Source organism: Stutzerimonas chloritidismutans (assembly GCF_051486945.1).
GTDB lineage: Bacteria > Pseudomonadota > Gammaproteobacteria > Pseudomonadales > Pseudomonadaceae > Stutzerimonas > Stutzerimonas chloritidismutans_B.
In genome coordinates, this window is sequence record NZ_JAHVDX010000003.1 from 281789 (window position 1) to 395591 (window position 113803).

At 63.1% G+C, this 113803-nt stretch carries 108 protein-coding genes (2 of these 108 cut by a window edge); 51 read left to right on the forward strand and 57 right to left on the reverse strand.

Annotation, left to right across the window (positions count from 1 at the left end):
• The 8 genes from KXR72_RS13375 to KXR72_RS13410 all read right to left on the reverse strand — a co-directional run.
• Positions 1 to 117: the 5' end (the start) of a complex I subunit 5 family protein gene (locus tag KXR72_RS13375; protein ID WP_437421581.1), read on the reverse strand. Its footprint begins 1380 nt before the window's first position; 117 of the gene's 1497 nt are visible here — the first part of the coding sequence; it begins with the start codon at positions 115 to 117; its stop codon lies off the left edge, out of view.
• On the reverse strand, positions 114 to 1538 hold the full coding sequence (locus KXR72_RS13380) for a complex I subunit 5 family protein (RefSeq protein WP_437421582.1): 1425 nt from the start codon (positions 1536 to 1538) through the stop codon (positions 114 to 116). Before KXR72_RS13380 ends, KXR72_RS13375 begins: the two co-directional genes overlap by 4 nt.
• Entirely contained in the window at positions 1535 to 1816 is a 282-nt protein-coding gene (locus KXR72_RS13385) for an NADH-quinone oxidoreductase subunit K (RefSeq protein WP_437421583.1), read from the reverse strand. Before KXR72_RS13385 ends, KXR72_RS13380 begins: the two co-directional genes overlap by 4 nt.
• Positions 1813 to 2715: a Na(+)/H(+) antiporter subunit B gene (locus KXR72_RS13390; RefSeq protein ID WP_437421584.1), complete on the reverse strand. Its 903-nt coding sequence runs from the start codon at positions 2713 to 2715 to the stop codon at positions 1813 to 1815. The genes KXR72_RS13385 and KXR72_RS13390 overlap by 4 nt, the downstream gene beginning before the upstream one ends.
• A complete protein-coding gene (locus tag KXR72_RS13395; RefSeq protein ID WP_437421585.1) occupies positions 2708 to 3004 on the reverse strand; it encodes a cation:proton antiporter in 297 nt (98 codons plus the stop codon). The genes KXR72_RS13390 and KXR72_RS13395 overlap by 8 nt, the downstream gene beginning before the upstream one ends.
• Positions 2997 to 3248, reverse strand: coding sequence for a monovalent cation/H+ antiporter complex subunit F (locus KXR72_RS13400; protein WP_437421586.1), 252 nt, complete (start codon positions 3246 to 3248; stop codon positions 2997 to 2999). Before KXR72_RS13400 ends, KXR72_RS13395 begins: the two co-directional genes overlap by 8 nt.
• Complete coding sequence (locus tag KXR72_RS13405) at positions 3248 to 3736, reverse strand: Na+/H+ antiporter subunit E (protein WP_437421587.1); 489 nt, start codon at positions 3734 to 3736, stop codon at positions 3248 to 3250. The genes KXR72_RS13400 and KXR72_RS13405 overlap by 1 nt, the downstream gene beginning before the upstream one ends.
• A 110-nt stretch (positions 3737 to 3846) precedes the next feature.
• Positions 3847 to 5901, reverse strand: coding sequence for a methyl-accepting chemotaxis protein (locus KXR72_RS13410; protein WP_437421588.1), 2055 nt, complete (start codon positions 5899 to 5901; stop codon positions 3847 to 3849).
• 418 nt (positions 5902 to 6319) lie between these two features.
• Between KXR72_RS13410 and KXR72_RS13415 the strand changes: the two genes are divergently transcribed.
• Genes KXR72_RS13415 through KXR72_RS13425 form a run of 3 tightly spaced genes read left to right on the forward strand, consistent with a single transcriptional unit; the run spans position 6320 to position 9239 of the window.
• Positions 6320 to 8002: a carbon starvation CstA family protein gene (locus KXR72_RS13415; RefSeq protein ID WP_437421589.1), complete on the forward strand. Its 1683-nt coding sequence runs from the start codon at positions 6320 to 6322 to the stop codon at positions 8000 to 8002.
• Entirely contained in the window at positions 7999 to 8262 is a 264-nt protein-coding gene (locus tag KXR72_RS13420) for a cory-CC-star protein (protein ID WP_437421590.1), read from the forward strand. Before KXR72_RS13415 ends, KXR72_RS13420 begins: the two co-directional genes overlap by 4 nt.
• On the forward strand, positions 8253 to 9239 hold the full coding sequence (locus KXR72_RS13425; RefSeq protein WP_437421591.1) for an ArsA family ATPase: 987 nt from the start codon (positions 8253 to 8255) through the stop codon (positions 9237 to 9239). The genes KXR72_RS13420 and KXR72_RS13425 overlap by 10 nt, the downstream gene beginning before the upstream one ends.
• Before the next feature lie 56 nt (positions 9240 to 9295).
• Here the strand turns inward: KXR72_RS13425 and KXR72_RS13430 are convergent, their stop codons facing one another.
• The 7 genes from KXR72_RS13430 to KXR72_RS13460 all read right to left on the reverse strand — a co-directional run bounded on the left by KXR72_RS13430 (position 9296) and on the right by KXR72_RS13460 (position 15248).
• The gene (locus KXR72_RS13430; protein WP_437421592.1) at positions 9296 to 10240 is read right to left on the reverse strand and encodes a phosphatidate cytidylyltransferase; all 945 of its coding nucleotides are present in this window, start codon (positions 10238 to 10240) and stop codon (positions 9296 to 9298) included.
• On the reverse strand, positions 10237 to 10836 hold the full coding sequence (locus KXR72_RS13435; RefSeq protein ID WP_437421593.1) for a lysophospholipid acyltransferase family protein: 600 nt from the start codon (positions 10834 to 10836) through the stop codon (positions 10237 to 10239). The genes KXR72_RS13430 and KXR72_RS13435 overlap by 4 nt, the downstream gene beginning before the upstream one ends.
• On the reverse strand, positions 10836 to 11456 hold the full coding sequence (locus KXR72_RS13440; protein WP_437421594.1) for a CDP-alcohol phosphatidyltransferase family protein: 621 nt from the start codon (positions 11454 to 11456) through the stop codon (positions 10836 to 10838). Before KXR72_RS13440 ends, KXR72_RS13435 begins: the two co-directional genes overlap by 1 nt.
• 141 nt (positions 11457 to 11597) lie before the next feature.
• The gene (locus KXR72_RS13445; protein WP_437421595.1) at positions 11598 to 12257 is read right to left on the reverse strand and encodes a DUF2931 family protein; all 660 of its coding nucleotides are present in this window, start codon (positions 12255 to 12257) and stop codon (positions 11598 to 11600) included.
• Between the two features lie 21 nt (positions 12258 to 12278).
• Entirely contained in the window at positions 12279 to 12938 is a 660-nt protein-coding gene (locus KXR72_RS13450; protein WP_437421596.1) for a DUF2931 family protein, read from the reverse strand.
• A 106-nt stretch (positions 12939 to 13044) separates the two neighbouring features.
• Positions 13045 to 13701, reverse strand: coding sequence for a DUF2931 family protein (locus KXR72_RS13455; RefSeq protein ID WP_437421597.1), 657 nt, complete (start codon positions 13699 to 13701; stop codon positions 13045 to 13047).
• Positions 13698 to 15248: a T6SS phospholipase effector Tle1-like catalytic domain-containing protein gene (locus tag KXR72_RS13460; protein WP_437421598.1), complete on the reverse strand. Its 1551-nt coding sequence runs from the start codon at positions 15246 to 15248 to the stop codon at positions 13698 to 13700. The genes KXR72_RS13455 and KXR72_RS13460 overlap by 4 nt, the downstream gene beginning before the upstream one ends.
• A 451-nt stretch (positions 15249 to 15699) precedes the next feature.
• On the opposite strand from KXR72_RS13460, the gene KXR72_RS13465 reads away from it, so the two are divergent.
• From KXR72_RS13465 to KXR72_RS13475, 3 genes are all read left to right on the forward strand, one after another.
• Positions 15700 to 16275: an antibiotic biosynthesis monooxygenase gene (locus KXR72_RS13465; protein WP_437421599.1), complete on the forward strand. Its 576-nt coding sequence runs from the start codon at positions 15700 to 15702 to the stop codon at positions 16273 to 16275.
• Positions 16276 to 16437: 162 nt separating this feature from the next.
• On the forward strand, positions 16438 to 17523 hold the full coding sequence (locus KXR72_RS13470; RefSeq protein WP_437421600.1) for a polyamine ABC transporter substrate-binding protein: 1086 nt from the start codon (positions 16438 to 16440) through the stop codon (positions 17521 to 17523).
• Positions 17510 to 19882: a putative bifunctional diguanylate cyclase/phosphodiesterase gene (locus KXR72_RS13475; protein WP_437421601.1), complete on the forward strand. Its 2373-nt coding sequence runs from the start codon at positions 17510 to 17512 to the stop codon at positions 19880 to 19882. The genes KXR72_RS13470 and KXR72_RS13475 overlap by 14 nt, the downstream gene beginning before the upstream one ends.
• 89 nt (positions 19883 to 19971) lie before the next feature.
• Here the strand turns inward: KXR72_RS13475 and KXR72_RS13480 are convergent, their stop codons facing one another.
• Positions 19972 to 21378 (reverse strand): sigma-54-dependent transcriptional regulator, encoded by a 1407-nt coding sequence (locus KXR72_RS13480; RefSeq protein ID WP_437421602.1) that lies wholly within the window; start codon positions 21376 to 21378, stop codon positions 19972 to 19974.
• The gene (locus tag KXR72_RS13485) at positions 21365 to 22852 is read right to left on the reverse strand and encodes an ATP-binding protein (RefSeq protein WP_437421603.1); all 1488 of its coding nucleotides are present in this window, start codon (positions 22850 to 22852) and stop codon (positions 21365 to 21367) included. The genes KXR72_RS13480 and KXR72_RS13485 overlap by 14 nt, the downstream gene beginning before the upstream one ends.
• Positions 22853 to 23002: 150 nt before the next feature.
• On the opposite strand from KXR72_RS13485, the gene KXR72_RS13490 reads away from it, so the two are divergent.
• On the forward strand, positions 23003 to 23395 hold the full coding sequence (locus KXR72_RS13490) for a DUF4168 domain-containing protein (RefSeq protein ID WP_437421604.1): 393 nt from the start codon (positions 23003 to 23005) through the stop codon (positions 23393 to 23395).
• Positions 23396 to 23458: 63 nt separating this feature from the next.
• On the opposite strand, the gene KXR72_RS13495 is transcribed toward KXR72_RS13490, so the two are convergent.
• The 3 genes from KXR72_RS13495 to KXR72_RS13505 all read right to left on the reverse strand — a co-directional run bounded on the left by KXR72_RS13495 (position 23459) and on the right by KXR72_RS13505 (position 25745).
• Positions 23459 to 23917, reverse strand: coding sequence for a DUF1456 family protein (locus KXR72_RS13495; RefSeq protein WP_437421605.1), 459 nt, complete (start codon positions 23915 to 23917; stop codon positions 23459 to 23461).
• A 140-nt stretch (positions 23918 to 24057) separates the two neighbouring features.
• Positions 24058 to 24396 carry a c-type cytochrome gene (locus KXR72_RS13500; protein ID WP_437421606.1) on the reverse strand — a complete coding sequence of 113 codons (339 nt, stop codon included), beginning with the start codon at positions 24394 to 24396 and terminating at the stop codon, positions 24058 to 24060.
• Positions 24397 to 24461: 65 nt separating this feature from the next.
• A complete protein-coding gene (locus KXR72_RS13505) occupies positions 24462 to 25745 on the reverse strand; it encodes a PQQ-dependent sugar dehydrogenase (protein ID WP_437421607.1) in 1284 nt (427 codons plus the stop codon).
• Between the two features lie 287 nt (positions 25746 to 26032).
• Here KXR72_RS13505 and KXR72_RS13510 point away from each other — a divergent pair, with 287 nt between their 5' ends.
• From KXR72_RS13510 to KXR72_RS13520, 3 genes are all read left to right on the forward strand, one after another.
• On the forward strand, positions 26033 to 26770 hold the full coding sequence (locus KXR72_RS13510) for a carbonic anhydrase (protein ID WP_437421608.1): 738 nt from the start codon (positions 26033 to 26035) through the stop codon (positions 26768 to 26770).
• Positions 26771 to 26936: 166 nt separating this feature from the next.
• A complete protein-coding gene (locus KXR72_RS13515; protein WP_437421609.1) occupies positions 26937 to 28556 on the forward strand; it encodes an NAD(P)/FAD-dependent oxidoreductase in 1620 nt (539 codons plus the stop codon).
• A 218-nt stretch (positions 28557 to 28774) separates the two neighbouring features.
• On the forward strand, positions 28775 to 31573 hold the full coding sequence (locus KXR72_RS13520; RefSeq protein WP_437421610.1) for an AsmA family protein: 2799 nt from the start codon (positions 28775 to 28777) through the stop codon (positions 31571 to 31573).
• Positions 31574 to 31594: 21 nt separating this feature from the next.
• Here KXR72_RS13520 and KXR72_RS13525 read toward each other — a convergent pair whose 3' ends face one another.
• The 8 genes from KXR72_RS13525 to KXR72_RS13560 form a co-directional block, all read right to left on the reverse strand.
• A complete protein-coding gene (locus KXR72_RS13525; RefSeq protein WP_437421611.1) occupies positions 31595 to 32320 on the reverse strand; it encodes a substrate-binding periplasmic protein in 726 nt (241 codons plus the stop codon).
• A gap of 17 nt (positions 32321 to 32337) precedes the next feature.
• Positions 32338 to 33675, reverse strand: coding sequence for a diguanylate cyclase domain-containing protein (locus tag KXR72_RS13530; RefSeq protein ID WP_437421612.1), 1338 nt, complete (start codon positions 33673 to 33675; stop codon positions 32338 to 32340).
• Between the two features lies 1 nt (position 33676).
• Positions 33677 to 34441, reverse strand: coding sequence for a substrate-binding periplasmic protein (locus tag KXR72_RS13535; RefSeq protein WP_437421613.1), 765 nt, complete (start codon positions 34439 to 34441; stop codon positions 33677 to 33679).
• Between the two features lie 259 nt (positions 34442 to 34700).
• The gene (locus tag KXR72_RS13540) at positions 34701 to 35024 is read right to left on the reverse strand and encodes a hypothetical protein (RefSeq protein ID WP_437421614.1); all 324 of its coding nucleotides are present in this window, start codon (positions 35022 to 35024) and stop codon (positions 34701 to 34703) included.
• 72 nt (positions 35025 to 35096) lie between these two features.
• Positions 35097 to 35867: a substrate-binding domain-containing protein gene (locus tag KXR72_RS13545; protein ID WP_437421615.1), complete on the reverse strand. Its 771-nt coding sequence runs from the start codon at positions 35865 to 35867 to the stop codon at positions 35097 to 35099.
• A 75-nt stretch (positions 35868 to 35942) separates the two neighbouring features.
• Positions 35943 to 37448 (reverse strand): tripartite tricarboxylate transporter permease, encoded by a 1506-nt coding sequence (locus tag KXR72_RS13550; protein WP_437421616.1) that lies wholly within the window; start codon positions 37446 to 37448, stop codon positions 35943 to 35945.
• Positions 37449 to 37450: 2 nt separating this feature from the next.
• On the reverse strand, positions 37451 to 37900 hold the full coding sequence (locus KXR72_RS13555) for a tripartite tricarboxylate transporter TctB family protein (RefSeq protein ID WP_437421617.1): 450 nt from the start codon (positions 37898 to 37900) through the stop codon (positions 37451 to 37453).
• Between the two features lie 93 nt (positions 37901 to 37993).
• Positions 37994 to 38974 (reverse strand): Bug family tripartite tricarboxylate transporter substrate binding protein, encoded by a 981-nt coding sequence (locus tag KXR72_RS13560; protein ID WP_437421618.1) that lies wholly within the window; start codon positions 38972 to 38974, stop codon positions 37994 to 37996.
• Positions 38975 to 39093: 119 nt separating this feature from the next.
• Between KXR72_RS13560 and KXR72_RS13565 the strand changes: the two genes are divergently transcribed.
• Positions 39094 to 39993: a LysR substrate-binding domain-containing protein gene (locus tag KXR72_RS13565; RefSeq protein ID WP_437421619.1), complete on the forward strand. Its 900-nt coding sequence runs from the start codon at positions 39094 to 39096 to the stop codon at positions 39991 to 39993.
• Between the two features lie 58 nt (positions 39994 to 40051).
• Here the strand turns inward: KXR72_RS13565 and KXR72_RS13570 are convergent, their stop codons facing one another.
• Both KXR72_RS13570 and KXR72_RS13575 read right to left on the reverse strand, forming a co-directional pair.
• The gene (locus KXR72_RS13570; RefSeq protein ID WP_437421620.1) at positions 40052 to 40870 is read right to left on the reverse strand and encodes an HDOD domain-containing protein; all 819 of its coding nucleotides are present in this window, start codon (positions 40868 to 40870) and stop codon (positions 40052 to 40054) included.
• Positions 40871 to 41021: 151 nt separating this feature from the next.
• Positions 41022 to 41990: a helix-turn-helix transcriptional regulator gene (locus KXR72_RS13575; protein WP_437421621.1), complete on the reverse strand. Its 969-nt coding sequence runs from the start codon at positions 41988 to 41990 to the stop codon at positions 41022 to 41024.
• Positions 41991 to 42163: 173 nt separating this feature from the next.
• On the opposite strand from KXR72_RS13575, the gene KXR72_RS13580 reads away from it, so the two are divergent.
• From KXR72_RS13580 to KXR72_RS13600, 5 genes are all read left to right on the forward strand, one after another.
• Positions 42164 to 44329 carry a TonB-dependent siderophore receptor gene (locus KXR72_RS13580; RefSeq protein ID WP_437421622.1) on the forward strand — a complete coding sequence of 722 codons (2166 nt, stop codon included), beginning with the start codon at positions 42164 to 42166 and terminating at the stop codon, positions 44327 to 44329.
• Between the two features lie 56 nt (positions 44330 to 44385).
• Entirely contained in the window at positions 44386 to 44697 is a 312-nt protein-coding gene (locus tag KXR72_RS13585; RefSeq protein ID WP_437421623.1) for a DUF2218 domain-containing protein, read from the forward strand.
• Positions 44694 to 45629, forward strand: a complete 936-nt coding sequence (locus KXR72_RS13590; RefSeq protein ID WP_437421624.1) for an alpha/beta hydrolase — start codon at positions 44694 to 44696, stop codon at positions 45627 to 45629. Before KXR72_RS13585 ends, KXR72_RS13590 begins: the two co-directional genes overlap by 4 nt.
• Before the next feature lie 98 nt (positions 45630 to 45727).
• Positions 45728 to 46171, forward strand: coding sequence for a DUF2147 domain-containing protein (locus KXR72_RS13595; protein WP_437421625.1), 444 nt, complete (start codon positions 45728 to 45730; stop codon positions 46169 to 46171).
• An 80-nt stretch (positions 46172 to 46251) separates the two neighbouring features.
• Positions 46252 to 47277, forward strand: coding sequence for a serine hydrolase domain-containing protein (locus KXR72_RS13600; protein ID WP_437421626.1), 1026 nt, complete (start codon positions 46252 to 46254; stop codon positions 47275 to 47277).
• Here the strand turns inward: KXR72_RS13600 and KXR72_RS13605 are convergent.
• Both KXR72_RS13605 and dcuS read right to left on the reverse strand, forming a co-directional pair.
• A complete protein-coding gene (locus tag KXR72_RS13605; RefSeq protein WP_437421627.1) occupies positions 47271 to 47996 on the reverse strand; it encodes a response regulator in 726 nt (241 codons plus the stop codon). The genes KXR72_RS13600 and KXR72_RS13605 overlap by 7 nt on opposite strands.
• Positions 47993 to 49588, reverse strand: a complete 1596-nt coding sequence (gene dcuS / locus KXR72_RS13610) for a DcuS/MalK family sensor histidine kinase (RefSeq protein ID WP_437421628.1) — start codon at positions 49586 to 49588, stop codon at positions 47993 to 47995. Before dcuS ends, KXR72_RS13605 begins: the two co-directional genes overlap by 4 nt.
• A gap of 286 nt (positions 49589 to 49874) precedes the next feature.
• On the opposite strand from dcuS, the gene KXR72_RS13615 reads away from it, so the two are divergent.
• Positions 49875 to 51188 carry a 2-hydroxycarboxylate transporter family protein gene (locus KXR72_RS13615; RefSeq protein WP_437421629.1) on the forward strand — a complete coding sequence of 438 codons (1314 nt, stop codon included), beginning with the start codon at positions 49875 to 49877 and terminating at the stop codon, positions 51186 to 51188.
• Positions 51189 to 51260: 72 nt separating this feature from the next.
• Here KXR72_RS13615 and KXR72_RS13620 read toward each other — a convergent pair whose 3' ends face one another.
• Both KXR72_RS13620 and KXR72_RS13625 read right to left on the reverse strand, forming a co-directional pair.
• On the reverse strand, positions 51261 to 53492 hold the full coding sequence (locus KXR72_RS13620) for a TonB-dependent siderophore receptor (protein WP_437421630.1): 2232 nt from the start codon (positions 53490 to 53492) through the stop codon (positions 51261 to 51263).
• A 189-nt stretch (positions 53493 to 53681) separates the two neighbouring features.
• The gene (locus KXR72_RS13625) at positions 53682 to 54146 is read right to left on the reverse strand and encodes a hypothetical protein (protein ID WP_437421631.1); all 465 of its coding nucleotides are present in this window, start codon (positions 54144 to 54146) and stop codon (positions 53682 to 53684) included.
• 286 nt (positions 54147 to 54432) lie between these two features.
• On the opposite strand from KXR72_RS13625, the gene KXR72_RS13630 reads away from it, so the two are divergent.
• Entirely contained in the window at positions 54433 to 54984 is a 552-nt protein-coding gene (locus KXR72_RS13630; RefSeq protein ID WP_437421632.1) for an MFS transporter permease, read from the forward strand.
• Positions 54985 to 55041: 57 nt separating this feature from the next.
• Here the strand turns inward: KXR72_RS13630 and KXR72_RS13635 are convergent, their stop codons facing one another.
• Together KXR72_RS13635 and KXR72_RS13640 are read right to left on the reverse strand one after the other, a co-directional pair.
• Positions 55042 to 59055, reverse strand: a complete 4014-nt coding sequence (locus KXR72_RS13635) for a DUF998 domain-containing protein (protein WP_437421633.1) — start codon at positions 59053 to 59055, stop codon at positions 55042 to 55044.
• A gap of 355 nt (positions 59056 to 59410) precedes the next feature.
• Complete coding sequence (locus KXR72_RS13640; protein WP_437421634.1) at positions 59411 to 60466, reverse strand: extracellular solute-binding protein; 1056 nt, start codon at positions 60464 to 60466, stop codon at positions 59411 to 59413.
• A 740-nt stretch (positions 60467 to 61206) separates the two neighbouring features.
• Between KXR72_RS13640 and KXR72_RS13645 the strand changes: the two genes are divergently transcribed.
• Positions 61207 to 63342 carry an autotransporter domain-containing protein gene (locus KXR72_RS13645; protein WP_437421635.1) on the forward strand — a complete coding sequence of 712 codons (2136 nt, stop codon included), beginning with the start codon at positions 61207 to 61209 and terminating at the stop codon, positions 63340 to 63342.
• 117 nt (positions 63343 to 63459) lie between these two features.
• Here KXR72_RS13645 and KXR72_RS13650 read toward each other — a convergent pair whose 3' ends face one another.
• The 3 genes from KXR72_RS13650 to thiI form a co-directional block, all read right to left on the reverse strand.
• Complete coding sequence (locus KXR72_RS13650; protein WP_437421981.1) at positions 63460 to 64347, reverse strand: prohibitin family protein; 888 nt, start codon at positions 64345 to 64347, stop codon at positions 63460 to 63462.
• 156 nt (positions 64348 to 64503) lie between these two features.
• Positions 64504 to 66324: a translational GTPase TypA gene (typA, locus tag KXR72_RS13655; protein WP_437421636.1), complete on the reverse strand. Its 1821-nt coding sequence runs from the start codon at positions 66322 to 66324 to the stop codon at positions 64504 to 64506.
• Positions 66325 to 66484: 160 nt separating this feature from the next.
• Entirely contained in the window at positions 66485 to 67939 is a 1455-nt protein-coding gene (gene thiI, locus KXR72_RS13660) for a tRNA uracil 4-sulfurtransferase ThiI (protein ID WP_437421637.1), read from the reverse strand.
• A gap of 339 nt (positions 67940 to 68278) precedes the next feature.
• On the opposite strand from thiI, the gene glnA reads away from it, so the two are divergent.
• The 5 genes from glnA to ntrC all read left to right on the forward strand — a co-directional run bounded on the left by glnA (position 68279) and on the right by ntrC (position 73658).
• Positions 68279 to 69685: a glutamate--ammonia ligase gene (gene glnA / locus KXR72_RS13665; RefSeq protein WP_437421638.1), complete on the forward strand. Its 1407-nt coding sequence runs from the start codon at positions 68279 to 68281 to the stop codon at positions 69683 to 69685.
• 139 nt (positions 69686 to 69824) lie between these two features.
• On the forward strand, positions 69825 to 70346 hold the full coding sequence (locus tag KXR72_RS13670; protein WP_437421639.1) for a DUF4124 domain-containing protein: 522 nt from the start codon (positions 69825 to 69827) through the stop codon (positions 70344 to 70346).
• Entirely contained in the window at positions 70346 to 70975 is a 630-nt protein-coding gene (locus KXR72_RS13675) for a DUF4124 domain-containing protein (protein WP_437421640.1), read from the forward strand. Before KXR72_RS13670 ends, KXR72_RS13675 begins: the two co-directional genes overlap by 1 nt.
• 167 nt (positions 70976 to 71142) lie before the next feature.
• Complete coding sequence (glnL, locus tag KXR72_RS13680) at positions 71143 to 72225, forward strand: nitrogen regulation protein NR(II) (RefSeq protein WP_437421641.1); 1083 nt, start codon at positions 71143 to 71145, stop codon at positions 72223 to 72225.
• Entirely contained in the window at positions 72222 to 73658 is a 1437-nt protein-coding gene (gene ntrC / locus KXR72_RS13685) for a nitrogen regulation protein NR(I) (protein ID WP_437421642.1), read from the forward strand. The genes glnL and ntrC overlap by 4 nt, the downstream gene beginning before the upstream one ends.
• Positions 73659 to 73678: 20 nt before the next feature.
• Here the strand turns inward: ntrC and KXR72_RS13690 are convergent, their stop codons facing one another.
• Positions 73679 to 74122 carry a hypothetical protein gene (locus tag KXR72_RS13690; RefSeq protein WP_437421643.1) on the reverse strand — a complete coding sequence of 148 codons (444 nt, stop codon included), beginning with the start codon at positions 74120 to 74122 and terminating at the stop codon, positions 73679 to 73681.
• Here KXR72_RS13690 and trmL point away from each other — a divergent pair.
• From trmL to KXR72_RS13765, 15 genes are all read left to right on the forward strand, one after another.
• Entirely contained in the window at positions 74121 to 74582 is a 462-nt protein-coding gene (gene trmL, locus KXR72_RS13695; RefSeq protein ID WP_437421644.1) for a tRNA (uridine(34)/cytosine(34)/5-carboxymethylaminomethyluridine(34)-2'-O)-methyltransferase TrmL, read from the forward strand. The genes KXR72_RS13690 and trmL overlap by 2 nt on opposite strands.
• A 113-nt stretch (positions 74583 to 74695) precedes the next feature.
• Positions 74696 to 77059 (forward strand): FdhF/YdeP family oxidoreductase, encoded by a 2364-nt coding sequence (locus tag KXR72_RS13700; protein WP_437421645.1) that lies wholly within the window; start codon positions 74696 to 74698, stop codon positions 77057 to 77059.
• Between the two features lie 110 nt (positions 77060 to 77169).
• The gene (gene hslV, locus KXR72_RS13705; protein ID WP_437421646.1) at positions 77170 to 77706 is read left to right on the forward strand and encodes an ATP-dependent protease subunit HslV; all 537 of its coding nucleotides are present in this window, start codon (positions 77170 to 77172) and stop codon (positions 77704 to 77706) included.
• Between the two features lie 27 nt (positions 77707 to 77733).
• The gene (hslU, locus tag KXR72_RS13710) at positions 77734 to 79077 is read left to right on the forward strand and encodes an ATP-dependent protease ATPase subunit HslU (protein WP_437421647.1); all 1344 of its coding nucleotides are present in this window, start codon (positions 77734 to 77736) and stop codon (positions 79075 to 79077) included.
• Positions 79078 to 79163: 86 nt separating this feature from the next.
• Positions 79164 to 79538 carry a gamma-butyrobetaine hydroxylase-like domain-containing protein gene (locus KXR72_RS13715; RefSeq protein WP_437421648.1) on the forward strand — a complete coding sequence of 125 codons (375 nt, stop codon included), beginning with the start codon at positions 79164 to 79166 and terminating at the stop codon, positions 79536 to 79538.
• Positions 79539 to 79740: 202 nt separating this feature from the next.
• A complete protein-coding gene (gene ubiE / locus KXR72_RS13720) occupies positions 79741 to 80511 on the forward strand; it encodes a bifunctional demethylmenaquinone methyltransferase/2-methoxy-6-polyprenyl-1,4-benzoquinol methylase UbiE (protein ID WP_437421649.1) in 771 nt (256 codons plus the stop codon).
• Positions 80511 to 81134, forward strand: a complete 624-nt coding sequence (locus KXR72_RS13725) for a ubiquinone biosynthesis accessory factor UbiJ (RefSeq protein WP_437421650.1) — start codon at positions 80511 to 80513, stop codon at positions 81132 to 81134. Before ubiE ends, KXR72_RS13725 begins: the two co-directional genes overlap by 1 nt.
• Entirely contained in the window at positions 81131 to 82741 is a 1611-nt protein-coding gene (gene ubiB / locus KXR72_RS13730) for a ubiquinone biosynthesis regulatory protein kinase UbiB (protein ID WP_437421651.1), read from the forward strand. Before KXR72_RS13725 ends, ubiB begins: the two co-directional genes overlap by 4 nt.
• A 49-nt stretch (positions 82742 to 82790) precedes the next feature.
• Positions 82791 to 83186, forward strand: coding sequence for a phosphoribosyl-AMP cyclohydrolase (gene hisI / locus KXR72_RS13735; protein ID WP_437421652.1), 396 nt, complete (start codon positions 82791 to 82793; stop codon positions 83184 to 83186).
• Positions 83179 to 83511: a phosphoribosyl-ATP diphosphatase gene (locus KXR72_RS13740; protein ID WP_437421653.1), complete on the forward strand. Its 333-nt coding sequence runs from the start codon at positions 83179 to 83181 to the stop codon at positions 83509 to 83511. Before hisI ends, KXR72_RS13740 begins: the two co-directional genes overlap by 8 nt.
• Positions 83512 to 83535: 24 nt before the next feature.
• Positions 83536 to 83766 (forward strand): twin-arginine translocase TatA/TatE family subunit, encoded by a 231-nt coding sequence (gene tatA, locus KXR72_RS13745; RefSeq protein ID WP_437421654.1) that lies wholly within the window; start codon positions 83536 to 83538, stop codon positions 83764 to 83766.
• A gap of 6 nt (positions 83767 to 83772) precedes the next feature.
• The gene (gene tatB, locus KXR72_RS13750) at positions 83773 to 84159 is read left to right on the forward strand and encodes a Sec-independent protein translocase protein TatB (RefSeq protein WP_437421655.1); all 387 of its coding nucleotides are present in this window, start codon (positions 83773 to 83775) and stop codon (positions 84157 to 84159) included.
• Positions 84156 to 84959, forward strand: coding sequence for a twin-arginine translocase subunit TatC (tatC, locus tag KXR72_RS13755; RefSeq protein WP_437421656.1), 804 nt, complete (start codon positions 84156 to 84158; stop codon positions 84957 to 84959). The genes tatB and tatC overlap by 4 nt, the downstream gene beginning before the upstream one ends.
• Positions 84956 to 85663 (forward strand): 16S rRNA (uracil(1498)-N(3))-methyltransferase, encoded by a 708-nt coding sequence (locus KXR72_RS13760; RefSeq protein WP_437421657.1) that lies wholly within the window; start codon positions 84956 to 84958, stop codon positions 85661 to 85663. Before tatC ends, KXR72_RS13760 begins: the two co-directional genes overlap by 4 nt.
• An 89-nt stretch (positions 85664 to 85752) precedes the next feature.
• Complete coding sequence (locus tag KXR72_RS13765; protein WP_437421658.1) at positions 85753 to 86172, forward strand: UPF0158 family protein; 420 nt, start codon at positions 85753 to 85755, stop codon at positions 86170 to 86172.
• A gap of 10 nt (positions 86173 to 86182) precedes the next feature.
• Here KXR72_RS13765 and dtd read toward each other — a convergent pair whose 3' ends face one another.
• On the reverse strand, positions 86183 to 86620 hold the full coding sequence (dtd, locus tag KXR72_RS13770; RefSeq protein WP_437421659.1) for a D-aminoacyl-tRNA deacylase: 438 nt from the start codon (positions 86618 to 86620) through the stop codon (positions 86183 to 86185).
• On the reverse strand, positions 86620 to 87591 hold the full coding sequence (gene pip / locus KXR72_RS13775) for a prolyl aminopeptidase (RefSeq protein WP_437421660.1): 972 nt from the start codon (positions 87589 to 87591) through the stop codon (positions 86620 to 86622). The genes dtd and pip overlap by 1 nt, the downstream gene beginning before the upstream one ends.
• A gap of 79 nt (positions 87592 to 87670) precedes the next feature.
• Between pip and KXR72_RS13780 the strand changes: the two genes are divergently transcribed.
• On the forward strand, positions 87671 to 88102 hold the full coding sequence (locus KXR72_RS13780; RefSeq protein ID WP_437421661.1) for a hypothetical protein: 432 nt from the start codon (positions 87671 to 87673) through the stop codon (positions 88100 to 88102).
• 176 nt (positions 88103 to 88278) lie between these two features.
• Here the strand turns inward: KXR72_RS13780 and KXR72_RS13785 are convergent, their stop codons facing one another.
• From KXR72_RS13785 to KXR72_RS13805, 5 genes are all read right to left on the reverse strand, one after another.
• A complete protein-coding gene (locus KXR72_RS13785; protein ID WP_437421662.1) occupies positions 88279 to 88821 on the reverse strand; it encodes a lipocalin family protein in 543 nt (180 codons plus the stop codon).
• A gap of 10 nt (positions 88822 to 88831) precedes the next feature.
• Positions 88832 to 89086 (reverse strand): outer membrane protein assembly factor BamE domain-containing protein, encoded by a 255-nt coding sequence (gene bamE, locus KXR72_RS13790; RefSeq protein ID WP_437421663.1) that lies wholly within the window; start codon positions 89084 to 89086, stop codon positions 88832 to 88834.
• Positions 89087 to 89223: 137 nt separating this feature from the next.
• Positions 89224 to 89826, reverse strand: coding sequence for a DUF924 family protein (locus KXR72_RS13795; protein ID WP_437421664.1), 603 nt, complete (start codon positions 89824 to 89826; stop codon positions 89224 to 89226).
• A gap of 3 nt (positions 89827 to 89829) precedes the next feature.
• Positions 89830 to 90840, reverse strand: coding sequence for a class 1 fructose-bisphosphatase (locus tag KXR72_RS13800; protein ID WP_437421665.1), 1011 nt, complete (start codon positions 90838 to 90840; stop codon positions 89830 to 89832).
• A 170-nt stretch (positions 90841 to 91010) separates the two neighbouring features.
• Positions 91011 to 93470 carry a glycogen/starch/alpha-glucan phosphorylase gene (locus tag KXR72_RS13805; RefSeq protein ID WP_437421666.1) on the reverse strand — a complete coding sequence of 820 codons (2460 nt, stop codon included), beginning with the start codon at positions 93468 to 93470 and terminating at the stop codon, positions 91011 to 91013.
• Positions 93471 to 93670: 200 nt separating this feature from the next.
• Here KXR72_RS13805 and KXR72_RS13810 point away from each other — a divergent pair, with 200 nt between their 5' ends.
• Complete coding sequence (locus KXR72_RS13810; protein WP_437421667.1) at positions 93671 to 94075, forward strand: YkgJ family cysteine cluster protein; 405 nt, start codon at positions 93671 to 93673, stop codon at positions 94073 to 94075.
• A gap of 132 nt (positions 94076 to 94207) precedes the next feature.
• On the forward strand, positions 94208 to 94660 hold the full coding sequence (locus tag KXR72_RS13815) for a thioesterase domain-containing protein (RefSeq protein ID WP_437421668.1): 453 nt from the start codon (positions 94208 to 94210) through the stop codon (positions 94658 to 94660).
• Positions 94661 to 94762: 102 nt separating this feature from the next.
• Here KXR72_RS13815 and KXR72_RS13820 read toward each other — a convergent pair whose 3' ends face one another.
• Together KXR72_RS13820 and glsB are read right to left on the reverse strand one after the other, a co-directional pair.
• Positions 94763 to 95458, reverse strand: coding sequence for a carbonic anhydrase (locus KXR72_RS13820; RefSeq protein ID WP_437421669.1), 696 nt, complete (start codon positions 95456 to 95458; stop codon positions 94763 to 94765).
• A gap of 103 nt (positions 95459 to 95561) precedes the next feature.
• Positions 95562 to 96470, reverse strand: a complete 909-nt coding sequence (gene glsB, locus KXR72_RS13825; RefSeq protein ID WP_437421670.1) for a glutaminase B — start codon at positions 96468 to 96470, stop codon at positions 95562 to 95564.
• A gap of 299 nt (positions 96471 to 96769) precedes the next feature.
• Here glsB and KXR72_RS13830 point away from each other — a divergent pair, with 299 nt between their 5' ends.
• Positions 96770 to 97165: a hypothetical protein gene (locus KXR72_RS13830; protein WP_437421671.1), complete on the forward strand. Its 396-nt coding sequence runs from the start codon at positions 96770 to 96772 to the stop codon at positions 97163 to 97165.
• Positions 97166 to 97253: 88 nt separating this feature from the next.
• Here KXR72_RS13830 and KXR72_RS13835 read toward each other — a convergent pair whose 3' ends face one another.
• From KXR72_RS13835 to KXR72_RS13850, 4 genes are all read right to left on the reverse strand, one after another.
• Entirely contained in the window at positions 97254 to 97556 is a 303-nt protein-coding gene (locus KXR72_RS13835) for a P-II family nitrogen regulator (protein ID WP_437421672.1), read from the reverse strand.
• A 1-nt stretch (position 97557) separates the two neighbouring features.
• The gene (locus tag KXR72_RS13840; protein WP_437421673.1) at positions 97558 to 98499 is read right to left on the reverse strand and encodes a sodium-dependent bicarbonate transport family permease; all 942 of its coding nucleotides are present in this window, start codon (positions 98497 to 98499) and stop codon (positions 97558 to 97560) included.
• 68 nt (positions 98500 to 98567) lie between these two features.
• Positions 98568 to 100385: a sodium-extruding oxaloacetate decarboxylase subunit alpha gene (oadA, locus tag KXR72_RS13845; protein ID WP_437421674.1), complete on the reverse strand. Its 1818-nt coding sequence runs from the start codon at positions 100383 to 100385 to the stop codon at positions 98568 to 98570.
• 10 nt (positions 100386 to 100395) lie between these two features.
• A complete protein-coding gene (locus KXR72_RS13850) occupies positions 100396 to 101811 on the reverse strand; it encodes an acetyl-CoA carboxylase biotin carboxylase subunit (protein WP_437421675.1) in 1416 nt (471 codons plus the stop codon).
• A gap of 225 nt (positions 101812 to 102036) precedes the next feature.
• Between KXR72_RS13850 and KXR72_RS13855 the strand changes: the two genes are divergently transcribed.
• Positions 102037 to 102999 carry a LysR family transcriptional regulator gene (locus KXR72_RS13855; RefSeq protein WP_275973299.1) on the forward strand — a complete coding sequence of 321 codons (963 nt, stop codon included), beginning with the start codon at positions 102037 to 102039 and terminating at the stop codon, positions 102997 to 102999.
• Here KXR72_RS13855 and KXR72_RS13860 read toward each other — a convergent pair.
• On the reverse strand, positions 102953 to 103156 hold the full coding sequence (locus KXR72_RS13860; protein WP_423707165.1) for a PA3496 family putative envelope integrity protein: 204 nt from the start codon (positions 103154 to 103156) through the stop codon (positions 102953 to 102955). The two genes, KXR72_RS13855 and KXR72_RS13860, sit on opposite strands and share 47 nt — an antisense overlap.
• A 100-nt stretch (positions 103157 to 103256) precedes the next feature.
• Entirely contained in the window at positions 103257 to 104123 is an 867-nt protein-coding gene (gene hexR / locus KXR72_RS13865) for a transcriptional regulator HexR (RefSeq protein WP_243607344.1), read from the reverse strand.
• Positions 104124 to 104404: 281 nt separating this feature from the next.
• On the opposite strand from hexR, the gene zwf reads away from it, so the two are divergent.
• The 6 genes from zwf to KXR72_RS13895 all read left to right on the forward strand — a co-directional run bounded on the left by zwf (position 104405) and on the right by KXR72_RS13895 (position 111214).
• The gene (gene zwf, locus KXR72_RS13870) at positions 104405 to 105847 is read left to right on the forward strand and encodes a glucose-6-phosphate dehydrogenase (protein ID WP_437421676.1); all 1443 of its coding nucleotides are present in this window, start codon (positions 104405 to 104407) and stop codon (positions 105845 to 105847) included.
• Positions 105848 to 106488: 641 nt separating this feature from the next.
• The gene (ectA, locus tag KXR72_RS13875; protein ID WP_437421677.1) at positions 106489 to 107022 is read left to right on the forward strand and encodes a diaminobutyrate acetyltransferase; all 534 of its coding nucleotides are present in this window, start codon (positions 106489 to 106491) and stop codon (positions 107020 to 107022) included.
• The gene (gene ectB, locus KXR72_RS13880; protein ID WP_437421678.1) at positions 107019 to 108293 is read left to right on the forward strand and encodes a diaminobutyrate--2-oxoglutarate transaminase; all 1275 of its coding nucleotides are present in this window, start codon (positions 107019 to 107021) and stop codon (positions 108291 to 108293) included. The genes ectA and ectB overlap by 4 nt, the downstream gene beginning before the upstream one ends.
• 10 nt (positions 108294 to 108303) lie before the next feature.
• Positions 108304 to 108699 (forward strand): ectoine synthase, encoded by a 396-nt coding sequence (locus KXR72_RS13885; RefSeq protein WP_243607341.1) that lies wholly within the window; start codon positions 108304 to 108306, stop codon positions 108697 to 108699.
• Between the two features lie 75 nt (positions 108700 to 108774).
• Entirely contained in the window at positions 108775 to 109683 is a 909-nt protein-coding gene (gene thpD, locus KXR72_RS13890; protein ID WP_437421982.1) for an ectoine hydroxylase, read from the forward strand.
• 100 nt (positions 109684 to 109783) lie between these two features.
• Entirely contained in the window at positions 109784 to 111214 is a 1431-nt protein-coding gene (locus tag KXR72_RS13895; protein ID WP_437421679.1) for an aspartate kinase, read from the forward strand.
• A 44-nt stretch (positions 111215 to 111258) separates the two neighbouring features.
• On the opposite strand, the gene KXR72_RS13900 is transcribed toward KXR72_RS13895, so the two are convergent.
• Both KXR72_RS13900 and KXR72_RS13905 read right to left on the reverse strand, forming a co-directional pair.
• Entirely contained in the window at positions 111259 to 112062 is an 804-nt protein-coding gene (locus tag KXR72_RS13900; RefSeq protein ID WP_437421680.1) for a cytochrome c oxidase assembly protein, read from the reverse strand.
• The gene (locus KXR72_RS13905) at positions 112062 to 112553 is read right to left on the reverse strand and encodes a DUF2243 domain-containing protein (RefSeq protein WP_437421681.1); all 492 of its coding nucleotides are present in this window, start codon (positions 112551 to 112553) and stop codon (positions 112062 to 112064) included. Before KXR72_RS13905 ends, KXR72_RS13900 begins: the two co-directional genes overlap by 1 nt.
• Before the next feature lie 147 nt (positions 112554 to 112700).
• Here KXR72_RS13905 and trhP point away from each other — a divergent pair, with 147 nt between their 5' ends.
• Positions 112701 to 113803: the 5' portion of a prephenate-dependent tRNA uridine(34) hydroxylase TrhP gene (trhP, locus tag KXR72_RS13910; RefSeq protein ID WP_437421682.1), read on the forward strand. It continues 262 nt past the right edge of the window; only the first 1103 of its 1365 coding nucleotides appear in the window; its start codon is at positions 112701 to 112703; its stop codon lies off the right edge, out of view.

A 113803-nucleotide genomic window follows, 5' to 3' on the forward strand; every position in this document is an offset into this window, starting at 1 on the left:
GCACAGATTCAGGGCCACGCGCGTGAGTTGCTGGTCTTCGCGCAGCGTAAAGATCAGCAGGCCGGGCAGCAGCGAGCTGAGCACAATGGCCAGGGGCAGCCAGGTAGTCCAGCTCATCGCGCAACCCCTCCCAACCAGAGCAGTAGCGGTTCGCTAATCAGCGCCAGACCCAGTACCAGCAATGCCGGCAGCATCGCCAGCCACTGCGCGAGGCGGTCCGGCACCACGCTTGGCGGGTTAGGCCGGGCACGGTCGAAACCCAGCGCCACGACGCGGAACACATAGGCGGCAGACATCAGAGTGCCGAGCAGCACGCCAACGGCCCAGGGCCAGTGCGCAGGCTGAGCGAATAGCGGCTCGAGGAGCAGCCACTTGGCAAGAAAGCCGCCGCTGGGGGGTAGCCCGATCAGGCTGCCGCCTGCGACCGCGAACGTCGCCATCGCGACCGGCATGTTTTGACTGGCGCCCTTGAGCGCGCGAACGCGTCGCGTGCCCAGCACCCGCTGTAGCTCGCCCGCAGCAAGGAACATCGACACTTTTGCCAAACCATGGGCAATGATGAACAGCCACAACGCCGCCTCCATTCGCGGCTCTTGCCAGCGCAGCAACAGCCCCAACGCAAGCAGTGCATAGCCCAGTTGGGCCACCGTCGAATAGGCGACCAGCATCTTCAACCGCGGCGCGCGCAACGCCGACCATCCGCCCGAAAGCAACGCCAGGATGCCTGCTGCGGCGAACAACCCACCCGCTTGGCGGCCCAGTTCGGGCGGTGCGATCTCGCTCCAGACGAGCCACAGGATGTAGATCGGCCCCTTGACCACCAACCCCGAAAGCAGCGCGCTTACGGCGGTCGGCGCGCCGGAGTGCGCCGGCGGCAACCACAGGTGCAGCGGCCAGAGCGCCGCCTTAAGCATCAAACCGAGGCTCATCAACAGCAGAGCAAGCCGAGTGCTGGCGTCGGCTTCAGCCAGCGAAGCCAGCGCCGGCACGTCCAGCACACCGTAGCGGCCATATAGCAGCGCGACGCCGAACAGATACGCCAGTGAACCGGCCAGCGACAGCATCAGGTAGTTGAATGCCGGCCGGTAGGCCTTCCGCCCCGCGAGGGCTACCAGCGCCACGGCAGCCAGGCTGAGCAGCTCGAGCGTCACATACAGGTTGAACAAGTCGGCCGACAGCCACAGTGCGGCCAGTGCCGCGTGCAGCAGGCAGGACAGCGGCCAGTAATCCTCGCTGCCACCGGCGTGCGGGCTGCGCGCGGCGTAGAGCGCGACCAGCAGATGCAAGCCAGCCGTAAACACCAGCAACAGTGCAGTGAGTGGTGTCAGCTGAAAGCGGATCGCCAGCGGCGTATCCCAGCCACCGATATGCAGCAGCGTCGGCCCCGTCTCTATCGCGTACCGCAAGGCCAGCGCGGCGGCGACCAAGCTGCCCAGCGTCGCCGTGATCGTCCAGACGCCGGCACGCCGCGGTTGCACCAACACCAGCAACAGGCCCGCAACCAGCGGCAGCGCCAGGCTCCACAGCGCGGCATTCATCGGCGAGACGCCCCGCGCCCCTCGGCTGCGCTCGCCAGCCGCAGTGCCAGCGCCGTTGCGCTCACCGCCACCACCAGCCCGGTGACCACCAGTGCGACCAGCAGCGGGTCGGTCGGCTGGCTTCGTGATGCCAGCGCCACCATGACTAGGAATACACCGCTGCCCATCAGGTTGAAGGCAATGATCCGTCGCAGCGCGTGGCGCACGCTCAGCAGCCCGTGCAAGCCGAGCAGCCAGAGCCCGGCGCCGATGGCCGACCAGAATACCGTCGCGCTCATGCCGCTGGTTCCTCGCGCTCGCCGACCACCAATAGGCTCAGGCTGGCGGCAATCGACAGCGTGGCCACGGCTTCGATCATCAGGATCACGCCTTTGGCCGCGCCATCGGGGTAATACAGCCAGCCCCCACCCAGCCAGGCGGTCACCAGGGCGACTCCGATAAAGACCAGCAATCCGCCCAGCACAACCAGCCGCAGCGGCGCAGATGACCAGCGCAGCATCGGTAACAGCCCGGCGAGCCGCAGCAGCACGACCCCAGCGGCCAGCAGCGAGCCGGCCTGGAATGCGCCGCCTGGCGCGCTCGCACCGCGCCACAGCACATAGCCGCCCGCCAGTACCAGCAGTGGCGCCAGCACCCGCGCCCAACTGCGCAGCAAAGGCCAGGGCTCGGCCAGCTCCAACCGCCGTGGCCCGAGCTGGCGCGCACCCAGCAAAGCCAGGAGCAGTACAGCCAGCTCGAGCAGGGTGTCCCAGGCTCGGAAATTGAGCAGTACGGCCGTCACGGGATGGCTGACGCCACTGTGCGGCAATGCCGCATCGATCATCGCCGGCATGTTGGAGCGCTGCTCGGCGAGCGGCATCAGGCCTTGCACAAGCAGCATGAGCAGCGGCAACACCACTGCTGCGGAGGCCAGAAATCGGCCGCGACGCTGGCGCGGCGCCTCGGCAGGCTGGTTCGCCAGCGCCGCGAACAGCAACACGCCAGTCAATCCCGCACCGATGGCCGCCTCAGCCAGCGCCAGGTCCGCCGCACCCAGCCGCGCCCAGACGAGTGCCAAGGCCAGGCCGAAAGCGATGAACAGCAGTACGCTGACGTAGAGGTCGCGACCATGCAGCGCGCCGAAGGCCAGCAGCAAGACCAACAGGCCGAGCACGCCGTCGAGCAGCCATTCAGTCATCGCCCACCTCCTCCTCGGCCTGGCGACCGAGCAACTGGCAAGCGGTCGCGCTGGACGCCAGCAGCAACAGCCAGATCAACACCATCTGGATAACTGCCCAGGCGCTATCGGCCCGCAGCGACAATCCCAGCACCACCAGCCCAAGACCCAGCGTGTCGGCCTTGGTCAGTGCATGCAGACGGCTGACAGCATCGGGAAAGCGCAGCAGACCGACGCTCCCCGCAGCGAAGAACATCAGCCCGCCGATCAACAGGATCCAGCTCGATCCGTCACGCACCAGATCAATCATGGCGCCCCCGCCGCAACACCTGTACCAGCGCGGCACTGGCCACGGCGGCAAGCAGGCCCAGCACCAGCGCCACGTCGCGCAGCGCCGGCTGCGCCTGCCATTGCGCCATGACCAGCAACAGCGCCGTGCCCGAGGTGCCAAACAACTGCACGGCCAGCAGGCGATCCACTCGCCCGGGCCCGAGTAGTACGCGGCCCAGGCCGACGACGACCGTCAGCAACAGCAGCGCCAGATACAGGCCCATCAGTGCGCTCCTCTAGCCAGCAGGCGCTGCAGCCGCCGTTCCAGTTCCGCCACGGTCGGCTGCCACGCCTGGCGCTCGTCGAGCACATGGACGCGCATGCAATCACCGTCGACGCGCGAAGAGAGGGTGCCGGGCAGCAGCCCGACCAGCGCCGACAACAACAGGCGGACCTGCGGTGACGAGCATTGCAGCGGGTAGTCGAGCCAGGCCGGCTGCAACGGGCGGCGCGGATGCAGAGCGCGAACGGCCACGTCCCAGCCGCCGGCAAGCATGCGCATCAGAAAGAAGAGAATGAAACCCGGCAACGCCGGGAGCGCCGGATGCCACGGCCGCCGCCCTAGCCAGAGCGACACCAGGGTAGCCAGCAGGACGCTCGGGATGCCCAGCGACCAGCCCTCGCCGCCGCTGAACGACAGCCAGAGCGCGGCATAGATCAGCGCCCAGCCCGGCCCATCGCGCCAACGCCGTCGCGATTCTGTCCGCTCCATGTCGGCTCCCTTCGTCGTCCACCTCATCTCATGATTGGAAGTGAGGCGCGCTCAGGCGTTCCGTGTAATGGCGCCGCAGGGTGTTTCCAGCCGTTGCGGGCGGCTGACGATCAAAGGCTGAAGCGGGCCGTGTTCTGCGCCAGCTTGCGCGTGCCGTCGCCCAGCCGATCGGCTACCCCATGAACCGCCTGAGCGCCTTCCAGCAGGCTTAGGGCAGCCTGATCGACGCGCTGGATGTTGCCGCTGACATCTTCGGCGGTAGCGGCCTGCTGCTCCACGGCTGTGGCGATCTGCACAATCATGTCGCTGACGCGCTGTACCGCGCCGGCAATCTCGCCCAGGTTGTCACCCAGCGCCGTCACCGCGCCGGCGTCTCGCGTGGCCTGGCCACAAGCGGCCTCCATCAGGTCGACCGATTGCTGCACCACCTGCTGCAGTGCCTCAACCGTGTCTGCGATCTCGCGGGTGGACGCCTGCGTGCGTTGTGAAAGACTGCGAACCTCATCGGCCACCACCGCGAAACCGCGCCCTTGTTCGCCGGCACGCGCCGCTTCGATGGCCGCATTGAGCGCCAGCAGATTGGTTTGCTCGGCGATGCCCTTGATCACTTCGATGACGCGATCGATCTGCTGCGCCTGCTCCCGCAAGTGCCCAAGCACGGCGGCCGCCTCACCCATACGCCCAGTCAATTCCCGCATGCTGGCGGTTGTCTGCACGCTTTGCGCGTTGCTCTGCTCGGCGATACGGCGCGTCTGCGCCGCATCTTGTGAGGCCTGCTCGCAGCTTTCGGCAACGGCCTGGGCAGTCGCCGCCATCTCGGTGGCCGCGGTGGCGATCTGGCTGACCTGGACCTGCTGATCCTCCACTGAACGCAGCGACTGCTGAGCGCGCTCGGACAGATGCTGCACCGTGCCACCCAGGCTTGCGCTCTGTTGATTGACCCCCTCCAGGGAGTCGCGCAGCTGCCCTACCGCCTCATTGAGGGCCGTGCCGATCATCGCGAGCTCGTCTCGGCCGTGTGTCTGGGTCCGGCAGCGCAAATCACCGTCACGCAGGGCCTGCGCCATCGTGGTGATCCGCGCGGTACTCGCGCGGATCGATGCCTGCAGGCAGACCAGCGTATACAGCGCCAGCAGCACCAGCAGTCCGAACGCCGTCGCAGTGATCGTCAACGCACGCAGCGCCTGCTGCCGATACTCGCCCAGGCGCTGATCGAGCCCAGCGAGCGTAGCGGTTTGCAATTGGCTGACCTCGCCGAGCGCCGCGTCCATGCCTTGCTCGAATGTCGTGCGGTCCAGTTGCACAGTGCCGGCGAACAGGTCGCGGTCGAGCCGCTCGAGCCATCCATCCAATGCCTTGAGACGGGTCCGGTACCCCTGCTCCCAGTTGCCCAGCGAGGCGGGCAGCTTGCCTTGCAGGTGATCGGCGAACTTGCCCAATTGCGCGCGCTGCGCGCCGCTGGCGGTGCGGATCTCGCGCAGCTGTAAACGGCTCTGCATGCTGAATTGCCCGGACGCGACGACTCCCTGCCCGACGCTGGCGAGCACGCCGAGCTGCTGCGCCATACTCGGCGCAGCCTGCGTGGTCAGCTGCATCATCAGATAGGTCTCCAGCCAGGGGTCGAGAATCAGCCCGCTCTCGGTGGCAATTTGCTCCCGTACCGAAACCACGTCCTGTAGCGCCTGAGTGAAACGGTCATAGGCATCAGGCCACCAGGCGGTTTCAGCTAGCGCCGCGGTACGCAGGCCTTCGCGCTGGGCCTGCAGACGCGCCAACCCGGCCCGCACCTCCTCGCTCACCTCCTCCTCAGCGAGTCGGCTTGCAAGTGCAGCCAGGCTCGCATCCAGCCCAGCCTCACTCGCCCGCACTGCGGCCATGAGCGCGCGGGTCTCGTCCGTCACTTCACGGCCTTTCTCACTGGCCTTCCAGCGCGCAGTGAGATTGCGCTGTGCGATCAGCTGCAGCTCGACCCCGTCCAGGGCGTCCAACTGGCGCACGCCGGCACGCTCGTTCGCGACCAGCTGAAGCTTGTCCAGGTAACCCTCGCCGATTGCCCAGACCGCATAGCCCAGCGGCAGGATGAACATCAGCGCCAGCAACTGGAATTTGCGAGCGAAACTGAACCGTTCGAGTGTCCTTACGCCGGGTAGCAACAGGGCGTTCATCGCCTTCTCCTTGATCCATTACGATAGCGGCCACGACCCGCGTGCCGAGAAGGAGGCTAAGCAATACGCGCGCCATGCCTCCCGCCAATGACATCAACAGCCCAATAGAGGCACTACGCCATTACGCGAATCAAGCAAGCTTAGATGCTGCTCCGAAAGTTGCGCGCTGGATCTGCCCTAACCCGCTCAGGCGCACGCACCAAAAGCGCGCAGCAACGCCTGCGATGAGCGAATAGCGGGAAACCTTTCGCACCTACACCGCTCGAAACTCCGATGCCAGACCGGGCGAAGCGGGCTGATGCGCGCTCCAAACACACCTGGCAAGCAGCATGGCGCCCCGGAGGTAGCCGAACGATAAGTGGGCAGCCGCCCAAGCCTGCGTGATGCCTGTACCGGGCACGCGTGCGAGGAGCCTTAGATGAGTGCGATTGCGTTGATGATTGTGGGCCTGGCGGCGATGTCGCTGGGCTATGTGTTCTATTCGAAGTTCATCGCCGAGAAGATCTACCGCCTCGACCCGAACTACCAGACCCCCGCCCATACCATGCGCGACGGCGTCGATTACGTGCCCACTAACAAGTTTGTTCTTTGGGGCCACCACTTCACCTCGGTCGCGGGCGCCGCGCCCATCGTCGGCCCGGCGATTGCGGTGATCTGGGGCTGGGTGCCGGCGTTCATGTGGGTGGTGCTGGGTACGATCTTCTTCGCCGGTATTCATGACTTCGGCGCCCTGTGGGCCAGCGCGCGCAACAGGGGCCAGTCAGTGGGCATGCTCAGCGGCCGGCTGATCGGTTCGCGCGGGCGCAGCCTGTTCCTGGTCGTGATCTTCCTCGTGCTGCTGATGGTCAACGGTGCCTTCGCTGCGGTGATTTCCAACCTGCTGGCCTCGACGCCGACATCGGTGATTCCGGTATGGGGTGCGATTGTCGTGGCGCTGGTGATCGGTCAATTGATCTACCGCTACAACGTCAAGCTGCTCTGGCCTTCGCTGGGCGGCGTAATCGTGCTTTATCTGCTGATCCTGTTGGGCAGCGCTTACCCCATTACCCTGCCGGAGACGGTGCTGGGGCTGAGTGCGAAGTCATTTTGGATCCTGCTGCTGTTCGCCTACGCCGCTATCGCCTCGCTGCTGCCGGTGTGGGTGCTGCTGCAACCGCGTGACTACATCAACGGGCTGCAGCTGTTCGTCGGCCTTGGCCTGCTCTACCTGGCCGTGCTGTTCGGGGCGCCGGAGCTGGTCGCGCCGGCGTACAACGCCGAGCTGCCCGCCGACAGCCCGAGCATTGTTCCGCTCCTGTTCGTCACCATCGCGTGCGGTGCCATATCCGGCTTCCACGGGCTGGTCGCCTCGGGCACGACCTCCAAGCAGCTGGACAAGGAGACCGATGCCCGCTTCGTCGGCTACTTCGGCGCAGTGGGCGAAGGCATGTTGTCGCTGGCCGCGATCATCTGCTGCACCGCCGGTTTCGCCACCCTGCTCGACTGGCAACAGGTCTATACCGCGTTCGGTCAGGGCGGCGTGAATGCGTTCGTTCAAGGCGGCGGCACCCTGCTCGCCAACGGCCTTGGCCTGCCGGCGGAACTCGGCTCCACCATTCTTGCGGTGATGGCGATCCTCTTTGCCGGCACCACCATGGACACCGGCTTGCGTTTGCAGCGTTTCGTCATTCAGGAAGCCGGTGAGCTGGCCGGACTCAAGGTGAACACCCTGGTCGGCACCTTCATAGCCGTTGGTGTGTGCATGGCGCTGGCCTTTGGCGCGGGTTCCGAGGGCAGCGGCGGTATGGCGATCTGGCCACTGTTCGGCACCACTAACCAGCTGCTGGCGGGGCTGACCCTGTCGATCATCACCGTGTTGCTGATCAAGCAGGGCCGCCCGGCGATGTACACCCTGGTGCCGCTGGTATTCCTGCTGGCGATGTCGATCTATGCGCTGCTGGTGCAAATGGGTCAGTTCTACCGTGCAGAGAACTGGTTGCTGCTGGGCATGGACGTGGTGATTCTGATCGCCGCGCTGTGGGTTACGCTGGAAGCGGTGATTGCCATGCGTAAGGGCCGCGACCCGGCGGCCGACATGACCACCGACGAGCCGCTGCCGTGACTCAACGGCCGTTCTTCGAACGCCTCTCGGACGGGCTGAAGGAATTCTACGTCGCGCCCTACCGACGTACCTTCGCCCGAGCCCGGCGCGACGAGGACGACCTGTTCATGCTGTTGGTCTTTTCCGAAGCGCTGGGCGTGCCGAACCCAGCCGCCTGGTACACCCTTGAATTGATGCCGGAACTCTACGAACGCTTCCACGACTGGCACCTGCGCATGGGCATGGAGCACTCGCCACTGGATCACATCGGATGTTGCTAGCACTGGCGGCTGAACGCCGCGTCTTGTTCATCGGCGGCAAAGGCGGTGTAGGCAAGACCACGGTTGCCGCCGCGACTGCGCTGCAGCAGGCGCGGGCCGGACGGCGCGTGCTACTGGTCTCCACCGACCCGGCGCACAACCTCGGGCATCTCTGGAATCGCGCGATCGGATCGAACACCGTGCGCCTGGCCGCTGGCCTGGACGGACTGGAGCTCGACCCCGACGAAACGGTACGTCAGCACCTCAACGAAGTCGGCAGCGCCCTGCGCCGCCTGATGCCGCCACATCTGGCCGGTGAGGTCGACAAACATATGTCGCTCTCTCGCGACGCACCCGGGATGCACGAAGCCGCGCTGCTGGAGCGCATTGCCGACACCGTCATAGAAGGCCTGGACCGCTACGACCTGCTGGTCTTCGACACGGCGCCGTCCGGCCACACCTCACGCCTGATGGCGCTGCCGGAAATGATGACCGCCTGGACCGAAGGCTTGCTGCAGCGCCAGGAACGCAGCAAGCGCTTCGGCGACGTACTGCGCAACTTCGGCAAGGACGATAGCGGGCTGGGCGAAAGCATCCTCGGCCGCGAAAACGGCGACGGCGAAGATCGTCAACAGCGTGTACGTCAGTTGCTCTACCGCCGCCGCGAGCGCTTCGCCCAGTTGCGCGACCTGATCCAGGATCGCCAACGCTGTGCGTTTGTCATCGTGCTCGCCGCCGAGCGCCTACCGGTGCTGGAAACCATCGAGCTTCACGCACAGCTGAAACGCAGCGGCATCGATGTGGCCGGGCTGATCGTGAACAAACGTTCTCCCGCCGACGCCGGCGCCTTCCTTGCCGAACGCCATGCCCAGGAACAGCGGCATCTGGAAACGCTGCAGCAAGCGCTCGCTGAGCTGCCAATTCAACAGCTGCCGCTACTGGCCGAAGACGTCGTTGGTGAAGCGGCGCTGGCGGCGTTCGGGGAGCGGTTGGGATAGCGCAAAGCTCCCGCGCCCCAGCTGCCGGCAGCGCCCATTCGACGGTTGGTCGACCGCTACGCCGAAAAGAAATAACGGGTGAGATGAAAGAACACCGGCGCGGCAAAGCACACCGAGTCCATCCGATCCAGCATGCCGCCATGGCCTTTGATCATGGTGCCCCAGTCCTTCGCCTGCAGGCTGCGCTTGATCGCCGAGAGCGTCAGCCCACCGAGAAACCCCATCACCACGATCACGAAGGACATCGCCAGAGACTGATAGAAACTGAACGGCGTCAGCCAGTACATGCAGCCACCGGCCAGCACCGCCGCCAGGCCGCCACCTACCAACCCTTCGACTGTTTTCGAAGGGCTGACGATAGGCGCAACTTTAGTCTTGCCGAACAGCTTGCCGAATACGTACTGCAAAACATCGCTGATTTGAACGACGAACATCAGGTAGAACAGCAACAAGGCGTTCTGCCCTTCGAAGCCTTTCAAATCGAGGATGAGCAGTGCCGGTGCGTGGCTGATGCAGTACACCGTAATCATGACGCCCCATTGAATCTTCGCGGCGCGTTCTAGAAACCCTTCGGTCTCCTGTGACAGCACGGCAATCGACGGCAGGAACAGAAACGCATAAACCGGGATCAGCAGCGTGACCATCGAATACCAGTGAATGCCGATGAACAGGTATTGCAGCGGTATGAGGATAAAGAAGGCGGCGAACAGCGCGTTGTGGTCACCTAACCGGGTCGGGGTCAGGGTGATGAACTCCCGCAGCGCAAATAGCGAAACGAAGGCGAACAACACCACCGTCGCCGTGCTACCCAACAGGTACGACGCGACGAATATTGCAATCATCGACCACCAGGCATTCACCCGGAGAATCAGGTTGTCGACTGTCGCGATCGCGCCTTCCGTTTTGACGAAGCGCTTCAAAAGAAGCCCTGTGACGCTGGCGACCGCGAGCAATGCGATGACCCCGGCCATCAACAGATAGAACTTGTTCTCGATCATCATTCGGCGAGCCTCACTACAGCGTCGCGGGCCCGGCTCAGAAAAGGGCCAATCTCTTCGTTGTCGATAACTTCAAGCGGATCGCCGATCCGAATGGTGCAGATAATCGGCAGCGGTACATGCTTCCCTTTCGGCATCGAGCGATACAGGTTATCCAGATAGATTGGCACCAGTCGCGCCTGTGGGAACGCCTTATGCAGCCGGTAAAGCCCGGATTTGAATTCGCCAGGAAGCGCCTGAAACTTACGCGTCCCTTCTGGAAAAATGATGACCGAAGCCCCCTGGGCCATTACCTGATGCACGGGCGCCAGAGCGTCCTCGCCTTCCTTGGGTTTACGCTCGATCAGCACCGAGTTGAGCCCACGCGTTGCGATGTATCTCAGAAACCGGTTCTTGCCCCAGTAATCAGCTGCAGCAAGGGGTTTGGTGTTGAGCCTGGCCTCCCGGGGCAGGGCCGCCATGATCGCGAGCGTGTCGATGTGGCTCGTGTGATTAGCGAAATAGATGCGCTGACCGGACAGATCAGGCGTGCTTTCAAAACGAGCGCTGGCGCCCAGCAATAGCCGCAAAACAGATATCAATAGGGTGGAAAGCCACATCACACGGCCTCCTTCAATTGGCGCGCAATCATTCGGGTGCGGGTAATGCAGGTCACAACGGACCCAGCCGCGATAACGACCAGCGCGAAGTACAAGGTATGGTGCGTCGCGAAGAGCAGAGACTCGGGAATGTTCAGCGCCAGGCCGGCCGTCATTACGGCCATCCGGTGCTGCTTGGCCATGGGCCCGACGAAGGTTTGCTGGAGCCCTAGCGATCCGCCGAAGACTCGAACATAGGCGGTCAACGCCGCGGCGAGTGCTGCGAACCAACCCAGGGATGCATCACCTGCCGTATAACCAAGCGCCACGATCAACAAGCTGTCTGCGATGCGATCGGGAAATTCGTTATACAGGCTACCCAATGCCGATTGCTTCCCGCCCTCGATAGCCACCATCCCGTCAAGCAGGTTGCATATCAACCTGAGCTGGATGAATGCAATTGCCGAAAGAGAGGCAAGTGCGCCAGTGGACGCTGCCATACTTGTCGCCGCCATGGCTGCAAACCCGATACTGGCTACTGAAATCTGATTAGGCGAGATATTACGGTTAATTAAAAACGTGGTTAGCTCCATTGCCCAGCGTTTAGATCGAGATGCAATGGGTCTTCGGTTGTCTTGCATGGCGTTCCCTCACCTGTTTGTTACCATTTTTCAAATTAGCACCAGGGGGTGTCCCCTGTTTCTCTTGAACGGCAGCTTACGCTCACTCCAGCTCGTTATTTCAAGTAGCTTGGCGCGTATTTTTAACGTACACCTGAGACATCACCAACTTCCGTAGGGAATGCCGTATTTTTCGATATAGCGTTTCGACTCAATGGGCAACGGATAATAGTTGCCACCTGACTTTCCAAGATGTGGGCCAAGCGGTTCTACCTCCGCCTGAGCCCGGGCGACTGCAACTGGCTTGTTGCATTCATTACGAGTCCAGACTTGGACGACGCCACCCGGCGCCAGTCCTACATGCAATGCCGCTAGATATAGAGCCGGTACGTCCGGCGTTTCCGGACAGCGTCGATGGGTGGATATATGCATGAGCTGCCGAGCTTCTTCAGGGATATCTATCCATGCCCGATAGGTCTGCGGCTCTACTACCGACTGCCACCGCACATAGACGCGCCTCGGCAGGTCCGCACCCACTACAGTATCGATTCCACCCGATTTTCCACGTGGCCAACCTCTCGCGAAGTCAGTTTCCAAATTGTCGATGCCAGTCCCGACGATTCCGCTAGCGCCGTGATTAAACACTTTACCCTGGATATCTTCGACCACACTCGCCTCGACCCACCCCACCATGTAGAGCGGTGAAAAGAACTCCAAACTCCACCATTTATCCTTCGGGTCCTTTTCACCGGATAGGGGGTCAGCGGTCTGGCAGCCACCCAAAATAAATATACCCAGCAGCGTGATGACATGCTTTAGCAAAATAGGCGCCCCTACTCTTTCTCACCAACTTCCGTAAGGGATGCCGTATATTTTTATATAACGTTTGGTGTTCTCATTAACTTTGTAAGCATAGCGCCCGCTAGTTTTTCCTTGCGAAGGGCCGAGTGGCTCAATTTCAGCTTGCCCGCGGGCTACTTCGATCGGCCTGTTGCACTCATTCCTCGTCCATATCCGTACAACACCGCCCGGAGCCAACCCCAAATGAAGAGCTGCGATATAAAGGGCGGGCTGATCGGGCGTTTCCGGGCAGCGCCGATGAGTGGACCTGTGCATGAGTTGCCGAGCCTGCACAGGGATATCGATCCATATCCGATAGGTCTGCGGCTCCACTATGGACTGCCAACGGACATAGACCCGCTTGGGCAGATCTGCACCCACAACTCCATGGATGCCACCTGACTTGCCCCTAGGCCACCCTCTGGCCAGCTCAGTCTCGTATCCGTAATTGCCAGTACCGATAATCCCGCCCATACCATGATTGAAGAGGTTGCCGTGGATATCTTCAACCCAGCTCGCCTCAACCCAACCCGTCATATAAAGCGGAGCAAAGAACTCCAAACTCCACCACGGATCCTTTGGATCGTGTTCACCTGATAGCGGATCTACTGACCGACAGCCTGATAAAAAGAAGAGCCCGATCAGAACAAACATAATTTTCATCTGCGAATCCATTCAGCTAAGCACGGGCGGAGCACTAGAGAAGAACGATATCGGCAGGTGAAGATCAGCCTTGAGCACCCGCAAAGACTTCATCAATCTGATGTTACTACCAACTCTCGTAAGGGATTCCGTACTTGTCTATATAACGCTTGGTGTCCTCATTGATTTTGTAAGCATAGCGCCCGTCAGTTTTTCCTTGTGAAGGGCCGAGTGGCTCGATTTCAGCTTGCGCGCGGGCTACTTTGACGGCGTTGTGACATTGGTCCCGGATCCATGCCTGCATTATTCCTCCTGGCGCAAGCCCTATATAAAGCGAAGCCATATAGCGCCCGGGGCGTTCGGCGGAACACCGAAGATGTGTCGAGTCATACATGATTTGCCGAGCATCGTCAGGGATATCAATCCACCCTCGGTACGTCTGCGGCTCAACCACCGATTGCCAGCGGACAAAGATTCGTTTGGGCAAGCGAGCGCCCACCACTGCTCGCTGACCGCCCGCCAGCCCTTGGGGCCACCCGCGGGCTACGTCGGTTTCGTATCCAGAATCAGCGCTCCCAACAACACCGCCTCCACCATGATCAAAAAGCCTGCCCTCGACATCCTCTATGATGCTTGTTTCAATCAAACCTACCATGTAAGCGGGAGCGACAAACTCCAAGCTCCACCATGAAGACTTCGAACCGTTCGATTCGTTTACTGGAACCCCCGCCTTACAACCAGTCAGCAACAGCGCGGTAATAATTATAAAAATCAGATTTTTCAAAATAGAGTCCAGTTAGGAGCATGCGGATGTCGATTGCGAACGCCCGCAGCATCTGGGGCATTGACATACAATATCTTCAGGCCGCTCGTAGTCCTTTTTCCCTGCGGATTATTCCAGTGTGCAGAAGCATGTATGTAGCGCTTTTTCAACAGAGCTTCTTCATCATCGCTCAAGCTGTAGTCACCCTGAATAAATCGCTCACACAAATCGGTGAGTTCATCCGGGACTGCATAGCCTGACACGTCAGGTATATCTTCAAACCTTACGCCATTCTTTCTTGCTAGTTCGTACATAACACGAAAGCACACAATCGATAGCCCGTTGTTGACGCGGCGCTTAAGTTGTAGGCCGGCATATACACGTTTTTGCCGCGGTGCCAAGCGATCCTGCGGGTCGGCGGGCAGCAGCTGTGCCGCTGGGGTAACGAGCTCAAGCATGTCTGCCGGCCAACCCTCTGCGATCATCTTTTGCCTGGTCTTCGCTGCGTCCTTAAAAATAGACGTCGTCGTGACATCGACGCGCTGACCAACTACTAGCGCCTGCATCGGACTGACCAACACACGCTCTTCCGCCTCATCCAGATAGCCTCCGCCGATGTCCGAATGCACGCCCGGCAGGACAACCTCAGGATGCTCCGGACGGACTTCGCTCAGTGGAAAGTTGGCGCGTATTTCATCGCGCGCAACCAACTGAACCACATTTGTGAAGTATTTACGCGGTAGATGGAGATTCAGCCAAGGCGTGATAGAGCTTCGGATATTGCCTTGGTTCTTCAAACCACCAACAGAGGCGACGGTATCGAACAGACCGATAAAGCCAACGTTGATATCTCGCCCATAGCGGTCGATGAAATGTTTGCTGAGGACGCGCGCGTTGCTCTGCAATGACGCACCAAGACGGCCTTGCCTGCCTTTGACGACTTCATTGGCGAAGTGCCTAGCCGCTGCAGCACCGCGGCTGAAGCCAAAGGTATCGAAGGTCAACGAGCTGATCTCGAGGTCCGGATAGTCCTGATGTGTGGTTTGGATGAGTTCGCTGATCCGGTCAAACGCGTCCTGGACCTGTTCCGCGACGCCTGTATCGCCGCGGCCCGCCGCAGCGCCCAAAATGCTGTCCTTTATGCCGGCCCGGGTGCCCGCTCCATCTACATATAGTTTGCGATACCCCAGCTTGTTTGAACCTTTTCCTTCGAGCGTGGCGGGTACCCAATATAAGTCCATCAGCTTCCGCACATTGGTCAGATCATTCCCATAACTGCTATCCGGCTCGGCCATATAGGGCTTGCAGTTGGAATCAAGATCCTCGACCGCTATTGGATGATGCGCGCCGCATGCCAAGCCTAGTGCGGCATTAGTGGAGTTATTAAGGGTGCCATCGAAAAACACGCCAATACGCAAGGCCAGCTTGATCTTCTCAGGTGCTTTTGCCGGCTCACTGCTGTGGCGCTCATATTCGGCCCAGCGCTCGGCATGGACCTCCACCGGCTCGGTGTTCTTCAGCTCGGCGTCGCGCCTGGCTCTGGGAATATTGGGTACGTAACCGCTCATCGTTCCACCATCCTTGGTTGGAAATGTGTAGCTGCATAAACGTGGGCACCGGTGCTCCACAGGTGCTCCGCCATGGGGCGCTAGTAGGGCCGACCGCCGGGGTTGTTTCAAGCGCGTCGTTCACAGAGTGCGGATCTGGCGTTGCGGTTCTGCGTTATCAACCGCAGGCCGTGACGTTGGCCACTCTGGCAGCCCGTCTAACGGTGTCGGATTAGACCAAGCCGCATTCGCTAGACCGCAACCGTTTGCTTAACGCCAAGCGGCCGCCCCTTCCAAGTGCATCGAATCCCCGTATAGTGCGCATCGCCCTGCGTGCGCCGCCTTTATCCAGGTCAGGTGCGGCACGGGGCGAGGGCATGACTTTTGCCTGCTTTGTTCCGCAGCCCATTACCCCGGTGCTGCGTTTGCCGAAGCCCTACCCGGGTGGCCGGCCTGATGCTGGAGATACACGATGTCTACCGAACCCGTCACCCTGATGGTGGCCCGCCGTGTGCGCGACGGCCGCTACCATGACCTTCTCGCCTGGCTGCACGAAGGCGAGCAATTGGCCGCGGACTTTCCCGGCTACCTTGGCTCGGGCGTCCTGGCGCCTCCACCTGGCGACGACGAATTCCAGATCATCTTCCGTTTCGCTGACGAACAGACCCTCGATACCTGGGCGCACTCCGCGTCCCGACGTGCCTGGCTGCAGCGCGGTAGCGAGCTTTGCGGACAACCCCATGAGCACCGAGCGCGCGGCATCGACGCCTGGTTCGGTGGCGCCGACAGCCCACCACCGCCGCGCTGGAAGCAGAGCGTCGCTATCTGGCTGGCCTTCTTTCCCGTCTCGCTGCTGTTCAACCTGTTGTTTGGGGACGTGCTGAGCGAACTGAGCCTAGTCATGCGCATCCTGCTCTCGACCCTGGCGCTGACGCCGCTGATGACTTACCTGTTCATCCCACTGTCCACTCGGCTCTTGGCAGGCTGGCTGAATGCCCCGCTGCGCAACCGCAGCCGCCCTGGGAAGCTGCCACTTACTGCCCGTTGATCGGAAGGGCGACGGCAGCCTCGACAAAAGCGTTGCCGTCATTCCTATGGCGCCATTAAAGTGCCATCTCTGCGCGCCGATATCATTGATCGGAGGCGCGACCGTATTCGACTACGGCCGCGCTGGTCGCGAGTCGGTTATTGCCAGCGGATGGACACCCCTATGAACTCAACGAACGCTCTCGCCCCCTGGCGCCCGTGCAGCCTGCTGCTGCTCACGCTCGGGCTGTTGTTTCCCTCCACGGCCCTGCATGCCGAGGCGCGCGTCTTGACGTTGCTGACCTGGGAGGAATACCTCAGCGAAGCAGTCATTGAACGCTGGCAGGCGGAAACGGGTGTTCGCATCGAACAGATCTACTTCGACAGCGGTGACAAGCGCGACGAAATCCTCGCCAAGCCCGACCACCAGATCGACGTGGTATTGACCGAGCTGATCAGTTCATCGCGCTTCGGCACGCGCGGCCTGGTCGACCCGCTGGACGAGCAGACCCTTCCGCAGCTGCGCCACCTGTCGCAGCGCTGGCGCGACAGCTGCGGTCGCTACAGCGTGCCGTATCTATGGGGCACGCTCGGCATCGCCTACCGCAGCGACCGCATCGCCCAGCCGCCGCGCTCCTGGGCGGATCTGTTGAAGCCGGCACGGCATGACGAGCCGCACATCATCATGATGGAAGATCACGAAGACATCCTCGCCAGCCCACTGATCCTCCAGCAACATTCGATCAACACCTCAGACAACAACGAGCTGAAAGCGGCCTACGAACTGCTCCTCGCGCAGGCGCCGGCGGTGCTGACCTACGAATACGTAATCACCTCCCTGCGCAGCCAGCGTTACCTGGACCAGGCCGACATGGCGCTGGCCTACAGCGGCGACCAGCAGGTGCTCAACGAGGTGGAGGGCATTGACGGCGAGCCCTGGCGCTACGTGGTGCCGGAGGAAGGCACATTGCTGTGGGTCGACTGCCTGTCGGTGCCGAGCATCACGCCGAACAAGGCGCTGGCGTATCGCTTCCTCGACTTCCTCAACCAGCCCGACATTGCGGCACTGAACGCTGCCGACCTGGGCGTGGCGACACCCAACCGCGCCGCGCGCGACCTGCTGCCGGACGACATTCGCCAAGACTCGACCATCTATCCGCCGGAGGAAGTCCTTGCGCGCAGCCAGGTCTACGAGCCGCGGCCGTCGCAAGCCACGCAGACCCGCCGGCGCATCATCAGCGCACTGATCAACGCTCATGACGCTCGGTAAACGCGCCCTACTGGTGATCTTTCCGGTCATCCTGATCGTCCAGCTCACCGCCGCGACCACCGCCTACCTGACCCAGCGCGCTTCGCTACTGGGCCTGGAACAGGCACGCCTGGCGCAGCAACTGTCAGCGCTAAAGTCCGCCTACCTGGATTACGAAGCCTTCAACCGCAGCGTGCTCTACTCGATCATCGATAGCGAGGCGCTGCTGCTGTTCCTGCGGGAGTCGGACACGGCCTTCCGCAACGAGACGCTGGGCCTGCGCATCCAGCAGAGCATCCGCTCGTTGTCGAACACCAAGCTGTCATTCGTTTCCTTCGCGATCATCCAGCCGGACGGCACACCGGCCTACTACTTCGAGAGCAGCCTGTCGCCCTTCGCCATCATGAGCCCGACGCAGCAGCGGATCGTGCAGGAGGCCAAACATTCTGCAGCCGCCAGCGAGATGCTGTATGTCGAGCAGGCCGAAGGCGGGCCACTGTTGCTCGACACGGATTTCATCCTGCCTGCCTCCAGCAGCCGGCCGCTGCCAAGCCAGCGCGCAGACGCATTCACCTTGCAACTGGCGGTACGCCCGGAGCGCTTCATCGCCCTCAAGCGCGACCTGGAAAGCGAATACGGCGCGCCCGTGGAAATCGCCCCGCAACTGACTCCCATCGAGCCGGCGCTATCGGCCGACATCCTGCTCTCACGCTCGCTCTATGCGCGCCTGACGCCGGCGCCGCAGTACATTGCCGACCGCCTGCGCACCCTCGGGCTGGCGTTTCTCGCCGGCGGCTCGCTCATGTGTCTGATCTCCATTGCCCTGCTGCTCTGGCTGATCCGACGCTATGTGACCGGCCCCATCAGCCAGCTCGACAACCAGCTCACCGACCTGCTGCTGTGCCGGCGCGACGCGCTCGACGAACCTGGTGACGGCGGCGAGATTGGTCGCCTGACCACCAACATGAAGACCCTGCACGAGCGCAACACCGCGGCGCTGCAGCGAATCCAGGAGATGTCCTGGACGGACAGCCTCACGCAGATCAGTAACCGCGCGCATTTCGGCGTCCTCGCCAGCGAGATGTATGAACGATCCGTGGGGCAGCACCAGCGGTTGGCCCTGTTGTTCATCGACCTGGACAACTTCAAGCAGGTCAACGACCAGCACGGCCACGACGCCGGTGATGCGCTGCTGCGCATGTTCGCCCGGCGCGTGCAGGGCTTGCTTCACCAGCACCAGGCCGGGCACCCGCAAACCGAAACCGCCTTCGCGCGGCTCTCCGGTGACGAATTCGCCATCCTCCTGCTGACCGGCAGCGGCGACGGTGGCCTGCCGGCACTGTGTGAGGCGTTGCTTGATCTGTGCCGCGGCGGCTTCCGCCTGGAAGAGCGCCTCTACCCGATCACCGTCAGCATCGGCACGGCCTGGTGCCCGGACGACGCCGACTCCATCACCCATCTGCTCACGCGCGCCGATACCGCGATGTATCAGGCAAAGGCCGAGGGCAAGAGCACGGCGGTCGCCTTCAGCGCCTCGCTCGAACAGCGCAACGATCGCATGCGCCTGATCGAGGATGAGCTACGCGCGCTCGACGGCGATGAACAATGGCGGCTCGTCTACATGCCGGCGCTGGACCGCGAAGGCGCGGTGGTCAGTTGCGAGGTTCTGCTGCGCTGGCACTCACCGCTGCTCGGGACCGTCTCGCCCGGCGAATTCATCCCGATCGCCGAGCGCGCCGGGCTGTTTCCGAAGATCGACAGCTGGGTGATCGACCATGCCCTGGCTGACTATCCGAAGCTGGTCGAGCTTTTCGGCAACGAGGTGATCCTGGCCATCAACGTCTCGTCAGCGCAGCTGGCGGATGATCGCATCTGCCGCTACCTGGTCGAGCGCGCCCGCCACCATGGCGTGCCGACCGGTCGCATCGAGATCGAACTGACCGAGACCTACGCCGCCGAGCTTTGCAACGACACCATGGTGGTGGTCGAGGCCATCCGCCAGGCGGGTTTCCGGGTCGCGATCGATGACTTTGGCGTGGGCTATACCTCGATCCAGCAATTACTCGAATACCCGGCCGACACCATCAAACTCGACATGGCCATTGTCCGCCGCCTGACCCGGCCGGACACACAGGAAAGCCTCGGCGCGCTCGTCGCGTTCTGCCAGGCACAGGGCAAGCGGGTCAACGCCGAAGGGGTCGACAGCCTCGAGAAACAATCCGCCCTGCTGCAAGCCGGCTGTGACCTGTTCCAGGGCTACCTCATCTCCCCGCCGCGCTCGCTTGCGGCCCTGCACGACTGGGTCGCCGTACGCGCCCGTGCCGACGGCGCGCTGCGCCTGGAGCAATTGCCGCCGCGCGTAGAGCCGTTGTCCTGTTAATAGCAGAGCGGTTTCGGAGCGATGGAGGTCGCCCCGACAGATTGACGGCCTGTGTACGGCACCATTTGATTCGCCTGCTGGGGGGCGCGTCAGGTCTCGTCGCCGTCCTGCTCTTGTTCGCCGAGGCGGCGATAGAGCGTGCGACGGCCGATGCCGAGCAAGGCAGCGGCGCGGCGTTTGTTGCCATCCACGCGCTCGAGGACATGCCGCAGGTAGCGCATTTCCAGTTCTTCGAGCGTGGGCAGCAGCGGGCCGTCGATCATCTGTTCGAGCAAAGCGTCGGCGCGCGCTTCGGGCGGGCTTTCCTGGTACTGGGCGATGCGCGCCGGCAGGTGTTCCAGCTCGATGCTGCGCCCGTGGCAGAAGGTCACGGCGCGCTCCATGGCGTTCTGCAATTCACGCACATTGCCCGGGAACGGGTAGCGCTTGAGTTGCTCCAGGGCCGCGCGCGACAGGCCACGTACCGGGCGCCCGTCGCGCGCAGCGAAATGCGCGACGAAGCCGGCGGCGAGCAGCTCGCGGTCTTCCTCGCGGTCGCGCAGTGGGGGCACCTGCAGGATGAAGGTCTCCAGACGGAAGAACAGGTCCTCGCGGAAGGAAGCACGCCCAGCGGCAGTCTCCAGTGGGCGGTTGCTAGCAGCGATGATGCGCACGTCGACGCTCAGTTCGCGCTCGCCGCCAACCGGCCGGATAGTGCCCTCCTGCAATACCCTGAGCAGCTTGGCCTGCAGCGGCATGGGCATTTCGCCGATTTCGTCCAGGAACAGGGTGCCGCCGTCGGCCTGCTGGAACAGCCCCTTGTGCGCCCGGTTGGCACCGGTGAAAGCGCCGGCGGTGTGACCGAAGAACTCGCTTTCCAGCAGCTCCGCCGGGAGCCCTGCGCAGTTGATCGCGAGAAAGGGCCGCCCGGCCCGGTCGCTCTCGGCGTGCACAGCGCGGGCGACCAACTCCTTGCCGGTGCCGCTCTCGCCAATCACCAGAACCGGGCCGGCAGCACGCGCCAGTTGGCGGATCTGGTCGAACAGGCTGCGCATGACCCGGCTGCGGCCGAGCATGCCGTGGAAGCGGTCATCGCTGAGCAGCTGTTGAAAGCGTCGCACTTCATCACGCAGCCGCCGCGTTTCGAGCGCACGCGAGACGGCCAGGCCGAGATGATCCAGGTCTAGCGGCTTGGTGAGAAACTCGTCCGCACCTTCCTTGAGGGCCGCGACCGCCTGTTGAATGCTGCCGAACGCGGTGACCACAAGGAACGCCGGTGCCGCCTGCATCGCCTTGACCCGCCTGAGCAACGCCATGCCATCAGCGCCCGGCAGGCGCAGGTCGCTGACGACCAGATCCGGCTCCCACCCTTCGAGCAGCGGCACGGCCTCTTCGGCGCTCGGCACCGCACGCACCTGCAGCGCCCGGTCTTCCAGCTCCTCGACCAGCAACTGCCGCAGCCCGTCGTCATCCTCCACCACGAGCACCCGTTGCGGGGCGCTGTCATCCGTTTGCATCAGGTCCTTCCTCACTGGCCAAGGCCAGATAAATACGAAACGCCGCGCCGCCCAGCGGGCTATCGACCAGTTCGATGCGACCGCCGCTTTCGGCGACCACGCCGTGTGCTACCGCCAGACCCAACCCGCTACCCTTGCCTACCGGCTTGGTGGTGAAGAAGGGCTCGAACAGCGCAGCGCGGTCCGCTTCGGCGACGCCGGGGCCATCGTCCTCAACCTGAAACAGCAGGCATTCGGCCTCCTGCCACCAGCGCAACCGGACCTGCCCGCCGGGGCTGGCCTGCGCCGCGTTGCGCAGCAGATTGGTCAGCGCCTGCTCGAAGCGTGGCGGATCGACCTCGCAATGCAGCGCCTCGGCGGGTGCCTCAACCTGCAACCGCACCTCGAGGCTGGCCAGTTCATCGGCAACCGCGGCGGCCGCCGAATGCGCCAGCACCTCGGCCGGCATGCGCCGCACCGGACGGCCCGCGGCCCGCCCGAAGTCGAGCAACTGGCGCACGATGCCACTCAGGCGCTGCACCTGGCTGCGGATCTGCAGCAGGCCTTTGCGCTGGCCATCGTCCAACGTCTCGCTGCGCAATACGCGCTGGGCCTTGCCGTCGATCACGCTGAGCGGGCTGCCCAGTTCATGGGCCACACCCGCCGCCAGTCGGCCCACCGCGGCTAACTGCTGCGAGCGGCGCAAACGCGCTTCGAGCTCAGCCTCGCGGGCTTTCTGCTCGGCCATCTGCTGTTCGGCTTCGGCGATGCTGTCGAGCATCTGGTTGAGTGACTGGCCGAGCGCGGCGATTTCCGCCGGCCCGGTGTACGGCGCGCGGTGCTGGCGATCGCCACGGGCGACCCGCGCCATGCTCTGCGTGAGCCGCTGCAGGTGCCGGCCAACCGCCGACCAGTGGCCGAACAGCACGATGCCCACCGCCAGCAGCGACAGCAGCGCGGATGACAATCCGGCGATCAGCCGCAGGCGCCGCGTGTCGCGCTCGAAGTCGCTCCAGCGCCGGGTAACCTGCAACAGCCCGTTGATCCGCCCGCCGCTCTGCTCCAACGGCAGGAAATAGGAGTACACCTCCTGCCCACGGATGCGCTGGTAGCCACCGCGCCGCCGTCCGTCGGCGGTCAGTGCCTGGATCGAAGACTGGTCCTGGTCGGGCTCCACCGCACCGGCATAGGCGACCAGCTCGCCGTCATCGTCGTACAGGTAGGCGCCGTAGACCCGGCCCACACCGAGCACGGATTCGAGCACCTGTTGCATGGTGCGGTCGTGCTTGCGCTCCAGGCTGTCGCTCAGCGGCAGCCGCACGGCACGCGCCACCAGCTCGACCTCTTCCTGCAGGCGCCGCTCGCTGTTGCGCTCGACGGTCCAGAGCATGAGGTAACTGAAACCGAACATGATCGCCACCAGCGGGACGACCACTTTGAGTACCAGCGCGCCGCGCAAGCTGGGCAACCGCTGCCAAAGTGCTACATGTGCCATTTTGGCACTCTAATAGAAGCGGTACATTGCGTCGACCTTACCGAGACAAACGGCAAAATCGGCCGTATTTCAGCTATTTAGTGGATCGGTACGGTCCTGGCATGGAGACTGCAACTCGCTCGATGCATTTTCCAAGCGAAGGATATGAACATGACCAAGCTGAACACCCGCGTCGTTTCCGCCAGCCTTTTCGCCCTGCTGATGGCCGCTGGCGCCTCTCAGGTTTCGGCTCAGCAAGCCACCCAGGCCCCGGCACCGCAGCAGGCGCCCTCGATGCAAGCTGCAGACATCAGCGACAAGAAGCTGGAGAAGTTCGCCGATTCGCTGGGCGAAATCATGGAGATCCGTCAGGACTTCACCGCCAAGCTGGAGAAGACCGGTGACCCGGCCGAAGCGCAGCAGCTGCAGCAGGAAGCCAACGAGAAGATGATGAACACCGTGCAGGACAACGACCTGAGCATCGAGGAGTACAACGCGATCAACCAGGCCGTGCAGAACGATCCGAAGCTGCGCGACAAGGTCATTTCGATGATCCAGAGCTAAGGCTCGTCGAAACGCAAAAGCCCGGCTCTTCAGCCGGGCTTTTTCATATCTGGCTAGCGCGTATCAGTGGCTGCGCTGCGCCAGCCCCTTGAGGAAATTACGCAGCAGCTGATCGCCGCAGACCCGGTAATTGCTGTGCCCGGCTTTGCGGAACAGCGCATTGAGCTCGGGCTTCGAAACTGGGAAGTCGACTGAGTTGAGGATCGCGTGCATGTCGTCTTCCTTGAGCTCGAAGGCCACACGCAGCTTTTTCAGCACCATGTTATTGGTCACCGGCAGCTCGATGGGCGGCGTCGGCCGGCTTTCATCCTTGCCGCGCTTGTAGATCACCAGCCCATCGAGGAAGTGCGCCATGATCCGGTCCGGGCAGGGCTTGAAACCGGCCTCGTCATCTTTTTTCAGATAGGCGAAGGCTTCGGCGTCCGGAATCTCGCAACCGGTCAGCCGGGTGATCTCGGCAATCTTCGCGTCGTTGACGTTGAGGATGTAGCGCACGCTGCGCATCACATCGTTGTTGAGCATGAACAGTCCTTCATTGATGGCCGACCTTGCGGCACCGCCTGCCGAGTGTCGCCGGAATTGGCGCCGTGCGCCTGGGCACGGTTGTGGCGCGCGAGTATAGGGGATTGGGCGTTGATCATGAAAAGCAGCCGGTCTGCCGCCTACTGCGGGAGTTCGACCGACACCTTGATCGCCGAGTACCAGCTCGTCACCGCGGCGATGTCCTCGTCGCTGAGGGCGGCGGCGATCACGCTCATTTGCGGATGCTTGCGCTCGCCGGAGCGGAACGCCTTGAGCTGGCGGGCCAGATAGAGCTGCCCATTGCCCGCCAGGTTCGGCGCATCGGCAACCTTGCTCAGGCCGTCGAGCCCGTGGCAGGCCGCGCACATCTTCGCCTTGGTGCGGCCTGCCTCGAGGTCCGCGGCTCTGGCCTCGCCCGCGAAGACCAGGGTCAGCAACGCCAGCCAGGGGATCAGCCGATGGCGGGTATCTCTGCGCATGCGAGCACTCCTCTCGATTGCAGACAGGGCTATCGAGGCCGGGCGAGGCCCGGCCAACGGGCCAATCAGTCCGCGCCGCCCTGGTAGGAAATCCGGTAGATGGCGCCGGCGGTGTCGTCACTGACCAGCAGCGACCCGTCCTTGAGCTGCGCCACATCGACGATGCGCCCGTAGTATTCGCCGGTGTCCTCATCCAGCCAGCCTTCAGCGAAGGGGATGGTTTCGCCACTCGGCCCGCTCCCGTCGGCCTTGAAGGGCGTGAACATTACCCGTGCGCCGGCTGGCTCGGTGCGGTTCCAGCTGCCGCGCTGGGCGCTGAACAGCCCACCCCGGTATTGCTCGGGAAATTGCTTGCCTGTGTAGAACGTCAGGCCCATGTCGGCGGCGTGGGCCACCGTTTCGACCACCGGGAAGGTCAACCCCTCCGGTGGGGTGTCATCGGCGTATTCGTTGGTACGCACCTGGCCGCCACCGTACCAGGGCATGCCGAACTGCATGCCCGCCTTGGGCGCATGGTTGATCTCACCAGGCGGGATGTCGTCGCCCATGCCGTCGACCTGGTTGTCGGTAAACCAGAGCTCCTTGGTCTGCGGGTGGTAGGTGATGCCCACCGAGTTGCGCACACCGGTGGCGTATACCTCGCGTTTGCTGCCGTCGCGCTCCATGCGCACGATGCCGCCGATGCCATGCTTCTCGTACAACTCCAGTTTGTCCTTGGGCGGCACGTTGTGTGGCTGGCCGAGCGAGATGGTCAGCTTGTTGTCCGGGCCGATGGCGCAGACGCGCGCGCCGTGGTTGTAGCTTTCTTCGTCGGTCGGGATCAGCTTGCCGGTGGGCACTACGATATCGGCAGCCACGTCCGGCCCCTCGTAAAAGAACTCGGCAGCCGGGAAGACCAGCACTCGATTGTGCTCGGCCACGAAGAGGAAACCATCAGGGCTGAAGCACGGGCCTGGCTGGGTGAAATCGATGGCCGGCGCGAAACGCTTCACTTCATCAGCCTTGCGATTCTTGGTGCGATCGGTGACCGCCCACAGATCGGTTTTGCGAGTACCAACGAACACCACCCCGCTGGACGGCCCCACCGCCATGTGCCGCGCGTCCGGCACCACGGCGTACAGCTCGATCTTGAAGCCCTCCGGCAGCTTGATCCGTTCAAGATTGGCGCGAATGGCGTCAGCGACCTCGCCGGTTTGCGGGACGGTCTCCATTTCCAGCGACTGACCGGTGGTTTTCATCGCGCGCATCCGCTCGAGCGCTTCGTCGCTGGTCGGCGCGGCCTGGGCAAGTCCGGACAGAGACAAGATCAGGGCACTCGCTGCGCTCAAGGCAAAGGGAACGTATTTCATGGGTATCGACCTCATGAGAAGTCGTCTCGCGGGACGACGTTTATTGTTGTTGTGCCCGACCTCGCCTTTGCGGCTGCGCAAACGAGCCTGAGCCCTCCCTGAGCGTAGCGTCATCCTTGGGCTTTACCAGACACCACGAGCGAGGAGAGAGGCGCTGGGCACGCTCGTTGATTTCGGCAAATCGCGACTGGCCCTCGGTAATCACGCGACTAAGCTTGCAAGATTGTGTTTCAAAGTATTTCAACAAGACGGAATCTACCCCGGATCCGCCAAGCTCCGAAGAGGACATGACCGTGAAGAGAACCACACTCGCCGTTGGCGCCTTGCTTGCCTGCAGCCACGCCTGGGCCATAACCCCGGGCACGCATTGGGACTACTCAGGCGAGGCCGGGCCGGACAACTGGGCCAAGCTGACCCCCGAATTCCAAGCCTGTGCCGGCAAGAACCAGTCGCCGGTCGACCTAGACGGCTTCATCGAAGCCGAGCTCACACCGCTGAAGCTCAGCTATACCGCCGGCGCCAGCGAGGCGGCCAATAACGGCCATACCGTCCAGGTGGCCTACGAGCCCGGCAGCACCCTGACCCTGGACGGCAAGCCCTATCAGCTGATCCAGTTTCACTTCCACATGCCCAGCGAAAACCTGATCAAGGGCCAGTCCTATCCGCTGGAAGGGCATCTCGTGCATTCAGACGAGTCAGGCAACCTGGCCGTGCTGGCGGTGATGTTCAAGGAGGGCAAGCTGAACCCGGTGCTGGCCAGCCTCTGGAAAGCACCGCCTGCCGAAGGTCAGAAACAACCGGTATCGCCCCGCGTCAACATTCGCGATCTGTTACCGAAAAGCCTGGATTACTACCGCTTCAACGGCTCGCTCACCACGCCGCCTTGCTCCGAAGGTGTCCGCTGGCTTGTGCTCAAGCAGCCTGTCATCGCCTCGCATGAGCAGATCGACGCCCTGACCAAGGCCGTCGGCCATGCCAACAATCGCCCACTGCAACCTGTGAACGCGCGCCCGATTCTGCAATAACCGGCCTGAACCGACCGGCCGTCGCACCCGCGGCGGTCGGTGTACCCTGCACACCCTGGCTTCATGACAGCCCCGCCGGCCACCGCTACACTGCGCGCCGCGCGAGCCACCCGGTTTCGCCGCGTCGCCACCTTACCTCTGCCGGGGCCACCGGCCAGGACCTGTCATGATTCGCATCACCGAACTGCAACTGCCCCTCGACCATCCCGCCGAGGCCCTTCGCCACGCCATCACCGCGCGCCTGGGTATCAAGGATGCCGAGCTGCTCGACTTCACCGTATTCAAGCGCAGCTACGACGCGCGCAAGAAGAACAGCGAGATCACCTTCGTCTACATCATCGACGCCAGCGTGGCGGACGAGGCCAAGGTGCTGGCGCGCCTGGCGGACGACCGCAACATCCGCGTGGCGCCGGACACCGGCTACTACCCGGTCGGCCGGGCGCCGGAAGGGCTGAGCGAACGGCCACTGGTGATCGGCTTCGGTCCCTGCGGCCTGTTCGCCGCATTGACGCTGGCGCAGATGGGCTTCCGCCCGATCGTGCTGGAGCGCGGCCGTGACGTGCGCAGCCGCACCAAGGACACCTGGGCGCTGTGGCGCAAGAAGGTACTGAGCCCCGAATCCAACGTGCAGTTCGGCGAAGGCGGTGCGGGGCTGTTCTCCGACGGCAAGCTCTACAGCCAGATCAAGGACCCAAAGTTCTACGGCCGCAAGGTCATGCACGAGTTCGTCCGCGCTGGCGCGCCGGAAGAGATCATGTTCGTTAGCAAGCCGCACATCGGCACCTTCCGCCTGACCGGCGTGGTCTCGACCATGCGCGAAGAGATCAAGGCGCTGGGTGGTGAGGTTCGGTTCGACAGCCGGGTGGTCGACTTCATCATCGAGGGCGGCCGCATTCAGGGCGTGCGCATGGCCGATGGCCAGGAACTGCGTAGCCGCTACGTGGTGCTCGCCCTCGGTCACAGCTCGCGTGACACCTTCCGCGTGCTGCAAGAGCGCGGCGTCTATATCGAGGCCAAGCCCTTCGCCGTGGGCTTTCGCATCGAGCACCCGCAATCGCTCATCGACCAGGCGCGCCTGGGCAAGTACGCCGGCCACCCGGAACTGGGCGCCGCCGACTACAAGCTGGTCTACCACGCCAAGAACGGCCGCGCGGTCTACAGCTTCTGCATGTGCCCGGGCGGAACCGTGGTGGCGGCGACCTCCGAGCCGGAGCGTGTGGTGACCAACGGCATGAGCCAATACTCGCGCAACGAGCGCAATGCCAACGCCGGCATCGTCGTCGGCATCAACCCGGAAGAGGACTTCCCCGGCGGCCCGCTGGCCGGTGTCGAGCTGCAGGAACGGCTGGAATCGCGCGCCTTCGAGCTGGGCGGGCGCGATTACTGCGCGCCGGGGCAGCTGGTGGGCGACTTCATTCGGGGCAAGCCGTCGAGCGCATTCGGCGACGTCGAGCCGTCCTACAAGCCCGGCGTGAAGCTGGGCGACCTGGCGCCGTCGCTGCCCGATTACGTGATCGAGGCCATCCGCGAAGCGTTGCCGGCCTTCGGCAAACAGATCCGCGGATTCGATCGCGCCGATGCCGTACTCACCGGCATCGAGACGCGCACCTCTTCGCCGGTACGCATCAAGCGCGACAACGAGTCGCTACAGAGCCTCAACACCCGCGGCCTTTACCCAGCCGGAGAGGGAGCCGGATACGCCGGCGGCATCCTCTCGGCCGGCGTCGACGGGATCAAGGTCGCCGAAGCCGTCGCCACGGCGATGCTGGCCGATCTCGAAGCCTGACCGTCACGGGCGAATGGCGATGCCCTTCGCCCGTTTCTGACCGATGCCTTTTCCACCGCTAAATCAGCGTGTTCCGGTTTCGAACGCCCCCCGCCTCATCCGCCCCATAAATAAAACAGTGATCGTTTTCGGCCGAGGCATGTCGACCCTTTCATAGACATTCCCGACGCGGCGGACCGCAGCAAACCGCCGAAACGAGACGAAACGGGAGGCGAAAGGTGGCGAAAGCAGCAAAGATCCTCGGGATCGTGCTGGCAGTGTTTGTGCTGTTTCTGGCTGGGGCGGCCATGCTGATCCAGACGCAATGGGCCCGTAACCAGCTCGAAGATCAGTTGAGTCAGCGATTGGACGGTCGGTCAGTGGACATCGGCAGTCTCGACATCGGCTGGGGCTCGCCGCTGGTCATCCGCGCCAGCGATATCAAGATCGCCAACCCCGAGTGGGCAGAGCAACGCTACCTACTGGAACTCGACGCGCTGAGAGCCGAGCTTGCCGTAGGCGAGCTGTTGACCGGCAATCTGGGCTTGCAGTTGGTCGCGCTGAATCGGCCGCAGGTCCACCTCTCCCGGCGAGCCGACGGCCAGTCCAACTGGTCGGTGCTGATGAGCAACACGGACTCCAAAGAACAGCAAACCACTCTCCACCCCGACACCATCCAAATCGACAACGGCAGGCTGACCTATGACGACGAGGCTCTGAATGCCGACCTGGCCTTCGATATCTCAACGCGGGGTGACGGTGCCAAAGGGGCCTTGGCGATCGAAGGCAGCGGCGAGGTGCAGGGCAAACCCCTGGAGCTGAGCCTGACGGGCGCGCCGCCGGCCAAAGCCTTGGCCGAAGGCAGGCCGTATGCCGTAACGTTGAATGCCCGGTTGGGTGAGATCCGCGCACATTTCGACGGCGAGGCCGAGCAGGTTCCGCAGATGGACGGCCTGAATGGCACGCTGAGCCTGAGCGCACCGGACTCTGCCGAGCTGATCAGCTTCGACAACCCCGCTTTTGACGTACCGGGATTCGAGCTTACGGCGGCTCTGCGGCACGACGACCAGCGCTGGGCCTTGGATGATATCGATCTGCGTACCGGCGGCAGCCAGCTTCGTGGATCCCTAATGGCCGAGCTAGGGGAGCCTCCAGCGCTGAACGTCCAGCTTCAGGGCGATGAACTGGATCTCAATCGATGGGGCGTGATGCGCCTGCTGGAAGCCAAGCGAAACGGCTCGGCCGCCGAACCGAATGGAACCTTGCAGCAGCAGATACAGGATCTTCTGCAGCCATTGCGCCGCTACCGTGGCGAGGCCGATATCCGCCTGGATCGGCTTCGTTATGGCGATACCTCATTGACTGGCCTGGCGCTCAAGGGCTCGCTGGCCGAATTACAGCTGGACGTCAAACAGCTGCGTGCCGCCCAAGCTGAAGGCGCCATCAGTGCCAGCGGTACCTTTGACGCCAGTAAGGCCTCGCTCAGTGGGGAAATCGATTTAACCCTGGAAGCGTTCGACCTCGGCCAGGCCCTCGCACCACTGGGGTATCCGGGGCTCGGTACGCTGGATGGCGAGCTGCATGCCCGCGTGGCCGATGCTGCCGCCCAACTGAGCGACACGCATCTGCGCTACGACGCCCCCGCGCAAAGTCTAGGTGTCGAACTCGACGCCAAGTCGACCGACTCGGGCCTGCACCTGACAGGCGACGCCTGGCGCAACCAGGTGCCGCTGCATTTCGAATTGAACACGGGCGCGCTGCAGACGCTTTTCGACGACGGGTCCTTTCCTGTCGGAGGCACGGTGCGTTCAGGCGAGAGCCAACTGAGCCTCGACGGCCATATTCGGGATCCTCTTCAGTTCGAGGCTGCAGAGGCCAGGGTGTCGCTTGAGGGCGCCGACCTGGCCCGCCTCGATGCGCTGAGCGGCTTGAATCTTCCCTCACTCGGCCAATACTCGCTGAACGGCCAACTGAGCTGGAAAGATCACCAGCTGCGCCTACAGTCGCTCGACGGGCGCTGGGGTAGAAGCGACCTGAGCGGGGATGTCCGCCTGAGCCTGGCGGGCCGGCCAATGCTCTGGGCCAACCTGTACTCCAACACCCTGCGCATCCGCGATCTCAAATCGCCCGACAACTCGGAAACGTCGTCAGACGGGCAGGTGTTCTCAAGCAAGCCGCTGGGGCTCGATGCGCTGCGAGGCCGAGACGCGATCATTCGCTACAAAGCTGAAGAAGTGATAGCCCGAGACGTTCCGCTGGATGCGGTGGAGCTGAAGGCCGAACTAGACGACGGCGTATTGGTGATCGAGCCTTTGCACCTGGCGATTGGCAAGGGCACCGCGGAAGGCCGGCTGCGTATCGATGCCCGACCGGACCAACCGACCGGCGAGCTGCACCTGTCGATCGACAGCGTCAATCTCACTCCAGTACTCAAGCACGTGGATCTTTCAAAGGTCGCACAGGACTCGGCTGGCACCCTCGGTGGCCGGCTGGATATCGATTTTGCCGGCGCATCCCTGGGTGAAATGGCCGCGGATTTGCGCGGTAAATTCGAGTTAGCGATGTCGGGTGGCCGTCTCGACTGGCTGGCGGTTGAATTACTCGGTCTTGATGCTGGCGAATCGGCGGTTGCTGCACTGGTCGATGCTGACCAGGTCGCGATGAACTGTGCCTACCTGCACTTCGATGCGAACCAGGGCATAGCCAAGCTCGCGCATTTCTTCGTGAATACGACTGACAGCAACATCACCGGAGGAGGTGAAATCGAGCTCGGCACCGAGGCGTTGGACCTCGTATTCGAAACCCACTCCAAGGATTTCAGCCCGCTATCCGGAAACGCACCCGTGCAGTTGAAGGGCACGCTCAGCGATCCCCAGGTCAGCGTCGTGACCGATCAACTTGTTGCCAAGGCCGTAGCCAGTGTCGTGGGTGCGGTAGTGACTCCGCCCTTGGCGATCCTGCCTTGGGTCGAGCCCGGTTTGGGCGAGGGCTCAGGCATGGGATGTCGAAAAGCCCTGAACGCATTCGAGCGCAACTGAGCGAAAACTTTCTCGCGCCGTTCAGTGCGGCTCGGTCATCAGCCTCTCAACAGTGCCTTCGGCCTGCAGGTGCTCGAAGGCGGCCTGAGTGCGTAGCACGGTGTCGTCGTCGGTCTTCGGGCTATAAGCCATATACAGCCGCGTCGCGGCGTCGGGCGTGAAGACTTTCTCGACGCTGGCGGGGTCGATACCGGCCTCCTGGCAGAGGCTGAGCATGTCTCGCTCGGGCATCGGCACGAGATCAACCTGGCCGTTGAGCAAGCGCCGGAAGTTGTCGCTGTTGTGCGCCGTCACCACGATCTTGCTGAAGCCATTGGCCTGCAGGTACTGGTGGCGAACGTCGTCACGCAATACGCCGATGCGGTAAGCCTTGGCGGCGTCTAGGTCCGGCACCTGAATGTTTTTGCGGTCGCGCAGTTTGTAGAAGTGATATTCGATGCGCATGATCTCGCCGACCCAGCGAAACAGCGGCTCGCGCTCGGAGGTGCGGGCGATCAGGTAGATCAGCACGCCGGGCTCGCGCAGCGCCATGTCATAGGCGCGCGCCCAGGGGTAGACCGTCATCTGATAGTCACCAACGGCTGCGCGCTCCAGCGTGGCACGCACGACCGCACTGGCCGAGCCGGCCACCTGCCCGTTCTGCAGGTAGCTGTAGGCGGTTTCCTCGGTGACCACGCGCAATGGGCCGGCCTGCGCCGCGCTACCAAGCAACCCCAGGGAAAGTGCGATCCAGGCGAACGGGTGCATCGTGCGGTCCTCGGCAGCTAGTAAGCAATGCGGTTGCGGCCGCCGGCCTTGGCCCGGTAAAGGGCCTCGTCCGCCTGGCGCAACAGTTGATCGAATTGGTCCATGGCGCTGGCATCGAATGCCGCCAGGCCGACGCTCAGCGTCACATTTGGCGAGACGTCCGACGCGGCGTGCGGCACGTCCCTCTCCGCCAGGCAGTGCTGCAGCCGCGAGGACGCGCGATGCGCAGCCTCAAGATCGACACCCGGCAGAAGCACCACGAACTCCTCGCCGCCCAGCCGCGCAACCACCTCGCCAGCGCGGGCAAACACCGACTTGAGGGTGTCAGCGACCACGCGCAGGCACTGGTCGCCTTGTGCATGGCCGTAGTGGTCGTTGTAGCGCTTGAAGAAATCCACGTCGCACATCAGCACCGTCAGCGGCTGGCCGAGGCGCATGGCGCGGCGAAACTCGACTTCCTTGATCTCGTCGAAATGCCGGCGATTGGCCAGGCCGGTAAGTGGATCGCTACGCGACAGCTCTTCGAGCTGTACATTGGCCGCGCGCAGCTCGGCGGTGCGTTCTTCCACCAGCTCGGCCAGCCGGTCGCGGTGCGCAGCCAGCGCCTGCTCATCCTGATGCTGTCGCTCGAGGTACGCTGACAGCTTGGCCTGCAGGCCGTTGACGCCCTCTTCGAGCAGGCTCAGCTCGTCACGGCGCCTGGGCGAGCGATCCAGCCGCAGGCGCTGGTCGAGGTTTTCCGGCGCCAGCGCGGTCAGGTGGCGGGCGATCCGGCGCACATGCAGCGTCACGCTGCGGTTGAACATCCACATGATCAGCCCCGCCAGCAACAGTGACTGGATGAGCTGGGTGATGACGATATCGGTGACTTCCGCGAGCAACCGCTCCCAGAGCACGCCTTCGTGCCCTTCCAGCGTCAGCTTGCCGACCGTTTCGCGTGCACCGGCGTAGGGTTCATAAGTCAGCGGATGCCGCAGCCGCGGCGCGCGATGGTCGCCCGGCTGAACGGCCCGCTGCCGCTCGATGATTTCCGGAGCACGCCCGGCGCGAATGATCTGCAGCTCCACACGCCCAATGGGCGCGGCCCTGGCGACGCTGTCGAGCTGGGTCTGCAGCGCGTCGCTGTCCATTTCCCAGATGGCCTTCGCCAGGTTGCTCTGGAACACCTGATCGATCAGCACCAGTTCGGCGTTCATCGCGGCCAGGCTCTTATGCCAGGCCGACCAGGTGCGCACCCCGACGGTCACCAGGGTGAACAACAAGCAGAAACCGAGCGTCGCGAGTACTAAACGCCGGCCGAGCGAATGGCTTCCATGCGTGGAGTCGATCAACTCCGGCCCGGGTGCGGTGCCCACGTCACTGCCACCTGCGCATGATTGCTTCGTAGCGGCCATCAGCCCGCACTCGTTCGAGCGCTTGGCTCATCCGTTGCACCAACACATCATCCGTCTGGCGGCTGAAGGCCATTCCCAATGAATTCCGTTGCCCGCCGAGGTCAACAGCCAGTTGCGGCACGGCCCGCTGTTCCGGGTCGCCAGTGCCCTGCCGAACGAGCCAGTGAGCGTTCAGGTCATTGGAAATCCACAGCTGGACACGCCCTTCCTTGAGCTTGGCGTAGTTGTGCTCGTATTTATTGCTCGACTGGAGATTCTTGCCGATCGCGAAACCGTGAGCGATCAGGTACTGCTCACCGACATCGTCTTTCACGGTGGCGATCTGATACTGGCGAGCGTCGTCGAGTGTTTTGAGGTGGTAGTCGGTACCGGGTAACGAGAACAAGTGCATCTTCATTTCGAAGAAGGGTCCGACCCACTTGAATAAGGCCTCGCGCTCGGGAGTGCGAGCGATGGAATAGATCAGAACGTTCTCGCCATGAAGCGCAAGGTCATACGCCCGTGCCCAAGGCATCGCGCGAATGGTTGCCTGCACCCCGGCCTCTGCAAGCGTCGCCTCTACAATCTCGGTCGCCATACCGGTCAATTTGCCATCGACCGTCATGTTGTACGGCGGCAACTCCTCGGTCACCACCGTGATGGTGTGGGCGGATGCCAAGGTGGCATAGCCCGTCGAGGCCAGCAGGGCCAGGGCGACGCTCAGACGGCGGAGCAGGCGAGAACTCATGGGGCAACCTCGAGGGGTTTGTCGAAACCCGGGCGTGCAACCTGGATACCGGCCACCATACTGCCATCCTCCGGATTTGCTTCATCAGTCTTTTTTCGGCGCCACCTATGCGGACTTGAACCCGGTGCGGCCGCTTTCGCCGCAGTCCGACGTACGGCATGTCTTCAGGCACGCCGGCGGTACCGGTGGCACCTCGCGCACGGGTTGAAAGGAGGGGAAAGGCACCCTGGCACGATGGGGCGTTGCCGGCCAGAACGACTCAGGGGCGCTGACGCTTGTGCTCGAAGGCTTCGACACACGCGGGCAGATCGTAGAAGCGAGGCGTACCGCCGGCACGGTTGCCATTTTCGCCAACTGTCTTGCGCTGGCATTCGGTATCGGCTCGGCTGTTGCGCGTACTCCTCATGCAATCTTCGAACGCCGCCTCGCGCAGCGGTGCCAGCTTGACCTCCCGAGCGGCCTCGCAGCGCTGATCCAGTTCGGCCTGGCGCGTGTCGAATGCATCCCGATCCTTCTGAAACCCCGCTTGCGCCTGCGTGGCCAACAGGCCTAGCAGCACTACAACCAATCTTCCCTGCGTCATGGCAACACTCCCGTGTTCGGATAAGACGGCGAGCATGACGCGAGGAAGGAAACCGAACAAGCTAGCCGCACTTTACTGCGGCTTTTCGAGGCCCGTTGCCTTGACCGTCTCGAGTGCCTGCTCCGAACCCAGATAATCCAATAGCGCCTGCGCCTTCTGCGGGTGCTCGGCCCTGTTCACCACGCCACCGGCAAAACGCGTCACCGATTGCAGCGACTCGGGAATTTTGCCAATGAAATGAGCACGTGGCTCGGCCAGCAACTCGCTGACCTGCTGGAAACCCAGTGCGTAGTCGCCATCGGCCACCGCGGTCGCCACCGGCTTGTTTCGTACGCGGTGCCCTTTGCCTTGCATTTGCGCCTCGATACCAAGCCGTTTGAACAGCTCGCGTTCGATATAGTCGCCGCTCGCACTGTCCGAATAAGCCACCGAGTCGGCTTGAAGCAAGGCCGCTCGCAGTTGCGCCTCGGTGTCGATCCGAGGAACGGGCGCACCGTCCCGTACGACCGCACCGATCCGCGAATCGGCCAGTTCCACGCGGGATTCTGGTCGCACGACGCCCTGTTCGATCAGCTTGTCGAGGGCATAGCCCACCATGATCACTAAATCGGCCGGTTCGCCACGTGCGAGTCGGTTGGGAATGGATTGTTCGGACGCGCCCATCGACGGGCCGCGTACGGTGGTAATCGTGTCGCCCTCATGCGCGGCATAACGAGGCGAGAGTTGCTGGTGCGGGGCATGGAACCCACCGGAGATCATCACCCTGATCTCCTCGGCGTAGGTGAGACAAGGCAGTAGCGACAGCACGGCAGCGGCAACGAACGGCTTGGCAAAGCGGGGCATGATGAGCTCCTGTGGTTGTTGTTGTGGAGGCTCGCCCCGCGCTCGACGCGCAGGGCTGGGAAGGCACGAGGCCCGTCAGGCCTGGTCGGGCAGCGGCGTCCGCCGGGTCCGGCGACGAAGTTGCTTGGCGCCGATCCAGGCCAGCAACAGGAAGGTGATGGCCAGGCAGGTTGCACTGATGGGCCTTTCGAAAAAGGTCAGCGGGTCGCCACGCGACAACAGCATGGCGCGACGGAAGTTCTCTTCCACCATCGGCCCGAGCACGTAGCCCAGCAGGATCGGCGCGGGCTGGAAGCCGAGTCGCACGGCCAGGTAGCCGAACAAACCGATCGCCAGCACCACGCCGACATCGAAGAGGCTGTTGTGTGTGCTGTACACGCCGATGGAAATGAAGAACAGCACGCAGGGGAAGACGATGCGGTACGGCACCGAAAGCAGGCGCGTCCAGATACCGACGAGCGGGATGTTCAGTACCAGCAAGAGCAGGTTGCCGACCCAGAAGCTGGCAATCAGGCCCCAGAACACATCCGGGTGCTCACTGATGAGCTGTGGGCCGGGCTGGATGTTGTGGATCATCAATGCGCCGAGCATGAGCGCCATGGTCGCGTCGCCCGGAATACCCAGCGTCATGGTCGGAATGAAGGCCGTCTGCGCCGCCGCGTTGTTACAGGACTCCGGGCCTGCCACACCTTCGATGGCGCCCTTGCCGAAGCGTGATGGGTCGCGTGCCAGCTTCTTTTCCACCGCGTAGGAAATGAACGAGGCCACTGCCGACCCGGTGCCCGGCAGGGTGCCGAAGAACGAGCCGATCCCTGCCCCGCGCACCACTGGCAACGCCGCCTGCTTCACCTCGGCACCGGACAGACGCATCGACATTTTTCCGCCCACCGCTTCGCCCGTGCCGATTCGGTTCACGCCGCGCAGCACGTCGGCGATACCGAATAGCCCCATGGCCAGGGCAACCAGCGCGATACCGTCACTCAGATGCTCCAGACCGAGCGTAAAGCGCATCACGCCGGAATTGACGTCGGTGCCCACCAGACCGAACACCAGGCCAATCAGAACGCTGGCGATCCCCTTGAGCGGCGAGCCGCTGGAGAGCGTCGACGCCGCGATCAGGCCGAGCAACATCAGGCCGAAGTATTCGGCCGGACCGAATTCGAAGGCAACCTGCGCCAGGTAGGGCGAGAACAGCGTCATCAGCACGATGCCGAAGGATGCGCCGAGGAAAGAAGCGAGCATCGCCGTCAGCAGGGCCTGCCCTGCCCTGCCCTGCTTGGCCATGGGGTGGCCGTCGAGACAGGTCACGGCGTGCGAGGCCACACCCGGCAAGTTCAGCAGGATCGAGGTAGTCGCGCCGCCATACTGGGCGCCGTAGTAAAGGCCGGCGAGCATCATCAGTGCGCCGGTCGGGTCCAGCGTGTAGGTGATCGGCAGCAACATCGAAATCGCCGCCAGCGCCCCGATACCGGGCAGCACACCCAGCAGGTTGCCAATGAACACGCCGATGAAGCAGTACAGCAGATTGGTGGGTTGCAGCGCGACGCCGAAGCCGCCCAACAGACTCTGGAGAATGTCCATGCTCAAAACCCGCGCAGCAAGGGGAACTGGATCTGCAGCCCGTAGGCGAACACCAGTACCGCGATGACCGTCATGCACAGGGCGAGCACGGCGGCGGCTCGGGGCGAATTGTCGCGATCGCCCAGGGCCGAAATGAAGATCAGGGCGAAGGTCGCCGGGACCAGCCCGGCATAGGCGCCCAGCACGATGAAGGCAAGCATGCCGCCGATTACACAGGCCCAACCCCGATACTGCGGCGGCCCGGTGTCTTCATCTTCTTGGGTACCAGGCGTTACCAGCAGCAGCGCGCCGATGAACAGCAGCAGCGCCCCGAGCACCATCGGGAAATAGCCAGGGCCCATCCGGGCGGATGAGCCGGCGTCATAATTCAGCGAGCCAAGCAGAGTGCCCAGCCCGATCAGCAGGACCAGGCCGCTGGAGGCCAGCTGCCGCCGGTTGGAAAGCAGATTCATCGGAGCCTCGTCTGTTCGCATCGAGGGGCGCAGCGGTCGAAGACCGGCTGGCCATGGCAGCGGCCAGCCCATCACGGGCCGACCGCAGGACGGTCAATCCGCGCGGATGCCGGCCTTCTTGATGACAGCGGTCCACTTGTCTCGCTCGGCTTCCACGAACTGCTGGAATTCCTCCGGCGAGCCGGAGGCGATGACCACGCCCAGTTCATCGAGACGTTTGCGCGTCGCATCGTCCTTCAAGGCGGCCTGCAGCGCGGCGTTCTGTTGCGCGATGGTCTCGACGGGAATGCCCTTGGGACCGACCAGCCCCCACCAGACGGCGGCCGTGCTGTTGGGGTGACCCAGCGAAGTCACCGTCGGCAGGTCTGGCAGCAGGGCGTTCGGCTTGTCGTCGAGCACGGCCAGGGCGCGCAGCTTGCCCGCCTTGATGTGGCCGACAACTTCGGTGGGATTGATCGACATGAACGAAATCCGTCCGCCAATCAGGTCGGTGATCGCGGGCGAACCGCCCTTGTAAGGAATGTGCAGCGCCTCGAAGCCGCCGTCCTGCTTGAGCAACTCGCTTGCCATGTGGCCCGAGCTGCCATTGCCGGCCGAGGCGTAGGTCAGTGCTTCCGGATCCTTGCGGCCGGCTTCGATCAGCTCATCGAGAGTCTGGTAGGGCGAATCCTGCGGCACCACCACGACAAGCGGCGCGTAACCGATCTGGCCGATGGTGACGAAATCCTTCGCCGGATCGAAGCTCAGGTTCGAATATAGCGCCGCATTGCTTGCCAGCGTGTTTGAAGCGGTGAGCAGCATGGTGCCGTCCGGCTTCGCGGTGGCCACGGCGGCCGAGCCAATGTTTGTCGCCGCGCCGGGGCGATTCTCGACAATGATCGACGTACCGAGCGACTCCTCCATCTTCGGGCTGACCATGCGAGTGACGATGTCCACGCCACCGCCAGCGGCGTAGGGCACGACGATATGCACCGGCTCCGCCGCGAAGGTTGGCGCGATACTCGCTGCGGCACTCAGTAGCGCAGCCGCGAGCGAGCGAGAAAGAAAGCGAACGGTTTTCACGGTATTTGGCATTGTTATTTTTCTCCCTATACGCGGGACGGAACGTGCGCCCCGTGCTAAAAAGCATGGGCGACCCGAATTGATAGGGTCCAATACATTTTTCAGGCTCGACTTATTCGATGAGCATATAAATGGATTTCCGACAGCTTCGCTATTTCGTCGCCGTGGCCGAAGAGCTGAGCTTCAGCGCGGCCGCGAGACGTCTACACATCAGCCAGCCGCCGCTGAGCATGCAAATAAAGGCGATGGAGGACGAGCTTGGCGCGCCCCTGCTCAAGCGCACCAATCGACGGGTGGAGCTGACGCAGGCGGGGCAGCTGCTGCTCGACGAGGCACGACGCGCTCTGGCGCAGCTCGATCACGCGGGCGATGTGGTTCGGCAGGCCGTGCGCGGCGACCTGGGTGCCATCCGCATTGGCTTTACGGCGTCGGTTCCCATGTACGACGCTTTTCCGGCGATGCTCAGCCGCTACCAGACGCAACATCCTGGGGTCAGAACGCTGCTGACGCACCTGTCCACGGCGGAACAGCTACGCGCCCTGGCAGACAAGACTCTGGACGTCGGCTTTCTGCGCCCCTCCATGCTGTTCGCGCCGCCAGCGGGCATCACCGTGCATGAACTCTGGAAGGATCGACTGGTGGCGGTACTGCCGGCACACCATCCTCTGGCGCGGGACAGCCAGTCGCCGGTTGCCGTCGGGGCCCTGGCCGATGCGCCTTTCATCCTCTTCCCGCGAGGACTGGGTTGTGGCCTCTTCGAGCATGTCAGCGCGCTGGCAAGCCGCGCCGGCTTCGCCCCGCGCCTGCAACACGAGGTGCGCGAAGGCACCACCATCCTCGGCCTGGTAGCTGCCGGCATGGGCGTGTCCATCCTGCCGGACATCTACGCACGGACGGGCATCCCCGGAGTGGTCTACCGCCCCCTGGATACACAGGACGCCGCCAGCCGCCTGCTGCTGGCGCACCGCACCGGCGAGCAGACGACTTCCCCGCTGCTGGAACGTCTGCTGGGTACGGTCGTGGCCGAATAAGATCAAACGCAAAGCGTCACGAGGGCGCTTTCCTGTCTGCCGTGCGACACCTCGCTGGTCAGACCATCTCGACGAAGGCCTTTGCCGTCTCGATAGCGCCTGGCAGGGACTTGTTCAGCGCCGTGCGGTCCATGCTGTCGGCCAGCGGCCCCCTGACGGATTCAAGTGCGAGGCCGATGTCACCGTTGCTCGCCTGCAGCGCCTGCGCCAGGGCGACGCTCTGCGCGACGACATAGGGCAGCGTGCTGCCGTTGGGCGCCTGCAGCGGTCGGGCCTGGTAGGCGATGGCCTCCTGCAGCACCTTCGGCAATTGCCAGCGGCGTGCCAGCTCGGCGCCCACTTCCGGGTAGCCGAAGCCGAGCTGCAGGGTCTCGTTGGCAGCGCGACCCGGGCTGGAGGTGGCACCGCCTTCGAGGGATTCGGCCAGGTGCGGCGCGCCGGTCTGGATCAGCAGCTCGCCGATGTCGTGCAACATGCCGCAGGTAAAGGCGGTTTCGACGTCGGCTCCCACCTGCTTGGCCAGCAGCCGGCTGATGCTGGCGACAAGAAAGCTGTGGTACCAGAACGCCTTGAGATCGAAGCCGGCGTGCAGCTTGAATGCCGAGGTGAACGCTGAGGCCAGCACCAGGGTGCGCAGGGTGTTGAAGCCCAAGCGCATGGCCGCATCCTCGATGCTGGTCGACTCGCGCGCGCCGCGAAAGCGCGACGAGTTCGCCAGGCGCAGTACGCGCGCGGAAATCACCGGGTCGCAGGCAATGTTGCGAGCGACGGACTCGACGGAGGTGTTCGGGTTGTCGAATTGCTGGATCAGGTCTTGGGCGACCTTGGGTACGTTGGGAAGCTGGTGAAGATTGGCGAACAGATCGTCGAGTTGCATGGGGGCGGGCTCCTGGTGGAATGACGTCCCCAAACACATCGGGTTACATCTGCCTTTCTTCAGCGTCAGCAGACGGCCGGTCATGCGCGGAGCTGCCTTTCGTCGGAATCCCCCTCGCCTCCACTCCGTTGGGCAAAAAGGGCGCAGCCGTTCAAATCCGGGCGCGCACCTGCCGCGGGCTGATGCCGAACTGGCGCTTGAACGCCGTGGCGAAATTAGCCGCACTGTTGTAACCCGCGCGCCACGCCGCATCGGTGACGGTAGCGCCCTCACGCTCCAGCGCTTCACGTGCCGACTGCAGGCGCCTCGCTCGCTGGTATTCGAAGATGGTCATCCCTTTGAACTGCCGGAACTCGCGCTGCAGCGTCGTCGCGTTAACGCCGACCTCCCGCGCGATCTGATCGAGTGTCCAACCGTCTGCCTCGCCGCTGTCGAGCCGCTCGACAAGTTTTTGCAGCCGTCGGAATGCCTGCGGCCGCAGCCCTTGCTCAACCGTGGAGCCATCGCCGAGGCTGACCAGGGCCTCGCAAGCGATGTCCAGTGCTCGGCTTTCCAGGTACAGGCCGGCGAGCAACGCATCGTAGCGCGGTGGATTGAGCATTTGGTCCGCCAGCGACAGCAGCCGCGGCGAGGGCTTCCAGATGCGTGGCGCGAGATGACTGTCCATGAATCGGCGTAGCGCACCGTCACTGGCGCAACCGCTTTCGCCGCGGCCCTGGAACCATTCCGGTGTCAAACTCACCACCAACTTGCGGATGTGGCTGCCGCGCCGCGCCTGACGGCGAAACAGCACCGGCTCGTTCATCGACACCGCAACGCCCTCCGGCGCGCGGCGGCCAGTCGCCTGCCCGAGCGTCAGCGACAGATCGCCGTAATGAACCTGACTCTGCCCCTGCAGGAACAGCACGAACGACAGCCGCGGCCCAACGGTGTTCTCCGTAACGAAATCCTGCAGCTCCTCGCAATCGGCCCAGTGCAGCGACAAACCGTCGCGCAGATGCGCCCATTTCACCCGACCGTAAAACAATCGATCGTCGTCGTTGTTGTTAGGCAGGCGAAGCCCCGTGCGGCTTGCCGCCGGCAGTTCATCGCCACGGATGATGTGATCAGGTTGGTTCATGCAGTGCTGCGCCTCGAACGCGATGGATCGCAAAGCAAATGTTGGCTAACGCAAAGGTTTCGCCAAGCGGACGCTGGCAGACTACGCGCCGACATCTTTTGATGCAAATCATTATCATTAAGCGACAGGAACGCTTGCCAACCGCGTTCTCGCCGCTGCGCCAGGAGCCGCCCATGGACAGAATCCTCCGCACATCACGCCTAGGCCAGCACGCCCGCCCCCTGCTGCTCGTGAGCCTTCTCGCGCCCTTCCCGCTCAGCGCATTAGCGCAAGGCGTGGCGGACGCTGACGAACCCGTCCAGCTGGAAAGCATCACTGTCGAGGGCAACCGCCTCTACGACATGCCGCCCTCCGAGCAGAGCGGCGGCTACACCGTGCCGGCCGCCACCGTCGGGACCAAGACGCCCGCCGAGCTACGCGATATCCCGCAGTCGATCAGCGTCTATACCAGCGACTACATCCGCGACCGCCAATTCGTGAACCTCGACGACCTGGCCAAATACTCCACGGGCCTGCGCACCCTGACCAACGACAGCGGCCGCTCCTCCATCTACGCCCGCGGCTACGAATACGACGAGTTCAATATCGACGGCCTGCCGGCACCCATGGCCAGCATCAACGGCACCGTGCCGTCGCTGTCGCCGTTCGACCGCGTTGAGGTGATGCGTGGCCCGTCTGGGCTGTTCAACAGCACCAGCGAACTGGGCGGCATCGTCAACATGGTGCGCAAGCGCCCGACCGAGGTATTCCAAGGCAGCGTCACCGGCCGCTACGGCAGCTGGGACACGAACTACCTCGAAGCCGATCTCTCGGGCCCGCTGGACGAGCAAGGCCGTATCCGCGGCCGTACCGTTATCTCCCGTGCCGACACCAATGGCGAGGTCGACTACAACGCCAATACAAGCGAAAGCTTCTACGGCGCCCTGGACATCGACCTGACCGACGCCACGGTCATGTCCTTCGGGCTGATCCACCAGACAAAGGACATCGTTCCGCATAACGGCTACCCAACCGACGCCGAAGGCAACCTGCTTAGCTACAGCCGCTCATCCTTCTACGGCTCGGACTGGAACGACTTCAACGGCCGTACCACCGATGTCATCGCCGAGCTGACCCACCGCTTCGACAATGGCGGCTATGGCCGCGTCGCCGTTCGTGGGTCCAAGCGCGACACCGATTACCTGTACAGCTACACCAGCACCGGCGTCAGCGCGACGGGCACTTCGCGAGCCGTGGCCATCGGCCGCGAGACCGAGCAGGACACCCTGTCGATCGACGCCAGCTACAGCCAGCCGTTCGAGTTGCTCGGCCAGGTCAGCGAGTTTGTCATCGGCACCGACTACAAGCACTACGACGGCAAGTACGTCAACGGCAGCCAGGTGCTGGGCAACATCGATGTCGCCACCTACGACCCGGGCCGGTTCGCCGAACCGGACATGGCCTACAGCACCCGCGTCGACTCCGATGAAAAGGAAACCGGCCTCTACGCCAAGCTGACCTTCCGCCCAGTCGAGCGCCTGGCACTCATCGGTGGCGCGCGGCTGAGCCGCTACGAGGGCGAAAGCACCACGACCAGCCTGACCAATGGCAGCGTCAATAGCGGGCAATCCGAAGATAACGGCCGCGTTACACCGTACGGCGGCTTGGTCTACGACCTGGACGACAGGCATGCGCTGTATGCCAGCTACTCCCAGGTATTCAAGCCACAGACCGAGGTCGGCGCCGATGGCCGGGTCATCGATCCGCGCGAAGGCGAGCAGTACGAACTGGGCATCAAGGGCAGCTACTTCGGCGGCGACCTCAACGCCCGCGTGACCGCTTTTCAGATGACCGACAAGAACCGCGCCACCGACGCCGACGGCCAGTCCTCCACCATCGACTATGTTGCAGCCGGCAAAACCCGAATCCGCGGGGGCGAATTCGAGGTCAGCGGCTACCTGACTCCGCAGTGGGAACTGCTGGCCGGCTACACCTACATGAAGACCGAGACGTTGTCGGGCGACGAGAACGCGATCTTCACCCTGATGCCGCGCCACCAGGCCTCGCTGTGGACCACTTACACCCTTGATGGCGGCGCGCTGAACGGCCTGGGCATCGGTGGTGGCGTCACGGCCATGAGCGACTTCTCCGTCACCCGCAACGACATCACCCTGAGCGCGCCCGGCTACGCGGTGGTCGATGCCAAACTGTCCTACCCGATAACCGACAAGCTGACCGCAACGCTCGACGCCAACAACCTGCTCGACCGCAAGTACTATTCGCGCGTCGGCAGCGTCGGCACCTTCAACTTCTACGGCCCGTCGCGCAGCTTTACCGTCGGCGCCCGCTACGCGTTCTGATCCACCTGGCCGTCGGCCCTCGATGGGGTGCCGACGGCCCCGTCATGGAGATACCCATGCCCCAGTTCCATGCCCAGGTGCCCACGCCGCGCGCCCTGCGCAACATGACGCGGCTGTGCAAGCACTTCGCTCATAAGGCCGACGTCACCATTACCGGATCCGACGCGCACTGCAGCTTCGCCTTTGGGCAATGCGACATGCACGCCACGGAAGATCAGCTCGTGATCGACTGCCAGGCCGAGACCGACGAGGCGCAAAAGCGCCTGCGCTTCGTGCTCGCCGATCACGTCTACCGCTTCTCCGGGGAAGAGGCGCTGCAGATCGATTGGCGGGACGGGCCGCTCCCCACGCGCGCGGCGGACGCATGATGCGCTCGCTCGTGGCCCTGCTCGCCTGCGTCGGCCTCGCCGCCCACGCCACGGCCGATGACGCCTGGCAGCCGGTCCAGCTGCCGCACGCGGTGCAGCACGACATCCACTCGCAGCGCACGGACCGCGACTACCGTATCTACATCGCCGAGCCGCGCCAGGCGCCGCCACCGGGTGGCTATCCAGTGCTCTACGTGCTCGACGGCAATGCCCTGTTCCCCGGCCTGGCAATCCAGGCCCAAGCCTTGGAAGACCGCCCCGACCCGAACCTGCGCGACTCCGTGCTGGTGGTCGGCATCGGCTACCCGGGCGAAGCGCTTTATCAATTCAAGGCGCGCGCCGAGGACTACACCCCCGACGCGGAGGACCGTCAACGCCTGCCCGGCCGTGAGCCGCCGCCGGCGGGTGGCGCCGAGGACTTCCTCGCTTTCATCCAAACCGAGCTCAAGCCGCTGATCTCCGGGCGCTACCCGGTCAACGCACAGGCGCAGACGTTGTTCGGTCACTCCTACGGCGGCCTGTTCACGCTCTATACGCTGCTCAACCAGCCACAGACCTTTCAGGGTTACGTCGCGGCCAGCCCGTCGATCTGGTGGTACAAGGGCTACATCGACCGTACGCTGGCCGGCTTCGAACGCCACGCCGCCGAGCGGCGCCTCGCCGCACGCTTGCTGGTCACGGCCGGCAGTGCGGAAGAGCCGCCCGTGGACGACCCACTGACCGACCCACGCCAGCAGCACATGGCCGAGCGGCGGATGATCGGACACGCGCGTGACCTGACCGAGCGCCTGAGCACGGTGCCGGGCCTGGACGTCCGCTTCGTGCTCAACCCCGATGCCAACCACGGCACCAATAGCTTCCATAGCGCCATCGAAGCGCTGGAGTTGGCCACGGTCGTCGGCCGCATGGCACGCCCGGTAGAAGACGACTGACAGCGGCGGATGAGAACCGGCCGGTCAGGCATTCGTGGCATCGCCGCAGCGGGCGCCAGTGGTAGAGTCGTCGCGGCCCTTAATTTGCTGGAGATACCATGCGCACGCTTCAAGCCCTCATGTTCGCCCTCCCCCTGGCTTTCAGCTCGTTGGGTTTCGCCGCCGATTCGCCCGCCGGGCGCTGGCAGACCATCGATGACGAAACGGGCAAGCCCAAGTCGATCGTCGAAATCCAGCAGGCTGACGATGGCACCCTGAGCGGCAAGGTCGCGCAAATTCTGCAGTCGGACCATGGCCCGAATCCGCTGTGCACCGAATGCGAAGGCGAGCGCAAGAACCAGCCCATCACCGGCATGACCATCCTCTGGGACCTGAAGCCGGATGGCGAGCAAACCTGGAACGACGGCACCATCCTCGACCCCTCGAAGGGCAAAACGTACCGCGCGAAGGCCAAGCTGCTCGAGGGTGGTAACAAGCTGGAGGTACGTGGCTACATTGGCATCGAGGCGTTGGGCCGCACCCAGACCTGGATTCGCCAGTAATCACCGGCCCGCTGCACAGTCGCGAGCGCATGCAGCGAAACGCCGACTGCACGGCCGTGTAGCACCGGGGTCGAAGCGCTATGGCCTCGACCCTTTTCTTCCGATCCTCCACGCTGCGCCACCTGCTGCCGCTGGCACTCGTCTTGTTTTCCGGCTCGCTGGCGGCTGCCGAGGCGCACCTGCAGGCGGTGGTCGACCAGGCTGAACGGCTGGCGCCGCTACAGACGCTGATCATCGCCCGCCGCGGCGAAACGGTGCTCGAGCGCGGCTTTCATGGCCATCGCGTCACCGCGCCGACCAACATCAAGTCCGCTTCGAAATCGGTGATCTCGGCCTTGGTCGGCATCGCCATCGACAAGGGCGTCATCCAGAGCGTCGATCAGCCGATCGCCGAGCTGCTGGAAGCCGAACTGCCCAGCAACCCGGACCCACGCCTGCGAGCGGTCACCGTCGGCCACCTGCTCAGCATGCAAGCCGGGCTCGGTTCCACCTCCGGGCGCCACTACGGCGCTTGGGTGGCGAGCCGCAACTGGGTTCGCGCGGCGCTGGCTCGGCCGTTCGAAGGCGATCCCGGCGGACCGATGATCTACTCCACCGGTTCCAGCCACCTGCTTTCGGCGATCCTCACGCGGAAAGCCGGGCGCTCGACGCTCCAATTGGCGCGGCAATGGCTGGCGCCGCTCGACGGCTTCGCCATCAGCGCCTGGACACGCGACCCGCAAGGCATCTACCTCGGCGGCAACGAAATGGCGATGACGCCGCGCTCGCTGCTGGCCTTCGGCGAGCTTTACCGGCGTGGCGGGCTCAACGCTGCCGGGGAGCGGCTGCTCACCGAAGCGTGGATCGAAACCTCCTGGACGCCCCGCACCCGCTCACGCTACACGGGCCACGGCTATGGCTACGGCTGGTTCATTACCGAGTTGAGCGGCCAGCCCGTGCGCTACGGCTGGGGCTATGGCGGCCAAATGGTCTATGTCGTGCCCGGGCTGGACATGACGGTGGTGATGACCTCCGACACCCGTCAACCGTCAGGCGGCGCCATGGGCCATCGCGACGCCCTGCATCGGCTGCTCGGGCAGATCATCGAGGCGGTAGAGCGTTATTGACTGGCCAGCCGCACCAGCGCCGCGCGATCCAGGCAGCGGTAGCGGAACGAGGGGCGGCCGATCTGGCCGTAATGAAAGGATTCCTCCAGCACCCGCGCATCGCTCAGATGCTTCAGGTACTTGCGCACCGAGACCCGCGACATGCCAGTTGCATGCAGCAGCGTCTCGCTGGTGAAGCCGTCTTCGTCAAGCGCCAGGATCGCCTGCGCGACCTGCGCCAGTGAGGCCGGCGTAAGGCCTTTGGGCAGGTCGCCGGGGCGGCGGGTTTCGTCGAGCGGAGCCTGGCCGAAGACGCGATCGATGTCGCTCTGAGCAAGCTGGTCCGGCATCCGAGACAAGCCTTCGCGAGCGCGGCGGCAGGCTTCGATGGCATCTCGGAAACGCTCGAAGCTGAAGGGTTTGACAAGGTAATCACGCGCCCCGAGCCGCTGCGCGGCGCGCACCGTGTCGATTTCGGAAGCCGCGGTGATCAGCACGGCGTCGGTGTTGCGGTCCTCGGCACGCAACTGGCGCAGCACCTCAAGCCCCGAACGGTTGCGCAGGTAGATGTCGAGCAATACCAGGTCCACGGACGCCTGCGCCAGATACTCGAGCGCCGACGCCACGTTGTCGCACTGGCCGACCAGTTCGACACCCTCGAGGCGCGACAGGTAATCGACGTTCAGGCGCATGACCATCGGGTCGTCTTCGACGATCAGCACGCGCATGGCTGCTTTCATGATTGGATGGCTCCCGCGGCGCTCCGGTAGGGCAATTCGACCTCGAACAGGCTGCCACGTCCGGCCTCGGAATACACCGCCAGGCTGCCGCCCCAGGCCTCGACCTGCTCCTGCACGGCGGCCAGGCCAATGCCCCGCTGAGCACCCTTGGTGGACACGCCGCGCTCGAAGATCTGCTCACGCACTGCTGCTTCGATCCCGGCGCCGCTGTCCTGCACATGCAGCGAGAGCAGCGCCTCGTCGTGGTCCAGCGTCAGGCTGACGCGGCGCTCGTCGCGCTCGGCCACAGCTTCGAAAGCATTCTCCAGCAGGTTGCCGAGCACGGTCACCAGGCCATGCACCTGATCGGGCGCGGCAGCCGGCACCGGGTGTTCGACAACCACTTGAAACAGGATGCCGCGCTCACGCGCTTCGCTCTGTTTGCCCAACAGGAAACCCGCCAGGACCGGCTCGCCGATGCCCTCAACCAACGCGGTGGCCGGGGCCAACTGATGGTCAGCGAGATCCCGCAGATAAAGGCGCAGCGCATCGAGGTCGCCCATCTGGGCAAGGCCCAGCAATACGTGCAGCTTGTTCTTGAACTCGTGGGTTGCGGCACGCAGGGCCTCGGCGTAGCGGCTCACGCCGGTCAGCTGCTCGGCCAGGGCATTGACCTCGCTCTTGTCGCGAAAAGTGGCAATGGCACCGATGACCCGCCCTTCGTGGCGGATTGGTGCACGGTTGGCGAGGATGGCGAGGCCGTTGAGGCTGAATTCCCGGTCGCGCTGCTCGGTAGCGCTGCTAAGCACTTCAGGCAAGCCGCTGTTTGGCAGGTATTCAGCGATGGGCCGCCCCAGCGGCGGCGTGCCCAGGCCGGTGCTCGCGAGCAGGCGTTCGGCAGCGGGATTGGCCAGCGTGATACGCGCCTGGTCATCCACGGCCAGCACCCCTTCGCGTACCGAGGCCAGCATCGCCTGGCGCTCTTCGACCAGCCGGGTGATCTCGTAGGGCTCGAGCCCCAGCAGCACACGCTTGATGTAGCGCGCCAGCAGGTGCGCGGCGAAGGCCGCAAATATCATCAGCGCGAGCACACCAAGGACCACATCGCGGCGATGCTCGGCGAGCAACTCGCCCAGCGAGGCCAGGGTCACGCCGACCGAGACCGCGCCGACTACTACGCCCTGCTGATCGAACACCGGGGCGAAACCGCGGATGCTCGTGCCCAGGCTGCCGGCCGCGCGCGACGCGTAGGTCTCGCCGGCCAGTGCTGGGCCCTCATCATCGCCCCGGAACGCCCGCCCGATGCGCGCAGGGTCGGGATGGGTAAGACGCTTGGAATCCAGGTCCATGACCACGATGAAGTCGACCCCGAGGCGCTGGCGCAAAGGGTCGATCGCCTGCTGCAACCGTGCACCGGTAGACGGCTCGGTCAGGGCGCGCTGCACGTCGGCGCGCAGGGCCACCGTCTGCGCAAGGTTGGTCACGCGCAAGGTCTGGCCTTCTTCGAGCGTGGCGCGCAGCTGGACGTTGAACAGCCAGAGCGCAAGCGCGAGCGCCAGCACCACCATGACGGCGACCAGCAGCGAGATCAGGGTGTTGAGGCGCAAGCGCAAGGCTGTTCTCCAGAAACAGGGGACGCGCGGCTGGCCGCCGCAATGGCCGGATCGAGCCAGCGCGGCCGCGCCGGGTCAAGCGCCCACCCGCTTTTTTTAGTTTCGTAACGCTTTTTAAACTTCGCCAAACATTGGCCGCGAAGCGTCTGTGCTTAAGCTCGCCCGGCACCCGGCCCCGCCTCGTTCACGACGCGCACCGCCGGGCACAGCGCCCGAAACAGGGCTATTCCGCGAAACAATACCCGTACGTGCGCCCCCGGGGCGCCACGTTCGAAGGAGTACAACAATGAGCCGGACCACGCTGAGCGCTGCCCTGCCTGACGGCAGCACGCACCCTTCGCTGCTTTCCCAGCGCATCTTCAACCTGCCGCTGCCGCTATTCGCCATTGCGCTGATCGTGATGGCGGGCGCCATCGCTACCGACACCCTGCCGACCGGCATGATCGGTGCGCTGATGGTCATGATGCTGCTCGGCGAGCTACTCGGGTTCGCAGGTGACCGCCTGCCCATCGTCAAAACCTACCTTGGCGGCGGTGCGATCCTGGCGCTGTTCGGCGCCGCGGCGATGGTCTATTTCGGCTGGTTGCCCACGGCCGTTGCGGACGACGTGGCGACCTTCATGAAAGGCGGTGGCTTCCTCGATTTCTACATCGCCGCGCTGATCACCGGCAGCATCCTCGGCATGGACGCCAAGGTGCTGGTCAAGGTCGGCTCGCGCTACGCGTTGCCGCTGCTGTGTTCCGTGCTGTTCGCCGCGCTCTTTGCAATGGCAGTCGGCGCCTTGCTCGGCTTCTCGGCGCAGGATGCGGTGGTCGTCATCGCCATGCCCATCATGGGCGGCGGCATGGGCGCCGGTGCGGTGCCGATGAGCCAGATCTACGAACAATTGCTCGGCCAGCCGGCCAGCTACTACATCTCCATCCTGGTGCCGGCGCTGGCGCTGGGCAACGTCTTCGCCATCATCATTGCCGGGCTGCTCAACGGGCTGGGTAACCGCTACCCGTCGCTGACTGGCAACGGCCAAATGATGCCGGGCGTGGACGTCGCCGAGAAGGAAGGCCCTGTCACCCTGCCAGCGCTGGGCATCGGCCTGGTCGCAGCGCTGAGCTTCTTCGTTGCAGGTCAGATCCTCGGTGAGGTCGTGCCGCTGCATCCCTACGCGCTGATGATCGTGCTGGTGGCGGTACTCAAGGTGACTAACCTGGTGCCGGAGTCGATCAATGATGCGGCCTCACAGTGGTTCCGCTTCGTCGCCCGCAACTGGACCTTCGCCTTGCTGTTCGGCATCGGCGTGGCCTTCACCGACCTAGGCCAGGTGATCGACGCCATCTCGCTGACCTACGTCCTGATCGTCTTCGCGGTGGTTGCCGGGGCGGCTTTCGGTGCGGGGTTGGTGGGTAAGCTGGTGGGCTTCTACCCGATCGAATCGGCGATCACTGCAGGCCTGTGCATGGCCAACATGGGCGGCACGGGCGATGTCGCCGTGCTCTCCGCCGCGCGCCGCATGTCGTTGATGCCCTTCGCACAGATCTCCTCGCGCCTGGGTGGCGCGCTGATCCTGCTGATCTCCAGCGTGGTGGTACCGGTGTTCTTTACCTGAGCCCTGCGTATCTGAACGCAAAAGCCCCGGCCTATGCAGCCGGGGCTTTTCTGTTTCTGCCTCGCGATCCCGTCAGAAGCGGTACTTGGCAGACGCCGTCACGCTGCGCGGAGCGCCATAGGTCAGCGCGCCATAAGCTTCGAACATGTCGAAGTATTTCTTGTCCGTCAGGTTGTCGACGTTCAGCTGCGCGCTGAGGTTCTCGGTGACCTCGTAGCGCGCCATCAGGTTGACCAGCGCATAGGCCTCCTGCTCGACTTTTTCGCGGTTACCGGCCGGATTCGTGGCGTAGGTGTAGATGCTGTCCTGCCAGTTCACCCCGCCGCCAACGGTGAGCTTGTTGAACGCGCCCGGCAGACGATAAGTGGTGAAGGTGCGAAGCAGCTTGGTCGGGTAGCGCGTGCTGCGGGCGTTGCCGTCCGGGTCTTCGACCTCGAACTGGGTATACCCAGCCATGAGGTTCCAGCCTGGGGCCAGCTCACCGGACACCTCCAGCTCGAAGCCTTCGCTGGTCACGTCGATGGCCTCGTAGGCAAATTCACCCGCTATCCCGCCGGGAACCTGTACACCTGTGCTCTCGCCAAGGCCGTCCTGCTTGATCTTGAAGATCGCGGCGGAGGCATTTAGCCGGCCTTCGAAAAATTCAGCCTTGAGGCCCGTTTCGTAGCTTTCACCAATGATCGATGCCAGCTGCTGCCCGGTAATGTCCCTGCGGGCCTGGGGCTGGAAGATGTCGGTATAGCTGGCATAGGCCGACAGGTTTTCGGTGAGGTCGTAGACGATACCGGCGTACGGCGTCAGTTCGTGCTCATCGATTCGCGATGGCGTGTTGAACGGCGTGTCGTCGCTGGTCTTCTCGTAGCGGTTGTCTCGCGCACCGAGGATGACCTTGAGTTCATCCGTCACACTCAGGCGGGTCACTGCGTACAGGCCTTTCTGCGTCAGGTCGCCGTAGCTGTAAGGCGTCAACGCCCCCCAGACCGGAGCCGGGAAATCGCCGTCGTACGCATCGAAATTGGCAACGCCGCCAGAACCGCCCTGCGCTAGGCGTCTGTCGGCCTCGAAGTCCTGCTGGCTATAGATGTAACCAAAGGCGACCTCATGTTCGCGCCCGAACAGCATCACCGGCCCGCCGAGGCGAATGCTGTAGTCGTCCTGCACGGTCTTGGTCTTGTAAGAGCCGGGGAAGGAGCTCATCGCCGAGCTGCCGTCACGCCCCGGGTTGCCGGAAAGGTAGAGCAAGTAGGAGTCCGAGGTGCGCTCGCCGCGGTTGTAGCTGAGGTTCAGCTCCCAGCTGTTGGCGAAGCGGTGATCAAGATTGACGAAGTAGGTTTCGTAACTGCTGTCCCACTTGCTCCACTCGGCAGAGGTGGTTTTCGAGCGGCTCCAGTCTGTGCGGCTGCCGTCGGCGTACCAGATCGGCAGGCCACCCCACATCGGCGAGTCGGAGTCGTTCTCCTGGCGGCTCAAGCCGAACCAGAGTGTGGTGTCGGGTGTGAGGTCGATGTCCATGGTGCCGTAGAAGGTTTCGCGCTGCCCTGACTTCATGTCGATCCAGCTGTCGCCTTCGTTGTACTCGCCCACCAGCCGCGCCCGAACCGTGCCCGCCTCGTTGACCGCGAACGACAGGTCGCCTTCGGTGCCGTACGTATCCCAACTACCGCCGCTGACTTCTACCGAGCCGGTCAACGCTCGGCTGCTGGCACGCTTGCGAACCAGGTTGAGCGAGGCCGAGGGGTCACCGGCGCCGGCCATCAAGCCATTGGCGCCGCGCACCACTTCGACGCGGTCGTACATCGCCAGGCTGCTGAAGATTTCCCCCGAACTCCAAGGCTGCTCCCAGATCGTCGGTACGCCATCGATCATCAGCGCATTGATCGCAAAGCCGCGGGCATTCAACTGCGCTCGGTCGGTTTCGTAACGGGTTACGGACACACCGGTGGTGTTGTCGACCACATCCAGGATGGTTTGCATGTCCTGGTCTTCCATGCGCTGCTGAGTGATCACGCTGACCGACTGCGGCGTCTCGCGCAGCGACATGCTCAGCGGCGTGGAGGTACGCGCAGCGCCGGTGGTGTAGGACCCGGTGCCTTCGGTCACGTCGGTGACGGCCTCGCCGGTTACCGTAACCGCTTCAAGCGTGGTCGCTTCGGCAGCATCCGTCGCAACGGCATCTTGCGCATAGGCAGGCAGACCCGTCGCGAGCGCGCCCGCAGAAAGCAGGTGAATGACCAGCACCAAAGGGCGCAGCGTAAATGTAGAGCGAACAGCCGAAGCATCCGGCTGGCGGGGCGAGAAGAACATCTGTCTTGGCTTCCTTATAACGATGAACGTTTCTGAGAATCGTTCGTATTATAAGGAGCCAGCCAGCAGAACAGAAAGCCGTTATTGAGAATAAGTTTCGATAACACTTACCAGTGTATCGCCGCCAGCCAGATCCATCGCTCACCCAGCGATTGAGATCTGGCGGACGGACCTATCCTTCCTACTGCATCAGTTGTTGGCCCGCTGCTTGGTCGAATCCAGCTCGGCTTTCTTGCCGGTGGTGACTTCTGTGATCTTCGCGGACTTCTCGATGGCGAAGTCGAACACGTCCTGCATCTTGGCGATGGCTTCGGTCGAGGTCCCGTTCAGGCCACCCTTGGCGGCCCAGTCGAAGTTCCAGACGCCAGAGAGGCTGTCAGCACCGGGGACATCATGAGTCTCGATGGCGGTGAACACATCGGGGTGGCGCTGCAGGTACTGCGCCGCGGCGGACACTTCTGCCGGAACCTGGCCCGACTCGTTCGCAGCCAGCTTCGCCAGCTCGTCGCCAGTGATGGCCGACTTGCCTTCCTGGCGCAGATAGTCGGCGATGACCTTGCTCGACTGGGCGATGTTCAGCTTGGTGTCGAACGCTGAGCTGGAGGTGTCTTGTGGCGGCATGTTGCCGTTCGTGGGGGTGACGGTCGTAGACATCGGCTCTGCTTCCTCTGAAGGTTTAGGCACACCGTGGTTTGAAGTACTACACGAAACGGACCCTAGCACGCGGCCGTTGGCCAGCATGGCGCGCCGCCACAGCAATTCGCAAAGCAGCTCAGATTTCACAAGGATTCACAGAGTCGGCCCCTTCGCGAACGAAGCGACGAAGCGCCGTTAACCCCGTCACAATCACCGCTGCAGAGGGGCAGGCGCGCTTCTACCGAGTCGGCCGCTGCTTCATAGTCGTGGCCCACGCCAACTGCTCCATCAAAGGATTGATGCCATGGAAAACATCTACCAGGCGCCCAGCGCCGAACTCGTCGACGCACCCGTATCCGAGGCCTTCTTCGTCACCTCGACGCGCAAGATGCTCGTCCTGCACCTGTCGACCTTCGGGCTCTATACCCTGTTCTGGTTCTACTGCCACTGGAAGGCGCAGCGCGATGCGACGGGCGAAAACCTGTGGCCCTGGGCTCGCGCGTTCTTCCAGATTTTCTTCACCCACTCACTCGGCCGCGCGATCGCCGACCGGCTGACCCGGGACGGACACGAGCGCTGGGATTACAGCGCGGTCGCGACCATCTATGTGGTCGCTGCGGTCGCCGCGCATGTTCTGGGTCGGCTCACCAACGGCTCGGTTGCCCTGGACCTGTTGACCATAGCCATCGGCCTGCTCAACGTCTTCCCGCTGATCGCCATGCAGCGTAAAGCCAACCTCGCCTGCGGCGATGAGCACGGGCAGAGCAATGCGCGCTTTACGCTCGCCAATCTGGCCTGGATGCTTCTCGGCCTCGTCTGGTGGGCGCTCGCGATGTTCGGCTTTTTCATGCAATGAGGCTCGGCTGGCGAGCCGGTCCTGGGATGAGCTTCCCGCCCGGCCCGCCATCACAGTTCAACCTCGCATCACCCGCCAGGCTGGGGTGTTGTCGTTGGGGTTATAAGTCAGCTCGCTCTTGTCGAGCTTCTCCACGCCAATCGCCGTGAGCCAGGTGTCGAGATCGCCGGTGCTGATCTTGCCGTCGCGCCTGTCGTTCTTGGCCAAGTTGTCGAGCTGGTCGAAAAAGGCGCCGTTGTCGAGCAGGAAGCGCGCGGCACGCTTTTCGTCCTCGCTGCCGTCACCATTGGCGATCTTTTCCAAATCCTTCTTGCTGACGATCGCGTCCTTGCCATTCCAGTCATCCCAGCGCTCGCGGATGGTTTCGATCACGTCGCGGTGCTCGTCGTAGTAGGCGCGGTCGAACGCTTCCTCGTGGGCGCCGACCATCTTCAGCCAGGTGTTGAGGTCGTTGGTGCTGACCTTACCGTCATGGCCGCCCTTGCCCCACTGAGTATCGAGCTGGTCGAAAAACTCGCTGTTGTCGAGCAGGAAGCGAGCAGCGCGCTTCTCCTCTTCGCTGCCATCGCCGTTGGCGATCTTGTCGAGGTCTTTCTTGCTGACGATCGCGTCCTTGCCGTTCCAATCGTCCCAACGCTCGCGGATGGTGTGGATGACGTCGCGGTGCTCCTCGTAGAACGCCTTGTCGTACTTGGCCATGTGCAGGTCGTCATCCAGGCGGTTGACGGAGGAGCCGCCTTCCTGCGGCGTGTTTCTGAAGTTCTCCCACTCATCCTTCTGGTAGTCGTAGATGCTCTGCCCGGCCGGCGCGTCGCGGCCTTCGTATTCGTAGAAGCTGTAGCGGGCGTACTCGAGCTTGTCGCCCCAATCCTCTTGGGCCAGCCCCAGCTCGGCCAGATCCTTGAACCACTGGCCTTCCTTGTCGGTGGCTTTCTGTTTTTTCTCGTGATCGACAAAGATGCCGATGATCCCGGTGATCAATCCCAGACCCGCTGTGATCAGGAACAGCGGGCCAGTCGCGCCCGCCAGCGCGCCGATGCTGGCGAACAGCCCGACAGTGCCGATCACGCCTGCGGTGGTACCGGCCACGCCACTGATGATCTGCAGCGCACCGTTGGCCTTGCCCAGGTCGCTGCCATTGGCGATGGCATCTTTGATGGTGAAACCGCCGAGCACGATATCGGCTACGCCGAGAATATCCGGCGCCACGCCCAGCACCTTGGTTACGGTGCCGGCCACCCGCGCCACGGTTCCGGGTTTAACAGACGGCGTATCCGGCGTGTTGCCGGACAGCGCGTCCTGCACCGTGGTGGTATCGACGAGGCTCGGTGCCGGCGTTGCGTTGCGGATCGAGTCGTTGACCTGGCGGATGGCATCGTCGGCGATGTCGTCGGCGGGTGGAGTGCGGTTGTCGTGCGCATACATGTCGTCCAGCGCGTCGCGATCAAGCTCGAAGTTTTCCGAAAAGCCGTCGAACAGATCGCTGCCGGCCGGCGTGGAGCCGCCCGAGCCCGTGCCGCGCATCCGCTCCTCGACCACGGCATCGAACGCCTCGCGGCTGGGCGGGGTGATGTTGCGCTCCTCGAGGTACTCCACCGCGTCTTCGTAAATGGTCGACAGCGCGTCGGTGTAGGTCGAATAGCCGGATGAGGTGATCGAAGGCGGCAGGCTGCGGTTGGCCGCGTCGTTCAGGTAGTCGCTGAAGTCATCGACGGCGTTGTCCGGCACATCGCCGAGCCCGCTAGCAGCACGCTGCTCGTTGATGCTTTGATCGATGGTCTCCTGCGTGATGGTCAGGTTCTGCTCGTCGGCGATCTGCTGCAGGCTGTTGTAGCGGGAATAGTCGTCGGGCGGCGTGCCGCCGGAACGGCTGATGATGTCGTCGAGCAGGCGCTCGCTGGCCGCGTCGTCCAGCGTGGCGATACCCGAGGCCTCGGCGGACAACCTGACCTGGTCGACCGCGTCGCCACCCCCGCCGCTGTTCAGCGAGGCCAGCTCCAAAGCGCTATTGGCGCGGCTCTGCACAACATCGGGCAGGCCTGAAATCCCACGCTCGCGCAGGAAGCCCTCCACTTTCTTGCCGAGCTCGCTTTCCTTGCCCCAGATCTCAGGCAGCGTCTTGCTCAGGCCCAGCAGCTCCGCGGTATTGGTTTTGGTGAAGAGATCGAAGATGCCCGTCTTGGTGAACTGCGCACCGCCGCTGAGGAAGGTGACGAAGTCTTTGGCAATGACCATGCGCTCCAGCGGCTCGTCGGCCAGCTGGCCATTCTTGGCCGAAAGCATGTAGATCGCGCCGCCCAACGAGCCGAAGGCGGAAATCGTGCCGAGCACGCCGTACTGGTTCAGCGTGCCGATCGCACGGGTGAAGTCATCCTTGCTGACCTCGGCGGGGATGTACTGGGTCTTGAGCTTCTCATCGAACTCGGCCTGGGTCAGGGTGCCGTTGTTGAGCTTTTCGCTGAGCTCGACGAAGTCCGCCATCTTGGTTTTGTCGTTGATCAGCTCGTTGTAGAACTTCTCGATGGTTTCCTGAACACGGCGCGGAATGTCGGCGGACTTGAGCACGGTCTTGATCAGCGCGCCCATGTCCCGGTAGGCCATTTCCTTGTACTCGTCCGGGATCGCATCGGGGTCGCCGACGAGCGTGTCGATCTCGACCATGATGCTGTTCTGCTTGAGCGCCGACTCGGCCTTGCGCGCACGCTCGGGGTCGAGCATCTCTAGGCTCGACGCCAGGCGTGCGACCTCGGCTTGGGCCTCGGCGCCCATGCCCTGCTTCTTCATGTCCTCGAGGTATTTGACGAAGTCGACGCTGGTGAGCGTGTCGTAAAGCGTGTCGGCCAGCGCGTCCTTGTCCTCGCCGCTGATTTTCTCGATCGCTTTGTCGATCTCGGCTTGAAACTCCTTGCCGATCTTGTCGTGCTCGCCCTGGCCGGTGGTGAACATCTCGTTGAGCAGCTTTTCCACCTCGTTGCCGTCGAGGATGTCCTGCATGTCCTCGCTGCTCAGCGTCTCGCCATTGGTATCGAACTGGCGCCAGGTCGAGCCGCCACGCGGGTCCTCGATATACGGGGTTATGCGGTGCCCGCTCTCCATCGCCGCCTTGGCCTCGATGGCTTTGACCAGCTTGTAGATATCGCTGTCCTTGCCGACGGTGCCGTCGTCGATGAGCTTCTTGTATTTGTCGAGCAGGTTCTTTGTCGCCAGCTCGACCACGCTCAATTCCTGCTCGTCGTCCTTGTCGGCCTTTTCGCCGCTGCTTTGGCCGAGTAGATCGAGGGTGTCGAGGTCAGGCAGGTCATAGTTGTCGCGCAGGGTCTGGATGCGATCGCCACTCTTTAGGTGGTCGCTCCACATCTGCGCGACGCGGTCGTACATTTCCTTGTTCTCGAACCGGGACACGACGTACTTCGTACCGTCCTTGGTCTCGAACTGGATAACGCCGTTGCCGTATTCCTCCGGCCAGCCGAAGAAGGCGATATCGTGCTCGGCCACATAGGTATCGGCGCCGGCCACCTCGCGGCCATCGTCGACCCGTTGTTCGAGTGTGTAGCGCGACAGGCCGACTTCCTGCACCGCCGCGAAAAGCTCCGGGGTGATGGCCTTTGAGACGGTGACTTTGTCTCCGTCAGCCGTGGTGTAAGTAATGACCTCGGCGTCTTCCAGGTTGCCCTGCCATTCGAAGTTGCGGTAGTCGCCCCAGGGCAGCACCTCGGTATTGCGGTCTGCGATGGCGTTGCCCGCATCCATGGCCGAGACGACCTGCGCTTTCTGCCCCGGCGACTGGCTCAGCTCGTGCAGGCTGACCAGGAACCTGTACAGTTCCGGATTCACGGCGCGCTCGACCACCACACCCTGCCCGTCGAGTTCGTAGCGAATCTTGCCGTCGCGCGGCGCGTCGACGGTGGTCTTGTCGATCGGTGGCCAGGTTTCGTTGTCCGTCGCGGTACGGTCCGGTTTGGCTTTCTTGTCGCCACCCGCGTTCGCGGATTTGCGCAGGATGGCGTCGAAATTGATGGCGTGGTCGCCGCCTGGTTCCGGCAGCAGGCTGGTCAGGTATTTCACGTTCACGGTCGTGTCCTCGCAAGAAATGGCGGCTGCGATCCGACATCCGCGCGAGACCCCGCGCCGGCCGCTGCGACCCGCAATGGCGACATGCATGCTTGTCGTACGTCTACCAAGACGTTACGCCGACCGCTTCGCTGGGGAGCGTGAAAGGTTGTGAAAAATATCGAGTGGCTTGGTGAGTGCGCGCAGGGCCGTTACGCGGCGCTGACGATGCTGCCGCGCTCACCACCCGAGGCGGAGTTTGGCGGGGAGCACAGCGGACATCTTTGAGCAGTAGCAATGCCTACCCGAGCACCCAGGCTTGAGTGACAGGGCAATCGATCAGTCTGCCGATACGGACCTCACGGCAGGCCAGGCGTTATTGCTGGGCGGTGCGCATCGACGCCCATGCAGCATCCAGAACCGGCTGTTGCAACCCCGACAAGCCATCCTTGAAATAGGTGCGACGCCGCTGGTCCGCCGTGACGACCAGGCTTGGATGCTCCTGCGCAAAAGCTTTCAGTTCGGGCGCATCGTCAACCAGGAAGTTGTAATACATCGCCTCGGCTGAATTGCGCAGCATGTTCTCAGGCTTCAGCAGGTGATCGATGAAACGGTGCGCCAGCTCTGGGTTGCGCGCATTGGCCGGAATGGCAAGGGTGTCGATGAAGCCGATGGAGCCCTCTTCCGGTACGTCATAGATGACATCCGGGTTTTCCTGCATCGCCAGAAGCGCCTCGCCACTCCACACCAGCGCGGCACACAGCTTGCCTTCGGCCAGCTCGCTATCGAGCCCTTCGTTCTTGATGGCCCGCGCATCTGCCACCAGTGGCCGGAGCTTCTCGATGTTCCGCTCGATAATCGCGGCGCTTGCGCCCTGCAGGCGGCGGCCCTGGTAGTTGAACCAGATCGAGAGAATCTCCTCAGGCGAGTCCTGCAGCCCAACACCACAACCCGCCAAGCGGGCCCGAGAAGCGTCGTCGAAGATGACATGCCAGCTGTTAGGAACGGCCCCGCCATATACCGGTTGTGCCAAGCGCTGATTGATGGCCAGGCCGATGGTGCCCCAGAGGTACGGCACCGCGTAGTGCTGTCCGGCTTGGGTAGCCAGGACCTGCGTCGACCACATGCCGAGCTTCGAGTAGTTCTCCAAACGCTGCGTGTCGATTGGCTGAAGCTTCTTGTTCTCGATCATCTGCGCAAGCATGTAGTGAGAAGGCACTACGACGTCGTAGGGCTTGCCATCGTCGAGCCCAGCATTGAGCTCAGCGGCCGTCTCGAACTCCTGATAATCCACCACCACGCCGTGCTCGGACTCAAAGGATTTGACGACGGCCGGGTCGATGTACTCGGTCCAGTTGTAAACCCTGAGAACCTCCTGCGACCACGCCAGTCCAGGAACCAGAACCAAAAACAGAGGGGCTAGAAACTTCAAAGCGAACTCCTTGTAGTTGCACCGGCTTGGCAGCCACAGATGCAACACTCAGCGGCGCGGTAAGCGCGTTATCGATACAAACAGATCAAGGCAGGCAAGGCGCAGCCGTCGTCAGACCCAAACCGGGTCTCGACGCACGGGCAAATCTGGGATGTTCTTATAGGTAGGTAGCGGATCGTTTTTACGAGCCGTTATGGAAAGGGCGGCGAATGCTCATCCTACGGAGGTCAGGCATCTGCTGCTCAACCACCTCGAAGCCTGCCCGCTGGCATCGCCCCAAGGTCCATGTCCGCCTTTCGCTCGAGGCTGGGCCTGCGTAACAGACAGTGCCGCACAGCACGTACCCCCCGCTCTAGCCCGCGCCTCCGCGTAACAACAGTCGCGACCGGGCGGCATCATGGGCGCTATGCCAGTACCGAACAAGAACCACCGGTCTCAGACACCGCGCCGAACGCGAACGGCGTCGCATTTTGAGCCTGCATGTCGACGTAGCAGTCAGTCGTCAGCGCTTGTGGCCATGGTGGTCAATGCGCTTCAAGCCGCGCATACAAAACTTTGGCGGCGTCGGTCGGATTACCTAAGCCTTTTCGTGATTTACATCACGATGCTCTGTAAGCCAAATGCCATCGCACGTTGAGCCACGTAACCCGTTACCTCAGGATGCCGGCGCTCGGAGTGGCAAGGGTCCTTCGCAGTATCAAGCAGTAACTGATCAGGCCGAGTCGGCCAGGGAGCAATACATGGAAATCGCAAGCAACGCCTTTTCACCCCGCGCGGCGGGCTTCAAGCGCCTTCGCTTGGCGAGCGCAGTTTTCCTCATCACAGCCGGCCCAGCGTGGGCAAACGGTGAAATCACCGACCTGGGATTGTTAGGTGACGAGACGTTCCTCAGCGCAGACGGTACGACGCTGGGGAGCATCTATCGGCTCGGTGCCAATGGCCGCTACCACAGCGACATCTGGACCGCGCACAGCGGTGTTCAAGATATCGGAACGCTGGGAAATGAAACGATCCTCAGCGGGCTGAGTGCAAATGGCGATGTCGCAGTCGGTACAGCCACTACGAGCGGCGCTGGCTCGCGCGCTTTTCGCTGGACCGCCGCGTCCGGCATCGAACAGCTGACGAGCTTGGGTGGCACGAGTACCCAGGCAAATGCGGTCAGTGCGGACGGCAACGTAATCGTAGGTGCGAGTGATCTGGCCAACGGCGAGCAGCACGCGGTTCGCTGGACAAGCCAAGGGGTTACCGACCTGGGTACGCTTGTCGGCAGCAGTCAGTCGTATGCGCTCGCGACCAACGCGGACGGCGCCGTTGTCGTAGGTGGTAGCTTTTTAGGAAGCGGCACCCGTGCGTTTCGCTGGGTTGACGGACAAATGAGCGATCTGGGTACGCTGGGTGGGACCTATTCGCTCGCTCGCGCCGTGAGCGCCTCCGGTCAGACAGTCGCTGGCGATTCAAACAACAGCCTCGGCCACCGACGCACGTTCGTTTGGACGCCAGCGACCGCAATGCGGGATATCGGCACCCTCGGCGGAACCCACACGTTTTTCTCTGACCTCAGTTCGGACGGATCCACCATTGTCGGTGCGAGTAATACGGGGACCGCCACTCATGCGTACCGCTGGACAGACGCCGGCATGAGTGACCTGGGGGCGCTGGGCGATGGCGGTTCCTTGGCGCTCGCCGTTAACGCGGACGGAAGCGTAGTAGTCGGTGAATTCGATCTGGGTGAGCGGAACCGAGGCTTTCGCTGGACGCAGGAAACCGGCATGCAGACCATCGAGCAATGGTTGGATGCCCATGGCGCAAATATCGACCCCGCTTCCTCCCAGGTCGCCTATGCCGAGGCGGTCAGCGAAGACGGCAGCGTGGTGGCTGGCATCCTTCTGAACGACCACACGTTCATTGCCCGCGCTGGTCAGTCAGGATCCGATGGCGGAACGGGTGGGATGATTGATCTGCAAGAGTTCAGTGCAAGCCTGGACGCCACTGCAGCCGCACCGGCTGCAGCCCTGGCCAATACCGATATGATCCTCAACGGCGCCCACGGCAGCCCGATGCGCAACCTTGTCCCGGAGGGCCGCTATAGCGTCTGGGCAGGCGGAGACTATGGCCAAGAGAGCGACGACAACGCCGATCAAGGCTCGCTCGAAGTAGGCGTAGCGACCAACATCGGTAACGGTGTACAGGTAAACGTTGCCCTTGGCCGCAGTTACTCGGAAAGCGACACAGGCCTGACCGGTACGACGAAGCTGCGTGGCACCTATTTGATGCCTGAAGCGGTGATCAAGCTAGACGATCTTCCGCTTTACGTAACCGTCAGCGGTTTTTACTCGCACGGTAACGCCGATATCGACCGCGGCTACCGTAACGCCGGAAATGTGGTTCGGTCGGCCGGCGAAACGGATGTGACCATCGTCGGCGGCAAGCTTCGCCTTGATTGGCTCAATGCCTTCACCGTGGCGTCCACTGCGTTTACGCCCTATACAAGCGTGGGCCATGTCGAAGCCAAGTTCGATGGCTACACCGAAACGGGTGGTGGCTTCCCGGTTCGCTGGGACGATCGCACCGAGCGCACAACCACTGGCCGAGTTGGCATGGACGCCGTACACACCCTGAGCCCAACCGTCAGCTTGCTGGCAAGGCTCGAAGGTGTGCATCGGTTTGACAATAAAAGCGACGGCGCCAGCGGCGAGCTGCTTGGTCTGTCAACGTTCGAGCTTCCGGGTCAGGCCTATCGGCAAAACTGGGTGCGCGCGGCGGTCGGCGCGGAGGCCGCGCTTGGTGGCGGCGTCGGCTCGGTCATGCTCAACGGCACCAGCGAAGGCGGAGACGCTGACTACTGGCTAGCAGTTAACTACAAGTGGCTGTTGTAAACCGCGAGTGATGAAAAGCGCCCGGCTATTGGCCGGGCGTTTTTGTTTACATCTCCACTGCCTACAAACACTACGCTGGTAAACGCGACCGCTTAACACGGCCCGCCACTGTGAGACCTAGTCGCGCCCGCTCGCGTGCGCATCGATGAAGGGCACCGCGCTGTTAGGGAGGACGGTACTAGGAAGCTTACCGTCCCAGCGCTCTGCCTTGGTCAGCTCAACCAGCGCCTGGTTTGCCTTGAGGGCGTCTGCACGCGCCTTGATGGCATCAGCTTCCGCCTCACCACGCAGACGGGTGGCCTCGGCTTCAGCGCGCGCCCGGGCAAGCGACGAATCGGCAGCGGCCTGCGCCTGCGTGACGGCGATCTCAGCGTTGACCCGCTCCCGGGCAAGGTCCTGCTCGCGCGTTTTCACCGCGACCTCGGCTTTCATACGCTCCTCGATGGAGCGTTCGTATGCGTCGGAGAAGTCGATGTTCTCCAGCTGAACGCTGTCGATCACCACCGGCCCGGAAATGGCATCGGTAAACGCCTTGGCATAGTCGAGGCCGAGCTGGCCACGCTCCTGAACAGCGCGAACGGCGGTATAGCCACCGAAGACACGCTCAGCCTGCGTACCGATCTGCCGGCTGATGAGTCGCTCGACCAGCGCCTCTTCGCTGCCGAATTGCTTGTAAACATGCTCGACATCTTCCGGCGACACGTGCCAGGACACCGAAATCGACATGGACGCCGTCTGTTGGTCGCGGCTATAGGCCTGGACGTTCTTGTAAGTGGTCGTCTGGTTCTGCACGGAAATGATTTTGACGCTATCGATCCATGGAACCTTGAAGCCGAGACCCGGCTCGGCGACCGAAACAAACGCACCGTTGCGCAGCACCACGCCGCGCTCCTTCTCGTCAATGGTGTACCAGCTGCTCATCACGCTGACGATAACCAGCACGCCGATGGCAACGACCACGATCAGTCCCGACAGCGACGGGATGCGTGCGTTAATGGTGTTGATGTCTTTCACGGGCAAATCCTTTTGGCTCCTGAGGGGGGCCGGATTATAGAGACTTGCATGCGACAAGAAGGCGAGCGGCTTCGCGGTCTTAAGCCAGCTGGTTAGAGATATAAAAAAAGGCGCCCAAAGGCGCCTTTCTTCATCGCTACGCGATCATCAGACCTTGGCGCGCTCGTAGCGCTTGCGGTCGTTCTCGTTGAGCAGCTTCTTGCGCAGGCGGATCGACTTCGGCGTCACTTCCACCAGCTCGTCATCGGCGATGAATTCCAGCGCCTGCTCGAGGGTGAACTTGATCGGCGGAACCAGGGCGATGACTTCATCCTTGCCCGAGGCGCGCATGTTGTCGAGCTTCTTGCCCTTGGTGGGGTTGAGCACCAGGTCATTGTCACGGCTGTTGATACCGCACAGCTGGCCTTCGTAGATCTCGTCGCCCGGCGCCAGGAACAGCTTGCCGCGCGCCTGCAGGGTTTCCAGCGAGTAGGTCAGCGCCGTACCGGTGGCCATCGACACCAGCACGCCGTTCTGGCGGTTGGTGACTTCGCCGGCCTTGATCGCGCCGTAGTGGCTGAAGGTCGAGGTCAGGATGCCCGAGCCCGAAGTCAGGGTCAGGAAGTTGTTACGGAAGCCGATCAGGCCGCGCGCCGGGATGGTGTATTCCAGGCGGATACGGCCCTTGCCGTCGGGGATCATGTTGGTCAGATCGCCCTTGCGCAGGCCCATCTGCTCCATGACCGGACCCTGGTGCTGTTCTTCGATGTCGATGGTGACGTTCTCGTACGGTTCCTGCTTTTCGCCGGCCTCGTTCTCGATGATCACCACTTCCGGGCGCCCTACGGCCAGCTCGAAGCCTTCGCGGCGCATGTTCTCGATCAGGACTGAGAGGTGCAGCTCGCCACGGCCGGAGACCTTGAACTTCTCGGGGGAGTCGCCCTGCTCGACGCGCAGCGCCACGTTGTGCAGCAGCTCCTTGTCCAGACGGTCCTTGATGTTGCGGCTGGTGACGAACTTGCCTTCCTTGCCGGCGAACGGCGAGTCGTTGACCTGGAAGGTCATGCTCACGGTCGGCTGGTCTACGGTCAGCGGCGGCAGGGCCTCGACGGCATTCTGGTCGCACAGGGTGTCGGAGATGTACAGCTCGTCCATGCCGGACACGCAGACGATGTCACCCGCTTCAGCTTCCTGGACTTCGACGCGCTGCAGGCCGGAGTGGCCCATGATTTTCAGGATGCGGCCGTTGCGTCTCTTGCCGTCGGCGCCGATGGCGGTGACGGGGCTGTTGGCCTTGATGGTGCCGCGGGCGATGCGGCCAATGCCGATCACGCCGAGGAAGCTGTTGTAGTCCAGCTGGGAGATTTGCATCTGGAACGGGCCGCTGGCGTCGACGACCGGCGCGGGCACGTGGTCGACGATGGCTTGGAACAGGGCGTCCATATTGTCGTCCATGTTCTCGTAGTCCATGCCGGCGATGCCGTTCAGGGCACTGGCGTAGACGATCGGGAAGTCCAGCTGCTCGTCGGTCGCACCAAGGTTGTCGAACAGGTCGAAGATCTGGTCGATAACCCAATCAGGGCGGGCACCGGGACGGTCGATCTTGTTCACCACGACGATCGGACGCAGGCCGGCCTTGAACGCTTTCTGGGTCACGAAGCGGGTCTGCGGCATCGGGCCATCCTGGGCATCGACGACCAGCAGTACGGAGTCCACCATCGACATGACGCGCTCGACTTCGCCGCCAAAGTCGGCGTGGCCGGGGGTGTCGACGATGTTGATGTTGTAGTCCTTCCACTTCAGCGCGGTGTTCTTGGCCAGGATGGTGATGCCGCGTTCCTTTTCCTGGTCATTGCTGTCCATCACGCGCTCGTTTTCGGCTTCCTTGCGGTCCAGGGTGCCGGACAGGCGCAGGAGTTTGTCGACGAGGGTGGTCTTGCCATGGTCGACGTGGGCGATGATGGCGATGTTGCGGAGATTCTCGATCACAGGTCTGTTTCTCTGTTAAAGCGTCTGGCTGTAGGCCGGCCGCTGAAAAAAGTCGGTTCGCAAGGCGAACCCGAACGCAAGGGACGCGGGACGAAGCCCGGAGCGGCATTACCGATCGGGAGGGCGATGACGGATACTGCCTCCCAGCAGGCCGGGCTGCTTAGCTCGGACGATAAACGCGCACATTGACGTGCCCCTCGCTCAATAGATGATGAGCATGCAGGCGGCTCATGACACCTTTATCGCAGTACAGAAGGTACTGACGGTTGTCGTCCAGTTCCTTGAAGCGGTTGTTCAGCGCGTAGAACGGCAGCGTTTGCACTTCGATGCCCGGCAGCTGCAGAGGTTCGTCCTCGGCGGCGTCGGGGTGACGGATGTCGAGCACGACCTGGCCGGCACTGGCGGCGGAGACTTCCTCGACCTGCACATCCTGACCCAGCTCGTCGATGACACGGTCGATCGCGACCTGTCTGGCATTGGCCAGGGCGCGCTCGAGAATGGCCATGTCGAACTGTTTTTCCTCGTGCTCGACCCGATAGCGCTTGGCCTTGGTCGTCGGGTTCACAGAGATCACGCCACAGTATTCGGGCATGTTCTTGGCGAACTCGGCCGTGCCGATCTCGAAGGCGTTGTCGATGATGTCCTGCTTGTGGCTGGCGATCAGCGGTCGCAGCACGAGCATGTCGGTTGCCGAATCAATGACCGAGAGATTCGGTAGGGTCTGGCTGGATACCTGGGAAATCGCCTCGCCGGTCACCAGCGCATCGATGTGCAGGCGCTCGGCAATTTGTGTCGAGACGCGCAGCATCATGCGCTTGAGCACGACACCCATTTGGCTGTTATCGACCTTCTCGAGAATCTCGCCGACCACTTCTTCGAACGGCACGCTAATGAACAGCACACGGTGCGAGCTGCCGTATTTCTTCCAAAGATAGTGGGCTACTTCCATCACGCCCAGCTCATGCGCACGGCCACCAAGGTTGAAGAAACAGAAGTGGGTCATCAGCCCGCGGCGCATCATCTGGTAGGCGGCGACGGTGGAATCGAAACCACCGGACATCAGCACCAGGGTCTGCTCCAGCGCGCCCAGCGGATAGCCGCCGATGCCGTCGTGCTGCGCATGCACGATGAACAGGCGCTGGTCGCGAATCTCCATCCGGACTTCGATTTCCGGCGCCTTCAGCGAGATGCCTGCGGCTCCGCATTGCTGACGTAGCTGGCTGCCAACATGGCGCTCGACGTCCATGGAGCTGAATGGGTGCTTGCCGGCGCGCTTGCAGCGCACGGCGAATATCTTGCCGGCCAGGCGATCGGCGAAGTGCGACTTGCACTTCTCGACCATGTCGTCCAGGTCCCCCAGCGGGTACTCATGAACTTCTAGGCAATGCGCAATGCCCGGCGTGCAGCGCAGGCGCTCGATCATATCGCGCAGCAGCTTCGTATCCGTCTGCGCAGTTTCCACCTCGACGTTGTCCCACACCCCTTCCACCCGCAGCTCGGGGTCGAGGTCGCGCAGCACGGCACGGATGTTCTTCGCCAACTGGCGAATGAACCCCTTGCGCACCGGCGGGCTCTTGATGGTGATTTCGGGGAAAACCTTGACGATGAGCTTCATGAGGACAACGCGGCGCTGGAATGGCCTGAAAAGAGGGGGGCGGAGTATATCGGAATTGGTCAAGCTTTAGACAATTTTATCGGGAACCGACGCTGCCGCACCTTAATGGAGCATTACCCACTTAAAGAGCACCAATAAGGTGCATTTCTGAAGATCATTTTCGCGCCTAAGCCGTCGAATCAGACGAATACTGCCTTTATAGGGCGCCTGGACCCATCTCGGAGCACTGGCATGCAAATTGCTCCCTTGTGAGGCAGGTCGCCTTGGCGGACTATCCTCGCCCGGCTTCACCCTAGATTCGGAAGCAACCTGTCACGCTTCCACCACTTGGAGAGCACCATGTCGAAGTCGCTTCAACTGATCAAAGATTACGATGTGAAGTGGATTGATCTGCGCTTCACCGATACCAAAGGCAAGCAGCACCACGTCACCGTTCCGGCTCGTGATGCCCAGGATGAAGACTTCTTCGAGCACGGCAAGATGTTCGACGGTTCCTCCATCCATGGCTGGAAAGGCATCGAAGCCTCCGACATGATCCTCATGCCGGTCGACGAAACCGCCGTGCTGGATCCGTTCACCGAAGAGCCGACCCTGATCCTGGTCTGCGACATCGTTGAGCCGAGCACCATGCAGGGCTACGACCGCGACCCACGCTCCATCGCCAAGCGCGCCGAGGAATTCCTCAAGTCCACCGGCATCGGCGATACCGTCTTCGTCGGTCCGGAGCCCGAGTTCTTCATCTTCGACGAAGTGAAGTTCAAGTCCGACATCTCCGGTTCCATGTTCAAGATCTACTCCGAACAGGGTTCCTGGATGACCGACCAGGACGTCGAAGGCGGCAACAAGGGCCATCGCCCAGCCGTCAAGGGCGGTTACTTCCCGGTTCCGCCGTGCGACCACGACCATGAAATCCGTACCGCCATGTGCAACGCCATGGAAGAAATGGGCCTGGTCGTCGAAGTGCATCACCACGAAGTGGCGACTGCCGGCCAGAACGAAATCGGTGTGAAGTTCAACACGCTGGTTGCGAAGGCTGACGAAGTTCAGACCCTGAAGTACTGCGTACACAACGTCGCCGACGCCTATGGCAAGACCGCGACCTTCATGCCGAAGCCGCTGTACGGCGACAACGGTTCGGGCATGCACGTACACATGTCGATCTCCAAGGACGGCAAGAACACCTTCGCTGGCGAAGGCTATGCCGGCCTGTCTGAGACCGCCCTGTACTTCATCGGCGGCATCATCAAGCACGGTAAGGCGCTGAACGGCTTCACCAACCCGTCGACCAACTCGTACAAGCGTCTGGTCCCGGGCTTCGAAGCACCGGTCATGCTGGCCTACTCGGCACGCAACCGTTCCGCCTCGATCCGTATTCCGTACGTATCCAGCCCGAAAGCCCGCCGTATCGAAGCGCGCTTCCCGGATCCGGCTGCCAACCCTTACCTGTGCTTCGCCGCACTGCTGATGGCTGGCTTGGACGGTATCCAGAACAAGATCCACCCTGGCGATGCCGCCGACAAGAACCTGTACGATCTGCCGCCGGAAGAAGGCAAGCTGATCCCGCAGGTCTGCGGCAGCCTGAAGGAAGCCCTGGAAGAGCTGGACAAGGGCCGCGCGTTCCTGACCAAGGGCGGCGTGTTCTCCGACGACTTCATCGATGCCTACCTCGAGCTCAAGAGCGAGGAAGAAATCAAGGTCCGCACCTTCGTTCACCCGCTGGAATACGACCTGTACTACAGCGTCTGATTCGGTCCGCGTGACACCAGAGGCCTCCTTCGGGAGGCCTCTTTCGTTTGTACGCCCCGCTCGCAAATTCTACGTCTAGCGCTTGCTTGCTCGCCGGTGGGGTGCAAGGCTTCAGGCATTCCCAGCCGCGGAGTTACCCATGCGCATCGCATTGCTCAGCCTGCTCGTGTTGCTATCGGCCCCTGCCATGGCACAGATCTACAAATACACGGACGAACGTGGCAACACGGTCTTCACCAACCAGCCGCCTGAAGGCGTCGCAGCCGATCAGGTCAAGCTGCCCCCCGCCAACACCGTCGACATCCGCACCCCCGAACCGCCACCACCACTATCGGTCGATACGCAGGAAAAGCAGGAGCAGCCCTATGCCAGCCTCGCGATCGGCGGCATCCCCGATGAAGAGGCGCTGCGGGCGAACAACGGCAGTTTCATGGCCACGGCTGAAATGAATCCACCGCTACGCAGCGGGCACCTCTTGCGCTTCTTGCTCGACGGCACGCCGCTGGCCGCGCCCAGCGCTTCAACATCAATGCAGCTGAATAACGTCGATCGAGGCACCCATCGACTGGAGGTCGAAGTGCTCGCTAATGGTCAAGTTATCCAGCGCACCAGCCAGACGTTCACGGTGCAACGCGTCCACACCTCCAGCCCGGGGCGATGATGAAACGCCTTAGCGTTTGCCTTGCTGCTTGGCTTGCAGTCTTCGCATTGCCATCGACCGCCGATATCTACAGCTACACCGATGAGCAGGGCAACCGGGTTTTCACTGATCGCCCCGGTGGTCGCGCAGTCGAGGCAGTCAAATCGCGCCCCACCAACAGCATGCCAGCCGTTGAAACGCAGCGGCCTGCCACGCCAGCGCCTGCCCCCAAGGCGGCCAGGCCTCGCTACGAGCGGCTCGACATAGAGCAGCCGTTCGCCGATGCCACGCTTCGCGAAAATGCTGGCAACGTGCAGGTTGTTGCGAGCAGCGACCCAGCCTTGCGCCCCGGACATTTGTTCCGACTCTTGCTCGATGGGCAGGCAGTCGGCGAGCCGTCGCCCCAGCCGGCGTTCGCACTGCACAACGTTGATCGTGGGACGCATCAACTGGTGGTGGAAATCCTCGATGTCGATGGCACGATACTCATCGCCAGCGCGCCGCGCACCTTTCACCTGCACCGCACGTCGCTTGCGCAGCGCCGCCGTATCAGGCCATGCGTAACGACGGATTACGGCGTCCGCCCGGAATGTCCGCTGGCGGACAAGCCGGTCGAGAAGAAAGACATTCCCTTCGTGCCCTTTCTGTGATCATCCTACGCACCGATATGGTGCGTAGTTAAACCTAGCTGCTCTTCGCGTGTGACCAATACGGCGTGCCCCGCTCTGGAGCGCCCATGCCCGCAGCGTCGCGCCGAAAAGGAGCGCCTTGGTTTGCTTCTTGCATTTCCAGCCGTACCCCCCGGATGCAGATAGCCATGATCTCCGAAGCCCTACAGCGCCTGCTGATCGAGAATCTCACCACTGCCACGCTTCTGCTCGATTCACGCCTTCGCCTGCAACACATGAACCCGGCCGCCGAAATGCTGCTGGCGGTAAGCGGGCAACGCAGCCATGGCCAGTTCATCAGCGAACTCTTCACCGAGTCGCCCGAAGCGCTCGCTGCCTTGCGCATGGCTGTCGAGGAAGCCCATCCCTTCACCAAGCGCGAGGCGACGCTGACGTCCGCGAGCGGCCAGACGCTGACGGTCGACTACGCCGTCACGCCTGTGCTGACTAAGCACGAAACGATGCTGCTGCTCGAAGTCCTGCCGCGTGATCGCCTCCTGCGCATCACTAAAGAAGAGGCGCAGCTGTCCAAGCAGGAAACCACCAAGATGCTGGTGCGCGGCCTGGCGCACGAGATCAAGAACCCGCTTGGCGGCATTCGTGGTGCGGCACAATTGCTGGCTCGCGAGTTGCCAGAAGAGCATCTGAAGGATTACACCGAGGTCATCATCGAGGAGGCCGACCGCCTGCGTAACTTGGTCGACCGCATGCTCGGCTCGAACAAGCTACCAACGCTGTCGATCGTCAATATTCACGAGGTGCTTGAACACGTTGCCAGCCTGATCGAAGCCGAATCACAGGGCAGCATCATTTTGGTGCGTGATTACGATCCGAGCATTCCTGAAGTGTTGATGGATCACGAGCAGATGATCCAGGCGGTGCTCAATATCATGCGCAACGCCATGCAGGCCCTTGCCGGACAGAACGAGCTGGGCCTGGGCCGCCTGACCCTACGCACGCGCACGCTGCGACAGTTCACGATCGGCCACATCCGTCATCGCCTCGTTGCGCGCATCGAAATCATCGACAACGGCCCCGGCATCCCAGCCGAATTGCAGAACACCCTCTTCTATCCGATGGTCAGCGGCCGTCCCGACGGCACCGGCCTGGGCCTCGCGATCACCCAGAACATCATCAGTCAGCATCAGGGGCTGATCGAATGCGAAAGCCATCCCGGGCACACCGCGTTCTCGATCTTCCTGCCGCTGGAACAAGGAGCACCAACCGCATGAGCCGCAGCGAAACTGTCTGGATTATCGATGACGACCGCTCCATCCGCTGGGTGCTGGAAAAAGCCCTGCAGCAGGAAGGCCTGACCACGCAGAGCTTCGACAGCGCAGAGGGCGTGCTCTCGAAGCTCGCCCGCCAGCAGCCCGATGTGATCATCTCCGACATCCGCATGCCTGGCGTCAGCGGTCTGGATCTGCTCGCCCAGATCCGCGAGCTGCATCCGAGGCTGCCGGTCATCATCATGACGGCGCATTCGGACCTCGATAGCGCTGTAGCCTCCTACCAGGGCGGAGCCTTCGAGTATTTGCCCAAGCCATTCGACGTCGACGAAGCCGTCTCGCTGGTCAAGCGCGCCGGCCTGCACGCCCGGGAACAGCAGGCGACGCAGCAACCTGTAGGCCAGACGCGCTCACCGGAAATCATCGGCGAGGCGCCGGCGATGCAGGAGGTCTTCCGCGCAATCGGCCGACTGTCACACTCCAACATCACTGTACTGATCAATGGTGAATCCGGCACTGGCAAGGAGCTGGTCGCACATGCCCTGCATCGCCACAGCCCGCGCGCGGCGTCGCCGTTTATCGCGCTGAACATGGCGGCGATTCCAAAGGACCTGATGGAATCCGAGCTGTTCGGCCATGAAAAAGGTGCGTTCACCGGCGCGGCCAATCAGCGCCGTGGCCGCTTCGAGCAGGCAGACGGCGGCACGCTGTTTCTCGACGAAATCGGCGACATGCCCGCCGACACCCAAACCCGACTTTTACGCGTACTGGCTGACGGCGAGTTCTACCGCGTCGGCGGCCACACCCCGGTCAAGGTCGACGTGCGCATCATTGCTGCCACGCACCAAGACCTGGAAAGCCTGGTGCAGGCCGGCAAGTTCCGTGAAGACCTGTTTCACCGGTTGAACGTCATCCGCATCCATATTCCACGGCTGTCCGACCGGCGCGAAGACATCCCCGCCTTGGCGGCGCATTTCCTCGCCAGCGCGGCGACCGAGCTTTCGGTCGAAACCAAGCTGCTCAAGAGCGAGACCGAAGAATACCTGCAGAATCTGCCTTGGCCCGGCAACGTGCGTCAGCTGGAGAACACGTGCCGCTGGATCACGGTCATGGCGTCCGGCCGCGAGGTGCACATCGATGACCTGCCACCCGAGCTGCTCAACCAGCCGGCGGACGCCATGCCGTCGAATAACTGGGAGCAAGCACTGCGCCATTGGGCGGACCTGGCCCTGGCGCGCGGTCAATCGAACCTGCTCGATGAGGCAGTCCCGGCGTTCGAGCGGATCATGATCGAGACGGCGCTCAAGCACACCGCTGGTCGCCGCCGCGACGCTGCACTCCTGCTCGGCTGGGGTCGCAATACCCTGACGCGCAAGATCAAGGAGCTCGGAATGGGTGGCGACAACGGGGATGACGATGAGGGCGACGATGCCTGATCAGCGAGCGGCCGCCGGGCTCAATCCCGCGGCCGCACGCGCAAATCCAGCCGCCAGTTGCCGTCGACCTTGACGCCCGTCCATTCAGCGGCCAGCGGCCGTGTCGAGACCAGGTGCAAAAGCAACCCGCGCTCGGTGGTCTGAACCCGCCAGCCGCTGCGCACCCCTGCCAGGACGACCTGACCGGCGTGCGCCTCACCCTCGGCCTGGAACAACATGCCTACCGCGCCGTCGACGTCCTGGCTGTAGAGTTCCGGTTCGCGATCAAACCACAGCTGCAACCCCACCGGCGTCGGTTCAACGCGTAACAGCTGCACCGGCCCGGGACGAAACACATGACCAAGGAACGAGCCGAACAGTAGCCCGAGCAGCACCAGCGAGGCGAAATAGCGACGACGCAGACGAGGTAGCGGATCGTCCTGCGCAGTAGAATGCGGGTCGTTTTCAGAGTCGGTGCCGCGCATGTTCCATGTGATCCTTTTCCAGCCGGAGATTCCGCCGAATACCGGCAACATTATCAGGCTCTGCGCCAATGCCGGATGCAGCCTGCACCTGATCGAACCGCTGGGGTTCGAACTCGACGACAAGCGCCTGCGCCGCGCAGGCCTCGATTATCACGAATACGCGCCCCTCAAGCGTCACGCCGGCCTGGGCAGCTGTCTGGACAGCATCGGCAGGCCCCGGTTGTTCGCCTTCACCACCAAGGGCTCGCAACCCTTCCATGAGGTCAGCTTCCAGCGCGGCGATGCGTTCCTGTTCGGCCCGGAGAGCCGCGGCCTGCCACCCGAGATCCGTGACGCCCTGCCCAATGAACGGCGTTTGCGCCTGCCGATGCGCCCGGATAGCCGCAGCCTGAACCTGTCGAACACCGTCGCGGTAGCGGTCTACGAGGCCTGGCGGCAGCTCGGTTTCGCTCTGGAATAGGCCGGCTTGAGGGTCAAATCCCCTATCGTCAGTGAGGTTGAACGTTCATACCCCCCCCACGTCGTAACTAGTACTTGCCGCAGCGGCGCCGCCGCACAGCACTGGAGGACGACGTGAGCCAGCCATCATTCAAGCCCTACCATGCACCTTCCGGCGGGTGGGGCTCCGCCTTTTCAGTCGCCAACATCCTGATCCGAGAAAAGATCCCGCTGACCGGCGCTGCGCTGCTGCTTAAGCAAAACAAGCCCATCGAGGGCTTCGCCTGCGTCAGCTGCGCCTGGGCCAAACCGCACCCGTCGCGCCCGCTGGCATTTTGCGAAAACGGCGCCAAGGCAACGGCCTGGGAGAACACCAGCCGCCGCTGCGGCCCAGAGTTCTTCGAGCGCCACACCGTGACCGAACTGCTCAACTGGACGGACTTCGACCTCGAACAGCAGGGCCGCCTTACCCATCCCATGCGCTACGACGCGGCCAGCGACAAATACCGTCCAGTCTCCTGGGACGATGCCTTCGCAGACATCGGACGCGAACTCAAGGCGATGGCCGACCCGAACGAGGTGGTGTTCTACATGTCCGGCCGCGCCGCGCTGGAGACCGCCTACATGTTCGCGCTGGCGGCGCGAATGTATGGCACCAACAACCTACCCGACAGTTCGAACATGTGCCATGAGAGCACCTCCGTCGCGCTGCCCGAGAGCATCGGCGTGCCGGTCGCAACCGTCACCTTGAACGACCTGCACAAGATGGACGGGATGCTGTTCTTCGGACAGAACACCGGCACGTCGAGCCCGCGCATGCTTCATCAGTTGCAGGAAGCACGCGAACGTGGCGCCCCGATCATCACGTTCAACCCGATCAGGGAGCGCGGCCTGGAGCGCTTCGTCAACCCGCAGTCGCCGCGGGAGATGATGACGCCCGATGAGACCAAGATCAGCACTCAGTACCATCAGTTGAAAATCGGCGGCGACATCGCCGCGATTGCCGGCATGTGCAAGGCATTGTTCGATCTGGACGATCAGGCTGTCGAAGCGGGGCACGCCAGGGTGCTGGACGTGGCCTTCATCGAAGAACACACACACGGGTTCGAGGCCTTCGAGGCGCGCATGCGAGGCTACAGCTGGCAACTGCTGGAGCGCCGTTCCGGGCTCAGCCGCAGCGCAATGGAGGCCGCAGCCGTCGAGTATGCACGCTGCAATCAGGTAGTCGCGGCCTACGGCATGGGGCTGACTCAACACCGCTACGGCGTGCAGACGATCCAGATGCTGGTCAACCTGCTGCTCATGCGCGGCAATATCGGCAAGGAAGGCGCAGGCATCCTGCCGGTGCGGGGGCATTCCAACGTGCAAGGCCAGCGCACTGTCGGGATTACCGAAAAAGCCAAGAAGGTGCCCGCGGATAATCTGCGTCGTCAGTTCGGCTTCGAGCCGCCGAGCGAGGACGGTGTCAACACCATCGAAGCCTGCGAGGGCATCCTGGACGGCCGGATCAAGGGCTTCGTCGCCATGGGCGGCAATTTCGTGCGGGCAATCCCGGATACGCTTCAGATGGAGCCAGCCTGGCGCAGGTTGCAGCTTTCGGTACAGGTATCGACAAAGCTCAACCGCAATCACTTGGTGACGGGTAAGGTCTCCTACATCCTGCCGTGCCTGGGCCGTACCGAGATCGACCGCCAGGCCAGCGGCGAGCAATACAACACCACCGAAGACAGCACCGGCTGCATTCGCGCCTGGCGCGGCGTGGCGGAGCCGGCGGCCGAAGGGCTGCTGTCGGAACCCGCCATCGTTGCACGTCTGGCGAAGGCGACCCTGGTGGACAACCCAAACCTCGACTGGGACGCCTGGGTCGGCAATTACGGGTTGGTCCGCGACGCCATCGCCGAGAGCTATCCCGAGATTTTTCACGACTTCAACGTGCGGATGATGGAGCCCGGCGGCTTTCATCGTCCGCTCGGTGCCAGCAAGCGGGAATGGGCAACCGACACCGGCAAAGCCAACTTCATCAACCCGCCCTCGCTTGCCGAGGACCCGGATACCGAAATCGGCGGCCACGAAGCCCGTGACGTGTTGCAGCTGATGACGCTGCGCAGCAACGACCAGTTCAACACCACGGTGTATGGCTACAACGATCGATTCCGCGGCATTCATGGCACCCGCGCGGTGATCCTCATGAACAGCAACGACATGGCCCGGCTAGGCTTTGCCGAAGGCGACAAGCTCGAAGCCGTCACCGTGGTGCATGACGGTGTGCATCGTTCGGTCGGGCCGCTGCGTGTCACGCCCTACGACATACCCGAAGGCTGCTGCGCCGGCTACTACCCGGAATGCAACGCGCTGTTGCCGGTCTGGCACCACGCCGAGCGCAGCAAGGTGCCGGCGGCCAAGTCGATTCCCGTGCGGCTGCGTAAGGTGATCGCCTTCAGTGACGATCCGAAGGTGCCGGTCGAGCCCGATCCGCCGGCGGGCGTTGGCGCCGCCTAGTCACAGGCGGCCGGTGACGCCTTTGCCTGCCGATTGGTTGAAATGCGTGACGGGGGCCCCATATCAAGCGCATTCGGGCATTCATCGCCCCGCTGCGTGGAGATTTCCCCTTGACCACCATCGTTTCAGTGCGCCGCAACGGCAAAGTCGTCATGGGCGGCGACGGCCAGGTTTCCCTCGGCAATACCGTCATGAAAGGCAATGCCAAGAAGGTGCGCCGCCTCTATCACGGCCAGGTGCTGGCGGGTTTTGCCGGCGCCACGGCCGACGCATTCACCCTCTTCGAGCGCTTCGAAGGCCAGCTCGAAAAACATCAGGGCCATCTGGTCCGCGCCGCTGTCGAGCTGGCGAAGGACTGGCGCACCGACCGTTCGCTGAGCCGCCTGGAAGCCATGCTCGCCGTGGCCAACAAAGACGCCTCGCTGATCATCACCGGCAATGGCGACGTCGTTCAGCCGGAACATGACCTCATCGCCATGGGCTCCGGTGGCGGTTTCGCCCAGGCTGCCGCCCTCGCCCTGCTGCAAAAGGGTGGCGACCAGATGTCCGCGCAGGAAATCGCCGAAACGGCATTGAACATCGCCGGCAGCATTTGTGTCTTCACCAACCAGAATCTGACCATCGAGGAACTCGACAGCGCCAACTGAGCGCCCGAGTCCCGGAGTACCTGAACCATGTCCATGACGCCCCGCGAGATCGTCCACGAACTCAACCGCCACATCATCGGCCAGGACGACGCCAAGCGTGCCGTTGCCATCGCTCTGCGCAACCGCTGGCGGCGCATGCAACTCGCGCCTGAACTGCGCCCTGAGGTCACGCCGAAGAACATCCTGATGATCGGCCCGACCGGCGTCGGCAAGACCGAGATCGCCCGCCGCCTGGCCAAGCTGGCCAATGCGCCCTTCATCAAGGTCGAGGCCACCAAGTTCACCGAGGTCGGTTATGTCGGCCGCGACGTCGAGTCGATCATCCGCGACCTCGCTGACGCCGCGCTGAAGATGCTGCGCGAGCAGGAAGTGGTGAAGATGCGCCACCGCGCCGAGGACGCCGCCGAAGAGCGCATCCTCGATGCCCTGCTGCCGCAGGCGCGCCCGGTCGGGTTCAGCGAGGAGCCGATACAGAGCACCGATTCCAACACTCGACAGCTGTTCCGCAAGCGCCTGCGCGAAGGCCAGCTGGACGACAAGGAGATCGACATCGAAGTCGCCGAGAACCCCGGCGGGGTCGAGATCATGGCGCCGCCTGGCATGGAGGAGATGACTAATCAGCTGCAGAGCCTCTTTGCCAACATGGGCAAGGGCAAGAAGAAGAGCCGCAAGCTGAAGATCAAGGACGCGCTCAAGCTGGTCCGCGACGAGGAAGCGGCGCGGCTGGTCAACGAGGAAGAGCTCAAGGCCCGCGCGCTGGAAGCGGTCGAGCAGCACGGCATCGTCTTCATCGACGAAATCGACAAGGTCGCCAAGCGCGGCAATACCAGCGGTGCGGACGTCTCACGCGAAGGCGTGCAACGTGACCTGCTGCCATTGATCGAAGGCAGCACGGTCAACACCAAGCTCGGCATGGTCAAGACCGACCACATCCTCTTCATCGCCTCGGGCGCTTTTCACCTGTCCAAGCCGAGCGACCTTGTGCCGGAGCTGCAGGGTCGCCTGCCGATTCGCGTCGAGCTCAAAGCCCTGTCGCCTGAAGACTTCGAGCGCATCCTCACCGAGCCCCATGCCTCGCTCACCGAGCAGTACCGCGAGCTCTTGAAGACCGAAGGCTTGGGCATCGAATTTACCGACGATGGCATCAAGCGCCTGGCGCAGATCGCCTGGCAGGTCAACGAGAAGACCGAGAACATCGGCGCGCGCCGCCTGCACACGCTGCTCGAGCGCCTGCTCGAGGAAGTGTCCTTTAGCGCCGGCGACCTGGCCGGGCAGCAGAACGGCGAGCCGATCCGCATCGACACTGCCTACGTCAACAGCCACCTCGGCGAGCTGGCCGAGGACGAAGATTTGTCGCGCTACATTCTATAAACAGGCTGATGGCCTGAGGCTGAACGCTGGAAGCAAAACGCGTCCTCGCTCTGCCTCAGGCCCTGCCTCTTCTTCGGTTCTTTCTCATGCGCATCCCTACGCAGATCAAACTCCGCAAGGCGTCGAAAACCCTTGAACTGGAATATGGCCCCGACGAGCGCTACAGCCTCACGGCTGAGTTCCTGCGGGTGCATTCGCCGTCCGCTGAAGTCCAGGGTCACGGGAATCCGGTGCTGCAGACCGGCAAGGTTAACGTCGCGCTCGAGGCCATCGAGCCGGCCGGGCAGTATGCGCTGAAGCTAACATTCAGCGACGGCCACGACAGCGGCCTGTACACCTGGGACTACCTGCACCACCTCGCTACGCACCAGCAGACGATGTGGGACAGTTATCTCGACGAACTGGCCAAGGCGGGCAAATCCCGTGACCCGGACATCTCGCCAGTGAAGTTGATGCTCTAGGAGCAAAACAGGAGGCTGACATGCGAATTGCCTGTCGCGTTGGCCTTCGGCGCTCCCCGGCTGTATGCCATGGCCTTCGCGACAAAACGACACGCCCCATAGCAACGCCCCGGACCTCCAGCCTTCCCGCCTCCCGCGCTTTTATCGGTTCCACCGCTTTTTAGGTTTAGAATGCCGGGCACATTCTTCCGGTGACAGTGACATGACCGATCCCCGCAAAGCGCACGACGCAGAGCCCATCACGCACTTCGGCTACAAGAACGTGCCGGAGAGCGAAAAAGCCCAGAAGGTGGCCGAAGTCTTCCATTCGGTGGCCGCCAAGTACGATTTGATGAATGACCTGATGTCCGGTGGTGTGCATCGGCTCTGGAAGCGTTTCACGATCGAGCTGTCCGGCGCACGCCATGGCAACCGCATCCTCGATATCGCCGGCGGCACGGGCGACCTGACGCGCCAGTTCTCGCGCATCGTCGGGCCGACCGGCGAGGTGGTCCTAGCGGACATCAACGCCTCGATGCTCAAGGTCGGCCGTGATCGGCTACTCGACAAAGGCGTGGCCGGCAACGTCAAGTTCGTCCAGGCCGATGCGGAAAAGCTGCCCTTTCCGGACAACCACTTCGACGTGGTCACCATCGCATTCGGCCTGCGCAACGTGACGCACAAGGAAGAGGCCATCGCCTCCATGCTGCGCGTGCTCAAGCCGGGCGGCCGGCTGCTGGTGCTGGAATTCTCCAAGCCGACCAACCCGCTGTTCTCCAAGGCCTATGACGCCTACTCGTTCAGCCTGCTGCCGATGATGGGCAAGCTGATCACCAACGACTCGGAGAGCTACCGCTACTTGGCCGAGTCGATCCGCATGCACCCGGACCAGGAAACGCTCAAGGGCATGATGGCCGACGCCGGGTTCGAGCGCGTCACCTATCACAACATGACCGGCGGCATCGTCGCCCTGCACCGCGGCATCAAACCCTGATGCTGCGCACGGCCCTGCTCGCCGCCGCCGAGCGCGGCATCAATCGCGCCCTGCGCTTGGATCCAAGTGCAATGCCGCGGCTTGCGCGGCTGTCCGGTCGAATCATCGAGATCGATTGCAGCGCACCGGCGTGGAAGCTGTTCATCCTGCCAGACGGCGAAGGCCTGCGGCTGGCAGCGGACTGGGGCAGCGAGGCCGACTGCCGACTCCGCGCACCGGCGACGAGCCTGATGCGCCTGGCCACCAGCCGCAACAAGACGGCGATCTTGCACGGACCGAACGTCGAAATCGACGGCGACAGCGGCCTCCTCATGGCCCTTGCCGAAATCCTGCAGGACCTGGAGCTGGACTGGGAATATGAAGTGTCTCGCCTGCTCGGGCCGGTCGCGACCCAGCTGCTCGGTGCCGGTGTACGTGGGCAGGCCCAATGGCTGCGCGACAGCGCCGACAGCTTGCGTCAGGACCTGGCCGACTACCTCAACGAAGAATCGCGAACCCTGGTTGGCACAGCCGAGGCGGAGACCCGCTTTGCTGAACTCGACCACCTCAAGCTCGATCTCGACCGCCTCGAGGCACGAATCGAACGGCTCGCCCACTCCTTGAATCCAGATCGATCCGAATGAAGCTGTTCGCCGCGGCACGCCGCCTGTTTCGCATCCTGCTGGTGGTGATTCGCTACCGCCTCGACGACATCATTCTCGACCTGCCAATGCCTTGGTGGCTGCGCGCAACCAGCTATCTGCTGCCCTGGCGCTGGTTACCGCGGCGGCGCACCCTGCTCTCCCGCGGCGCGCGCCTGCGCCTGGCACTGGAAGGGCTAGGGCCGATTTTCATCAAGTTCGGCCAGATCCTATCCACCCGCCGGGACCTCTTGCCGCTCGACATCGCCGAAGAACTGGCGATGCTGCAGGACCGCGTGCCGCCGTTCGACTCGGCCGTTGCCACCGCCCTAATCGAGCGCCAGCTTGGCGCCCCGGTGAGCGAGCTGTTCGCCCGTTTCGACAGCAAGCCATTGGCCTCGGCCTCTGTCGCGCAGGTGCATGCCGCCAAGCTGCGCAGCGGCGAGGAAGTGGTCGTCAAAGTCGTGCGCCCCAACCTGCGGCCGGTGATCAGTCAGGACCTGGCCTGGCTGTTCCTGCTGGCGAAGATCGCCGAACGTGCCTCCACCGAAGCCCGTCGCCTGCACTTGGTCGAGGTGGTCGACGACTACGCGAAGACCATCTATGACGAGTTGGACCTGTTGCGCGAGGCCGCCAACGCCAGCCAGCTCAAGCGCAACTTCCAGGGTTCGCCCCTGCTTTACGTGCCGCAGGTGTACTGGGACCTGTGCCGCCCGCAAGTGCTGGTCATGGAGCGCATCTATGGCGTGCCGGTGACCGACATGGCCCGCCTGGCCGAGCAGCGCACCGACATGAAACAGCTGGCCGAGCGCGGCGTGGAGATTTTTTTCACCCAGGTCTTCCGCGACAGTTTCTTCCACGCCGACATGCACCCGGGCAACATCTTCGTCAGCACGCACCAACCGTGGAACCCGCAGTACATCGCCGTGGACTTCGGCATCGTCGGCAGCCTCACGCCCGAAGATCAGGACTACCTGGCGCGCAACCTGATGGCCTTCTTCAAGCGCGACTACCGCAAGGTTGCCCAGCTGCACATCGACTCGGGTTGGGTACCAGCGGAAACCAAGGTCAATGAGTTCGAGGCAGCGATCCGTACCGTCTGCGAACCGATCTTCGAAAAGCCGCTCAAGGACATCTCCTTCGGCCAACTGTTGGTGCGCCTGTTCCAGGTCGCGCGGCGTTTCAACATGGAAGTGCAGCCGCAACTGGTGCTGCTACAGAAGACGCTGCTGAACATCGAGGGCCTTGGCCGCGAGCTCTACCCCGAGCTTGACCTCTGGGCCACCGGCCAGCCGTACCTCGAGCGGTGGATGCGCGAGCGCATGAGCCCCAAACAGATCCTGAAGAATGCGCAGGCGCAGATCGAGCAGTTGCCGCACCTGGCCGGCATGACCCGCGAACTGCTCGAGCGCATGTCCGGCCCGCATGCCAACAACCTTCCGCCACCCTGGCGCGAACACCGCGACCATTGGCCGCTGCGCCTGGTTGGCGCCGCGCTGCTGGGCGGCGGGGCTACCCTCGCGGCCTCCGCAGAAAGCCTCTCCGCGGTGGCGGCCTGGCCTGCCTGGCTGATGTTGGCGGCGGGCATCTATGTGGTGGTGCGCCGATAGCCAGCGGTCGGTCGGGCTGGCACACTGCGCGCACTGAGTGGAGAATTCGATGAACTGGCTGGACGAGATCAACTGGAACGAAGACGGCCTGGTGCCGACGATCGCCCAGGATTACCAGACCGGGCGCATCCTGATGATGGCCTGGATGAATCGCGAGGCGCTGGCACTGACCGCGGCAGAAAACCGCGCCATCTATTGGTCACGTTCGCGTGGCAAGCTGTGGCGCAAGGGCGAGGAGTCCGGGCATGTGCAAAAGCTTCATGAGCTGCGCCTGGATTGCGACGCCGACGTCATCGTGATGAGGGTCGAGCAGATCGGCGGCATCGCCTGCCACACCGGCCGCGAAAGCTGCTTCTACCGGGTGTTCGAGAACGGTGGCTGGAAAACCGTGGACGCCGTACTCAAGGACCCGCACGCAATCTATGCGGAGCATAAGCATGAGTGACACCCTCACCCGCCTGGCCGAGGTGCTGGAAGCCCGCAAGGGCGCAGCCGCCGACAGTTCCTATGTCGCCAGCCTGTACCACAAGGGGCTCAACAAGATTCTGGAAAAGGTCGGCGAGGAATCGATCGAGACCATCCTCGCCGCCAAGGACGCAGCCGCCACCGGCGATGCCCGCGACCTGATAAACGAGACCGCGGACCTGTGGTTCCACAGCCTGGTGATGCTCGCTGCGCTGGATCAGCACCCGCAAGCGGTGCTGGACGAACTGGACCGGCGGTTTGGACTCTCCGGGCTGGCGGAAAAAGCCGCCCGCCCGCAATCCTGATAATCAACATTGGAGTAACGCAGCATGGGTTTTGGTGGAATCAGCGTCTGGCAACTCCTGATCATCCTGCTCATCGTGGTCATGTTGTTCGGCACCAAGCGCCTCAAGGGCCTGGGTTCGGACCTGGGTGACGCGATCAAGGGATTCCGCAAATCGATGGGTACCGACGAGGAAAAGCCCAGCGTCGAGGAAAAGCAAAGCCATACGATCGATGCCGAGGCCCGCAAGGTCGACGATCCCGCCAAGAAGAACTGACGCGCCATGTTCGATATCGGCTTTACCGAACTGCTGCTGGTCGGCCTGATCGCGCTGTTCGTGCTGGGCCCGGAGCGCCTGCCCGGGGCCGCGCGCACGGCCGGCCTGTGGATTGGCCGAGCCAAACGCAGCTTCGCCAACATCAAGGCCGAGGTCGAACGGGAAATCGGCGCCGACGAGATACGCCGTCAGCTGCACAACGAGCGCATCCTGGACCTCGAGCGGGAAATGAAGCAGAGCATCATGCCCAGCGCGCCCACCGCCGGCAGCAGCCAGTCGCCGCAGTCGGCCACACCCCCGCCCGAGCAGAGCGAGCCTGCTACGCCTTCCGTCGAAACCAAGCCCGCCGACACGGCCCCCGTACCCCGCCCGGACAAATCGCCTGAGCCATGAGCAATACATCCATCGATGATCAGGAAATGCCGCTGGTTGCCCACCTGACGGAGCTGCGCAAGCGTCTGTTGCGCTGCGTGGGTGCCATCCTGGTCCTCTTCGCCGGACTGTTCTACTTCTCACAGCAAATCTACGCACTGGTCGCTGCGCCCTTGCGCGCCTACCTGCCCGAAGGCGCGACGATGATCGCGACCGGCGTGGCCTCGCCGTTCCTCACGCCGTTCAAGCTGACCATGATGGTCGCGCTGTTCCTGTCGATGCCGGTGATCCTTTACCAGATCTGGGGGTTCATCGCGCCCGGCCTGTACAAGCACGAGAAGCGCATCGCCGTGCCCCTGCTGATTTCCAGCATTTTCCTGTTCTACGGCGGCATGGCTTTCGCCTACTTCGTGGTGTTCCCGATCATGTTCGGCTTCTTCGCCAGCGTGACGCCCGAAGGCGTGGCAATGATGACGGACATCGGGCAGTACCTGGATTTCGTGTTGACGCTGTTCTTCGCCTTCGGCGTGGCATTCGAGATTCCCGTGGCGACCTTCCTGCTGATCTGGGTCGGCATTGCGGACGTCACCACGCTGCGCAAGAGCCGCCCCTACGTGGTGGTTGGCTGCTTTGTCGTCGGCATGGTGCTGACACCTCCGGACGTCTTCTCGCAGGCACTGCTGGCAATCCCGATGTGGCTGCTGTTCGAAGCTGGGGTCATCGCCGGTAGCATGGTCGATAAACGCGAGGCCGAGTTCCGCGGCGATGCCGAGGGCGATCAACCACAGCCCGGCGACCAGCCACCCGCGCCGCGCCCGTGAATCTACTGCTATTGGAGGCGGCCGACCTGGTCGCCGCCGATCGTGCCGTGGTGCGCGACCGCCGCCTCACGCATATCCAAGAAGTCCACCGCGCCGAAGCGGGCGAAACCCTGCGTATCGGTCTTCTGGGCGGAGCCATAGGCACCGGCCGGCTGCTGCGCTTGACGCCTGACGAAGCCGAGCTGGCGATCGAGCTGGACCGAGCGCCGCCGGCGAAACTACCGATCACCCTGTTGCTGGCCCTGCCGCGGCCGAAAATGCTGCGCCGGGTGTTGCAGACCGTTGCCGCCATGGGCGTGCCCAGGCTCGTGCTGCTCAATAGCTATCGCGTGGAAAAGAGCTTCTGGCAGACGCCCTTTCTCGAGCCTCTTGCGATTCGCGAGCAGTTGCTGCTCGGCCTCGAGCAGGCACGCGATACGCTGCTACCGGAAGTGACGCTCGAGAAACGGTTCAAGCCCTTCGTCGAGGACCGCCTCCCCGCGTTGGCCGCCGGGACTCGCGGCTTGGTCGGGCATCCAGGTGATCATCCCCTTTGCCCCCGCGCGCTCGATGAACCCGTCACATTGGCAATCGGTCCGGAAGGTGGCTGGATTCCCTACGAAGTAGATAAACTCGCCGCCGCCGGGCTGCAACCGGTGCAGCTCGGCGAGCGCATCCTGCGCGTCGAGACGGCAGTCAGCGCGCTATTGGCCCGATTGTTCTAAGCGCAGGTCGTCACCTGCCGATGAACGTGATGCACGCCTCCGGACCAGGCCTGTCAGAAGTCCTGAATCCTTAACGAGCAGTAGCCGCCATGCGACCTCTGACCATCGACCTCCACCGACTGGAATATGCGCTGGACAACCGCGACGCCAGCGAGCACTACCTCGACCTGGAATCCGGCCAAATCCGCGCGGTGTTTCCCGGCGACTCACCGCCCGGTGCCAATGAGAAATATGACGTGCAGGACGACCGTTACCTGCATATCGAGCCGCTTGCGCTGGCCCAATCGATCGCCATGCGTGAGGCCTTCCTGTTCACGATTCACGACCCCAACGCCCACGCGGTGCTGAGCCATGCGCTGCAGGGGCGCAAGCCGTTGCGTACCTTCGACTTCAAATTGGAAGACTTTCCCGACGCGCGCCAGGCCTGGCAGGACTACCAGGCGGTGCAGCTACGCGAATACGCCATCACCTGGCTGCATGACAACGGGCTGGAACCGTCGAAACGCTGAAGCCGGCCCCTCAGCTCTCCAGCAGAAAGGTCACCGGACCGTCATTTTGCAAAAACACCTGCATGTCCGCGCCGAAGCGACCACAGGCCACCTGCGGATGCAGCAACCGAGCCTGTGCCAACAGATAGTCGTACAGCGCCTCGCCCACGGCGGGCGGCGCCGCGCTGGAAAAGCTCGGGCGCAGGCCGCTGCCTGTATCGGCGGCCAAGGTGAACTGAGATACCAGCAACAGCCCGCCGCCGGCATCGGTCAATGAGCGGTTCATCTTGCCCTGCTCGTCGCTGAAGACTCGATAACGCAGCAGCTTGTGCAGCAGCTTGTCCGCACGCGCCTGATCATCCTCACGCTCGACACCCACCAGCACCAGCAAGCCTTGGTCGATGGCGCCAACCACCTCACCGGCGACCTCGACCCGTGCCTGACGTACGCGTTGGATCAGCGCCTTCATCAGGCTTCCTCGGGCGGCAGGTCGAGGAGCCGCTGGGCAATGTCCGCCGCCGCGCGAACCAGCGCGTCGCAGATGCCCGGCTCCGAGGCCGAGTGTCCGGCTTCTCGTATGATTTGCAGTTCGCTATTGGGCCAGGCCTCGTGCAGCTCCCAGGCATTTTCCAGCGGGCAGATCACGTCGTAGCGGCCGTGCACGATGATGGCCGGCAGGTGCGCGATCTTGTGTATGTCTCGCAATAGCTGGTTTGGCTCGAGGAAGGCGTCGTTGACGAAGTAATGGCATTCGATCCGCGCCATCGCCAAGGCACGATGGGTATCGGAGAAGCGATCGACAACCTGGGTATTCGGCCGCAGCGTCGCCGTGCGACCTTCCCAGCAAGACCAGGCCTTGGCGGCGTGCATCTGTGCGATCTGGTCGGTGCCGGTGAGGCGTTTGTAATACGCCTTCATCAAGTCGCCGCGCTCTTCGGGCGGGATCGGTGCGAGGTAATCCTGCCAGTAGTCGGGAAAGATCCGGCTGGCACCTTCTTGATAAAACCAGCTCAGCTCCTGCGGCCGGCAAAGGAATACGCCGCGCAGGATCAGCGCATGGACGCGCTCGGGATAGGCCTGAGCGTAAGCCAGCGAGAGCGTCGAACCCCAGGAGCCACCGAACAGCACCCATTTGTCGATGCCCAGGTGCTCGCGGATGCGCTCCATGTCGGCAATCAGGTGGGCCGTGGTGTTATTTTCCAGACTCGCGTGAGGTGTCGAGCGACCACAGCCGCGCTGGTCGAAGGTGACGATGCGATACAGCGTAGGATCGAAGAAGCGCCGGCTCAGCGCATCGCAGCCACCACCCGGGCCACCGTGTACGAACACAACGGGAAGACCGTCCGGAGATCCACTTTCGTCGACGTAGAGAACATGCGGTACCTCGACCGCCAGTTCATGCCGGGCGTAGGGTTTGATCTCCGGGTACAAGGTCTGCATGGCACACTCCATGGTCGGTACGAGGGGCGCTGGTCGCCTGACAGTCCCGGCATCATAACGAGGATTCGTGAGGTTCGGCATGCCCATATGGAAATTAGCAGTATTGACTACCCTGGCCGCGCTGGCGCTCTGGGGTTGCGGTCGTGACGACCCTCAAGGGGCGCTCGAAGCAGCAGCGCAATCGCTGCAGGACAGCATCGAGAAAAAGGACACCGGCGCGCTGATGGAGCGAATCCATACCGACTTCAAGGCCAACCAGCAGCTCGACCGGGACTGGGTCAAGCGCACCGCTACGCTGATGTTCCTTCGTAACCGCAACGTGGAGGTCATCGCGCTGGGCAACCGCAGCTGGATCGACCCCAGCTATGCCGACAAGGGCTACACCGAGGCACAGGTCACCATGACGGGCGCCGAAGGCCTGTTGCCGGAGCGCCTCGGCCATTACGAAGTCGAACTGGAGTGGTGGAAGGAAGACGGCGAATGGCAGCTCGCTCGCCTGAGCTGGAAGTAGCCCCGCTCAACGTCCGTACCGCTGGGCTTGGCTGAAAACGCTTCGCTGGCGAACACGACGCCGTCTATAGCTAGCCGGGGCCCGCCGGAGCCGTGGCGTCGTTATGGACCGCCTACCGTCCGCCACGCTGGCGGAGCGATTGCCAGCAATTGCCCCGATTTAGCCAAAGGCACCCCTTACGTCGATTCACCGCGCCAGATCAGCTCACCGGTGTCGAAGCCGCGCTCGCGGGCGATGTCGAGCAACTTGTCCCGCTTATCCGCCTCGAGCTGCTCATCGCGCGACAGCAACCAGAGGTAATCCCGATCAGGGCTGCCGACTAGCGCCACGCTGTAGTCCTCGTCGAGATAGAGAATCCAGTAGTGCCCCTTGGTCAGGCTCGGGAAAAGGTTGCTGAACCAGTTATCGAAACGCACCCAGAGCCGATCGGTGCGCCCCGGCTCCTGGGGTACCGCTTCACCAGTCGCCTGCTCCCACCCGCCGTCCTTCGTTTCGCAGCGGTTGGTCACGGCCACGCTGCCATCCTGCTTCAGGTCGTAGTGCGCCTCCGAGCGCACACAGTTGCGCTGGAAGAACATCGGCAGCCGCGCCTGTTCGTACCAGGTACCTTCATAGCGCTGCAGGTCGACCTGCCCGACCGTTTCCGGCGCATTCTCGGGTTCAGAACTGGCGCAACCGGCCAGCAAGACGGCGGAGAACAACAGGATCAGTGCTCGCATCGAAATTTCCTCACTTGAGGCCTTGGCCGGAAAACATCATCACCTTGTCGCCTGCGAATTGAATGCTGATGAATCGATTCTTCTGTCCCCAGGTACAGCTGGACATACCCAGGGCGCCCGCACACTCACCCGGCTTGCCGAGCAATTCCTCGACCTCCGCCCGCGACATGCCGGCTTTCAACTGGGCGAAATTTTCCTGGGTGACCGGGCTGCAGGCGGCCAGCAGCGCGACGGTGGGGATCAGCAACAGGTGACGAAACGACATGACGGGTTCCTTCTGGTCATGGTCGGCCGCGCATGGCCGTCCATCGGGTTATGCACGTTAGGGGCTGCAAGCATGGGGAGGTTCCGTGCCACCCGAGCTTACCGCAGGGCCATGCACAGCCGCGCCATGCAAGCCAACTAGAAGCGCGAGCCCGGCTCGGCGAGAAAGGCCAGCTCCGCCTCGCTCGAAGCGCGGCCGAGGATCTCGTTGCGATGCGGGAAGCGGCCGAAGCGGGCAATGACCTGGCGGTGGCGTTCGGCATAGTCGAGAAAACCGGCAAACAGTGCCTGCTCGTTGGGCGCGGCAATGGCTACCAGCGTCTGGAACTGCTGGACCGCCTGGTCTTGCAGCCCGAGCTGCTCGGCATGTTCGAGCACGAGATAGATGAACACACGCTGCAGCGGCGCCAGCAGGACGTCACCCCCGTGAGCCATGCCATCGCGCACCAGTTGCTGGGCTCGTTCATCACCGGCGAAGGCTTGCGGCGTGCCGCGGTGGATCATGCGTGGCAACTGGTCTAGCAAGAGGATGAGCGCAAGCCAACCTTCCGGGGTCTCGGCCCAATCGGCGAGCTCGCCGGCCATCGCCTGCGCGACCCAATCGCCGAAACGGTCACGCGCTTCGGCGTCTTGCTCAGCCTTGTAGCCAAACCAGAGCCGCTGCTTGGCATCGGCGACATCCCGCGCCGTTGCGCCCTCGCCAAACCACCAATGCAACAGGTCGTGCCAGGGCGCTTGCATCGGTCAGCCCTGGTGGTAACCGGTGGCGCGCTCGACTTCTTCCTTGGAACCAAGGAAGACCGGTACGCGCTGGTGCAACGATTCGGGCTGGATGTCGAGAATGCGCTGGGTGCCGTTGGTGGCGGCCCCGCCTGCCTGTTCAATGATGAAGGACATCGGGTTGGCTTCGTACATCAGGCGCAGTTTGCCGGGTTTGCCGGGCTCGCGCGCATCCTTCGGGTACATGAAAATGCCGCCACGGGTCAGGATGCGATGCACGTCGGCCACCATCGAGGCGATCCAGCGCATGTTGTAATTTTTTCCCAGCGGGCCCTCAGCACCGGCGAGCAGCTCGCTGACGTAGCGCTTGACCGGCTCTTCCCAGTGACGCTGGTTGGACATGTTGATAGCGAATTCGGCGGTGGATTCCGGCACCCGCAGGTTCTCGTGGGTGAGGACGAAGCTGCCCAGCTCACGGTCGAGGGTGAAGCCCATGACGCCGTTGCCAAGGGTCAGCATCAACATGGTCTGCGGGCCGTAGATTGCGTATCCGGCCGCTACTTGCTTGGTGCCCGGCTGCAGGAACGCTTCCTCGCCGAGCGCATCGTTCTGGGTAAAGCACTCACCGGGGCAGCGCAGCACCGAGAAGATGGTGCCGACAGAAACGTTGACATCGATGTTGCTGGAGCCATCCAGCGGGTCGAACACGAGCAGGTAGGCGCCCTTCGGGTACTTGCCGGGGATCTGGTAGGCGTTGTCCATTTCCTCGGAGGCCATGCCGGCCAGGTGGCCGCCCCATTCGTTGGCCTCAAGAAGGATTTCGTTGGACAGGACGTCGAGCTTCTTCTGCACCTCGCCCTGGATGTTCTCGGTCTCGGTCGCGCCCAGCACGCCGCCAAGGGCGCCCTTGGACACGGCGTGGCTGATCTCCTTGCACGCTCGAGCCACTACCTCGATAAGGAAGCGCAGATCCGCAGGGGTGTTGTTGCTGCGGGTCTGCTCGATCAGGTAGCGACTCAGGGTTACGCGTGACATGGGGATGGCTCCGGAGGATGAAAAAACCCGCGCAGTTTAGCAGGCCAGGGGGAAACTAACCTTCCCTCAGACCCGCCAATCCGCCGCTGGTTCAGCGAAGCGGCAAAGTGCCTGCACGCTCCACCAGCCGCTGTTTTCCGGCGCCTTTTTCGCTACCTCCATGCGGCGCGTCAGAGCACCTTCCAGATATCCTCGGCGTACTCGCGAATGGTCCGGTCCGAGGAGAACCAGCCGGTGCGCGCGGTGTTCAGCACGGCCGAACGCCACCAGCTGTCGGCATCGCGCCAGCGCGCCTCGACGTCCAGCTGCGCCTTCCAATAGGCCTCGAAATCGGCACAGACCATGAAGGTGTCGTGCCACTTGAGCCCGTCGATCAGCGCGGTGTAACGCGCCGGATCGTCGGCCGAGAAGGCGCCGTTGCGTATCGCCATCAACACTTCGTTGAGCCGTGGGGACTCGATGATGGTGGCCTCAGCGTTGTACTCGTTGGCCTGCTTGCGCGCCTCCACCTCCTGAGCCGTCATGCCGAAGATGAACATGTGTTCGGTACCGATCTGCTCAGCCATCTCCACATTGGCGCCATCGAGGGTGCCGATGGTCAGCGCGCCGTTGAGGGCGAACTTCATGTTGCTGGTCCCGGAGGCCTCGAGGCCGGCCGTGGAGATCTGCTCGGACAGGTCCGCCGCCGGGATGATGCGCTCGGCCAGGCTGACGTTGTAGTTCGGCAGGAACACCACCTTCAGCAGCCCACGCACCGTTGGGTCGTCATTGATGGTTCGCGCGATGTCGTTGGTGAGTTTGATGATCAGCTTGGCGGTGTGATAGCTGGCGGCTGCCTTGCCGGCGAAGATCTTCACCCGCGGCACCCAGTGGCCCCCCGGGTCGGAGCGGATCGCCTGGTACAGCGCAACGGTATGCAGCAGGTTGAGCAACTGCCGCTTGTACTCGTGGATGCGTTTGACATGCACGTCGAACAAGGCGTTGGGGTCGATGCTGATGCCCAACCGTTCCTGGATCATGCGCGCCAGCAATTGCTTGTTGTGCCGCCGCTGCGCCGCGAAGCGGGCGCGGAAGTCGGCCTGGTCGGCGAATGGCTCGAGCTGGCGCAGCAGGGTTTCCGGCGTGTCGAGCAATTCCTCGCCAACATGCTCGACCAACAGCTGCGTCAGCTGTGGATTGGACTGATAGAGCCAGCGGCGGAAGGTGATGCCGTTGGTCTTGTTACTGATGCGCTTGGGGTACAGCGAATGCAGGTCGGTAAAGACCGTTTCACGCATCAGCCCGGTATGCAGCGCCGAGACGCCGTTGACGCAGTGCGAGCCCAGGAAGGCCAGATTACCCATGCGCACGCGACGACCGTGGTCTTCCTGGATCAGCGACACCGAGCGCAGCAGATTAAGGTCATGGATGCCGCGCTCGCGCAGCGCATCGAGATGCTGGGCGTTGATCAGATAGATGATCTGCATGTGACGCGGCAGCAGGCGCTCCATCAACCCAACCGGCCAGGTTTCCAGCGCCTCGGGCAGCAGGGTGTGGTTGGTATAGGACAGGGTGCCGACGGTCAACTCCCAGGCCTTGCGCCAGGGGATGTCATTGACATCCACCAACAGGCGCATCAGCTCGGCGACCGCAATAGCCGGGTGGGTGTCGTTGAGCTGAATGGCCGCGAACTCCGGCAGATTCAGCAGCGTACCGCGCTGGTCCAGATGACGGCGTAGCAGGTCCTGCAGCGATGCGGCCACGAAGAAGTACTCTTGCCGCAGGCGAAGCTCCTGGCCGGCCTCGGTGCTATCAGCCGGATAGAGCACACGCGAGATGCTCTCGGCACGCGCTTCTTCGGCTACAGCGCCGATGTGGTCACCGGCGTTGAAGCGTTCCAGGTGGAAGTCCGCCTCTGCGCGGGCCCGCCACAGCCGCAAGGTGTTGACGCTCGCACCGCGCCAGCCCACCACCGGGGTGTCGTACGCGATGGCGCGTACGCCTTCCGCCCAATGCCAAAAATGCTTGGGCTGTTCCTGGCTCGACCCGTCCTGAGGCATCGCTACGACATGCCCGCCAAAGCCGATCAGGTAGCTCACTTCCGGGCGCTCGAATTCCCAGGGGTTGCCGAAGTTGAGCCAGGTTTCGGTCTGCTCGTGCTGCCAGCCATCAACGATGGCCTGGCGGAACAGGCCGTGGTCGTAGCGGATGCCATAGCCGTGCGAGGCGATGCCCAGGGTTGCCATGCTTTCCATGAAGCAGGCCGCCAACCGACCGAGGCCGCCATTGCCGAGCGCGGCGTCGGGCTCGAGCAGGCGAATGCGCTCGAAATCGACGTCCACACCTGCCAACGCCTCGCGTGCCACATCGAGCAAGCCGAGGTTGCTCAGGCTGTCGGTCAACAGGCGGCCAATCAGGAATTCGAGCGAGAGGTAATAGACGCGCTTCTTACCTTCGCGGTAGCCCTCACGCGTGCGGTCCATCCATTGATCGATCATGCGATCGCGCGTCGCCAGTGCCACCGCCTCGAACCAGTCGTGGTCGGACGCATGCTCCGGGTCTTTGCCGATCGAATAGGTCAGCTTGCTGATCACGCTTTCACGGAAAGCCGATACCTCGTCAGCAGCAACGTTGGTTGGTTCTTGCGTCATGGACAGACCTCGTGGAACAGGAGGATAGATGAGGGGTTCATGGCAGCGCCGGACTCACCGGCAAACGGCAATACAGACAGGTTTGCAGGTTTCGACCGACTTTGCGTGACCGTCTGTCCGTCGTTCGACTCGTCGGATTCGCTGGAAATTCCACGGCGGCTCGTTATGATCGCGCGCCCGCCCGTCCCGATGCCGCCAATGTGAAGACTCGCCTGATCGCCTCTGCCGACCCCGACCGCCTTGAAACCTGGGCCCGCTACAGCAATGGCTTGTGCCGGGACTGCCGTGCAACCTGCTGTACGCTGCCGGTCGAAGTGCGGATCGACGACCTCATACGCCTCGGCGTGGTCGATGCATTCGAGCGGGACGAACCCCCCAAGCAGGTTGCACGGCGCCTGCAAAAGGCCGGCGTCGTCGAGCACTTCAACCAGAAGCGCGAGGTCTTCACACTGACCCGCCTGGCCAACAACGACTGCCTCTACCTGGATCGTACGTCTCGTTTGTGCACGGTCTATGCCAAGCGGCCGGACACCTGCCGCAACCATCCCCAGATCGGTCCGCGACCGGGTTATTGCGCCTACCAGCAGAAAGCGACGTCACGCTGAAGGACCCGGCTGGCGCGGTCGCGACCACGCTCGACGGTCGCAAAAAAGCGATGCCTGAAACTGGCAATCTCGTGACTCAGCAGTCATGCTTGGCGTCTGCCTGTATCCGCAAACGTTAGGAATCTACCCGGCATGAGCCGCGATAGCCGCTATCTGGAAGCCATCCTGCATCACGACATTCCCCTGACCCGGGCCATGGGCCTGCGTGTAGAGAGCTGGGAGAACCACGAGCTGCGCCTGAAGGTACCGCTGCAAGCGAACATCAATCACAAGAGCAGCATGTTCGGCGGTAGCCTCTACTGCGCCTCAGTGCTGGCGGGTTGGGGCTGGCTGCACCTGCGGTTGCGCGAGGCGGGCATCGAGGACGGGCACATCGTTATCCACGAGGGGCAGATCGAATATCCCCTGCCAGTCGTGGATGACGCTACGGCCATCTGCCCCGCCCCGGATGAAGGCGCATGGGAGCGATTCGAAACCATCTATCGCCGTCGTGGCCGCTCGCGCCTCACGCTGCAGAGCCGCATTCTTGCCGCCGATGGCCGGGACGCCGTGCGCTTCACTGGCCAATTCGTGCTGCACAAATAAGTCGCGCCATGGCGGCCTGCCGCAAACCAGTGCGTCAGGCGCCCAGGCGGCCCTACCCGCTACAAGACGCAAGGCACCGGGCCGGCACCTTGCGTCACGACATCAAACGTAACGCGACTTCGGCGTAGCCATCGGCAGCGGGCCATCGCCAATCAACCGAAATTCGCCCTTCGAGGCGTCGTACGCGCGTATCTCACTGGTGCCGATGTTGTACACCCAGCCGTGGATGAACAGCTGACCGCTGGCCAGGCGCGCCGCCACCGACGGATGGGTACGCAGGTGATCGAGCTGAGCCAGGACGTTTTCCTCGGTCAGCACGCCCAACGTATTGTGATCGGCGCAGCCGCAGTTCTCTTCGACCACCGTGCGCGCAACCTCGGCGTGGCGCAGCCAACTGCGTACGGTCGGCATGCCGTCCAGACTCGAAGGGTTCAGCACCGCCTTCATCGCGCCGCAGTCGGAGTGGCCGCACACAATGATGTGCTGGACGCCGAGTGCCATCACGGCGAACTCGATGGCGGTCGATACGCCGCCATTCATGATGCCGTAGGGCGGCACGATATTGCCCACGTTGCGGGTCACGAACAGGTCGCCTGGCGAGCTCTGCGTGATCAGCTCCGGCAGGATGCGCGAGTCCGCACAGGTGATGAACATGGCCCGCGGGGTCTGTTCGTTGGCCAGCTTGCTGAACAGCTCTCGTTGCTGGGGATAAATCTCTTCGCGAAACTGCATGACGCCCGCGATCAGGTTGTCGAGCGCCTCCTGCGCCGTCTCGCTCTTCTTTTCTTCAAGGCTCATAACGCGTTCTCTTCTCGTTTTAATTGGGGTTTCGACGCTGTACCGCTCGCGTACGGCACTGCGAAGCTGTGACAGCGCGTAACGGCCCGAGGCCACATCTCTGTCAGAAGATAGACCAGCCAATCCGCTGCGAAAGCATCTCGAGCGCCGCCATGCCGATCAGCGAATTGCCGGCCTGGTTCAGCTCAGGCGACCAGACGCATACGGAAAAGCGCCCCGGCACCACGGCGACGATGCCGCCACCGACGCCACTTTTTCCGGGTAGCCCGACGCGGTAGGCAAAGTTGCCGGCCTCATCATAGAGACCGCTGGTCGCCATGATGGCGTTCACCTGCTTGGCCTGGCGCGGGCTCAGCACCGGCTCCCCCCCGGCGAGGCAGGCGCCGTCCCGCGCCAGAAAACCGAACGCCCGCGCCAGGTCAACGCAGCTCATGCGTAGCGCGCAATGATGGAAATAGCTGCGCAGCACGGCCTCGACGTCATTGTGAAAGTTGCCGAAGGACTGCATCAGATAAGCCATCGCCGCGTTGCGCGCGCGGTGCTGATACTCCGACTCGGCGACGACTGAATCGGAGACGATCAATGGGTTGTCCGCCAGGTGCCTGACGAAATCGCGCATCGACAGCGCCGGCACGGCGAAGCGCGACTGGTTGATATCGCAAATCACCAGTGCCCCCGCATTGATGAAGGGATTGCGCGGCTTACCGCGCTCGAACTCCAGCTGCACCAGGGAGTTGAACGGCTGCCCGGACGGCTCGTGCCCCAGCCGATCCCACAGCGATTCGCCGCAATGCTTGATCGCCTGGACCAGGCTGAACACCTTGGAAATGCTCTGAATGGAAAACGGCGTCTTCGCGTCACCCGCGTGGAACAATTCGCCATCAGCACTGTAGACGGCGATCCCGAGCTGGTTCGCCGGCACGTCCGCCAATGCAGGAATGTAGCTAGCCACCTTGCCCTGACCGAGCAGCGGCCGGACGTCTTCGAGTATTTCGTTCAACAGGTTCTGCATGCAGGTCTCGTCGTGAAAAAACACGGGATGCCGGTCGGACCAGTCCATCATTGGAGCCACGGCGGCGGATGCGTTAGCCAATAGACGCCGGTCGCTTCGACCCCATCACAGCGGCCACCAGGCCTACACTCACACAGCGCCGGCCGTTGCGCTGCGCGCATAAGCGGGCTGACGAGCGAACCATGTGCGACCGCCAACGCAACACTCACTAACGTCATTGCGAAGGGCTCCGGTATATTGCCGCCCGCTTCACGGGGCACGGCCTGTGCCTCGGGCGTCACGACAAGGAACGAAAACAGATGAAACTCAAACGTGCGGCGGGCCTGCTGGCGCTCGCGATAGCGGTCAGCGGGTGCTCTACCGCGACCTATTTCAAGCTGCCCGAAAACAGCAAAGTGTCGGTCTATGAGCGGCCGCAGCAATACCCTCAAGGACTGGTCAAGACGCGTCCATTCTTCTGGACGGCAGCTGGCGGTATTCCCTACAAGCTGAGCAGCGACAACGGCGAACTGCTGCAGCAGGGTAAGTTGCGCGCGCGCTTTCGCGTCGCGTCCATTTTCTGGCCGCCAGGCGGCATCATCTATTGGCCGATGGGGTTCGGTCAGCGCTGTTATGACCTGACCGGTGCCGAACCGCTCACCTGCACCCAGGGCGACCTGAAAGCCCTCCGCAGTCAGCGCCGTCTCGACCGCTAGCCCAATCGACACATCGTCTCGGCATGCGCCGGGGCGATGTCCGACCGAGCCACGCCCCGCCTTACCCGCTATTGCCACGTGCAACTGGTTAGAACTTTTCCGGCCGCAGCACTTCGACGTCTACGAGATAACAGACCATAGCGAAGTTGTCGTAGTAGCGAACCTGCAGATGTTCGGCGATGCGCTCGGCGAGTTCGCGGTTGCAGATGATCTCCAGCCGGATATTGCTCTCGGTGTCCCATTCGGCGCTGCGCACGCCGCGGCTGCCTCGCCCGCGCGCTTCGGATAGGGTCCAGCCGGGTGCGCCGAGATGGTCGAGATCGGCAAGCAGCTTCTTTTCCAGTGCGGCTTCGCAAATCACGGTAAGCAGCGTTCGGGTAGCAGTCGTCATGTCAGAGCCCCCAGGCGATCAAGGTTTCGGCCAGCGCGAGATACAGCGGAATACCAATCAGGATGTTGAACGGAAAGGTAATCCCCAGCGAGGCCGTCAGCGACAACGAGGGATTGGCCTCGGGCAACGCCAAGCGCATGGCTGCAGGCACGGCGATGTAGGACGCACTGGCCGCCAGGGTCGCGAGCATCGCGGTGCCGCCGAGCGACAACCCCATCAGCCGCGCCAGCAATGCGCCGATCACCGCACCGATCAGTGGCATGCCCAGGCCGAACACGGCCAGACGCAGGCCATAGCGCCTTAGCGAACCCATCTGGCCCGAGGCGATCAATCCCATCTCCAGCAGAAAGAGCGCCAGCACGGGTTTGAACATGCTGGTGTAGAAGGGCTCAAGTGGTTTGATGCCCTCCTTGCCTGCAATGGCGCCGATGATCAGGCCGCCCAGCAAAAGCATGATGCTCTTGCCCAGAAATATCTCTCGCCCAAGCTCCCGCCAATTGGTATCACGCGAGACGCCTTTGGCCAGCACGATGCCGACCAGGATTGCCGGTATTTCCAGTATGGCCACGAACAGCGGCATATAGCTTTCGAAGGCAACCTTGTTGGCCAGCAGAAAGGCCACCACCACGGCAAAGGTACCGGCGCTCACCGAACCGTAGTGCGCCGCGACGCTCGCCGAATCGACCCGGGAAAAGCCCAGCAGCCGCAACGCCGGAAAGGCCAATAGCGGCAATGTGCAACCAAGCAGTAACACCAGCGCCGACTGCCCAAGCAATGCAGCACTCGCTTGCTCGGCCAGCTCGACGCCACCGTGCAAGCCGATCGCCAATAGCAACAGGATCGACAGAGTGTCGTACAGCGCCGGCGGCAGTTTTAATTCGCTCTTCACCAGTCCGGCGAACAGGCCGAAGAGGAAGAACAGCACGACGGGATCGAGCCCCATGACAACCTCCTGACATCAAAACGGAAGGGCAAAAAAAAGGAGCCTTGCGGCTCCCTAAGGGACATCTCTCAGGCCTCGATCTCGATCAGCAGGTCACCCGGCGTTACCCGGTCGCCCTTGCCCACGTGTACCGCCTTGACCGTGCCGGCGACCGGCGCCTGGATCTCAGTTTCCATCTTCATCGCCTCGGTGATCAGCACCGCCTGGCCAGCCTTCACGGTGTCGCCCTCCTTGACCAGTACCTCGACAATGTTGCCCGGCATGCTGGTGCTGACGTCTCCCGGCGCGCTGGCCTGCTTGCGCTGGCCGCCGCTGCCGCCGCCGACAAAGTTGTTCAAGGGCTCGAACACCACCTCTTCCGGCATCCCGTCGATGGAAAGGAAGAAGTGTCGCTTGCCCTCGCCCTTGACGCCGACGCCAGTGATGTCGACGCGGTAGGTCTCGCCATGCACGTCGATGACGAACTCGGTGGGCACGCCCCCTCCGCCCACGGCGCTGGCTGCGCTGCCGTCGGGGATCGGCAACAGCACTTCCGGCTTCAGCGTGCCAGCTTCGCGTTCTTCGAGGAACTTGCGGCCGATGTCCGGGAACATCGCGTAGGTCAGCACGTCCTCTTCGCTGTGGGCCAACGCGCCGATCTCCTGGCGCAGCTTGTCCAGCTCCGGCTTGATCAGGTCGGCCGGACGCACGTCGATGATCTCTTCTCCGCCAATGGCCTGGCGCTGCAGCTTGGCATCGATGGTGCCCGGTGCCTTGCCGTAGCGGCCCTGCAGGTAGAGCTTCACTTCATTGGTGATGGTCTTGTAACGCTCGCCGGCGAGCACGTTGAAGAACGCCTGGGTACCGACGATTTGCGAGGTGGGCGTCACCAGCGGTGGGTAGCCGAGGTCCTTGCGTACGCGCGGGATCTCGGCGAGCACCTCGTCCATGCGGTTCAGCGCGCCCTGCTCTTTGAGCTGGTTGGCCAGGTTGGAGATCATTCCGCCGGGCACCTGATTGACCTGCACGCGCGTGTCGACGCCGGTGAATTCGCTCTCGAACTGGTGGTACTTTTTGCGCACCGCGTAGAAGTACAGGCCGATCTCCTGGATCAGTTCCAGATCGAGGCCCGTGTCGTAGGGCGTGCCACGCAGCGCGGCGACCATGGACTCGGTGCCGGGGTGGCTGGTGCCCCAGGCCATGGACGAGATCGCGGTGTCGATGTGGTCGGCGCCATTCTCGATGGCTTTGAGCTGACACATGCTGGCCACGCCTGCCGTGTCGTGGGAATGGATGAACACCGGTAGATCGATCTCGGCCTTCAGCGCACGGACCAGATCACCAGTAGCAAACGGCGTCAGCAACCCGGCCATGTCCTTGATCGCGATCGAGTCGACGCCCATGTCACGCATCGCCCGCGCCTGCTCGACGAACAGCTCGACGGTGTGCACCGGGCTGGTGGTGTAGGCGATGGTGCCCTGGGCATGCTTGCCGGTCTTCTTGACGGCCTTGATGGCAGTTTCCAGGTTACGCACGTCGTTCATCGCATCGAAGATGCGGAACACGTCGATGCCGTTTTCCGCCGCCTTGGCGCAGAACGCCTCGACCACGTCATCGGCGTAATGCCGGTAACCGAGCAGGTTCTGCCCGCGCAGGAGCATCTGCAGGCGGGTGTTGGGCAGCGCGGCCTTGAGCTGGCGCAGGCGCTCCCAGGGGTCTTCCTTGAGAAAGCGCACGCAGGCGTCGAACGTGGCGCCGCCCCAGACTTCCAGCGACCAGTAGCCGACGCGGTCGAGCTTCTCGCAAATCGGCAGCATGTCCTCGGTGCGCATGCGGGTGGCGATAAGCGATTGATGGGCGTCGCGCAGGATGGTGTCGGTAACGGTAATTTTCTTTTGAGCAGTCATGGTTCGTTCCTCACAGTCCTGCGTGGGCGGCGATGGCGGCAGCGATGGCCAGGGCCAGCTCGCCCGGCTTGCGTTTGATCGAGTAGTTCAGCAGCTCCGGATGGTTGTCGACGAAGCTGGTGTTGAACTGCCCGCTGCGAAAATCCGGGTTGGCGAGGATCTGCTGATAGTAGGTCGCGGTGGTCTTCACGCCTTGTACGCGCATGTCGTCCAGTGCACGCGAGCCGCGGGCCAGCGCTTCTTCCCAGGTCAACGCCCAGACGATCAGCTTCAGGCACATGGAGTCGTAGTACGGCGGAATGGTGTAGCCGGTGTAGATCGCCGTGTCGGTGCGCACGCCCGGGCCGCCGGGGGCGTAGTAGCGGGTGATCTTGCCGAAGCAGGGCAGGAAGTTGTTGCGCGGCTCTTCGGCGTTGATGCGGAACTGCAGGGCGAAGCCGCGATACTGGATGTCTTCCTGCTTGACCGAGAGCGGCAGGCCGGAGGCGATGCGGATCTGCTCGCGGACGATATCGATGCCGGTGATTTCCTCGGTGATGGTGTGTTCCACCTGTACCCGGGTGTTCATCTCCATGAAGTACACCTCGCCTTCAGCGAGCAGGAACTCGACGGTACCGGCGTTCTCGTAACCCACCGCCTTGGCCGCGCGCACGGCCAGGTCGCCGATATAGGCACGCTGCTCGGGCGTCAATTGCGGGCTGGGGGCGATTTCGATGAGCTTCTGGTTGCGCCGCTGGATCGAGCAGTCACGCTCGAACAGATGCACCGTGTTGCCGAAGGAGTCGGCCAAGACCTGAGCCTCGATGTGCTTGGGCTCGACGATGCACTTCTCTAGGAACACGTCGGCGCTGCCGAACGCCTTGGTCGCTTCTGAGATCACACGCGGGTAGGCCTGGGCCAGCTCCTCGGGCGTATTGCAGCGGCGGATGCCTCGGCCGCCGCCGCCGGAGGTCGCCTTGAGCATGACCGGGTAACCGATGCGCTCGGCTTCGGCCAGGGCCTGCTCGGCGCTGGCGACGTTGCCTTCGGTGCCGGGCGTAACCGGCACACCGGCCTTGATCATGCTGCGCCGCGCCTCGGTCTTGTCGCCCATGCGGCGGATCACGTCAGCCCTGGGGCCAACGAACTTGATCCCACGTTCGGCGCAGATCTCGGCAAGCTCGGCGTTCTCAGACAGGAAGCCGTACCCCGGGTGCAAGGCATCGCAACCGGTCTCCACGGCCAGATTCACCAGCTTGCGGGGGTTGAGGTAGCCGGCAAGGGGGTCGTCACCGATGAAATAGGCTTCGTCGGCACGCTTGACGTGCAGCGCGTGACGGTCTGGCTCAGCGAAAACCGCCACTGAGCGCACGCCCATTTCGGCACAGGCCCGCACGATGCGGACGGCGATTTCACCGCGATTGGCGATCAGCAGCTTCTTGATCACGCTGTCATTCCCTTCGGTCGATGAGCGGTGTCCACAGGTGGACATTCGTGCCTGCACGCCGTGCAAGCCTTTAAACCCTACGCCCGCCGGTACGATTAATTGAAATGAATAATAGTTTGATGCAGAATAAGTAATTACTTATAGATGGCGCTACAAGGCTGGCGCGCGCCTGTGGCAGTTGACCAGCCGAGCCGGATGACGGCACGAAAAAAGGCAGCGAACACGATGCGAAAAACCATGATGAGGCTGACATTGCGTCAGCTACAGGTCTTCCGGGCGGTATGCGAAAGCCGCTCCTACAGCCGTGCTGCAGACGAGATGGCGCTGACCCAACCGGCGGTGAGCCTGCAGATTCGCCAGCTCGAAGAGCTGATCGGCCAGCCACTGTTCGAATACCTCGGTCGGAAGCTCTACCTCACCCCGGCCGCCGAGGCACTGCAGCGTGCCAGCACCGACATCTTCGGCCGGCTGGACAGCCTCGACATGCAACTCTCCGATCTGCAGGGCTCGCTGCAAGGCCAGCTCAACCTGGCCGTCGAATCGAGCGCCAAGTACATCACCCCGCACCTATTCGCCGCCTTCAAGCGGCAACATCCCGAGGTCAATCTCGAACTGGTGGTGGTCAACCATGCGCAAGCGGTCAAACGGCTGTCGGTGAGCCGCGACGACCTGCTGATCATGTCGCAAGTGCCGACCGACATGGACCTCGAGTTTATGCCATTCCTGGACAATCCGATCGTTGCAGTCGCCCCGGCGGGCCATCCGCTGTGCCAGATAGGCGACCTCACATTGCAGGACCTGACCGCCTATCCATTGCTGGTCCGCGAGCCTGGCTCAGGCACACGCAAGGCCAGCGAGGACTACCTCAGGCAGAAGCGTGCCCACTTCGCCCAGACGACCCAGGTCGCCTCGCTCGATGCGCTGCGCGAAGCCGTGGTGGCCGGACTGGGCGTGGCGCTGATGCCGCGCCATGCCGTGCACCTGGAGGTGGCGCACGGCCTGTTGTGCGAGCTGCCGGTGCAGGAACTGCCGCTGTACCGCAGCTGGTGCGTGGTTCATCCGCGCGGCAAGCGTCTCAGCCCGGTGGCGCAGGCGTTTTTCGCGTTCATCCGCGCCGAGCGGGCGCGGATCAGCGCCCTGGCTACACGCTTTGACGCCGCTCCGACAGCCCATCGAGCATCGGGCTGATCATCATCAGGTCGGGAAATTCGGTCAGCTGGGCCTGCAGTTGCCGCTGTTCGTCATAGCTTTCGATCGCACGCCGGAAATACATGCGGCGTTCGTCCTGCAACTTGCGACGGGTACGGGCATCGAGGTTGACGTGAGCTTCGCGGTGCGGGGCCATGCGCTTTCTCCCGAAACAGAAGGTGGGAGTTCCAGCATCAGAGCACCGCGTGACGGCATGAGGTCAGCGAGATGACAGGGTGATGACCGTCGCCCGGCGGCTAGTCTTCATGCGCCTTCACCGATTTGGGCGACAGGCGCAGGCTGCGCAAGCTGCGTTTGACGCTCTTGAGATGGTTGACCAGGCTCGGCCCGCGGGCCATGGCGACGCCCATCGCCAGTACGTCGATGACCACCAGGTGCGCGATGCGCGAGGTCAGCGGGGTGTAGATTTCGGTGTCTTCCTGAACGTCGATCGCCAGGTTGATGGTCGCCAGCTCCGCCAGTGGCGTCTGGCTCGGGCAGAGGGTGATCAGCGTGGCCCCGGTCTCGCGAACCACATTGGCGGTGATCAGCAGGTCCTTCGAGCGCCCGGACTGCGAGATGCAGATCGCCACGTCGGTCGGTTTCAGCGTGACCGCGGACATCGCCTGCATGTGCGGATCGGAATACGCCGCCGCGCTGAGCAACAGGCGGAAGAACTTGTGCTGCGCATCGGTGGCAACTGCGCCGGACGCGCCGAAGCCATAGAACTCGACACGCTCGGCCGCCGCCATGGCCTTCACCGCTCGCTCCAGCGCGTCCGGGTCGAGTCGCTCGCGCACCTCCATCAGCGTATGCAGCGTGGTGTCGAAGATCTTCAGCGCGAAATCGGTGACCGAATCGTTCTCACTGATGGCGAACTGACCGAAGCTGGCGCCGGCGGCGAGGCTCTGCGCGAGCTTGAGCTTCAGATCCTGGAAGCCCAGGCAACCGATGGCACGACAGAACCGCACGATGGTCGGCTCGCTGACCCCCACCGTGTGGGCCAGGTCGGCCATGGAGCTGTGCATCACGGCCGCTGGATCGAGCAACACATGGTCGGCGACCTTGAGTTCCGACTTGCGCAGCGAGCTTCTCGATTGGGCGATGTGTTGCAGCAGGTTCACGGTCCGGACTCGCTATGATCAGTACCTGACAGCCTGATCGAGCGTGGCTGCATGCTCGGTCCAGACGTGCCGGCTGGGTGTAGTGGGCTTGTAGTTATACTACAAGCCGCGCAGTATCGCCCAACTGCTGGCGGTTGAAAACGCGAGCGGGGCAGACATTCGGAGGTCGAAGCAGCCGAAAGCGCGGGCGAACATGCTGCGGAGAGGCCTCGAGCCGTTCCGCCAGACTCGCCTTGCCAGGCCTGCCCCAACCAGCCCTTCCACTTCCGAGGAGCGATGCCGTGTCCATTTCTTGCGACATGCTGGTGTTTGGCGGTACCGGCGACCTGGCACTACACAAACTCATCCCGGCCCTCTACCACCTGCACCGCGAAGGCCGCCTGCACGATGATGTGCGGATCATCGCGCTCGCCCGGCAGGACATCGACCGCGATGCCTATTTGGCCCTGACCGAGCGGCATGCCCGCGCCGAAATTTCGCGCACCGACTTCGAGCCTAGCGTTTGGGACAGGTTCAGCCAGCGTCTGGATTATTTCGCCATGGACGCCTCACAACGCGGCGAATTTGTCCGCCTGGCCCATTACCTCGGCCAGGCCGAGGGGCGCATCCGTGTGAATTACCTGGCGACCGCACCTTCACTGTTCGCCCCCATCGCCTCCAACCTCGAGAGCGCCGGGCTCGCTGGAGACGACGCACGCATCGTGCTGGAGAAGCCTATCGGCCATTCGCTCGATTCGGCACTGGAGATCAATGAGGCGATTGGCGCGGTCTTTCCTGAATCGCGCATCTACCGGATCGACCATTATCTGGGCAAGGAAACGGTGCAGAACCTCATGGCGCTGCGCTTCGCCAACGCGCTGTTCGAGCCGATCTGGCGCGCCGGGCAGATCGACCATGTGCAGATCACCGTGGCCGAAACGCTGGGCGTGGAGAACCGGGGCGGCTATTACGACCACGCCGGCGCCATGCGCGACATGTTGCAGAACCACCTCTTGCAGCTGCTCTGCCTGGTAGCCATGGAGGCGCCGGTGCGCTTCGATGCCAAATCCATCCGTGGCGAGAAGGTCAAGGTGCTCGAAGCGCTCAAGCCGATCACCGGCGGCGACGTCCAGGACAAAACCGTGCGCGGCCAGTACAGCGCCGGACGCATCGGCGGCCACGACGTGCCGGCGTATTACTTCGAGCCGAACATCGACAACGACAGCGACACCGAGACCTTCGTCGCAGTAAAGGCCGAGATCGACAATTGGCGCTGGGCCGGCGTGCCCTTCTACCTGCGCACCGGCAAGCGCATGGCGCGCAAACGGTCGGAGATCATCATCACCTTCAAGCAGGTGCCGCATCAGCTGTTCAGCAAAGGCGAGGTGAACCGTTTGGTGATCAGCCTGCAGCCCGAGGAAAGCATCAGCCTGCAGTTGATGGCCAAGGCTCCGGGCAAAGGCATGCAGCTCGAGCCGGTCGAGCTCGACCTGAACCTTGCACATGCCTTCAGCAGCACGCGGCGCTGGGAAGCCTACGAGCGCCTCTTGCTCGACGTGATCGAAGGCGACTCGACGCTGTTCATGCGGCGCGACGAGGTCGAGGCAGCCTGGAATTGGGTCGATCCGATCCTGCGCGGCTGGCAGAGCCACTACCGTAAACCGCGGCCCTATCCGGCCGGAACCGACGGCCCCGAACAGGCCCGTCGCCTGATCGAGCATCAGGGCCGCCAGTGGTGGCGCTGAGCCAGTTAACCCCTCCTTGCGCGATTCCCCGTAACGCCTGTACCAGAGCGGCTCAGGGGAATCGCGCAACTAATTCAGCACTTCGAAGATAACTTTCCCCGCGACTGCCTGAAACTTCCCCACAACTAACTCGCCATAAAAAATTCACTACGACCGCCTCGTCGCCGATTTCACGCCTGAGTGGGAAGGATATTTCGACTGAATATTGCCAGCCCAACTTCGCGGATCACTCCCTGATTCACCCGCGCTATTCAGACCAACTTCCACCCAATCGACTAGTTGGTCACCGGCCGTGGAAACGTACGATGAATGAGCCGCTCGGCTACGCCTGAAACCGCGTAAATAGCGGCCTCCAGCCAAGCCACGTTCTATTGGACCCAGCTGTAAACCGGGCCGAACCTGAGCACTTTTGCAGGTCGCCAAACTTCAACAGCCCGCCCGGCCCCCCTCGGCGAATATCGAACGCGATTGCTCCGCCGTTTCGCCTGATCTCCAGATAGTTCAACTTCCGCGATAAACGGTGAACTTCGCCGCGTATTGTACGTGCATACTTCGCCTGCTGACCCGCTCGGGGTTGAGATTCTTTTTTCGATGTGTTTATTCTTGAAAAGGATTCAATCAGCAACCCAAAAGGTTTTGTTTTGAGTGTTCCTACCGTAACGCTCCGTCGCCCTAACGACGGCGACGGTTACCCCCTCCACGAACTGGTCGCACGCTGCCAGCCGCTGGACGTCAATTCGGTGTACTGCAACCTGCTGCAATGCTCCGACTTCGCCGACACCTCCATCGCCGCGGTCAACGCGGATGGCCACTTGGTCGGCTTCATTTCCGGTTATTGCCCCCCAGCCCGCCCGGACACGCTGTTCGTCTGGCAGGTTGCCGTCGACTCGTCGATGCGCGGTCAGGGCCTGGCGCTGCGCATGCTCATGGCCCTAGTCGCACGGGTCGCTAAGGAGCAGGGCATCCGTAACCTGGAAACCACCATCTCACCGGACAACGGTGCGTCCCAGGCGCTGTTCAAGAAGGCCTTCGCCAAGCTCGGCGTCGACTACAGCACCCGCACCCTGTTCGCCCGCGCTGAACATTTTGCCGGCAAGCACGAGGACGAAGTGCTCTACCGCGCCGGCCCGTTCGCCGCACCCCATTCAGAAGAAGAACTAGAGGAAACCGCATGAAAACTTTCGAACTGCACGAATCTGGCGTTCGCAGCTACTGCCGATCCTTTCCCGTGGTCTTCAAGCAAGCCCGTGGTGCCGAACTCATCACCCGCGAAGGCAAGTCCTACATCGACTTTCTCGCCGGTGCCGGCACGCTCAACTACGGCCACAACCATCCGGTACTCAAGCAGGCGTTGCTCGACTACATCGAAGCCGACGGCCTCACCCATGGCCTGGACATGTATTCCGAAGCGAAGGAGAACTTTCTCTCCACCTTCGATCGGCTGATCCTCAAGCCGCGCAACATGGACTACATCATGCAGTTCACCGGCCCGACCGGCACCAACGCGGTGGAAGCCGCGCTGAAGCTGGCGCGCAAGGTGACTGGCCGCAACAACATCATCAGCTTCACCAACGGCTTCCACGGCTGCAGCATCGGCGCGCTCGCCGCGACCGGTAACAAGCACCACCGTGGCGCCGCCGGCGTTCCGCTGACCGACGTCAGCCGCATGCCTTACGCCAACTACTTCGGCGACAAGGTCAACACCATCGCGATGATGGACAAGCTGCTGACCGACCCATCCAGCGGTGTCGACAAGCCCGCTGCCGTGATCGTGGAAGTGGTCCAGGGCGAAGGCGGTCTGAACGCGGCCTCGGCCGAGTGGGTTCGCAAGCTCGAAAAGCTCTGCCGCAAGCACGAGATGCTGCTGATCATCGACGACATCCAGGCTGGTTGCGGTCGTACCGGCAGCTTCTTCAGCTTCGAAGAGATGGGCATCAAGCCGGACATGATCACCCTGTCCAAGTCGCTGTCGGGCTACGGCCTGCCGTTCGCCATGGTGCTGCTGCGCAAGGAGCTGGACCAGTGGAAGCCGGGCGAGCACAACGGTACTTTCCGCGGTAACAACCATGCGTTCGTCACCGCAGCTGCAGCCATCGAGCATTTCTGGAAGGACGACGAGTTCGCCAACAACGTCAAGGCAAAGGGCAAACGCATCGCCGACGGCATGAACAAGATCGTCCGCCGCTATGGCCCGGACTCGCTGTTCGTCAAAGGTCGCGGAATGATGATCGGCATCAGCTGCCCGGACGGCGACACCGCTGCCGCCATCTGCCGCCACGCCTTCGAGAACGGTCTGGTCGTCGAAACCAGCGGCGCGCATAGCGAAGTGGTCAAGTGTCTCTGCCCGCTGATTATCAGCGAAGAGCAGATCGACAAGGCCATGAGCATCCTGGACAAGGCGTTCGCCGCCGTAATGTCCGATCAAGCCGCCAACCAAGCTTCTTGAGGATTACAACATGATCGTACGTACCCTGGCTGAGTGCGAGCAGTCCAACCGCAAGATCAAGACCGAGACCTGGGACAGCACCCGGATGCTGCTCAAGGACGACAAGATGGGCTTCTCGTTCCACATCACTACCATCTATGCCAACACCGAGACGCATATCCACTACCAGAACCATCTGGAGTCGGTGTACTGCATCAGCGGCAACGGTGAGGTGGAAACCATCGCAGACGGCAAGATCTACAAGATCGAGCCCGGCACCCTTTACATCCTCGACAAGCACGACGAGCACCTGCTGCGCGGCGGTAGCGAGGACATGAAGATGGCCTGCGTCTTCAACCCGCCGCTCAATGGCAAGGAAGTACACGACGAGAGCGGCGTCTACCCGCTCGAAGCCGAAACCGTTTGAGCCGGCGGCCGGTGGCGGGCCCAGCCCGCCCCGCTGCCTTCCGAGGGCATCGAAAGGAGAGCTAACGTGAACCCCGTGCAAACCGACCTGTACCCTTCACGCCAGGAGGACACACCCAGCTGGCAGGAGCGTCTGGACCCGGTTGTCTACCGCAACGACCTGGAAAACGCGCCCGTCTCGCCAGAGATGATCGAACGCTTCGAGCGAGATGGCTACCTGGTCGTCCCCAATCTGTTCAGTGCCGAGGAGGTCGCGGTCTTTCGCGAAGAACTGGAGCGCATGCGCCAGGACCCGGCCGTCGCCGAGTCCGGCAAGACCATCAAGGAACCCGACAGCGGTGCGATCCGCTCAGTGTTCGCCATCCACAAGGACAACGCGCTGTTCGCGCGGATCGCCGCCGATGAGCGCACGGCCGGCATTGCCCGCTTCATCCTGGGTGGCGACATCTACGTCCATCAATCACGGATGAACTTCAAGCCCGGCTTTACCGGCAAGGAGTTCTACTGGCATTCGGACTTCGAGACCTGGCATGTCGAGGACGGCCTGCCGCGCATGCGCACCCTGAGCTGCTCGATCCTGCTGACCGACAACGAGCCGCACAACGGTCCGCTGATGCTGGTGCCCGGCTCTCACAAGCACTACATCCGCTGTGTTGGCGCAACGCCGGAGAACCACTACGAGAAATCGCTGCGCAAGCAGGAGTTCGGCGTACCGGACCACGACAGCCTGACCCGCCTCGCGGATCGCTATGGCATCGACACGGCCACCGGCCCGGCGGGCAGCGTGGTGTTCTTCGATTGCAACACCATGCACGGTTCGAACAGCAACATCACACCGAGTGCGCGGAGCAATCTGTTCTACGTCTACAACCATGTGGATAATGCCGCGCAGGCCCCGTACTGTGGCCTCTCGCCCCGTCCGGCCTTTGTCGCCGAGCGCGAGACGTTCGAGCCTCTGGACATCCAGAAACAGCACTATCTCTGATGCGTTCATATCGGGCCCCATGTGGGCCTGATCGTTGTCGGCGGCCGGAAAGAAGGCGGCCCAGGGATGAAATTCACCCCCACGACGGGAAGTTGAATCGATGCATACCGTAGAAAAGATCGGCGGCACATCCATGAGCCGCTTCGACGAACTGCTCAACAACATCTTCATTGGTGGCCGCGAAGGCGATGCGCTCTACCAGCGTGTCTTCGTCGTCTCGGCCTACAGCGGCATGACCAACTTGCTGCTCGAGCACAAGAAAACTGGCGAGCCCGGCGTCTACCAGCGTTTCGCCGACGCCCGCAACGAAGGCGCCTGGCTGGACGCGCTCGAAGGCGTGCGGCAGAAGATGGTCGAGAAGAACGCCGAACTGTTCCAGAGCGACTTCGAGCTGCGCGCGGCCAACCAGTTCATCAACGCGCGCATCGACGATGCCCGCGAGTGCATGAGCAGCCTGCAGCGCCTGTGCGCCTATGGCCACTTCCAGCTCGACGAGCACCTGATGAAGGTTCGCGAAATGCTCGCCTCCCTCGGCGAAGCGCACAGCGCCTTCAACTCGGTTCTGGCACTCAAGCATCGCGGCGTCAACGCGAAGATGGTCGACCTCACCGGCTGGCACCGCGACGCGCCGCTGCCATTCGAGGAGATGGTTCGCGAGAGCTTCGCCGAGGTCGACCTTGCCCGCGAGCTGGTGGTCGCCACCGGCTATACCCACTGCAGCGAAGGCCTGATGAACACCTTCGACCGCGGCTACAGCGAGATCACCTTCGCCCAGATCGCCGCCGCAACCGGCGCGCGCGAAGCGATCATCCACAAGGAATTCCACCTTTCCAGCGCGGATCCGAACCTGGTCGGCGCCGACAAGGTGGTCACCATCGGCCGTACCAACTACGACGTGGCCGACCAGCTGTCGAACCTCGGCATGGAGGCGATCCACCCGCGTGCGGCCAAAACGCTGCGCCGCGCCGGCATCGAGCTGCGCATCAAGAATGCCTTCGAGCCCGACCACGCCGGTACGCTCATCAGCCAGGACTACAAGAGCGAGCGGCCCTGCGTCGAGATCATCGCCGGGCGCAAGGACGTCTTCGGCATTGAAGTGTTCGATCAGGACATGCTCGGTGACGTCGGCTACGACATCGAGATCAGCAAGCTGCTCAAGCAACTGCGCCTCTACGTGGTCAACAAGGACTCCGACGCCAACAGCATCACCTACTACGCGTCGGGTTCGCGCAAGCTGATCAACCGCGCCGCGCGGCTGATCGAGGAGAAGTACCCGGCGGCGGAAGTCACCGTGCACAACGTCGCCATCGTCTCGGCGATCGGCTCGGACCTCAAGGTCAAGGGCATCCTCGCCAAGACCGTTGCGGCGTTGGCCGGTGCCGGCATCAGTATCCAGGCGGTGCACCAGTCGATTCGCCAGGTCGAGATGCAGTGCGTGGTCAACGAGGAAGACTACGACGACGCTGTCGCTGCCTTGCACCGTGCGCTCATCGAGCCGGAGAACCACGGCGATGTGATCGCGGCGGCTTGATCGCCCAGCACACGCTGCTCCCTAACCGCCGGGCCCGGCTGCTGCTAGGCCCGGCGGTTTGCTGTCTGCCAGTCACCGTCCGTTGCTCGGCGGCGGCGATACCACGTGGCAAAGAACACGACGGCCAGCAGCAGCTCGGCCAGATCGCCGCCGTAGTACATCAGCTGGGCGGCCGCCTCGATCTCTTCCAGCGAATGCCCGGCATGCTGCGGAAAGCCATGGGCATACATCAATTTACCCAGCGTCGAGTGCGCGGCAATGGCCACGAAGAGCACGCCCAGCCGGACGAACATGCCGGGCCGATGCGGCGCCGGGTCGGGCCCTGCGATCGACCAGCAGAACAGGTAGCCCGCCAGTACGAAATGCAGGTGCAGCCAGATGTGCACCAGCGGCTCGCTGAAGCTCAGCTCGTACAGCGGCGTCATGTAGAGCAGATAGAGCCCGCCGATATCCAGCATCAGCGCCGTCACCGGGTGGCTCAACACGCGCGCCGGCGGGGTGCCGGCAACCTCGACGATGCGCCGTGCGCGCATCGCCGACACGGTGCGCAGTAGCAAGGTGCCGGGGGTGCCGAGCATCAGCGCGATGGGTGCGAACATGCCCAGCAGCAGGTGCTGGGCCATGTGCCCGCGCAAATCAGAATGGCCCCACTCGACCATCGGAGGCGACAGCGCAATCACCAGCAAGCCGCAGCCCAGGCTGAAGCTTGCCAGTCGCCAGCAGCTCCAGCCCTTGCGCGCGCGCCGTTGGGCGCGCACGCCGAGCACATAGGCGAACCACAGCCCAAGCGTCAGCAGCACTAAAACGAACGTGCCACCTAGCGCGACCAGATGCGTCTGATGCAGCATCAGCCGGGCACCTCCTGCCGGGCATGCCGCCAGGTCAGGAAGGCCACGGCCAACAGCAGCGCACCGAAGGCGTTCCACGCCAGGTCGTACAGCCACAGCTGTTCCACATACCGCACCTGATGCAGGCGCAGCAGCTTGTGGTTGACCAGCCCGTCGAATAGTTGAAAGGCGCCTGAGCCGATGAAGAACCCCGTCCATGCATGCAGCCGGGACAGGGCGCCGCGCCGGCCGAGCAGCACGAACAGACGGAAACCAGCCGCCAGCATGAGCAGCTCGGCAGCGTGCAAAAGCCCGTCGGAGAGTAGCGAGACGGCCAGCGTCGAGCGGTCAAAGAAATGATGCCAGGCCAGCACCTGGTGGAAGACGATCTCGTCGACCGCGGCCATCAGACCGACCCCCAGGAAGATCGTGGCGATCAGGCTGCCTCTGGCATCGACGGTCGTGGCGTTCACGCTGGCCTCCGGCGTTTTACGGGTGGCTTGCGTCGGCACCGGGAGAGGTCGACCAAGCCCTGCCTATCTAGTGATGACTTGCGCCAGCCACCGGAGTTCGCGCGGACTTGACCGAACGGCCGAACAGCGCCGAGCAAACCCGGTAGAATCCCGCACCTTTAATGTTGGTATAGAGCCACCCGCATCATGAACCGCACCGAACTCTTGTCGCCCGCTGGCACCCTTAAATCCATGCGTTATGCCTTCGCCTACGGTGCCGATGCGGTCTACGCCGGGCAGCCGCGCTATAGCCTGCGGGTGCGCAACAACGAGTTCGACCACGCCAACCTGCATCTGGGCATCGAGGAGGCGCACGCGCAGGGCAAGCAGTTCTACGTGGTGGTCAACATCGCGCCGCACAATGCCAAGCTCAGGACGTTCATCAAGGATCTCGAGCCCGTCGTCGCCATGGGCCCCGACGCGCTGATCATGTCCGATCCGGGGCTGATCATGCTGGTGCGCCAACACTTCCCGGAGATGACGATTCACCTGTCGGTGCAGGCCAACGCCGTGAACTGGGCGAGCGTCGAGTTCTGGCGCCAGCAGGGCCTGAGCCGCGCCATCCTTTCGCGCGAACTGTCGCTGGAGGAGATCGGCGAGATCCGCGAAAAAGTGCCAGGCATGGAGCTGGAAGTGTTCGTCCATGGCGCGCTATGCATGGCCTATTCCGGCCGTTGCCTGCTCTCCGGCTACATCAACAAGCGCGACCCGAACCAGGGCACCTGCACCAATGCCTGCCGCTGGGAATACAAGACGCACGAAGCGAAGGAAAACGAAATCGGCGATATCGTTCACAAGTACGAGCCCATCGCCGTACAACAGGCAGCCCCGGAGATCGTTGAGCCCACCCTTGGCGTAGGTGCGCCGACGGACGAAGTCTTCCTGCTCGAAGACAGCAGCCGCCCAGGTGAGTACATGTCCGCCTTTGAGGACGAGCACGGCACCTACATCATGAACTCCAAGGACCTGCGCGCCGTGCAGCATGTCGAGCGGCTGGTGCACATGGGCGTGCATTCGCTGAAGATCGAGGGCCGCACCAAATCCCACTACTACGTGGCACGCACCGCGCAGGTTTACCGCAAAGCCATCGATGATACGCTGGCCGGCCGGCCGTTCGACAAGTCGCTGATGGGCACACTCGAATCGCTCGCCCACCGCGGCTACACCGAAGGCTTCCTGCGCCGCCACGTGCATGACGAATACCAGAACTACGAGCGCGGCTTTTCGCTCTCCGAACGCCAGCAGTTCGT

Excerpts from the sequence above, each read along its gene's own strand:
- KXR72_RS13630 (WP_437421632.1), top strand. The coding sequence starts at position 54,433 with ATGGAAAACATCTACCAGGCGCCCAGCGCCGAACTCGTCGACGCACCC.
- KXR72_RS13510 (WP_437421608.1), top strand. The coding sequence starts at position 26,033 with ATGACCGTGAAGAGAACCACACTCGCCGTTGGCGCCTTGCTTGCCTGC.
- KXR72_RS13570 (WP_437421620.1), bottom strand. The coding sequence starts at position 40,870 with ATGCAACTCGACGATCTGTTCGCCAATCTTCACCAGCTTCCCAACGTA.
- KXR72_RS13395 (WP_437421585.1), bottom strand. The coding sequence starts at position 3,004 with ATGATTGATCTGGTGCGTGACGGATCGAGCTGGATCCTGTTGATCGGC.
- KXR72_RS13595 (WP_437421625.1), top strand. The coding sequence starts at position 45,728 with ATGCGCACGCTTCAAGCCCTCATGTTCGCCCTCCCCCTGGCTTTCAGC.
- hslU (WP_437421647.1), top strand. The coding sequence starts at position 77,734 with ATGTCCATGACGCCCCGCGAGATCGTCCACGAACTCAACCGCCACATC.
- KXR72_RS13480 (WP_437421602.1), bottom strand. The coding sequence starts at position 21,378 with ATGCAAACGGATGACAGCGCCCCGCAACGGGTGCTCGTGGTGGAGGAT.
- KXR72_RS13885 (WP_243607341.1), top strand. The coding sequence starts at position 108,304 with ATGATCGTACGTACCCTGGCTGAGTGCGAGCAGTCCAACCGCAAGATC.
- KXR72_RS13675 (WP_437421640.1), top strand. The coding sequence starts at position 70,346 with ATGAAACGCCTTAGCGTTTGCCTTGCTGCTTGGCTTGCAGTCTTCGCA.
- KXR72_RS13460 (WP_437421598.1), bottom strand. The coding sequence starts at position 15,248 with ATGAGCGGTTACGTACCCAATATTCCCAGAGCCAGGCGCGACGCCGAG.
- KXR72_RS13820 (WP_437421669.1), bottom strand. The coding sequence starts at position 95,458 with ATGAGCCTTGAAGAAAAGAAGAGCGAGACGGCGCAGGAGGCGCTCGAC.
- KXR72_RS13785 (WP_437421662.1), bottom strand. The coding sequence starts at position 88,821 with ATGCGAGCACTGATCCTGTTGTTCTCCGCCGTCTTGCTGGCCGGTTGC.
- KXR72_RS13860 (WP_423707165.1), bottom strand. The coding sequence starts at position 103,156 with ATGGCCCCGCACCGCGAAGCTCACGTCAACCTCGATGCCCGTACCCGT.
- KXR72_RS13565 (WP_437421619.1), top strand. The coding sequence starts at position 39,094 with ATGGATTTCCGACAGCTTCGCTATTTCGTCGCCGTGGCCGAAGAGCTG.
- KXR72_RS13505 (WP_437421607.1), bottom strand. The coding sequence starts at position 25,745 with ATGAAATACGTTCCCTTTGCCTTGAGCGCAGCGAGTGCCCTGATCTTG.
- glnA (WP_437421638.1), top strand. The coding sequence starts at position 68,279 with ATGTCGAAGTCGCTTCAACTGATCAAAGATTACGATGTGAAGTGGATT.
- KXR72_RS13780 (WP_437421661.1), top strand. The coding sequence starts at position 87,671 with ATGCCCATATGGAAATTAGCAGTATTGACTACCCTGGCCGCGCTGGCG.
- KXR72_RS13830 (WP_437421671.1), top strand. The coding sequence starts at position 96,770 with ATGAAACTCAAACGTGCGGCGGGCCTGCTGGCGCTCGCGATAGCGGTC.
- KXR72_RS13580 (WP_437421622.1), top strand. The coding sequence starts at position 42,164 with ATGGACAGAATCCTCCGCACATCACGCCTAGGCCAGCACGCCCGCCCC.
- KXR72_RS13405 (WP_437421587.1), bottom strand. The coding sequence starts at position 3,736 with ATGGAGCGGACAGAATCGCGACGGCGTTGGCGCGATGGGCCGGGCTGG.
- KXR72_RS13400 (WP_437421586.1), bottom strand. The coding sequence starts at position 3,248 with ATGGGCCTGTATCTGGCGCTGCTGTTGCTGACGGTCGTCGTCGGCCTG.
- thiI (WP_437421637.1), bottom strand. The coding sequence starts at position 67,939 with ATGAAGCTCATCGTCAAGGTTTTCCCCGAAATCACCATCAAGAGCCCG.
- KXR72_RS13585 (WP_437421623.1), top strand. The coding sequence starts at position 44,386 with ATGCCCCAGTTCCATGCCCAGGTGCCCACGCCGCGCGCCCTGCGCAAC.
- dtd (WP_437421659.1), bottom strand. The coding sequence starts at position 86,620 with ATGAAGGCGCTGATCCAACGCGTACGTCAGGCACGGGTCGAGGTCGCC.
- KXR72_RS13555 (WP_437421617.1), bottom strand. The coding sequence starts at position 37,900 with ATGAATCTGCTTTCCAACCGGCGGCAGCTGGCCTCCAGCGGCCTGGTC.
- KXR72_RS13795 (WP_437421664.1), bottom strand. The coding sequence starts at position 89,826 with ATGCAAGCGCCCTGGCACGACCTGTTGCATTGGTGGTTTGGCGAGGGC.
- KXR72_RS13525 (WP_437421611.1), bottom strand. The coding sequence starts at position 32,320 with ATGCACCCGTTCGCCTGGATCGCACTTTCCCTGGGGTTGCTTGGTAGC.
- KXR72_RS13430 (WP_437421592.1), bottom strand. The coding sequence starts at position 10,240 with ATGATGATCGAGAACAAGTTCTATCTGTTGATGGCCGGGGTCATCGCA.
- ubiE (WP_437421649.1), top strand. The coding sequence starts at position 79,741 with ATGACCGATCCCCGCAAAGCGCACGACGCAGAGCCCATCACGCACTTC.
- ectB (WP_437421678.1), top strand. The coding sequence starts at position 107,019 with ATGAAAACTTTCGAACTGCACGAATCTGGCGTTCGCAGCTACTGCCGA.
- KXR72_RS13470 (WP_437421600.1), top strand. The coding sequence starts at position 16,438 with ATGAACTCAACGAACGCTCTCGCCCCCTGGCGCCCGTGCAGCCTGCTG.
- KXR72_RS13670 (WP_437421639.1), top strand. The coding sequence starts at position 69,825 with ATGCGCATCGCATTGCTCAGCCTGCTCGTGTTGCTATCGGCCCCTGCC.
- KXR72_RS13435 (WP_437421593.1), bottom strand. The coding sequence starts at position 10,836 with ATGTGGCTTTCCACCCTATTGATATCTGTTTTGCGGCTATTGCTGGGC.
- KXR72_RS13815 (WP_437421668.1), top strand. The coding sequence starts at position 94,208 with ATGAGCCGCGATAGCCGCTATCTGGAAGCCATCCTGCATCACGACATT.
- KXR72_RS13620 (WP_437421630.1), bottom strand. The coding sequence starts at position 53,492 with ATGTTCTTCTCGCCCCGCCAGCCGGATGCTTCGGCTGTTCGCTCTACA.
- KXR72_RS13560 (WP_437421618.1), bottom strand. The coding sequence starts at position 38,974 with ATGCCAAATACCGTGAAAACCGTTCGCTTTCTTTCTCGCTCGCTCGCG.
- KXR72_RS13895 (WP_437421679.1), top strand. The coding sequence starts at position 109,784 with ATGCATACCGTAGAAAAGATCGGCGGCACATCCATGAGCCGCTTCGAC.
- oadA (WP_437421674.1), bottom strand. The coding sequence starts at position 100,385 with ATGACTGCTCAAAAGAAAATTACCGTTACCGACACCATCCTGCGCGAC.
- bamE (WP_437421663.1), bottom strand. The coding sequence starts at position 89,086 with ATGTCGTTTCGTCACCTGTTGCTGATCCCCACCGTCGCGCTGCTGGCC.
- glsB (WP_437421670.1), bottom strand. The coding sequence starts at position 96,470 with ATGCAGAACCTGTTGAACGAAATACTCGAAGACGTCCGGCCGCTGCTC.
- KXR72_RS13490 (WP_437421604.1), top strand. The coding sequence starts at position 23,003 with ATGACCAAGCTGAACACCCGCGTCGTTTCCGCCAGCCTTTTCGCCCTG.
- KXR72_RS13485 (WP_437421603.1), bottom strand. The coding sequence starts at position 22,852 with ATGGCACATGTAGCACTTTGGCAGCGGTTGCCCAGCTTGCGCGGCGCG.
- KXR72_RS13390 (WP_437421584.1), bottom strand. The coding sequence starts at position 2,715 with ATGACTGAATGGCTGCTCGACGGCGTGCTCGGCCTGTTGGTCTTGCTG.
- KXR72_RS13645 (WP_437421635.1), top strand. The coding sequence starts at position 61,207 with ATGGAAATCGCAAGCAACGCCTTTTCACCCCGCGCGGCGGGCTTCAAG.
- KXR72_RS13740 (WP_437421653.1), top strand. The coding sequence starts at position 83,179 with ATGAGTGACACCCTCACCCGCCTGGCCGAGGTGCTGGAAGCCCGCAAG.
- KXR72_RS13500 (WP_437421606.1), bottom strand. The coding sequence starts at position 24,396 with ATGCGCAGAGATACCCGCCATCGGCTGATCCCCTGGCTGGCGTTGCTG.
- tatC (WP_437421656.1), top strand. The coding sequence starts at position 84,156 with ATGAGCAATACATCCATCGATGATCAGGAAATGCCGCTGGTTGCCCAC.
- KXR72_RS13385 (WP_437421583.1), bottom strand. The coding sequence starts at position 1,816 with ATGAGCGCGACGGTATTCTGGTCGGCCATCGGCGCCGGGCTCTGGCTG.
- KXR72_RS13440 (WP_437421594.1), bottom strand. The coding sequence starts at position 11,456 with ATGCAAGACAACCGAAGACCCATTGCATCTCGATCTAAACGCTGGGCA.
- KXR72_RS13465 (WP_437421599.1), top strand. The coding sequence starts at position 15,700 with ATGTCTACCGAACCCGTCACCCTGATGGTGGCCCGCCGTGTGCGCGAC.
- tatA (WP_437421654.1), top strand. The coding sequence starts at position 83,536 with ATGGGTTTTGGTGGAATCAGCGTCTGGCAACTCCTGATCATCCTGCTC.
- ntrC (WP_437421642.1), top strand. The coding sequence starts at position 72,222 with ATGAGCCGCAGCGAAACTGTCTGGATTATCGATGACGACCGCTCCATC.
- trmL (WP_437421644.1), top strand. The coding sequence starts at position 74,121 with ATGTTCCATGTGATCCTTTTCCAGCCGGAGATTCCGCCGAATACCGGC.
- KXR72_RS13575 (WP_437421621.1), bottom strand. The coding sequence starts at position 41,990 with ATGAACCAACCTGATCACATCATCCGTGGCGATGAACTGCCGGCGGCA.
- glnL (WP_437421641.1), top strand. The coding sequence starts at position 71,143 with ATGATCTCCGAAGCCCTACAGCGCCTGCTGATCGAGAATCTCACCACT.
- KXR72_RS13615 (WP_437421629.1), top strand. The coding sequence starts at position 49,875 with ATGAGCCGGACCACGCTGAGCGCTGCCCTGCCTGACGGCAGCACGCAC.
- KXR72_RS13800 (WP_437421665.1), bottom strand. The coding sequence starts at position 90,840 with ATGTCACGCGTAACCCTGAGTCGCTACCTGATCGAGCAGACCCGCAGC.
- hisI (WP_437421652.1), top strand. The coding sequence starts at position 82,791 with ATGAACTGGCTGGACGAGATCAACTGGAACGAAGACGGCCTGGTGCCG.
- KXR72_RS13425 (WP_437421591.1), top strand. The coding sequence starts at position 8,253 with ATGTTGCTAGCACTGGCGGCTGAACGCCGCGTCTTGTTCATCGGCGGC.
- KXR72_RS13765 (WP_437421658.1), top strand. The coding sequence starts at position 85,753 with ATGCGACCTCTGACCATCGACCTCCACCGACTGGAATATGCGCTGGAC.
- pip (WP_437421660.1), bottom strand. The coding sequence starts at position 87,591 with ATGCAGACCTTGTACCCGGAGATCAAACCCTACGCCCGGCATGAACTG.
- KXR72_RS13690 (WP_437421643.1), bottom strand. The coding sequence starts at position 74,122 with ATGCGCGGCACCGACTCTGAAAACGACCCGCATTCTACTGCGCAGGAC.
- KXR72_RS13380 (WP_437421582.1), bottom strand. The coding sequence starts at position 1,538 with ATGAATGCCGCGCTGTGGAGCCTGGCGCTGCCGCTGGTTGCGGGCCTG.
- KXR72_RS13540 (WP_437421614.1), bottom strand. The coding sequence starts at position 35,024 with ATGACGCAGGGAAGATTGGTTGTAGTGCTGCTAGGCCTGTTGGCCACG.
- ubiB (WP_437421651.1), top strand. The coding sequence starts at position 81,131 with ATGAAGCTGTTCGCCGCGGCACGCCGCCTGTTTCGCATCCTGCTGGTG.
- KXR72_RS13545 (WP_437421615.1), bottom strand. The coding sequence starts at position 35,867 with ATGCCCCGCTTTGCCAAGCCGTTCGTTGCCGCTGCCGTGCTGTCGCTA.
- KXR72_RS13840 (WP_437421673.1), bottom strand. The coding sequence starts at position 98,499 with ATGGGGCTCGATCCCGTCGTGCTGTTCTTCCTCTTCGGCCTGTTCGCC.
- KXR72_RS13715 (WP_437421648.1), top strand. The coding sequence starts at position 79,164 with ATGCGCATCCCTACGCAGATCAAACTCCGCAAGGCGTCGAAAACCCTT.
- KXR72_RS13590 (WP_437421624.1), top strand. The coding sequence starts at position 44,694 with ATGATGCGCTCGCTCGTGGCCCTGCTCGCCTGCGTCGGCCTCGCCGCC.
- KXR72_RS13410 (WP_437421588.1), bottom strand. The coding sequence starts at position 5,901 with ATGAACGCCCTGTTGCTACCCGGCGTAAGGACACTCGAACGGTTCAGT.
- KXR72_RS13515 (WP_437421609.1), top strand. The coding sequence starts at position 26,937 with ATGATTCGCATCACCGAACTGCAACTGCCCCTCGACCATCCCGCCGAG.
- KXR72_RS13805 (WP_437421666.1), bottom strand. The coding sequence starts at position 93,470 with ATGACGCAAGAACCAACCAACGTTGCTGCTGACGAGGTATCGGCTTTC.
- KXR72_RS13855 (WP_275973299.1), top strand. The coding sequence starts at position 102,037 with ATGCGAAAAACCATGATGAGGCTGACATTGCGTCAGCTACAGGTCTTC.
- KXR72_RS13900 (WP_437421680.1), bottom strand. The coding sequence starts at position 112,062 with ATGCTGCATCAGACGCATCTGGTCGCGCTAGGTGGCACGTTCGTTTTA.
- KXR72_RS13625 (WP_437421631.1), bottom strand. The coding sequence starts at position 54,146 with ATGTCTACGACCGTCACCCCCACGAACGGCAACATGCCGCCACAAGAC.
- KXR72_RS13450 (WP_437421596.1), bottom strand. The coding sequence starts at position 12,938 with ATGAAAATTATGTTTGTTCTGATCGGGCTCTTCTTTTTATCAGGCTGT.
- KXR72_RS13600 (WP_437421626.1), top strand. The coding sequence starts at position 46,252 with ATGGCCTCGACCCTTTTCTTCCGATCCTCCACGCTGCGCCACCTGCTG.
- KXR72_RS13495 (WP_437421605.1), bottom strand. The coding sequence starts at position 23,917 with ATGCTCAACAACGATGTGATGCGCAGCGTGCGCTACATCCTCAACGTC.
- KXR72_RS13550 (WP_437421616.1), bottom strand. The coding sequence starts at position 37,448 with ATGGACATTCTCCAGAGTCTGTTGGGCGGCTTCGGCGTCGCGCTGCAA.
- KXR72_RS13535 (WP_437421613.1), bottom strand. The coding sequence starts at position 34,441 with ATGAGTTCTCGCCTGCTCCGCCGTCTGAGCGTCGCCCTGGCCCTGCTG.
- KXR72_RS13475 (WP_437421601.1), top strand. The coding sequence starts at position 17,510 with ATGACGCTCGGTAAACGCGCCCTACTGGTGATCTTTCCGGTCATCCTG.
- KXR72_RS13415 (WP_437421589.1), top strand. The coding sequence starts at position 6,320 with ATGAGTGCGATTGCGTTGATGATTGTGGGCCTGGCGGCGATGTCGCTG.
- KXR72_RS13835 (WP_437421672.1), bottom strand. The coding sequence starts at position 97,556 with ATGACGACTGCTACCCGAACGCTGCTTACCGTGATTTGCGAAGCCGCA.
- tatB (WP_437421655.1), top strand. The coding sequence starts at position 83,773 with ATGTTCGATATCGGCTTTACCGAACTGCTGCTGGTCGGCCTGATCGCG.
- KXR72_RS13725 (WP_437421650.1), top strand. The coding sequence starts at position 80,511 with ATGCTGCGCACGGCCCTGCTCGCCGCCGCCGAGCGCGGCATCAATCGC.
- KXR72_RS13605 (WP_437421627.1), bottom strand. The coding sequence starts at position 47,996 with ATGAAAGCAGCCATGCGCGTGCTGATCGTCGAAGACGACCCGATGGTC.